Consider the following 115,343-nt stretch of genomic DNA (forward strand, 5'->3'; position numbering starts at 1 on the left):
ACTCGATAAGTAAGCGTAAGCATACTGGTTCGATGAAGCAACTAGGGCAAGTGAAGCGTCAAAAATCTCAAAGTAAAGTAGATGGGGATTCAGAAACCCCGTCCGTCTTTACGGCGGGGTAGTTCATACCTAATATGGGGAATCACTAACTCAATCAGGGTTTGACATTTATCATTTATCATGTTTTTTTGGGTAACAATATTTTTAGCTCTGTGTAATTATTTTCCTCGCTTTGTACAAGAATTTGTCCTTGATGCCCTTGGACAATAATATCATGACTAATGGATAGACCTAATCCAGTTCCTTGTCCGGTGGGTTTAGTGGTAAAAAAGGGATTAAAAACTTGATCAAGCATGGTTTTAGGGATACCATTTCCATTATCTCGAATGCTGATTTGTATTTGCTCATCTTGTTCGGTTGTGGTAATGGTTAAGGTGGGAATAAATTCTTCTCCCATTGCTTTTTTCTTTTCGTGAATAGCATAACAAGCGTTGTTAATGGTATTGAGAAAAACACGGCTTATTTCCTGGGGGGAAATCTTTATTTTTGGCAAATTTTCAGCATAATTGGTTTTAATTTTGATTTTAAAAGAGGTGTCTTTTGACCGTATTCCATGATAGGCCAGATTAAGAGATTCTGCTAATAAACTATTAATATCTGTCAGTTCTCGCTGACCTGGTTTTCCTCTAGAGTGCATTAACATTCCATGAACAATTTTATCAGCCCGTTGTCCATGTTCATGTATTTTTTGAGAATTTTGTTTGATATCTCCTAATATTTCTTCCAGATATTCGATAGTTTCTTCATCTAATTTATCTTTGTGACCTTCAATTTCTTCTTTTACTTCTTCCGTTAATTCGATACATAATTCTGCAAAATTATTGACAAAATTTAAAGGATTTTTAATCTCATGGGCGATACCAGCGGTTAAAGCACCGAGAGAAGCTAATTTTTCTTGGGCAATAATTTGATCTTGGGTTGCTTTTAATTGTTCTAAAGTATTGGCTAATTGTTGATTTTTTTCTTGCAGTTCGTGAGTTCTTAAATCAACCTTCTTTTCAAGAGTTTTACTATAGTCTTCTAGTTGTTCATAAAGGCGAGAATTTTCGATAGAAATTGCGGCTGAAGTGGATAATATTTTTAAGACTTCGACTCTTTCAGGGGTAAAGGCTCCTGTGGTTAAATTATTCTCTAAATAAATGATACCACTTAATTTACCTTGATGGAGTAAAGGAGTACAAAGAATTGACTTAGGTTGAGTCTTAACAATATAGGAAGTTTGGGTAAATTTTCCTTCGTAAGTAGCATCATTTAAAACAATATTTTCTTGGGTATGGGCCACATAATTAATAATAGCAACTGATAAGAGAGGAGCTTGACTCTTACTATCAATGGTATCGATAGGAATTGATTGTAAAACGGTTAAGTTATGACTATCGATATCTCCAGCAGCTTCAATTACCCAGTTATCTGCTTTTTTTAAGAGTAAAAAACCTCTTTGTGCGCCAGCATTTTCGATGACAGCTTGCATTAATTTTGTCAATAATTTTTCAAGAACAATTTCTCCTGATATTACTTGAGAAGCTTTAAGCACGCTAGTTAAGTCTAATTCACTTGATAAATGTTTTCCCGTTGTAGTAATAATTGATTTTAAAGCTTTTTTGGGTTCTTTTTCGAGTAATTGAGGATATTTTTCTTCCAAATCTTTCACTTTAGCTTTAGCTCCCCAGCGTTGATAAGTATAATAAGCATCCTGTAAATAATAGCGAGCTAAATGTTTCTGATCTTTACTTAAATAAAATCTAGCAGCCACTTCATAAGCTAACCCTTCTTCATGAATATAGTTATTTTTTTGAGCAATACTAATAGCGCGATCATAATAATCTCTAGCTGCTTGTTCTTTCCCCAATACACGAGACAATTCAGCTTCAATAAGATAGAATTTATGGAGATGATGACTAGGATTATGGTTAGCCCAAATTTTTATTCTTTCTTGATTAAAGATAATCTTTTCTAAGATAGTTTGTTGGTCATCTTTTAAAGATTGTGAATAAACTGCTAACCAAGCTAAAGAACTATAAAATAGAAATTTTGGTAGTCCAGCAGTGACCATTTTACTTACATATTTTTCTCCTTCTTTGGCATTTTCTACTGCTTCAGTAAAATTTTCAAACCAATAATTAAGCAGGGTTTTATTATCATAGAAGTGAAAAAGTGCTAGTCTATAATTAGCCTTTTTATAAATCTCAAGCAATTCATTTGAAGCATATTTCTGACCTAGTAAATTATCTGTTTCTTCTGAGATATTCATGAGTTTAAGAACGGCTTTGTAATTCATAGACAAAAAATATAGGCTATTCTTACTTTGCAAACTTTTAGCTGATTCAATATATTTTGTTAGTTCATATTTAACTTCATTAAGTTCTCTACCAATAGAGAAAAGATAGGCACAGTAAAGATAAGCATTCCACATCGCATATTCAATATTTCCTGTTTCTAATCCTCGTTTATATCCTAATAATAAAGATGGGAGAAGTTGCTCTAAGGGTTCTTTCCAATGTCGAATCGAAAGGGTGACAACAAATAGGGTTTGTGCTTCTAATCTTTTGGCTTGTAATTTTGTTAATAATGCTAAGGCGAGTTGGCCAAACTCATAACCATCATCAAACTCTCCGGTAATTTGACAGAGAAGCTCTCCATAAAACCCATAAGCAACACAAGATTCATAGGAGTTACCATAATGAATAGATAAGTCAACTTGTTTAGTGACAATTAAGGGAAATAATTGAGGAAATGCTAAGTATGCTGCCATACTCATACTCACTAAAATTCTGAGGGATGTAATGGCTTTTTGATCACTAATTTCTGGCAAGTTAATTAAGGTTTTAATATCATTATTTGGGATTAATGAGCTAGTTTCTTCTAAATTATTTTTGATATCTATATAATTTGGCGATTTCGGAAAATTGATGCCTAATAAAGATAAAGCATCAAAGGCAATCTCGATGGATTCTAATAACTTATTTTGGGAAGTATAAGCTCGGATTTTGATTTCATATCCTTGAACTTTATCAAGAATAGATTGTGCTTTTTCAAGGGCGACTTCTAGTAAATCTTCCATTTCCTCAAAGCGACAAGTTAAGTAAGCTGCTTCTGCTGCTTCAAGATGAATTTCAAAGATTAATTGATATTGTTTTTTCCAATTTTCCTGATCTTTTAAAAGTTCTATTGCTATTTTTAAGTAATTTAAAGCTGCCTGGTAAGCGGCGGATATTTTCGCTTTTTTACCCGCGACTAAATTTAATTTAGCTAATTCTGATAATTCTTGTTCATAACTAATAAGTTGACGACCAAAATTAAGTTGATTAACGAGGTCAAAAATTTTAGTTTCTCGATTTTCAAGAGAAGTTGTATTCAAGAGTATTTTACCAATTTCCCAGTGAATTTTTACTTGTTCTTCTAAGGGAATTAGATTGTAAGCTGCCTGTTGTACTCGATCATGAGAAAATTTATAAGTTATCTTTAAATCTGGTGGAATTTCTTGATATTCTTGATAGCTTTTGAGTAATTTATATTGATTATCTAAGGATAAAATTAAACCTGTTTCTAGGGCATTCCAAAGAGAATCAGCCGTGTCAATTTGAGATTGATCACAGATAGAAGCTAAGATGTTTAAATCAAACTTACTACCAATACAAGCAGCTATTTTTAGGAGTTCCTGGGTTTTTTCGGGCATATTTTTAATGTTGTTAGTCATTAATTCCACAACATTATCAGTAATTTGAGAGGCTTTAATTTTAGCCTTGTCCCAACACCATTTTTTGCTATTTTTATCAAATTTTAAAAGCTTTTGATGGTATAAAGAATTCAAAAATTCCCTCACAAAGAAGGGGTTTCCATTGGTTTTCTGATTAACTAATTTCGCCAAGATATCACGACTGGAATTATCTAATTTTATTGTTTCATAAATTAATTGTTTAATTTGTGACAAATTGAGGGTAGTTAAAGAAATTTTATGAATTGTTTTACCAGATAAACGAATTTCATTTAGGGTTAAGTTTAAGGGATGAGCCTCATTAACCTCATTGTCTCGGTAAGCTCCAATTATGAATAAATATTGATGCTCTAATCTTGTCATTAATCGTTGTATTAATTGCAATGAAGCACTATCAGCCCATTGCAAATCATCTAAAAAAATAACTAAGGGATGTTCAGGTTTGGTAAAGACTTTGAGGAAATTTTGAAAGACTAAATTAAATCGGTTTTGAGATTCTAGAGGAGCTAATTTAGGGACTTTTGATTGGGGGCCAATGATTTTCTCTATCTCTGGAATTACCTCAATAATTACTTGACCGTTAACCCCTAATGCTGTTAATAATTTATGTTTCCATTGATTGATTTTTTGATTACATTCTGTTAATAATTGACTAATTAATTCTTGACAAGCTTGTATAATAGCTCCATAGGGAATATCTCGTTGAAATTGTTCACATTTACCTGAGATAAAGTACCCTTTTCTTTGGGTAATTGATGGGTAAATTTCTCGAACTAAGGCTGATTTTCCAATCCCAGAATAACCAGAGACTAACATAATTTCGTTAGCTCCCTGCGTCACGGTTTCAAAGGTTTTAATTAAGGTGTCAATTTCTGTCTCTCTACCGTAAAGTTTTTGGGGAATTTGGAACTTATCAGAAATATCTTGTCTTCCCAAAGAAAATTCTTTGATATTATTCTTTTGTTGAATTTCCTTTAAACAAATTTCTAAATCAGCTTTAATTCCCCCTGCAGTTTGATATCTGTCTTCCGATGTTTTTGCCAACAATTTCATGACAATCTGCGAAAGGATAGGAGGGATGTTAGAATTTATTTGACTGGGAGAATTGGGCTGTTTTGCTAAATGAAAATGAACTAATTCTATAGGATTATCTGTCATAAAAGGGAGTTGTCCTGTTAGCATTTCATAAAAAGTAACTCCCAAAGAATAAAAATCGGTATGATAGTCAATTTTTCTGTTCATTCTCCCTGTTTGTTCAGGAGACATATAAGCTAAAGTTCCCTCAATTAAATTAGGATCACATAAATTTGTATGTTCTGTAGAAAGCTGGGTGGAAATCCCAAAATCAATCAGTTTGACTTGATGGGTTTTTGGGTGTAGTATAATATTAGATGGGTTAATGTCTTTATGAATAATATTAGCCTGATGAATTCCTTCTAGACCCTCAAGAATCTTAATAGCAATACCTAAAAATTCTTCAAGATTTAAAGAATTTTCTCTCAAAAGTAAATTGAGAGATTGACCCCCAAAATCCTCTAGAATAATCGCTGCACTATTTTGATACTTTTCGAGTCCATAGGTTTGAATTACCCCAGGTAAATTTAATTGATTGAGGATTTCATATTCTTGTTTAAATTGTGATAGAGTTGTTGGGTCTGGGTAACTGTTTTTGAGATTTTTTAAAATAACGGGTAATTGGTCATTTTTTCGATAACCTCGGTAGATAAGAGATTGGGAACTCTCATAAATTTTCTCCCGAATTTTATAACCATGAATAAGCATATTTATCTTCCTGATTCTACGAGAGCTAAAAGTTGAGTTTCACTTAATTGAGTAATGCCTAATTCTTGTGCTTTAATTAACTTAGATCCGGCATCTTCTCCCACGACCAAGTAATCAGTTTTGGCACTGACTGACCCCGTTACTTTCCCCCCCGCACTTTCTATTAAAGCTTTCGCCTCATTGCGTTTTAAGGTGGGTAAGGTTCCGGTAATAACAAAGGTTTTTCCCGTTAAGGAGGTTAAGGAAACAGTGGAAGATTTTTTCGGTGCTGGGGTTGCTTCTAATTGTAACCCAACATTTTTCAATTGTTGAATAAGATCGCAATTTTCAGAGATTTTAAACCAATCAACCACCGATTGAGCAATTTCTTCTCCAATGCCATAAACTAAACTTAAGGATGAAAGAGAGGCTTGAGATAATTGGTCAACATTGGGGAAGTTTTCCGCTAAAATTTGCGCCGTAACACTACCCACATAACGAATTCCTAACCCATACAAAACCCGTGACCAAGGTTGTTGTTTACTGCTTTCAATTGCCTTAATCAAATTTTCCGCAGATTTTGTTCCCATTCGTTCTAAATTGGCAACTTTTTCGGGGGTTAAATCATATAAATCAGCTAAGGAATTAATTAACCCATTCTTAATCAATAAAATGACAATTTTTTCCCCTAACCCCCGAATATCTAAAGCATCTCTGGAGGCCCAATGAACTAAACTACCCCGTAAAATTGCGGGACAAGAACCATTAATACAACGGGTGACGGCTTCTCCTAGGGGACGGACTAAGGTAGAATGACACTCAGGGCAACTCTCAGGCATTTGATAGGGTTGAGTATTGGGGGGTCGTAGTTCCGTTAAGACGCGAACCACTTCAGGAATAATTTCCCCGGCCTTGCGAATGATCACCGTATCCCCCACACGGATGTCTAATTGGGCAATGCGATCGCTATTATGTAAGGTAGCCCGTTGGACGATGGTTCCCGCTAAATGGACAGGTTTCATCACGGCCATGGGGGTGACGGCCCCTGTTCGTCCCACATTGACGATGATATCTTCAACTAAGGTAGGGGCCTCTTCTGCTGGATATTTGAGTGCGATCGCCCAACGAGGGAATTTTTGAGTAAACCCTAATTGTTGTTGTAACTGATAAGAATTTAGTTTAACTACCACCCCATCTGTCATATAAGGTAAATCTTTTCTCGCGGTTTCCCAATAACTAAAATAGGCAGCAACTTCTGCAAGGGAGGGGCATAATTTACGGTGAGGATTAACTAAAAAGCCACTCTTTTGTAAGTATTCTAAAGAGTCCCATTGGCTGGTAATTTCTGAGTTAAGAAGATGTAAAGTATAAGCAAAAAATTGTAAGCGTCTTTGATCAACAATTTTGGGATCTAATTGTCTTAAAGTTCCGGCCGCAGCGTTACGGGGGTTAGCAAATAAAGCCTCACCTATTTGTTGTCTTTCTTGGTTAATGCGAGCAAATTCATCTAGGGGCAAAAAAGCCTCTCCTCGAACTTCTAATAGGGGCGGAGGGTTATCTAAATTTAACTTTAAAGGAATAGAACGAATCGTGCGAATATTTTGAGTAATGTCTTCTCCTGTGTTGCCATCTCCTCTTGTGACTCCTCGAATTAATAGACCATTTTCATAAGTCAAAGCTAAGGCTGATCCATCAATTTTTAACTCACAAACATATTCAAATTTATCAATATTTTTATTTTCAGAATGACGTTGCCATCGTTGTTCCCATTGTTTTAGTTCATCGAGATTAAAGGCATTTTCTAGACTATAGAGGGGGATATTATGGGTGACAGAAATAAATTGAGAAGCTAGTTTATCTCCTACTCTTTGAGTTGGACTATCAGGGGTGATGAGGTCAGGATTTTGGTTTTCGAGGGTTTCTAATTCCCGATATAATTGATCGTAAACTGAGTCCTCCATAATAGGATTATCGAGGACATAATAAGCATAACTCGCTTTTTGCAGTTGTTGCCGGAGTTGTTGAATACGCTGTGGGATAGGTGAGTCATTAATCATTATTTTTAATGTGTTTATTGACAAATATTTTGAGTATGGATAAGTTATCCTGATCAGCTTTATCTTCTTTATTGAAACACAGTCAGCTAGAAAATAACCATAAAATTATTGTTTATTTACCCTATTTATCTGAGACTAGAGGAGGCTATTTGGCAGTTTAAAGCTAGGGAAAATAAGATGGGGGCTGATTCAATATGTTATAATATAAGTAATTTTGAATTTTGCTAAAAATTTTTTTTTAGTCAACTCACAGATTTAGCTCACATGACGGATCAAATTGCCTTAAGTATCGATATCGATACTCTTATTATTTTTGCCCTCGTTACTTTAATACTAATGTTCTTAAGTATTGGTATTGTTCTTTTACCGAGAGTGATGGGAAAAATAATTACCCATTTTTTATCAGGAGAAATTCCCACAATTTACAAGAAAATAATCGTCCCCTATCACAACTGGTTAGGGTTAATTCTGTTGCTGACGGTGACAGATATCTTGATGATTTTCCTACACATTCCCCCCTGGTTAAAACTATTAGAAATCCCCCTAGGGTTAAGTATCGATGTGCTGATTATATGGGTGGGATTTCAAATTTTCCAGGACTTCTTTGATCGTTATCTATTAGAAGCGGCGATCGCTAATAGTAGTAAACTCAATAGTGAGTTTATTATTATTGCAAAATACTTCGCCAATGTGGCGATTATTATTATCGTTTTATTTGTCTTTGCTGAAACCCATAATATTAATGTATTGGGTTTATTTGCCAGTTTAGGAATTGGGGGTTTAGCGGTTGCTTTTGCAGCACAAAAAAGTTTAGAACAACTCCTAGGGGGCATTGTTTTATATTTAGATAAACCCTTCGTTGCTGATGACTATATTGGGCTACCTGATGGCACTTTTGGCCGTGTAGAATCAGTCGGTTTACGGTCAACTAAAATTAGAACATCGGGAAAAGGAACCTTAATGATTGTTCCTAATAGTTCTTTAACTCAGATAAATATTGAGAACTTTACGGGAGGTAAAAAAGTGGTTTCTTTAATTTATTTAACCTTTTATAGTCTCATTCCTGAAGATGAAAAGGCCCTAATTCGCCAAGTTATTTTAGACAGTACCAGTGATATTTTTGGCATTGACTCTCGTAGTACAGAAGTCATTTTTAAAGAGATGTCTAGTAAAAATGGAAAATTGCCCGTTACCCAAGCACAAATCAACTTTTTTATATTAGGATCAGGGGAAGTTTCCATGGAATTACGCCGTCAATTTTTAGATATTGCCAATCAACAAATCACCCATGAACTCAAAGAATACGGTATTGCTTTTGAGATTGAAGATAAAACCATTAATGTTGATTCCCCCATTACTATCTAAGTTAAAATACCCTGTGAATTAATTGTACAGTAACTTAGCAAACATTAATCATGACAACCTTCCTAGACTATCTACAAAACATATTTCAATTTAACGAAGCCACACAAACATTAATTATAAAATTTGGTTTGCAAGTTTTCATTTTTTTACTATTCCTTATTTTATCTTTATTTATTGGACGTTACACACCTTTTTTAGTTAAAATCATCATTCAAAAATTCTCCCCAAAAAAGGTTTCAGAGATTTATGACAATCTAATCACTCCCATAGAAAATCTTTTTAAAATAACAGGTACTTTCCTTTTAGTTTCCCTTTCTCTCAATTTTCTAAAAGCTTATCCAGGTATTCATGGATTTATCAAATTCTTTGTTGATTTTAGTTTAATAGGAAGCTTAGCGTGGCTTATTTCTCGATTATTTCGCCAATTTGTTCGCATTTATGGCATTGAATTAATCCGAAAATTAGGAAGAGAAGCAGATGAATTATTGCTGGTTTTTGAAACTATTTTCAATGTAATGGTTGGCTTTATTGCTGTTATTGCCTTTGCCCAAAATCAGCAAATTAATTTAGTCGGATTATTAGCCAGTTTAGGAATTGGTGGTTTAGCCATTGCTTTTGCTGCCCAAAAAACCTTAGAACAACTTTTAGGAACCTGTGTTCTATATCTAGATCGTCCCTTTATTCCGGGGGAATATATCAGATTACCCAGTGGTTTATTTGGTCGTGTCGAATCAATTGGGTTACGTTCAACTAAGATCAGAACAGCCGCGAAAAGTACCTTAATGATTGTCCCAAATTCAATTATGGCAAACCTTGAAATTGAGAACGTTACCCGTGGTAAAAAAGTCATGGTACTCCTTTATTTAGACTTTACTAAAGAGTTAGAAGATTCAGAACAAGCCTTAGTAGAACAAGTCGTCAAAGAAAGTACAGATGCCCTATTTGGGATCGATCCTGGGAGTACCAAAATCACCCTATTTCCCCAAGAAAGTAAACCAGGAATTCGTGCTAGAGTAACTTTCTTTATTCTGGGTTCGAGCGAAAATTCCCTAGAATTACGAAAGCGTTTATTAGAATTAGCCAATGATAAAATTACCAGTCAACTCATGAGTTATGGTATTGAATTTACGGTGCAGGAACCGACAATTTATGTCGAATCTCCTGTTACAATTTAGTAGGACTAAAGCCCCTGTATTTGCCCTGTCCTCTCAAAACATAAATACATCACAATTGAGGCATAAACTTTGGTAACAATTTGCTGTGGTAAGGTTCAATTTAACAATATCCAAGCCATCATTTTTGATAAAGATGGTACCCTGGAAGATTCTCAAAACTTTTTACGAGAATTAACTATTCGTCGCGCTCGTTTAATAGATGCTCAAATTCCTGGCATTGGGGAACCTTTATTAATGGCCTTTGGTCTACAAGATAACCGTTTAGATCCCACAGGTTTAATGGCTGTTGGCAGTCGTCAAGAAAACCTAATTGCAGCAGCCGCTTACATTGCAGAAACGGGACGCAGTTGGTTTGAATCCTTAGAACTTGCCCAAAATGCTTTTACAGAAACCGATAAATATTTGCCCAAAAATGCTTCAACTTCCCCTCTATTTACAGGTAGTTTAGATGTCTTAAAAATTCTAGCTGATGGTGGATTAAGATTAGGCATTCTTTCTGCGGCACCGACGAAAGATGTGGAAAATTTTGTGCGGGAACATCAATTATCAAATTATATTCAATTAATGATGGGTGGCGATCAAACCTTTACCAAACCAGATCCCCAGTTATTTATTCAGGCGTGTAAAAATCTTGAAACTCCCCCAAATCTAACCTTAATGGTAGGAGATTCCCAAGGAGATATTATCATGGCACAACAAGCAGGAGTCGGAGGAACAATTGGTATTTGTTGGGGAAACTCTCACGCCCCTCATCTGGAAAAAGCAGATATCATCATTACTCAACTTGAGGAAATCCAGATCTGCTAATTCCGATTTTAGGGTGTATGATGATACGTTAATAAAAACTTCATCTGTATCGTTAATTTAGAGAGGGTAAAGAAAATTGACTCGCCGTTATCTATTTACTTCTGAATCTGTAACTGAAGGTCATCCCGATAAAATCTGTGACCAAATCTCTGACACCATTATTGACACCCTACTCTACCATGATGATCAAAGTCGGGTAGCGGCCGAAGTTGTTGTTAATACTGGTTTAGTCTTAATCACTGGGGAAGTAACTTCTAAAGCAAATGTTAATTTTGTTGATCTAGCCCGCAAGAAAATTGCCGAAATTGGCTATATTGATGCTGATAATGGTTTCTCTGCCAATAGTTGCGCGGTATTAGTTGCCTTAGATGAACAATCTGCTGATATTGCCCAAGGTGTCACCCAAGCCCATGAACAACGGACAGCCCTCAGCGATGACGAATTAGATCGCATCGGTGCAGGAGATCAAGGGATCATGTTTGGCTATGCTTGCAATGAAACCCCTGAATTAATGCCCTTACCCATTAGTTTAGCCCACCGTTTCGCCCGTCGTTTAGCTGTGGTGCGGAAAATGGGAGAATTATCCTATTTACGGCCCGATGGCAAAACTCAAGTTTCTATCGTTTATGAAGATGGTATTCCTGTGGGTATCGATACCATTCTCATCTCGACACAACATAATGAAACCATTGGTGCCATTACCGAAAACGACGCGGTTCAAGCTAAAATTAAATCCGATCTCTGGGATGCGGTGGTTTTACCCGTTTTAGGGGATATGGAGATGAAACCCACCTCAGAAACCCGTTTTCTGGTTAATCCTACCGGAAAATTTGTCATTGGTGGCCCCCAAGGTGATGCCGGGTTAACAGGACGTAAAATTATTGTGGATACTTATGGCGGTTATTCTCGTCATGGTGGCGGCGCATTTTCTGGTAAAGATCCCACTAAAGTTGACCGTTCCGCGGCCTATGCTTGTCGCTATGTAGCTAAAAATATTGTGGCTGCTGGTTTAGCTGATAAGTGTGAAGTCCAACTAAGTTATGCGATCGGGGTTGCTCGTCCTGTTAGTATTTTAGTAGAAACTTTTGGCACTGGCAAGGTGGATGAAAATAACTTATTAGACGCAGTTCAGGAACTATTTGAATTACGTCCTGCGGGCATTATTCAGTCTCTCAACCTGCGTCAACTGCCTTCACAACGGGGGGGACGTTTTTATCAAGATGTAGCTGCTTATGGGCATTTTGGACGTAATGATCTGGATTTACCTTGGGAAGCAACGGACAAAGCGACTTTACTCAAAGATATGTTGGCGAGTCCCTTAGCTGTTGGTGTTTAATCCTGACTATTTTTGAACTTTAGAGGGAAAAGGGATTTAACTCTTTTCCCTTAATTTGTTATCGTTAATTTAGCAGGGCTTCATATAAACAAATTTTAGATGAAAATTCGTTAAACTATTCTTCCGAAAATCCATCAATTTCACTACAAATTTCATAAAAATCAGTCTTAGGTGGCTTCACAAATAACGGGGTCATTTCTGCTAATAATTTCTGATAAATCTCATTTTGATTCGCTTCCATATCCTCAAGTTTTTCCCACATAATCACAGCAATTCCTTCATCTGTACCAGGCTTTTGTAACAAAAAAGCTCCCTTAAACCCTTGCTTATAGGTCGAAACCGCTTTTTCGTAAAGTCGCTGTGCTTCGGCAAACTGCCCTGGTTTAAATTCCCCCACGGCAACATAAGCGTATTTATGGGTGAGAAAATCGAGAAATTCTGCTGACATTATTAAACTCCAAAATAATGATTCACTTTCTGGGTAAAAACTAGATTTTGAGCAAAAATTTGCGACAATAAAGCAAAAATTACTTAGTTTTCCCTTAAGCTATCCCATTTACTATATAACGCAACTTGTTCAGCCCTAGTCCTGATTTAAGCGTTTCTTAATTAATCGCCCTCAAGGGAGAAAATCACCAGAACTTGATAATTTTCCTCTACACTAGAAAAGCTAATAATTTTAAGCGAGCTTAGAGACAAGACTGTGCCTAAACGTAATTGGTTACTTTCGCTGTTAGTGGGTGTGGGATTATGGCAGTTGAGTTTGCCAGCAACGGCTCAAATGCTCTTACCTTATACCCCTCAACTGAATGCAGAACAACTTGAACAACAAGGGTTAGAAGTCGCGGAAGAAGCGGCTCAATTAATCCGCTTTCAACAATACGACTTGGCTTTATCCCGGGCCAAACTCGCTACCCAGTTAGCCCCAAATAAGTATCAACCTTGGTTTATTCTAGGAACTTTGTATGTGATACAACAGCAAGTAGAACCAGGAATCGCGGCTTTAAATAAAGCTTTAGAGCTTGAGCCAAAAGAAGTGGGAATTAAATTTACCCTGGGAAATGCTTATTTTCAAGTGGGAAATTATGCAGAAGCTGTTACCCAGTTAGAAGAAGGGTTAAAACTTAAACCAGACGTGCCGGCCGCTCTGTTTGATTTGGGTAATTCTTATCTAAAGTTGGGTAAAATGACCGAGGCGATCGCCGTTTATCAAAAGGCCGTGACTCAACAAAAGGATTTTTGGCCCGCTATTAATAATATTGGTTTAATTAAGTATGAGCAAGGGGATGTTAATGGGGCGATTAAACTGTGGCAAAACGCTCTAGAAATCGATCAAGAACAGGTTGAACCTCAACTAGCCCTTGCTGTGGCCTTCTATACTCAGGGCAAAAAAGAGCAAGCCATCAAATTAGGGGAAGCCGCTTTAAAATTAGACAGTAGCTACGGTGATCTTCAACATCTCAAGGATAATCTTTGGGGAGAAAAGTTACTTAAAGATACACAAAAGTTCTTAACAACGCCTCAAATTCGGGCTATTCTTAATGATCTTGAAGGGAAGTCTTCCTAGGGAAAAACCGGGGACAATTAGGGCGATTATCAGGATAAGAATAATTTCTTATCCTTGATCTATTTGATGATGATTCGTCACCATCTCTAAAATTTGATTGACAAATTGTTGATGATCGACCACAGGTTTAGAAATATAGCCATCTGCCCCACTTTGCTTGAGAAAATGTTCTCGATCGCCTTCCATGGCATGAGCAGTTACCAAAATAACGGGTAATTGGGACGTTTTTGGATCAGCTTTGAGGTATTGGGTAATTTTAATCCCATCCACTGCTTGCCCTTGATAAACGCTATGAGATAGAGAAACATCCATTAATATAATATCAACTTCTCCCGCTTGGGCGATTCTCATCACCTCGTCTACATCTTCAGTCCCTTTGACGATTAATCCCCCTCGTTTCGTTAAAATTTTGGAGAATACACGAAAATTAATGGGATCATCTTCTACAATCAAAACCGTTGTCATAGAACTTTATGGAATGATGGTTGATAGTTTTTGAGATTTAGGGTTGACATGACAATTAGAGTCACTTTAAGCCCGACAACAGTAGCCTACTTTTTTATGAATCTCTTTAAACCATCATATCAGATTAGTCAAGCTTCTGAAAGCATAGAAAAAGTTATAATAAGCATACCTGGCGTTGATTAATTATTAGGAAACATTTCAGATAAAGTAACAGATTGCTGAGTCTGGGAATTAAAATTAAATTATTAATGATAAATAAGTCAACTTAAGCAAAACCTAATCTACCATCAGAGAATTTTAAGAATTTTCTCATGAAAGTCTATTACAGTAAAAGATATCTAAATTTTTCAAGGAGAGTTGACCATGAAATCCGTTGTTAAGAAGTCTGTATTTTTGTTATCAATAGTAACAGCAACAACTATGACATTATTGCCCTTTAATACTAGCGCAGTTGTGGCACAATCCGATTCTCAAGCTAACTGTGTGATGACCCCTCAACCCTATATTTCACCGAATACCTTAGCCATGATGGCCTATCGAGGTGCTTTTTCACAAGAAGGAATTCCTGGTTATCTTGTCTTTAAAACAGAGTTTAAATCGGGAAAAATTACCGCAGATGCCATTGTTAAAGCAGCCATCACTGGTTGTGTTTTGAGCAATAAATATGGCATGGGAGATAATAGTGCTTATGTGGAAGACGTGGCCCAAGAGATTCAAGGGTTTATTCAAGCTCAGAACTAAGGTTTCTCTCGCCAAATAACTAAGACAATTTCTCATACAGACAGGGGTCAACGGCCGTTGACCCCTACCATAATTTATTGTTCTACTAATTCCCCATTGAATTCATTAAAAGTCCGTCGTTTTAATTCTACAGACTGAGAACGAGGTAAGAGATTAAAGACTTCTCTTAAAACATCATCCACAGCTTCATATCTTACCTGGCCTTTCCCATCGAAAATGAGCTTTCCTTGTTGATCTAATACCACAGTTTGGGGAACGGCTCCTTTATAATAATAACCAGCTTCTTGGGGAGTGTAGTTATCTTTAACGGGAATACCATCCACACTAACAGGAATAATATTAGCAGCCCGACCATAAAACTCTTGGATGCGAGAGACAATAAGGGCAAACTGTTTACAATCTCGACTATCATCTAGATAGAAAACCAGAACTGTGGGCATTTCACGCTTTAAAGAGTCCATTAAGGTTAACTTAGCCGGAACTAAAGAACCATTGCCCGCATAGACAACAAAAATATTGCCGTCGAGACGATCATCATCAACACTCGCTGAAGCGGGACATATTCCCCACAATCCTAACATAAGCCATAGGGTCAGTAAACAAGTAAGACACCCCTTAACGACCCATTGGGATCTGGGTTTGTGATCAACGTGAATTAACGCCATAAATATAGAAACCTTCTCTTGAGTTTGGTTACAATAAGCTCACAAGAAATAATAATCACTACTCTTGTGACTGAGCAGCAGACCACTAAACAATCAACCTCAGGGAAAATTCCCGTGCCGATACCGTTTGCTAATAGCCATTATGCTATTTTAGGGCTTCATCCGTCCGCTTCCGTCAGGGAAATTCGACAGGCCTATCGAGAGCTAAGTAAACGCTATCATCCCGATACGACAGAATTACCATCTTCCTTGGCCACCGCTAAATTTCAACGCTTAAATGAAGCTTATTGCATCTTGAGTAATTCAGAACGGCGATCGCTGTACGATCTGACTATTGGTTATTCTCGTTGGAATGTGATTCAATCGCCAATTGAGAACAAGAATACTAAGGAATGGGCTTACGAGTCCCGTTCTGCTTATCTCGATCCCACGGATCGCCCCTTGTCAGGGGGAGAAATTTTTGCTTTGTTTATTTTAGGTTTAACCTTAGTGGGATGTCTGGTTTTGGCGATTGTTGTGGGAATTCTGCGGGGGGATGAGGGGATTCCTCCCACTGCCCTACCTCAAGATTATGCCTCTATTGCCGTTATTTTCGTCTCTGAGGTGTCTAACCAGGATGTGGCTAACTAAGTTAAGATTCAAGTAGATCTCTGGTGTCTCAACAGTCGTTCAATGCTTAAGTGTTTATGATTTTTCCCTCTTCTGATACGCCCTTATATAACCATCCCCTACCGGCCATTGAGCAATGGCTCTCCAACTTAGGTTGTCAGCAAGACTTACAAAACTTAAACTGTTGGACGATTAGAAAACCTAGCTGGAATGCACAGATTAGTTTAGAAATTGAAGAATTAGCCGTTTGTTATCTCAAAGCAGGTGCAGACGGCTCAGATATTAAGCGCGCCTTCAAATATTCTTTGAGTCGTCAAGATATTGAAGCGGCTGTTTTTGGCGGCCCTTAACTTGGTTAACCTTCCCTTAATGCTAGGAATAGAGAAGGATTCAGGGATAATCAAGAAGATTGTAAGGTACAATGAGATTGTCCCACTCAGGGGATCTGCCTATACCCTAGACGAAAGTCGAGGGAGATTCCTTCCCTTGCCCAAAAGACAAAAATGCGACAAGGGCTACTCTCTCCTAGGAAAAAGCAACCCTTGTGGGAATTACAGATTTAATTGAGGTTGATAGCGTTGCTAAGTTAGAGCCGAAGCAATGCTATTTTTTTGGCTTTCCAAGGTTTTCATCGCCGTTGACAAATAAAGATTTATTCTTCATCTTCGTCAGGGGCCCCAACTTGTTTGAGATGAATATGTTTACGTCCTAGGGTGATCTCAAATTCATCTCCAGGTTCTAATCCCATTTTCTTGGTATAGGCTGAACCAATTAAGAGATTACCATTAGATTGCACACTAATCTTATAGCTGGCTGAACGGCCACCTCTTCCTTGTCCTTCCGAAGTGCTATCGAGTTCGATTCCCTCAGCATCAATTAAAGCGTTGAGAAACTTCATCATATTAACCCGTTCTATCCCATTTTTCGTTTGGGTATAGTAGCCGCAAGATCTCGCTTTTTCTTCTTTGCTGAGGTTTCCTAGCTCTCTTACTTTTTCGAGTAAGGATGTACCGGTTAGGGGTTTGTCTTGTGTCATTAACTTAAACAGTAACTAAGTGAATAATAAGGCTGACAGAATGGGAATTAAGTGGGAAGACAGCAACAACCTAAAAAAATGAGGGTTACTAACTATCTCTCTCCTTATCTTACACACAATTTGTAAAATTTATCCACCATTCGACAAGATCAATAATAATTCATTTTCCCCAATCTTTCGATCAGAATGCTGATTGAATTTACAAATGTTTGACTTTCATCGGTTTAGGGGAGAGAGAGATGTTATAAACTCAACAACAGAGACAAGAGAGTCTAGCCTATTCAAGCAAAAATCTCCAAAAAAACGAAGGAAATGAAACTAACAACTCGCAGTCATTATAGCGTTAAAGCCTTACTAGATCTAAGTTTACAGCCTAACTATGGACCGACTTCAGTAAAAGCGATCGCAATGCGTCAAGATTTACCGGCCCCATACTTAGAAAAATTACTGATTGAAATGCGTCGTTCTGGGTTAGTTAATTCAATGCGTGGTTCCCAAGGAGGCTATCAATTAGCTCGTCAACCCAGTCAAATTTCTTTGGGGCAAATTTTGGAAGCAGTAGGGGAGACAATTGAGCCATTCCCTCACTATAACCCTGATGCTGAACAAGCAGAAGATTGGGTAACATTTAGTCTCTGGAAACGACTTCATGGGAAACTGAAAGAGGCACTTTACAAGATTACCTTAGCGGATCTTTACTATGATGCTCGTAGCTGGCGAGCCTCTCAAGGAGAAGCCATCACTTTTGTTGTCTAAGGAGCTAATTATTATGCAAAATTCTCAGTTATCTGTTACCTATCAAGGGGGCTGTCATTGCGGTGTAGTGCGCTTTCAGGTTACGGTTGACTGCTTTGAAGCTATCATCTGTAATTGTTCTATGTGTCGTAAGAAAGGGTTTATTCACTTACTTGTCCCCCCTGAAAAATTTACCTTAATCAAGGGGGCCGAGAGGCTGACAACTTATACCTTTAATACTCATACAGCCCAACATACTTTTTGTGCAATCTGTGGTATCCATTCTTTTTATCATCCTCGCTCCCATCCTGGTTGGTTTGATGTCAATCTTCACTGTCTTGATGAGGATGTGTTATCCAACTTTAAACTTCAACCCTTTGATGGAGCAAATTGGGAAGAAAATGTGGATAAAATTAGGCATTCTGACTCAGAGAGTTAAGGATACTGAAATTAGGACAAAAACCGAATGTGGATACAAATGTTACCGTTATCGTTTTAGGCCTTGCTGCTATAATTGACTACCTTATTGCTGATCCTTGGGGATGGTTACACCCCGTACAAGTGATGGGCTGGGTCATCTCAAGATACTGTAATTTTCTCCTTTCGATTTGTCAAGGAAAAGGGCAACGTCGTTGGGCCGGGGTAGGGTTGGGGTTAGGGTTAATTCTTAGCAGTGGAATTTTCGGCTGGGCAGTCAGTTTAATTAAGATCTATCTCCATCCTTTTTTCGGTATTGCCATTGAGGCTATTCTTTTAGGGAGTTGTTTTGCGGGCCGAGGTTTAAGATTAGCCGCTGAGGATGTACTAACCCCCCTCACCAGGGGAAATATTGAACTTGCCAGGACGAAACTTAGTCAATATGTAGGACGGGATACAGAAAATCTCTCAGAAACAGAAATTCTGCGATCGGTACTAGAAACCGTTTCTGAAAATGCTACCGATGGGGTCATGGCTCCCTTATTTTATGCGATCGCTGGCGCATTTTTTCCAGGGGTAGGCAGTGTTTCCTTGGCTTTAGCTTATAAGGCAGCAAGTACCCTTGATTCCATGGTTGGCTATCAAAAAGAACCTTTTACTGACATTGGTTGGTTTAGTGCCAAATGTGAGGACATTTTAACTTGGTTTCCCTGTCGTCTCACGGTTCTAACCTTGGCTATTCTATCAGGAAAACCCCGTTCTGTTTTGGCTTTATGTCGTCGGGACGCACCACAAGATCCGAGTCCGAATTCGGGGTGGAGTGAGTGTGTTTATGCGGCAATTTTGGGGGTTCAAGTAGGGGGCATTAATACTTATCAAGGCATCATCAAACCTAAACCCTTGTTAGGAAATCCCCTTCATTCTATTACCCCCCAAACCATTGATGATGCCTTAAACTTAACGAGACGATGCTGTTTATTGTGGTTAGGCTTAGGCATTGTGGGTTTAATGGGGGTTTCATCTTCGGGGTTGCTGCGTTTGGTTTCTTAAAAAACATTAATAGCATTCATCAATATTTAAGCATTGATTAATTATCAATTCCCTATAATAGATGTATGGCTTACTTTAGTATACTTAAATTTTTCTAGAAAACAAGGCTCAGTCAAACCAGTTAATTAGGCAGCATTCTCCTCAAAAATCAGGATAATTCAAGTTAAAGTAAGCAATTGTATTAAATGATAATTCACGGTAACAGTCATGAATAAATTTATCTTGGGGATGACGTTAAGCCTAGGGCTGTTTATATCCCTGATCCCCTATCCCTCTTTAGGAATTGAACAAAAAAGTGAACGAACCTTCTTTCGTAAATCTCCTCGTCTATTAGATGTAATCACGACATTTAAGGGGGCAAGAATCACGATTCCCACTTACTACTATACAATAAATTTGCCGGACCAAAGTGGTGAATCGTTACAAAAAATTACGATTCAAAAGCGTCAAGGATTTGAAATCATTGAATACTATCCTAATAGAACAATTGCTTTTCAAGGAACTCCTGATGATCGAGGACAACCCTTAACTGTCAAAGAAAGTATTTGGGATGAAACCACAGAAACTATGACCGTTATTTTATCCCCTCCTGTTCCCCCAGGAACCACCTTTACCGTAGGATTAAAAGCCATCAGAAATCCCGAACATGGGGGAATTTATCTGTTTGGGGTCAATGTATTTCCATCAGGAGAGAACCCGATGAACCTGTATTTAGGTAGTGGACGTTTGGACTTTTATGGCAGCGATAGTGGAAGTTTTGACTAGATTATTATCGGAGCAATAAGCTATAATTGTCTATAAATCATCTAATATCAAATAAATTTAACTTTGCCACAGATGATCTGTAGAGACGTTACCTCAAACATCTCTACCCCCATAACATTGACCTTCAAGGAGTTCTGATCTAAGTGTTGGAGAAACAATTCAATAATTTTAGTTTAATTTTACTACTTTTCTTATCATTAAGCTCAACTTTTTTCCTATCTGCTTGTAACCCAAAACAAGAAACAGTAACCAATTCTCAGACACAAAATGACACTTTAAAATTATTATATTGGCAAGCTCCTACTATTTTAAATCCCCATCTTTCCACAGGGTTTAAAGATTCTGAGGCAAGTCGTATTACCTTAGAACCTTTAGCAACTTATGATAAAAATGGGGTATTAATTCCCTTTTTAGCCCTAGAAATTCCCTCTCTTGAAAATGGCGGTGTAGCTAAGGATGGTAAGTCAGTAACCTGGAAGCTAAAACAGGATATAAAATGGTCAGATGGAACCCCATTTACTGCGGCTGATGTTGTCTTTACCTATCAATTTTTAGCTAACCCCAAAGTGGGGGCTAACAGTGCAGGAAATTATGAAATTGTCGAGCAGGTTGAAGCCTTAGATGATTATACTGTAAAAGTTACATTTAAGACAGTTAATCCCGCTTGGTATCTTCCCTTTGTGGGAACTGCTGGCATGATTTTACCCCGCCATATTTATGAAAAATATAATGGAGAAAAGGCGAGAGAAGCTCCAGCAAATTTAATTCCTATTGGCACTGGCCCCTATAAAGTAGTAGAATTTAAGCCTGGGGATGTAGTCGTTTATGAACCCAATTCTTACTTTAGAGATGCGGATAAAATTGCCTTTAAACGTATCGAATTAAAAGGAGGAGGAGACGCAACCTCAGCAGCGCGAGCAGTCTTACAAACAGGAGATGCAGACTATGGTTATAATTTACAGGTAGAGTCCCCAATTTTAAAACAATTAGAAACAGGAGGAAAAGGGAAAATTTCCTCAGTTTTAGGAAGCTTAAGTGAGCAAATTCAATTCAATTTTTCTGACCCCAATAAAGCAACAGCAGATGGTGAAAAATCAAGTATTATAAATTCCCATCCCTTCTTTAGTGATAAAACCGTCAGAGAAGCTTTTAGTTTAGCGATTGATAGAGATACCATTAGTAATCAATTATATGGGGTAACAGGCAAACCAACAGCTAACTTTTTAATCTTACCCCAAGAGTATAATTCCCCAAATACTTCCTATCAGTTTAACCTAGAAAAAGCCAATGAATTACTAGATAAAGCGGGATGGAAAGATACTAATAATGATGGCACAAGAGATAAAAATGGTGTAGAGATGAAGGTGGTTTTTCAAACCTCAGTAAACCCCTTACGTCAAAAGACCCAAGAAATTGTTAAAGAGGGATTACAATCGATTGGTATTGGAGTAGAATTAAAGAGTATTGATCCGAGTATTTTCTTCTCTAGTGATCCGGCAAATAATGACACAGTTGAGCATTTTTATGCAGATTTACAGATGTTTACAACGGGAAATGATAGTCCAGATCCTAGTAACTATATGAAAAATTATACTTGTGATGAAATCCCTCAAAAAGCCAATAATTGGTCAGGGGATAACTATTCTCGTTATTGTAACCCTGAATACGATAAATTATGGGTAGCAGCAACTAAAGAATTAGATCCCAAGAAACGACAAGAAATGTTGATTAAAATGAATGATATACTAATCAATGATTTTGTGGTAATTCCTTTAGTGCATCGTGCGGATGTTGCTGCGATTAGTAACCGGTTACAAGGGTTTGAATTAACCCCTTGGGATCGCAATACTTGGAATATTAAAGATTGGCAGATTAAATAATATTAATGTAGGGTGGGTTAGACGGTTAAAAGTTAGGCTATTGTAAAAATCTGAGAATCCGTCGTAACCCACCATTTCAGAGAGACAAATCTAGTATAAAGGATAAAAACTCATGAAAAATCAGCAATTAATAGAAACAATTAATCAAAATTTGCAACAGTTACCAGAAGACAAATTGAATCAGGTGGCTACTTTTGTTGAAGAATTATTGATAAAATCTGATTACTCTAGTGAGAAAAAACAATTGATTCGTTCTCTTAAAGGAAAATATGTAAACTCTTTAACTTTAAGTGATATCTTTATTGAAGAAAAACAAAAAGAAATTGATTGGGAAGATCGAAATCTATGAGAGTTATCTTAACTAATATTAATTAACAATGACTCAATATTTAATTAAACGCCTATTAATTGCCATCCCCACCTTAATTGCCATTAGTCTAGTCCTCTTTACTATATTAGCATTAGCTCCAGGAGATCCCCTCGGAGAATTTGCCTCTAACCCTTCCATTACCGAAGAAGTCAGAGAAAACATCCGCAAAACATTAGGATTAGATCAACCCATTTATATTCGTTATTTTAAATGGTTTTTTGCCTTTATCAAAGGAGATTTAGGCTATTCTTTTACCAGTCGTAGTCCTGTTTTAGACCTCATATCACAACGTCTTCCTACCACCTTATGGGTTGTGGGAACCGCCTATATTTTCAGTGTATTAATCGCCTTTCCTTTGGGAGTAATTTCTGCTATTAAACGTTATTCTTGGTTAGATCAAATTATTACCACCTTTGCTTTTTTAGGCTATTCCTTGCCAACCTTTTTAACTGGATTATTATTTATTGTTCTTTTTAGCGTCCAATTAAACTGGTTTCCCTTCATTTATAACAGCACCTTACAAATTACTGATTTTTCTAGCTTTCTTGAACAAATAAAACAGTCAATCATGCCGATTTCTGTGTTAGCATTATATCAATCTGCTGTTTTAATGCGCTTTATTCGTTCCGCTATTTTAGATGAATTAACCAATGATTATGTGCGGACTGCCCAAGCCAAAGGATTAACCAATTTTGCCATCTTAAAAGACCATATTATCCGTAATGCTTTAATTCCTGTTGTAACATTAATTGCCCTAGATATTCCCACAATTTTTACAGGAGCATTAGTCACAGAACAAGTCTTTAGAGTCCCTGGAATTGGGGCATTATTAATTGATTCAATTTACCGCAGTGACACTCCTGTTGTTATGGGAATTACCTTCATTTATGGGATTTTAATTGTTATTTTTAACTTAATTGCTGATCTAACTTATGGATTTCTTGATCCAAGAGTAAGATATTAACAGTAGCATAACCCTCTAGGTTGTAACAGACAGGATGCCTGGGTTACATTATTCACAATTTATTTAGAAAGCCTATATATTTTGGGCTTAAGTAAAGATATTTATCAAAATCTGTAGGTTGCCCTTTATTTCCCTAATAATAGAAGTAGGAAAATAAAGGAGAAAATTCCGATGAATGCGATATCTGAACGTCGTTGGAAGTTTCTTAGCTGGACAAGCATAGTCATGTTTGCGCTAGGGTTCTGGCTAAGTGGCAGTTTAATTCTTGATTTTGTGGTTGTTCCTGGTTTATCTTTATCAGGTATGATGACTCAGGGCGGTTTTGCCAGTGCGGGCTATATTATTTTTGGATTATTTAACCGCATTGAGTTAGTTTGTGCAGCCCTTGTTTTAACGGGATTTTTAGTATTCCGTCGCCATCATACCTTCATAAATATTCAAGAACGTTGGTCAATCATTTTAGCCAGTGTTTTGCTAGGAATTGCCCTCATTTATACTTATTTTTTAACCCCAGAAATAAGTGCCTTTGGCTTACAAGTCAATCCCTTTGAAGCTACTAATACCATGCCATCTGCGATGATTTCTCTCCATTGGAGTTATTGGATGCTAGAAATCCTTAAGCTGGCCATTGGTGGAACTTTGCTAAGCTGGTGTTATCGAGATTCTTGTGAATTGAGATAAAGTTAATCCTTGAATCAGTTAAAAATTTCCTCTCAGTTTGGGGGGATTTTTTGTAAGATGGAAGTAAAATAAAAGACCTGTTCTTTTAATAACGCCCTGTAGGGATAATTCATGAATTATCCCTACCAAAAGCTAAATTTACTGAATATTTTCTATGACTCAAAAACTAGCATTTATTGGATTAGGTTTAATGGGGGGGTCAATGACTGCTAATTTGGCCCAAAAAGGCTTTTCTGTTAACGCTTGGAATCGTACCCCAAACCGCCCTGGTGTCACCCTTGTGAAAGAAGCGGGAGCAACCCTAGTTAATTCAATTCAAGAAGCAGTAGAAACGGCTGATATTATCTTTACTTGTGTGGGAGATGTCCCTGATGTTGAGCAAGTAATTTTAGGGGAAAATGGCGTGATAAAATTCGCAAAATCTGGAGCCTTAGTGGTTGATTTTAGCACCATTGGCACTCAGGCAGCGCGTCAAATTGGGACTCAATTAAAACAGCAAAATTTTCGCTTTTTAGATGCCCCAATTTCTGGGGGAGATGTGGGGGCAAAACAAGGCACATTAACCATTATGGTTGGCGGAGAAAAAGCTGATTTTGAGGAATGTTTACCCTATTTTGAAGCCATGGGAAAAACCATTCGTTACTGTGGTCCAACGGGTAATGGACAAGCGGTTAAAATGTGTAATCAAGCCCTCTGTGCTGTTCACATGATGGCTTTATGTGAAGCCATAAAAATGGCAGAAAAACAAGGAATTGATCCCAATTTGATGATAGAAGTTTGTCAGACAGGGGCGGCAAGTTCTTGGGCGTTAGCCAATTTAGGCCCGAAAATTGTAACATCAGATTTAGCTCCGGGATTTGCCATTAAACACCTGCTCAAAGATTTACGTTTGGTACAAGAAATCATGGCAGAATCTCACACTAATTTACCAGGAGTTGTTCTAGCTGACGGCTTTTTAAAAAAAGTTGCTGAGATGGATAATGGAGAAGGAAAAGAACAAGGAACACAAGCCATGATTCGTTATTATAACAAGTAAATGAATATGAATAATTATGAGCAATTATTTAACACCATAGAAACATTAGTCTTTCATCATTCCCCTAGTGGTGTTGAAACGGAAATTGATATCTTTTTATTAGAACAGTTTAAGAATTTAGGGGTAGAAACTTGGCAGGATAAAGCGGGTAATATTATCGCTAAAATTCCTGGTCAAGACTCAACAAAAAGCATTGCTATTACTGGTCATAAAGATGAAATTGGCGCAATTGTGAAATCCTTAGAGCCGAATGGATGTTTAAAAATTCGTAATTTAGGGGGATCTTTTCCTTGGATTTATGGGGAAGGAGTTGTGGATATTATTGGGGATAATGAGACAATTCAAGGCATTCTTTCCTTTGGTTCTCGTCATGTTTCCCATGAGTCCCCGCAAAAATTTCAACAAGAAAATGTACCGTTAAGATGGGAAAATGTTTGGGTAGAAACGAAATGCAGTATTGAAGAATTAGCCCTAGCAGGTATTCGTCCAGGTAGTCGGGTTGTGGTGGGGAAACATCGTAAAAAACCCATTAGAATTAAAGATTATATTGGTAGTTATACCTTAGATAATAAAGCCTCTATTACGATTTTATTGGCTTTAGCTCAACAAGTTAAAAACCCGCCCATTGATGTTTATTTAGTGGCTTCTGCTAAAGAAGAAGTTGGGGCTATTGGTGCGCTTTATTTCAGCCAAAATCATCGGTTAGATGCTTTAATAGCCTTAGAAATTTGTCCCCTTGCCTCGGAATATCCGATTCAATCAGGAGAAAATCCGGTTTTATTATCTCAAGATGGCTATGGAATTTATGATGAAGGGTTAAATCAAGAATTATTAGAAGCAGCGACAATAGCTAATATTTCTATTCAGTTTGCTGTAATTAGTGGGTTTGGTAGTGATGCGTCTATTGCCATGAAATTTGGTCATGTTTCTCGTGCTGCTTGTTTAGGGTTTCCCACTCAAAATACTCACGGATTTGAAATTACTCATCTAGGAGCGATCTCTAATTGTATTACGTTACTAAAAACCTATTGTTATCATGTCTAGCTTGCTAATTTTCAAAGGAAAAGTTCTTTATTTGACTAACCATTGGTATGCTAACTTAATCTTTCCTTTAGTTCAGGTTAAAAAACTTTTACAAACCATTTATTATTTTATTTTACATTTGATCTGGTCTGAATTAATTCATGGCAACAAGCTAGATAATGAAATTGCTCATTTAATTGCTTTTTTGCTTTTTTGTTCCCTCTCTTTAGGGATTTATTATCTAAAAAATTACAATCAGTTAATTATCTTAATTTTTTTAGGGATTTATTATCTAGATCGCTGGATTTCTCAACATCAATATTTGCGCCAAAATCATCAAGTTAATGTCACCCTTGTTCAATCTAATTCAGAGAGAATTATTTGGACTTTATCTTTACCCAAAAATCAATTAAAATCTAAATTTTTAAATAATCAAGTTAATTATATTTCTCTAGGTAAATTTTCAGTATTTGGAGGAGCTTTTCAAGAAGTTTTAGGAGAAATTTGGCGAATAGAAATTTGTCTTTATGATGGCAATAGCTTGATTATTGATGAACAAAAATCCCTAGATTTAGCTATGGAGTTAGCTAAAAAGATGGCTGATTATTTTAAAGTTAAAATTCAGATTCAAAAAACCCAAGGAAATAATCAATATGCAGAACAATCCTTTGATATGCAATCCTTATATTCTTGGATGAGACAGAATAAATTATCCATAAAATGTCAAAAGAATGCCCAGAAATGGCATATTTATTCACAGTGGCAATGGGCAAATTCTTGGATATTGATCAAACAAGTTTTTCAAAAAGCAGGATTTTTTCTTTTTTTACTAATCATGAGTAAATTTATGATTCAATTTGGAGAGTTATTAAATAATATTATTGCTGCTTTTCAAGGCCAAGACGTGATTATTTACTTCCCTTCTCCCCTGGAATGGTTTAAACCTAATTGGAATTGGCGTAATGGGTTAGCATTAACCATAGCTTTAGGAATTATGGTTTATCAAGGATGGCAACTCAGTCGAGTAAAACATATCTATCTCGATAAATATTATTTAAAATTTTTTATTGATAATCAACTTATGAACAAAATCAAAATTTCAGACATTGAAACAACTTTATTAATTAATAATGATGAACCAGAAATTTTAATATTCAGCCCGAAAAAAACTATCCATATTTCTCAATTTCAGGAAGAAAGTAACGCACAAGCATTTTGGGGATATCTCGATCAAGGAATTAACTTTTTTCAGGGTAATTCTTCTCTTAATTAATAATTCTATCACTAATTCATGAATTACCCCTGCAGCTAGATTCTTTGCCTAACTTCAGTGTAATAGCCCACACACTTGCTTTTTTGTAGTATATGTAGTATAATGCAATTTATGTCCCTATAATCTAATTAAAACTATCTGATACTTTAGGGAGGTTATCAATGGTATCTGTTCGAGACTTATTAAGATCCTATCATAAGTATAAAAGTCTTGTAATCCTCAGTATTCTGGCTTCTGGTTGTTTAGAAATTATAGATTTACTCGTTCCCTATGCCACCGGACAAATTCTCAATATTCTTTCTCATCAACCCCTCGATACTCAATTACAGCACCTAATATCTCAGATAGCTAATCTCACCAACTTCTCCAATAATCAAACTCTTTCATTAGGGGTGTTATTAGGACTTATCTGTTTAGTTACGGTAATTCGTTCCCCAATACAACCCTGGTTAACCGTATGGTTTCACTGGGAAATATCCTTGCGAGTTCGTCAAGATTTGTTAAAAAAAATAATGTCAAAAATTCTGACATTACCTTTAGCTTTTTATGATGAACATAACCCTGGACGTATTGCTAATCGTATTGCCAGAGGTATTGAAAACCAGACTTGGACTTATCCAGAAATAGCTGGACAATTAATTCCTAAACTGATGAGAGTTTTGGGGATTTTTGTGATTATTTTTTTGATTGAATGGAAAATTTCTCTTGTTTTTTTGATCTCTTTTATTCTCATCCTTTGGTTTGGTCTAAAAGATCTCAAAAGTCTGATTCTTCAAGAAGAAGTTTTAGACAAATATATGGAGAATACCCAAAGTCGCACCTCAGAAATTGTCACAAATATTAAAACCGTTAAAGCATTTGCCACAGAAGCAAACGAATTTTACCGTCAAAAACAACGGTTAGAGCGAGAGTTAAAATATGTGCTTTATCGCATTCACAAAGGATATGTGAAGCTAATCACTTGGCAAAAAACCGTAATCCAATTATCCATATTTTTTATACTCGTTTATACCCTAATAATTACGGTACAAGGTAAAATTTCTTTGGGTCACTTTATCACAACGTTAACAGTTTCTAATATGGCTTATGCTGAATTAGAACCAATTACACAACTGGCAGAAATTTTTTCCCGTCGCTATACCTCTATGGTCCGTTTTCATAAATTACTCCAACTTCCATCAGGAAAAGATGCAGCTAATTTAACCTTGGGAACGAAACAACTTCAACCCTATAAATTCACCGGTAAAATAGATTTTTCTCATCTCTTTTTTGGCTATCATGAAGAACGTTTAGTTCTAGAGGATATTAACTTTTTAGTTGAACCTTATCAAACTGTTGCCTTAGTGGGAAAATCAGGTTCAGGAAAATCTACCTTAATTAAACTTTTGTTCCGTTATTTTGAACCAACTCAAGGGAAAATTTTGATAGACGGACAAGATATTCAAACCCTAGATATCACTCAATATCGCAAACGGCTAGCCATTGTTCACCAGGAAGTTGATATTTTCAATGGAACCCTCTTAGATAATTTAACCTATGGCAATCCAAAGGTGAGTTTTGAACAGGTAGAAATCGCTTGTTCAATTGCCAGAGTTGATGAATTTATCGACCAATTTCCTCAAGGCTATTATACAATTGTAGGAGAAAGAGGCGTGCGTTTATCTGGTGGTCAACGCCAAAGATTGGGGATCGCTAGGGCTTTAATTGTCGATCCCGATGTTCTCATTTTTGATGAAGCGACTTCTAGCTTAGATTATGAATCAGAACGCGCTATTCAGTTAGCGATGCAATCAATTTTAGGGACTCGAACCACCATTATTATTGCTCACCGTTTAAGCACGGTTCGAGAGGCGGATAAAATCATTGTCTTAGATCAGGGGAGGATTGTTGAAGTTGGCAATCATCACGAATTGTTAAGGCAACAAGGAATTTATCACCGCTTGCATTCCCTGCAAGAGACTGGCCAATTTTAAAGGCAACAATTTCCCCATCTCATCAAAAATGTTCACTGTTGCCTATTCCCTCCATTGAAGGTCGGTGAGGAGATAACGTTCCCATTACCCCAGATAGCCGCAGTGCAGGGCGAATGTAAAGAAGTCTTGCATAGTTTAAAAAGTTTTGTTACAATCAGTATTAAGCACTTGACTTAATTGCCTTTATCTCATAGAGAGGAATCTATCATGGACAAACAAGAAACTAAATTCGGTTTTACCTCTTTTGCTGAAAATTGGAACGGTCGTCTAGCAATGCTGGGTTTCGTCATTGGTCTGGCTACCGAGTTCCTGACTGGACAGGGTATTCTCTCTCAGTTAGGCCTCATGTAAGAAAAAAGGGTGAGTTGTGTTACTCACCCTGTCTGTAGATACAGTACGGTCAATCGAATCGCATTATAGCCGTTCTTAGTCAGATTATAGATATTTTTCCCCGAATAGGGTGGGCAAAAGCTCACCCTATTTTATGTTTAGGCATTTTGTCCCCGACTCAAATTGTGATCAATATAAGCTTTGCTTATACATAGCATTAATAAATATTTGTCAATACTACTTTACATTTCGTCATAATAACGTTACATTTATTTACATAAGGACAAATAAGGAACGCACCATGTTTACCACCAGCGACGAAAACGGAATTCTCAACAACTTTGCTAACGAACCCAATATGTACTATGCGACTTATCCGACACAACAGCAACAACGTCGCTATTTAGTACAAGGTATCGTTGCCGTTTTCTTGATTATTGGTGTAGTAACTGTCACCTTAGCGGTTAGCTAAGTTAATTATTAAAAGTTTCCATTGCATTGGATTTCTCCTACTTTAAACCTCGGATTAGAAACCGGGGATTTTTATTATTTAAGCATCACCTGTTTTAATATTTCTTGGTGCATAAAAGCGCGATCTTTTAGAGATTGAATGCGATCTTTATGTAAAGCTTCTCCATTAACAAAATATTCTAACCAAGCTGTACTAATCACATTAGGATCATCAGGTAATGTACTTAATTCCCATCCAGGGATGTCAATTTCTTCCATCAAATATTTTACTTTAGGATCATAACTTAGGGCAAAACAGCGACATTCTTCAGAAGCTGCCATAATTAAACTATGTAAACGCATTCCAATAGTCATCTCTACCCCTTTAAATAATCCTTTTAATTCTCTGGGGTCTTCTAACTGAATAATTTGCTTAAATCCAGGTAATTTTGCCGCAATAGAATGAGCAATTTCTAAATCCTGAGATGCTTGAAAAGGAACTAATAAAAGACAGGTATTGGTTGCTTTTTGGAAATCGATCAAAGCTTGGGTTAAAATAGCTAAACGTTGGGGAGTTAATTGGGGATGACTGCGTAAATTAACCGCAACCCTAGGGGCGGGTAAATCCCATAATCCTGGCACTGATTTTGAATTTAAGGCCCAAACCGGATCGGGGGCCATTAAAGGATTCATCTGCCATTGTGACAATAATTTCGCTGAATTATAATCTCGTACACTCACCGCCGTACAACCTAATAATACTTGACGGGTTAACCAACGGGTAAAAGGATGATTTAAGGGGCCAATGCCTTGGGCCCAAGCGATAGTTTTTAAGCCTTTTTTTTGCGCTAAAGCCATCAATCCGGCATAATAAATCGGACTAGCTAAACTGGTGACATCCTGCATTAAACTACCCCCACCCCAAATAAAGATATCTGAGGTTCGTAGAGTTTGTAAAATGGGGAAAGCGGAACGATTAGGACAAGTTTTCACGCCGTAGCGTTGTTGGGTTTGATTTGGGTTTGCAGAGAGAACAATGGGTTCTATTTGAGGGGGTAGCATCTGCAACAGTGACATTAATAAGGCTTCATCACCGCCGTTTCCTTTCCCGTAGTAGCCGCTAATTACTGCCCGCATTCTGGTTTTGTCTGCTCCCGATTAAGGTTCCCTGTAGTGGCAATTTTAGCAAAGTTAAGCTACCTAAATGAAAAATACCCACGAATCTCAAATTCATGGGCTTCAATCTTAAAAAACTGACAAGTTTACAAATTACTTAACGATGATCTTACCAACCATGCCAGCACCGCGATGGGGTTCGCAGTAGTAGGAGTATTCTCCGGGTTCATTGAAGGTGCTTTCAAAAGATTCGCCAGGAGAGAAAACCAGTGCCTTGTGGGAAAGCTTGACATTTCCATCGATAACAGCGTTATGAGGGGCTAATTTGTTGTTAACCCACTTAACGGTGTCTCCAGCACTGATGGTTAATTCTTTCGGTTCAAAACCTAATGCTCCCTTATCGGTTCCCATTTTAACTTCATAGGTTTCTGCTGCTGCGGGGTTAACAGCAACGAAGAAGCTAGAGACAACTAGCACGACAGCAGCAATAAATAATCCTAATTTTCTTGACATTTGGTTCGTCCTGTGAATGCTTTAATACAAACGTTTCAATAGTTTGTGTTTTGACTGATCTCACTATAAAACGAAGTGAGAAGTTTGACAATGTGTCTTTGGACAAAAAGGGTAAACTTTGCTACCTATCATTTCAAACCTGGACTGCATGAGAAGTTTGACGATTTGTCTTTTGACGAGAAACGGGCTTATAGGGAAGATAGATAAGAGATCAAGAATCGAAGGAGAACACAATGAAAAGACTATTATCACTTATTTTGCTCTTAATCGCTTTCCTCTGGGTTAGCTTGATGCCTCCCGCTTTCGCTGACGCTGATGTCGCCGCAGGTGCGAAAGTTTTTACTGCTAACTGCGCTTCCTGTCACGCGGGGGGCAAAAATTTAGTCAATGGTGCTAAAAGCCTCTCAAAAGCTGATTTAGAGAAGTATGGTATGTATTCTCAAGAAGCTATCGTTGCTCAGATAACAAATGGGAAAATGGCGATGCCAAAATTTCTTGGGCGTTTGTCTGCTCAGCAAATCGAAGATGCGGCTTCTTATGTTTTAGCCCAAGCTGATAAAGGTTGGAAATAATAACCACAGGGTTTAAAACTGTGGCTTTTATTGTTAATTTTTTTTCACAAAGTCTACTGAGGTAGGCTTTGTTTTTTAGTATCAAGATGAGTATTTTCGTAGGGTCATCATGAATTGACCCTACGGATATTGCTGGTGAGTACGTCATGAAGATATCAGTTAAAGAGAGCTTTCATTTTGCAGTTTTTCTAAGGTACTTAAAGCGTGTTCGGCATGATCTGTATTACCTTGAGCTTTAAATAATTCGGCAGCTTTTTCTAAGTCGGCGATCGCTTGTTTGGTATTATCCAGTTTGAATTGAGTTACCCCTCGGTTATGATAAGCATCAGCAAATTCAGGATTTAATTGAATGGCTTTGCTATAATCTTCAACAGCTTTGAGGGATTGTCCTAAACGATTATAGGATAGCCCTCTATTGTAATATATTTTCGGATTATTGCCGTTGAGTGCCAAGGCTTGATTATAATCTTCTATGGCTGCTTCGTGCATTTTCAAATCATCTTTGGCATTGGCTCGATAGATATAAAAATCGGCATATTTTGGGTCTAATTTAATAGCTTCTGAACAATCTAAAACAGCGTTTTGATAGTTTTGTAATTGATAAAAGGCATAGCAACGGTTGCCATAAGCATAAGCAAAATTAGGCTTTATTTTTATGGCTTCATTGTAATCAGTAATGGCGGGTTCATACTCCCCTAAAACCAAATAAGAATAGGCTCTGTTGTAGTAAGCATCGGCATCTTTAGGATCTAGCTTAATGGATTCTGTGAACGCAGAGATCGCCCCTTGATAGTCCCTAGCTTCGATTTTATCTACCCCTTGATTATACCATTCCACCGCACTTAATTTCGGGAGTTTAGTGGGTTCAGTTTGTGAGGATGGTTTTGGGGTTTCTTGGGCTAAGACTAAGGGGTTAATTGCTAGGACACAATTTACAGATAAAAGGCTGGTTAATATTCCCAGGATGTAGATATTTTTGGGTTTGTTCATAGGTTTTTATAAAATAATTCTTGTTCACATTTTAGCATGATTTAAAATTTGTTGTAAGGTTTCTAACGGAATTTTAGCAAAATATTGTCGTTGAAAGTATTCTTCTTTGAGGGTTTCTAGCAATTTTTGTTTGGGGAATTGATACTTAGAAGTTTGTGATAACTGCTGAGTAAATTGTAATTCTTGATAATTTTTATTAAGTTTAAAGCCAAGGGTGTCTAAAAAATCTAAGGCTAAATTAAGAGAGTGATCGCTTAATTTTAATTGTTCTTTTAATTTTTGTTTGGTTATGATTTTTTGAGTGCGACTGAGATATTTAGCAATACCAATTAATTGTTGGAGAATTTCTTGTCCATTAAAGTGAGGAGAAACTGAATAAGCAAGGGTTAACTTTTGTTCCTGTTTTAAGCTATTTCGATAAACTTTTTGTAACTCATCCCAACTGGTGGGACATTGTGTCAAAATTTCTCCCTCTAAATAATTTTTGATTAAGTTATCTTGATTGCGAAGATCAATTAAATTAGGTTTAGTTTCAGGAATCTGTTGGTTGTTTTTGGTAAAGAAACTTTCTCTGAGATCAATTAATCTCACTTCATAATTATGACTATGAGTATTATAGTCTAATTCAACAATAGCATCATATAATTTTTCTTTTCCTTGAGGTAATTCATCTTGATAATGTTCCCACCAAATACCAGGAAATCCTTGTTCAATAGAGCGATCATACATAATAAATTTAGTCTTAATATATCTAACTGTATTGTTTTTTAAATCCCTAATATTTTCATTTTTTAATGCTTTAAACCAACAATTTTGAATCAATAATTTAGGAACAGGATTTCCCATACCACAAGGCTCTAACAATTTTAATTCTCGAAACAAAGATTTACCTAATTGAGATACTGTTACTACTAAATCAGCTTTAATAGTATTGTTTAAGTAATTAATATCAATAATTTCTTGTCGTAACTGTTGATTAATACCCTCTTGAAATAAAGGAAGATATTCAACAGGTAAACTTAAACCTGCCGCAAAGGGATGTCCCCCAAAGCGGTGTAATAAATCTTGTTGAGATGCGACTAATTTATAGAGATCAATATTACCAATAGAACGAGCAGAACCCCTGGCTAACTTTATATTTTTTGTATTAATATTTTCTGTTTCTGCTGTTGTCAATAAAATAGTAGGACGGCCATATTCTTGAGCAATTTGTCCCGCCACTAATCCTAACACACCACTAGACCATTGAGGATCTTCTAAAACAATTACTTGAGTCGTCGATAAATCCAAATTAGCCAACTTTTTTTTAACATCTTTAACAACATTCTTCTGTAAAGATTTACGGCGAGTATTCGCTAATTCTGTATCTTCAGCTAATTTTTGACATTGTTCTTTATCCCGACTGGTCAATAATTCAACGCCAAAACTAGCATCTCCATGAATGCGACTAATAGCATTAATTCGGGGGCCAATTCCAAAGGAAATATCCGTCGGGCGATCGCCATTTCTTTTACAGTATTTTAAGAGAGCAACAATCCCTGGACGAGTGGAATTTTGTAACTGTTTTTGTAGCTTTTCAATGCCTTTTTGTGCTAAATAGCGACAGTCTCCTTTTAATTCTACTAAATCAGCAATTAACCCAATAGCCACTAAATCTAATAAATTTTCTAAGGGTTGTTGAGGAATATCTGGTAAAGTTTGATATAAAGCTTCAACTAATTTATAAGCAACGGCAACCCCCGATAAACAAAAGAGAGGATGATCACTAGAAAAATAACGAGGATTAATAATAGAAACCACATCAGGCCGCTCATCAGGTAAAGTATGATGATCCGTGACAATAAGATCAATACCTAATTCTTTAGCATAGTTAATTTCCGTTAAATTTGTGCTTCCCGTATCACAAGTAATAATTAATTGAGTGCCTTCTGTGGCTAATTTTTGAATTCCTGAAATATTTAATCCATGGGATTCTGTTGCACGGTTAGGAATATAATAATTCAATTGTAAATGAGGGATAAAAAAATCTCCTAATCCTTCCCAAAGAACACTGGTTGCTGTAATTCCATCTGCATCAAAATCCCCCCAAATTGTAACTTTTTCCTGTTTCTCAAAGGCAATTTTTAGGCGTTTCATAGCCAGTTTCATTTCTTGTCCAAATTCAAACGGACTCAAAGGATGATAAATATTAGTATCGAGAAACCCATATAATTTTTCTGGGGTTTGTATACCCCGTTGCCATAATAATTGAGCCACATATTTTCCCTCAGATTCCGGTGTATAAGATTTAACAATATCCAGAAACCAAGCAGGTAGAGAAACAACCGGTAAAACTTGCCAATGAGGTTGAAACATATTAGTTAATGGTTGATGAGTGAGAATTTATTATGTTGTTGAACCTTTTTAAACAGCCCTTAGTCTAAAGACTTGAATTCAGTGATAGGTTAAAACGTAACCGTGTTAGCAGACAACCCCGCGGGTACAACAGAAAAAGACTTGGTGCTTCGGTGTCAACAAGGGGATACCCCCTCATTTAAACAATTGTACCGACGCTATCAGCAACGGGTGCGAGCTACTCTCTATCAACTGTGTGGGAGTGAAATGCTCGATGATTTGGAGCAGGAAGTTTTCCTAAGAGTTTGGAAAGGTTTACCCAAACTGCGACAACCTGCTTATTTTTCCACTTGGTTATATCGTATTGCCTGGAATGTGGCAACGGATAAGCGACGACAATTGGCTCAAAATATGTCCTCAGCAGAGGATAATTCCATCTTAAATATAATGCCATCTCGTCCCGAAGATACCCCAGATTTAATGCGGTTACACTATCAAGATTTGGTACAGCAGGGATTACAGACCTTAAGTTTAGAACATCGTGCTGTTTTAGTGTTACATGACTTAGAAGATGTCCCACAAAAAGAGGTGGCAAATATCTTAAAATTACCAGTCGGAACCGTCAAATCTCGCTTATTTTATGCTAGAAATCAAATGCGTAAATTTTTGCAACAACAAGGAGCAATGTGATGTCTCAATTCCCCCATGATGATCGAGAATTGATCTCCTTTCTTCAACGATATCGTCCTTTACCACCTCCTCCGAAAGCAACCCTCGAAAAACAATTATTCTCAAGAATTGTGAGGGAGTCTCAGTCTTGTCAAAAAACACAGTTGAGATGGTTAATTCCCAGTGCCATGTTGGCAACTTTATTAGGAATTTGGGGAGGCTATAATCTGCTGCAACCCTCTCCCTATCAGCAATTTATGAAGGGTTCGACGGAACTAGAAGCCGCTGAAATTGAGGATTTCATGGTCAATAGTTGGCAACAAACCATCAGTATAACAGAAGAAAGCTCCCCTCAAGTTATTTATTCTCAATGGCTTTCTTTAGGGAATTTAGAAACTCAATACTTAGTTTCTCAACCCTAATTTTTAAATCATTAACATCAATTTACCTCGCTCTAATTATCAGGAGTTATGATCATGATTACCAAAGAAACTGCTTTAATTCTACTTGTTATCACCCTTGGTGTCGGTGGTACCGTCGCTTTAGCTGACTCGGTGAAAGAGACTCCCTCATCTATGTTGATTGCTGAAACCCAAGTCATCGCTCAACGGGGAGAAGGAGGTGAAAGAGGTGAAAGAGGTGAAAGAGGTGAAAGAGGAGGAAGAGGCCCAGAAAAATTAATGGAACAACTTAATTTAAGTAATGAACAGATGCAACAACTCAACGCAATTCGCCAAAAATATAATCCTCAAATAGAGCAACTGCGGGAACGAATTAGGACAACAGGAGAAGAATTAAGCCAAATGATGCAGGGAAATTCTTCAGATACTGAGCTTCAAATGAAGCATAAAGATATGACAAATTTGTTCCAACAAATGGGTGATTTACGCTTTGAAAGTATGTTAGAAATGCGAAAAGTATTGACCCCTGAACAACGCCAAGAATTTGCTCAATTAATGCAAAAAAACCGTCCAAGAGGCGACTGGAATCGAGGTACTGGGCAGGAAAAACCAGAATAAAAATCGTAAATTACATTGGTTGGTAGGACTTGACCCTTCTAAACTTAGCCCTAATTGAATTTTGTATATTTCTCAAGAGAAAGATACAGTTGACGATTAAGAAATTTATTGCCATCATAATAAATGATTTTGTCAATAAATAAGTCTATGTCTTTAGATGCCATTTCCCTTCTTCCTGAAAACGGTAATAGCCCTCAGCATCTTTTAATCATGTTACATGGTTGGGGAGCCAATGCAAAAGATTTAGCTCCATTAGCTTCAATGTTACCCCTTCCTACCTATCAATTTCTCTTTCCTAATGCACCTTTTCCCCATCCTCAAGTACCTGGAGGACTCGCTTGGTATGCTTTAGAAACAGGTGATTATGAAGGAATATCAGAAAGTAGGCAATTATTAACTAATTGGTTATTATCCTTAGAAGAGAAAACGGGAATTCCCTTATCTCGTACAATCCTAAGTGGTTTTTCCCAAGGAGGAGCCATGTCTCTCGATGTTGGCATTAATTTACCCCTAGGAGGAATTTGTAGTTTAAGTGGTTATTTACAATTTCAGCCTCAACATTTAAACACACCAACACCGCCTATTTTAATCATTCATGGTAAACAAGATATGGTCGTTCCCTTAACCATGGCTCATCAAGCAAAAGAAGCTTTAACTACTATCAATGCTAAGGTAGAATACCATGAATTTAATATGGGTCATGAAATTATTCCTGATGTTCTAACAATTTTTCAAAACTTTATTCAAACTCAGCATTGAGTTTTTTTATTCTTAAAATCATCCAATGATCAACCCGAAAAAGGAAAAAGCCCTTGAGAGTCTGGCCATGTTTCGACCTCAAGGGCGTTTGTCTTTCGTTCTTACTCCTCACACACACCCCTATCTTGACGCAAGCCTCTCAGATAAGTTTCCGCAAAGTGACGCTTTTTTAATTGTCATCCCCTCAGCTTAAAAAATTGGTATCACACTGGTGTAATCTGTGAATGGGAAAAAATATCAATAAATCTGATAAATAAGCTAGAAGCACTATGATTATCTCAATTACTGCCTTAAAAGGGGGAGTGGGAAAAACCACCACATCAATTCATCTTGCGGCCTATTTACAACAAAAAGCCCCCACCTTACTCATTGATGCTGATCGCAACCGTTCTGCGTTAATTTGGTCAAGAGAAGATAAACTGCCTTTTTATGTCGCCTCTCAGGCCGGTTCAACCAATTTAATTCGTCAATATCCTCATATTATTGTAGATACCAGGGCCAGACCTGAACCCGAAGAATTTAAGGACCTCGCGGATGGTAGTGACTTATTAATTATTCCCACAACTCCTAATCATTTAGATTTAGATGCAACTTTTAAAGCGGTTGAACAATTACAAAACCTCAATGCTAATTATAAAATTCTCTTGACTAAAGTAGATGCTCGTACCAAAAATGGTAAAGAGGCAAAACAAAGATTAAAAGAAGCAAAATTGCCCATGTTTAAAACAGAAATTCCTTTATTAGTTGCCTTTGAAAGAGCATCCCAACGGGGGGTAATTATTAGAGATTATCCTGATCCTCGTTCTAAATTTGCTTGGTCAGCTTATGAAGCGGTTGGGCGAGAAATTTTACCCTAAATATTTAAAAGAATTTAGGAGCATGAGAAATTAAGAATTCTGTGGCTTCTTTCACTGGAAGGGGATGACTAAAACGATAGCCTTGCATGGCTTCACAATGCAAATTATGTAAAGCATCGAGTTGTTGTCGGGTTTCTACCCCTTCAGCAACTACCCTCATTTTAAAACTTTTTCCTAAAGCGATTAAAGCAGAAACCAGGGCTGTATTTTCTGAGTTTTCGCTAATATTTTTGATGACAGAAACATCAAGCTTGATCTTATTAAAAGGCATTTGATGTAAATGACTAACTGCAGTATACCCGATCCCGAAATCATCCAGACAGAGAGAGACTCCTAGTTTTTTTAAGTCGGTTAAAGTCTGATAAGCTAATTTTGTATCTTTTAAGATACTGGATTCCGTGATGTCTAATTCTAAGCAGTGTGGGGTTAGTTCCGTGGTTGTTAAAATTGTATCGATCAGATCAACCAGTTGGGGATGATAAAATTGGTATAGGGAAAGATTAACGGAAATTAAAACTGAGGGTAATTTTTGGGTTTGCCAGTCTTTATTTTGTTGACAAGCTGTTTCTAAAATCCAACGGGTTAAAGGAAGAATGAGTTCTGTTTTATCTGCCCAAGGTAAAAATTGCTGAGGAGAAATTAAGCCATATTTGGGATGATTCCAGCGAATCAAAGCTTCCATCCCTTCGACTTTTTCTGTGATAATATTTAATTGGGGTTGATAGTATAAAATAAGCTCTTTTTGCATTAAAGCTTGGTAAAGTCTGTCTTCAATTTGGGATAATTCAGGAGAAGATAGGGAAGAATTCTTACTAGAAAGATTTTCTGCTCCCAATTGTTTATTATAATTGAGTTGGGTTTCGGCATAAGTTAAAATTTCTTTGGGATCTTTTCCATCTTTAGGATAAAGAGCAACTCCTAAATTAGTTGTCAAAGATTGAGATTGTTTCTGTACATCAAAAGGATATTTTAATTCTTTGATAATTCGTTGCGTAATTTTATATAAATTCTCTACCTCTTTAATATGGGGTACAAGAATGGCAAATTCGTCTCCTCCCCAACGAGCGACAATATCTCCTGTCCGCAAACAATTTTTTAACCGTTGAGTGATCGCTACCAGCACATGATCTCCCATCGTATAACCTAAGGCATCATTTACTTGACTAAAATGTTCGATATCAATTAATAAAATAGCCACACAGTTTTGATGGCGTTGGGCATTAGTTATGGCAATGGATACATATTCATTAAATAGAATACGATTAGGTAATTCTGTGACGGGATCGAGGTAAGATTGTTCCTGAAATGTATCATCATTTCCACTATTTTTAAGTTGAGAACCCTCCAAAATAAATGTAGATTGTTGCTGAGGATCGCTTAAGGATAACTGGGGTAAGTTAGGATTTTGTTTAGCCGCAGTCTTGTCATTGGATAAGCTAGACTCTTGATTAATAAAACTTTCAGAAATAGTAGCCGATGAAACAAGGTGATAACTGGCATTTACTTCACAGCCAAAATTAATTAAATCTCCATCTTTTAGTTCATGAACCAAACATTTTTGTCCATTAATAAAAATTCCATTTTGACTTTTATTGCCATCTAAATCTCCATCCAGAATCCAAAAAGATTCCTGATTAGTTTTCCGATTAAACTTTCGGATTAAGGTGGCGTGTCTTCGAGAAACCTGACGAGAATGAATAACAAGAGAATTACTAGAATGACGACCCAAATAGTATTTAGATTCTTCCAAAGATATAGTTCGTCGAGAATGACTATCTTCTAGCACAAGTACATAACGACTATTCGGGCTTTGTTTTTGGTAATTCATGACTAAAGCATCCCTTAATTGATTGAATTATAACCTTTTTAGTTATCTCTTTCAATTAAGTTAATCTTTCTTCAAATCTGCTCCAAAAAAGCCGTTGCATCTTCTGGTTTGAGGGGACGACTAAACCAAAATCCTTGAATTTCTTCACAATTGAGTCTTTGTAAGAATTCTAGTTCTTGTAAGGTTTCTACCCCTTCAGCAACTACCCTTAAATCAAAGCTTTTTCCTAAAGCAATAATTGCCGAAACAATCGCTGTATTTTGAGGTTTATTTTGTAAGGTTTGAATAAAAGATTGGTCAATTTTTAAGGTAGTAACGGGAAATTTTTGTAAATAGCCTAAAGAAGAATAACCAGTTCCAAAATCGTCTAAAGAAATTTGCACCCCCAAGGCCCGTAACTTCTGCAAAGTTTCCTGAGAAAAGTCAAGATTTTGCATAATTGCTGTCTCGGTAATTTCTAAGTCTAAGAAATGGGGATCTAACCCAGTTTCTTCTAATACCTGACTCACCATTTCTACTAAATTTGGTTGTTGAAATTGTCTGGCGGAAAGATTAACCGCAATAGGAACCGCAGGTAAACCTGATTTTTGCCAATTTTTATTTTGTTGGCAAGCGGTTTTTAAGACCCATAAACTAATGGGAATAATCAGATCAGTTTTTTCTGCAAGAGGAATTAATTTCACGGGAGAAACATGACCTAATTCGGGATGATACCACCGCAAAAGAGCTTCCATTCCGCTAATTTTATTGTTTTTCAACTTTAATTGAGGTTGATAATTTAAACAAAATTCTTCTGCTTCTAATGCTTGATATAAAAGGTTTTCTAGTTTTAATAAAAGAGAAGCTTTTGAAGTCATGGTTGAACTGTAGAAACGATAATGATTTCGTCCCCGTTCCTTGGCTCGATAAAGGGCCGCATCTGCATTTTTTAATAAGGTTTCTGCGTCGGTTCCATCTTGAGGATAAATAGCGATACCAATACTGGTTTTAACATAGAGTTGATGGCCGGAAATTTCAAAAGGTTGTTTCAGTTCATCAAGAATGCGCTGTGATAGATTTACCGTATCTTCTGGACTATTAATTTGAGGAAGTAATAAGGTGAATTCATCCCCTCCCCAACGGGCAACTAAATCATGATTTCGTACACAAGAATTAAGTCTTTTAGCAAAGTGTTTTAGCAATTGATCGCCAATTCCATGACCCAAAGTATCATTAATATTTTTAAAACAATCTAAATCCAAAAAAAGCACAGCCATTAAATGATCTTCTTGCCGAGCTTTGACCAGAGCAATATCTAATTTATCATCAAAATAAGTTCGATTTGGCAAATCAGTTAATGTATCATAAAATGCTCGATATTTTAACTGTTTTTCTGCTTGTTTACGAGCCGTTACATCAAATAAGTAACTTCTAATTAATTGATGATCTGAAAGATAATGAACATATTGTTCAAAAATCTCTGAGCCAACCAGAACTTCCCGCAATAATAAATTCCCTTGAATATTCTGAACTTCTGACAATAATCCGGCTAAAACTGGATGCTTTAATTTTTCTTCTCCAATGGTTTGAAACTTAATACTAGCTGCTGGATTTAGATAAGTTAAATTACCCGCAAAATCAATTTCTACAATGGGATTAGGGCTTAATTCAGGAAAAGACGCTAATCTCACCAAATCATCCCGATCGCGCTCTTGAAGATCTTCTTCACGAATCAAGGTTGACTTACTATTATCTTCATTGATCATGGTTTCAACAATTTTCTCAGCCGTCAATTGTTGGGGATCAAGAGGATTAAATAAATCAATCTCTAAGGCCGTCGAAATAATATAATAACTTGCCTTAGCTTTTGGTCCAAAGATGACCACATCACCATGTTTAAGATTATGGGACTCATTGATTTTCCCATTAATTAGTAATCCATTAGTGCTACGATTTCCTTCTAAATCTCCATCAAGAATACGATAGGAATAGTGATCGAGTCGAGGAGTCGGTTTAATGCGTACCAGGGTGGCATGATGACGGGAAACAACCCGTTCATAAATCACAATGTCATTATTAGACTCTCGGCCAATGGTATAAGTAGGCTCTTCAAGGGCAATAATACGTCGCGCTTTTTGATCCTCAATGACCAAAATATGGCGAAAGGATGATAAGGTGTTCATCACAGATACACAAACAAGGGCTATTATTATTGTTCCCAGAAATTCAGCAAAACTAACAATCAATAATCGATGAAGGCATCAATTTTTTTAGATGGCCGTTACTTTCCCTGGCAATTTTACCTAATAGTTCCGTTGCGTCTTTTGTCGGTAAGGGACGACTAAACCAATAGCCTTGAATCTCTTCACAATTGAGATTTTGCAAGATTTCCAACTGTTCTTTGGTTTCCACACCTTCAGCAACAACACGCAGATTAAACCCCTTGCCAATGGCTAAAATAGCAGAAATGAGTCCCAATTCTTCCGAGGTTCCCCGTAGATCTCGAATAAAGGCTTGATGAAGCTTTAAAGTGCGGAAAGAAAATTGTTTGAGATAACCCAAAGAAGAGAAACCCTTACCAAAATCATCAAGAGCAATACGAACCCCTAAATTTTGTAAATCTTGTAGGGTTTTGCGGGCTAAGTTCAAATTTTGCCGTAAGGTTAATTCCGTTAATTCTAACTCTAGCCATTGGGGATCTAGTCCCGTTTCATTTAACACACTGGCCACCACCGTCGCTAAATGGGGTTGTTGAAATTCCCGCGCTGAGAGGTTAACTGTCACAGGAATAGGGGGTAAACCATCTTTTTGCCAAGAAAGATTTTGTTGACAAGCAGTTTTGAGAACCCACTTACTCAGATGTAAAATAAGGTCTGTTTTTTCCGTGAGGGGTAAGAATTTTTGGGGCATAATTAGACCAAAAGCCGGGCTTTCCCAACGCAATAAAGCCTCCATTGCCACAATTTGCCCTGTATTTAAGCGCAATTGAGGCTGATAATGGAGATGAAACTGTTTTTTCTCTAATGCTTGATGTAGCAACCCTTCAAGACGCAATAAAACCTCAGCTTCTGCGGTTAAATTGGGACTATAAAATTGATAATGGCTTCGTCCTTGTTCTTTGGTGCGATAGAGAGCCGCATCAGCATTTTTCAGCAATGTTTCCCCATTGTCCCCATCTTGAGGATAAATAGCAATACCCACACTACATTTAATTTGCAGTCGATGATCATCAATAATAAAAGGACGTTGTAGATTTTCAAAAATCCGTTGGACTAATTTTACGGTATCCTCTGTATTTTTAATTTGTGGTAGTAATAAAACAAATTCATCACTTCCCCAACGAGTGACAGTATCTCCACCTCGAACACAGGAACTTAGTCTTTCTCCAAAGCTTTGGAGGACGCGATCGCCGATAGAATGACCCAGGGTATTATTAATATGAGTAAAGGAGTCAATATCAATAAAAATAACCGCTAACAGATGCTGATGACGTTCGGCATGAGCTAAGGCCACCGCCAATTGTTGGTTAAATAATTCCCGGTTGGGTAAATTAGTTAGAGGATCATGTAATAATTGATATTGGAGTTGTTCTTCTTCCTGCTTCCGTTCCCGAATATCACGGACAACAAAACAGAAAATTTCCTGTCCTTGATAGGTAGTCAAACTAATTTTTCCAGCAACAGGAATTAAGGAACCATCTTGATGACGATGGAGAGATTCTTTAATGATATAGGGAGTTTCTGGAGTGACAGTCTGCAATTGTTCAGTGAGAATTTCTCGTTCTGTTTCAATGAGTTGATAAAGACTAATCCCAATAATTTCTGCACTGGTGTAGCCTAAGAGATGACAATAAGCTTGATTCGCTTCAATAATATGTTTGGTTTCGAGATCGATGGCTAAAATGCCTTCTGTTGCTTGTTCCACAAAAAGACGATAGCGATCTTTACCTGCATTTAATTTGGCTTCCCGTTTTCGATATTTAGTAATTTCAAAAAGATAGGTTCTAATCGATTGATTTTCTGTTAAATAATGAATATGCTGTTCAAAAAATGCTTGCTCGACTTGGACTTCTCGGACAAAAGAAGTTCCCTCTTGGGAAGATTTACCCCCCCCAAGTCCCTGAAGAATGGGATGGGTTAATTGCAATTGGGACAGATCGGAAAACTTCATTTTAGCCGCAGCATTAAGATAAGTAATCTTGCTTTGTAAATCTATTTCAATGATAGGATTAGGATTAGAATCCGCTAGAGAAGAGACATTTTTGAGGTAATTTATTCCCTTGGGATCGACCGTTTTTTTAAAGGCCATAGTTTGGGGTTCATCGGGATCATCCTCTAGAAAAAGCTCATCGAGGGCGAGCATTCCTGCATCGGAAGGAAAATCGTCTAATCCTAGAGACTCCTCAAGTAATTGACTATCTTGATCGGAATCTTTTAATGAATCAAGTTCAGCCGAATTAGCAATAATATGGTAATTGGCTTGGGATTTATTGCCAAAACGAATGAGATCCCCTGGTTTTAACTCATGGGAAAGACAATATTTTCCATTAACGGCGATACCATTGGTACTTCTTTTCCCTTGTAAATTACCATCAATAATGCGATAACAAGGTTGTTCACTTTGGTGATCAGTAACTCGCAATAAGGTGGCATGATGGCGAGACACTTGGCGATCATATAACAAAATATTACTATTAGGATCTCGACCGATGGAATAGGTATTGTCCGTTAAGGAAACAATACGTCTTGATTTCTGATCGGCGACAACTAGCAGGTGACGGACTTCTGAGGCATTACTCATCACGATTCATCGAGAGTAAGGAGCTATAGTTATAAGGTTCCCCAAAATCTCAGTCAAACTAACATGACTCCCCGAAAAGAAATTTTACTGATGTGTCAATTCCGAAAAGTTGTTACACTAGGTATGGTCAGAGGAATTGCCATAAAAACGAACTTCTGAGTTAATATTGCCATGCAGATGAACTATGATCCAAATTTCATCTTTCGGTTAGTTGGCATCTCTAATTTGTTAGAAGAACCTAATAATTTTGAAGATAGTTTGCAAGAAGTAGCAAATCTTACGGCACAAATCCTCAAAACTCGGCGATGTTCTATTATGTTACTAGCGGATGATGAAGATATTTCTCGCCTTGATTCTTCTTTAAGAGTGTTTATTCATTACGGTAATTTACCCCCATCTGCTTACCAGGAAATCACCCCACTGAATGAGGGAATAGCGGGTTATGTGGCGGCTACGGGAAAGGCTTTATTAATTGAAGATATTCAGCAATCTCAATTTGCCTCTGTAGCCCGTTTTTTGTATGATGATGATAATAAAAGTTTAATTTCTGCCCCAATTATTTTATCAAAGCGGGTGGTTGGGGTGATTAATGTGAGTAGTCCCCTGACTCGAAAGAGTTTTAATCAAGAAGATTTAAAATTAATGGAAACCTTTGCTTTGTTTGTGGGAAAATCTCTCCAAATTTCCCAATTACAAACGATCCTTCGCTCTAAATTTGTGGAATTAGCAGTGGTGAGGGACTTGGTAGAACAAGAGATCCCAGAAACTATGACCATTCATCCTAATCCTTCTAAGTTAGCAAAAATTGTGGCGAAATCTTTCTTTAAAGAGCTAACACAAGCTGGATTTACTGTCAATCAAATTATTTCTATTGCCACAGAAGTTCTTAATTTGTTACAAGAACATCTTGCCCGTCTGACTCGTCATAAAAAGCGATTGGAAAGGGATGAAATGGTAGGTGAAGATACAGATTGATTACCGTTCCTGTTCAACAATCCTGTTAATGTTGAGGTAGCCTTAGTGATTAAATGCTTAGCAATTTAGAGATGTTTCAAATCATCTATTCAGACGAGTTTCTTCAACATGATACGGGAAGCTTTCACCCTGAATGTCCAGAAAGACTTACCGCCATTGTCAATGCCTTAAAAAATGTATCTTGGGGCGATCGCCTACAATGGCAACTCCCTACTGCGATCGCTCAACGAGATCCGATCCCTTTTATTGAAAAAATCCATACCAGAGCTTATCTTGAACGGGTTAAATATTTAGCCGAGAAAGGGGGTGGTAGTTTAGATCCCGATACCCCTGTTTCTCCCCAAAGTTATGAGGTGGCCTTACTCGCAGTTAATGCTTGGTTAGATGGGATAGATACTGTCTTAAATACTAATCATCCGGCCTTTGTCTTGGCCCGTCCCCCTGGCCATCATGCCATCAAAGAGACAGGAATGGGATTTTGTCTGTTTTCTAATGGGGCGATCGCTGCTCATTATGCCCTAGAACAACCTTCAGTGAATCGGGTTGCCATTGTTGATTGGGACGTACATCATGGCAATGGAACAGAAGCCCTAGTCGAGAATAATCCTAACATTATCTATTGTTCCTTACATCAATTTCCCTGTTATCCAGGCACCGGAAAGGAAAGCGATCGCGGAAAATATCATAATGTGTTGAATATTCCCATGCAAGCAGGAAGTACCATCAAGGAATATAAAACGGCCTTTGAAACTCAAGTGATGCCGATGTTAGAAGCCTTTCAAGCGGATTTATTAATTGTTAGTGCGGGTTATGATGCAAATCAAGCTGATCCCTTAGCAGGTATTGACTTACAATCCTCTGATTATGGCATCTTTACCCAATATTTATTAACCCTTACCCCTCGGATTTTGTTTGGCTTAGAAGGGGGTTATAATTTGGATGCTTTGGCCCAATCCGTAATTGCTACCATTGAACCTTGTTTGACTTAAGATTATAGGGGCATAAAGTTTTATGCCCCTACATAAAGTAGCTTAAAAATGCCGTATTTTCAGTTTAATCTAAGCTTTGGTATTTTTTTTCTGAGCAAGTTTACGCTTAAACAAGCCACCAAAACCAACGGCAGCACCAGCACCCAAAATAGTCAGAGGTTCAGGCACAGGCTCTACAAAATAACCACCAGTCAGGGCATAGCTATCACCACCACCTGAACCAGTAAAGGAGAGTTCAATTTCTACTTTTCCGCAACCAGCGGTTCCGCAGTTTGCTAAACTGGGGGCGCTGTTGAAAGGCCCATAGCCATAAGATGCTGCCGCACCTAAACCTGAACCACTAGCGGTATCACCCCGCCCCAGAGTGGATATTAGGTTGTTGTTAATATCATAGAGCTTAATGAGAACTGTTGATGCTTGATTGTACGGTGTGATACTTACACCATTACCAGCTAGATCTGTCATACCTCCTGATAGAGAACCAGAGAAATTAACCAATCCTGTGATAGTCGGCTCAAAGGAAGAAAAAGTAAATGTTTGGGTGAAGTTACTTGGGCCCCCAAAATCTCTAAAACTAGCATCAAAAGAACCACTGGGATCTAAAACTGCATACAGAGAATTGTATTGTACATAGTCAAACATAGCACTGGTTGGAGCGGGTCCTTGAACAACTTGCTGACCTACTGGAGCTTCAAAGTTGACATAGAATGGCCCCAGAATGTCGTAGTAAACATCTGAACCATCTACTTCGAGAGCGTATAGGTTGTAGTCGAAACCTACTGTCACTCCGTCTCTTGTGACACTACCCGACTGCATGATGCTGGTGGGCTTACCTGCGGGGAGTTCTCCTTGGGTTAATTGTGCCTGTGCTGCGTTTCCAGCCAGTAATGTAGCTGCAATCGAGCTATATATGATCGCTTTGGTGTTTATCATCGAGTTAACCCTATCTTTGATCAGTAATATGTTTTGCGATGTGGTTTCATCAAGCCGAATTTGCAAAATTGCCACACACCAAAGATTATATTGATAGGGTGTATAACTTCATGTACAACTTAGCGTTAATTTTGTATAACTTTGTCATATTAAGTCCAAAAAATGCAGGAATGGGATTTTATCTGTTTTGATGAGCAGCGATCGCTGCTCATCAAAAGACGGTAGGGGCATAAAATATTATGCCCCTACCTCACACCTAGTCCAAATCTGCTATATTTTCAGTTAAAACTAAGCTTTAGTATTTTTTTTCTGGGCAAGTTTGCGCTTAAACAAGCCACCAAAACCAACGGCAGCACTAGCACCCAAAATGGTTAGAGGTTCTGGAACTGGTTGCATACTTGTAGAAACTAATTTACCTTGAAGAATAGCACTATTAGCAACACCTTCTAGGGTAAGAAAGTCACTAACAACTGTACCATTGCTTAGGAAACCAGTAATGACAAGGTTATAATCGTCTCCACCAATATTGATGGTTTGCTCGGATGCACCATTATTGAGGAAGGAAACCAAATCAGGACAAGGTTGAACGCCACCAGCAGCACAGGGAACACCATTATTAGGTGTTTCAAAATGAGAAAAGTCAAAGGAAAAAGTCTCTGTTTGAACATTCGCGGGGATGTATAAGTTCATGTATAATTTAGCGTCAATTTTGTATAATTTAGCGTTACTTTTTTTAAGATTTCATGATAATAATTAGGTGTTGGGTGGGTTAGACGGTTAAAAGCTAGGTTGTAACAGAAATCTCAAAATCCGTCCTAACCCACCATTTTAGGCAACTAAATAATTTTGGCGGTGCGTAGACCAAAATACAAACCTAGGGCGATCCCTGTAAAAGCGATTAAATATCCTGCAAAGGCAGCGACAACAAATCCAGACATTTTGGTTAATACTCCTAATCAGGTTGATTCTTTGCTATTGTACTTCTGATCAGACCCCATAATCTAAACCTATGTCTGCTGTTATTCCGGTTATTTTACCCCACACCCGTTACGAGATTGCGATCGCGGCTGGATCTCTCCCCCATTTAGGAGATCGTCTCGCGTCTTTGAATTTGGGGCAAAAAATTCTCATTGTTTCTAATCCCGATATTTTTGCTCATTATGGGGAAGTCGTGGCAAATTCTCTGAAAACAGCAGGGTTTGAGGTGTTTACCCATTTCATTGCCGCGGGAGAAACTTACAAAACCCTAGACAGTATTGCCCAGGTTTATGATACTGCCCTCAAACATCGTTTAGAAAGGTCTTCAACTCTCTTAGCCCTTGGTGGGGGAGTCATTGGCGATATGACAGGATTTGCCGCAGCTACCTGGTTACGAGGGGTAAATTTTGTCCAGGTTCCCACCTCTTTATTAGCAATGGTAGATGCTTCCATTGGGGGCAAAACGGGGGTTAATCATCCCCAAGGAAAAAACTTAATTGGGGCTTTTTATCAACCCCGTTTAGTGTTTATTGATCCCCTTGTTTTAAAGACATTACCTGTGCGAGAATTTCGGGCAGGAATGGCAGAAGTCATCAAGTATGGGGTAATCTGGGATCGAGATTTATTTCGGCAATTAGAACAAGCTGAAACCTTAGATAATTTAGAGAATTTTAGTCAAGAATTACTGCAAATTATTATTACCCGTTCTTGTCAGGCTAAGGTTGATGTGGTCAGTCAAGACGAAAAAGAAGGGGGATTAAGAGCCATTTTAAATTATGGCCATACCATTGGTCATGCCATTGAAAGTTTAACCGGATATGGCACGATTAATCATGGGGAAGGGGTGGCTATGGGCATGATGGCTGCGGGAAAAATTGCGGTAAACTTGGGAATGTGGACAGAAAAAGAAGCAGAATTTCAAGGACAATTAATCCAAAAAACAGCTTTACCTGTTACCATTCCAGGGACGTTAAATACGGCAGAAGTCTTAGAAAGTTTACAGTTAGATAAGAAGGTAAAATCAGGCAAAGTTCGTTTTATTTTACCCACAGAAATTGGCAAGGTTGTGATTAGCGATCGCGTTTCTTCCGAGATAATTGAGAGGGTACTTGAAGAACTCAAAAATTAATCACACTCAGTAGCTGCAGGGCCATAATTTGTCGGATCAGCTTCATAGCTAGGGGCAAAAACCCTTATACCAGCTTCTTGACAACAATCACGGATATTTTCGTGTAATTTTGACCTGGCTTCTTCAAATTCCTTGAGGGTTTTTCCTTTGAAATATTCCCAATTAATATAGACACTTAATTGATAAGTAACATAGACTTCATTGAGAGATTCTTGAACCACAAAAGGCGTGGGAGACTCAGATACACCATCTGTTTGCACAGCAGCTTTCATGAGAGCATGATAAGCTTGTTGCCAAGGAATTTCATAGCCTAAATAAACGGGAGTTCGGACAATTAAAGGCAGATTTAATTCTTTTGAAGAGAAACTCCAATTAGAAATAGAAGTCGTAATAATTTCCGAATTGGGAATACTAATCACCACATTAGTTGCCGTAAGAAGTCGAGTAACTAACAGGGTAGTTTCTAGCACTTTTCCAGAAATTTCACCAATTGTAATGTAATCTCCTACCCGAAAAGCACGAGTATAAATCAGAATCGTCCCTGATACCACATTAGCAATGACTGAAGTCGATCCCAAGGAAAAAAGCAAGCCTAAAAATACAGAAATTCCTTGAAAAGCCGGAGAATTAAACCCAGGCAATAAAGGAATTACAATAACAGCAGCTAGGACAAAAATTCCTGAAGTTACTAAGCGATAAGTCGGTAAAGCCCATTCAGGATAAAAACCAGGTAAAGAGAAAGTTTCTTGTCTTAATTCATTAAAAAATGACTGAGATAAACGCAGAAAAAACCAAGCAATTAAAACGACTATAATAATAGTTAATAAGTTGGGTAAATAGTTGGTAAAAGCTTGCCAAACACTTTGAAAAGTAATTGAAAGATAATCCCAAAAAGTATTAGCTAAACTTTTTGTCCAAATAAATTGGCTTAAAACTAAAGGAAAGTAAATAATTAGTAGCCCTAAAATAATTCCTATTTGAAGGATACGAGCAATTAAATGAATGACATTATCTAATTGATTAGCCTTGATTAATTCAAAATTTCCGAGACGAACAGCTTGAATATAAGTCGTTCCCCAAAATTTTAATTTTTGATAGATTTTAGTAAAGACATTCTGATTAATAAACAAAAGAATTAAGAGAATAATCGTCGCAACGACACTAAAGATCAGTCCACTAATTACATTTTGAAAACTGCGTTTTTCACGATAACGAGTAACTGCATCCTTGATGATTTTTACATATTCGGTGACTAATACTGAACGAGGTTTATTCACTGCTTTAGCATCTACCTCCGTAATCGTTATTAGGGGGATACTTCCAGCCGAAACAGCAGTGACAGGAATACCAATGCCCTCTGTATCCCCAATATAAATGTCAATATCATCAAGGGATAAGGTTTCATCCTCAGCAAACTCTTTCAATCTGCTGCTAGTACCTTTAGCACGATTTTCCAAGGAGATTCCCCCTAGGGGTTTTCTCAACATAAATAGGGTTTCGCCGTCCAGTATAACAGCTACATCACCTAACCCAGAGACTGACGAGGTAGATTGCCCCATGACAAAGGGAGTCACTGTAACAGCCAACAAACCGATGAGTAGCCAGATGATAAACGTTTGAAGGACTTTTTTCATTCCCAGAGATGTAATGTTTTTTAGATTTATAGTAAAAGGAATTTAGGGATGGGTAATCATTCTCAAGGAAATTTTAAGGGTCAAGATTTCCAAACTGAAAGCTTGTATTCATGATAATTACCGAGGGAAATTGATATAATCCTTTACTCAAAGTCTTTTTTTGAGGAAATATAAAGTTTTTTAGTTAAGAGATATTGACAGTTATAAACTTTTAAAGTTTTGTTTAACAATGGTTACTATGACGGGCATAATCAAAATAGAAAACCTGACTTAATACATTATTTTTAGTCAGGTGTGAGGAGTCGATCTCGTAAATTTATCAGATAGTTTATGGAAATGTATTCGTAAAATTTTCCTTAATTTTCTGTTGTTTTACCTTGACATTTTTTAAGTCAAATATCTAACGTTATCACAATAAATAGAAAAGATCATGAAAACGATTGTCGGACTTCTTGTATTAACTTCTTTATCCTTAAGCACTGTTGTGAGAGCAGAAAGCCTCACTCCCCGACAACAATTAATGGAAACAAGAGCTTGTATCGGTTGCGACTTAGAAGATGCCGATCTTCAAGGTCTTAATTTAGAAGGAGTCAATTTAGAACAAGCCAATTTGCACAATGCTAATCTTCAAGGTGCTAATCTGAAAAATGCCAACCTGCAAGGAGCTATTTTACAAGATGCTCAGTTAATGAATGCTCAACTCGATGGGGTTAATTTGACTGGCGTTAATTTGGTAAATGCTCAACTCGATGGGGTTAATTTGACTGGCGTTAATCTAGAAGGGGTTAACCTTGTTCATGCACACATGGATGGGATTATTTTAACCGATGCCAATCTTCAAGGCGCACAAATGCGGGGCGTGAGTCTAGAAAAAGCCAATTTAAGTGGGGCTAACCTCCAAGGGGCTGACTTGACTGCCCATGATGGGGAAAGGGCAAATCTTAAAGGAATTAACCTGGAAGGGGCTAATTTAAACGGTGCTTATCTACGAGGGGTTCACATGGGTGAAGCCAACCTTAAAGGTGCTGATCTCTCAAGTACAGATTTTAGTCAAGATTATCCTGGCAATCCTACCGCATCGGCTGCTTTAACTGCAGTATCTGCTGCTATGCCCTTTGGCATTCCTATGGGGCTTCCTGATGGGATCACAGGGGTTATGAATGGCAATCCTATCTTAAACACCTCTCTTGGTGTGGGGGTTATCGGTGGCAACCCGATCGCTAGCGGGGTAGTAAGTGCGATCGCGGCTCCTTTTCCTTTTGGTATTGCGGCCGGCGTTATCGGGATTGTTGGGGAGACAATTATTTCTGAAGTTTCTGCCATTAATTCTGACCTTAGTTATGCCAATCTTGAGGGTGCTAACTTAGAAAATGCCCGTCTACAAGATGTGAATTTGCAAAAGTCTAATCTACAAAATGCCAATTTGAAAAATGCCAATTTACATTTTGCTTATTTGTTAGAAGCTAATCTCAGTCATGCGGATTTATCTTCGGCTCAAATGACAGAAATTAATATGGAAGGTGCGAATTTAAGTTATGCCAATTTGACCGGGGCTGATCTCAATTTATCCTATTTAGTCAAAGCAAATTTGAATCATGGGAATTTAGCGTCTGCTCAGTTGACAGAAATTAATATGACTGGGGCTGACTTAAGTGATGCTAATTTAAGTGATGCCAATCTAGAGTTATCTTATTTAGTTGGAGCTAATCTGAGTCGTGCAAATTTTGCTGCTGCTCAATTAACTGAGATTAACATGAGTGAGGTTGATTTAACTAATGTGGATTTAAGTCAAGCTCAAGTTAGATAAGTTGCTGATTATTGTCTGGTGGGCAATGCCCACCAGACACCTAGGGTTTATAAGGTTCAAATTCCTCAACAGGAGGCATATCTTCTGGGGGTTGATAGGGTTCAAATCCATCAACGGGGGGCATATTTTCTGAAGGATTATAAGGGGGAGAATTATCAATTAGGGTGGTATTCTCTACGGGTTGATTAGGGGTTGCTGTTTCAACGGGGATGATAATTTCGGCTGGTTTATCGGGGATATTATTTTCAATTATGATTGGGTTTTCAGTGGGTTGATCAGGGATATTATTTTCCACCGGGACGATAGTTTCAACCGGTTCATAGGGGGTAAAATCATCAATTCTGGTGGTATTTTCTGTTGGTTGATCCGGGGTAATAATGGCTGGGGGTTGAGGAGTTTCTAATTTCCGTTCAGCAGGATAAGGAAAAAGAGCTAAAAACTTTTCTTGTCTTTCTGAAACAGGTTCAGGTGCATAATTCCAAAGACTATCATAAAAAAAGAAAGAAACCCCTAATCCATATTGTTTGGCAGCTAATACTTTTTCTTGAATAAATTCTATTTCAATCGGCCGATTTCTTAACCCTGTTAAAATTCCGACTCCTGTTGGTATTTTTTTCCTGGTTTCTTGAATTTCTGGCTTTTCTAATTGTTTGACAAAACTCGCTAAATCTGGCCGATAAACTTGCACAAGGACTTCATCAATGATGTCCTGTCTTACCCAGGTTAACCAATCTTGTAAATAACCACTGTAAGCGGTGTCATAAGGATTAGGTGAAACAGAAAAAATAGCATTACTTTTTTTGGCTTTAATGGCTTGATTAAGTTGGGCAACATAAGCCGTCATTTTATCAGCCCGCCACTTTAACCAGGCTTCATCTTTGGGGTTAGCAGGGGGATCTTTTTCCGTTTCTTGTTTATATAAATTAACGGTATATTTATCGTAGCCTAATTCACTGGGTAAACTTAAATGATCGTCAAATTGAATGCCATCTGCATCATATAAATTCATCACTTCAATCACTAAAGATGTGATGAATTTTTGGACTTCTGGATGGAAGGGGTTTAACCAAACGACTTCTCCGGCTGCACTAATGGTGGTTTGTGTGCCATCTCTTTTTTGGGTTAACCATTGAGGGTGTTTGGTGGCTAATTCTGAGGTGGGAGGTGCCATAAACCCAAACTCAAACCAAGGTAACACTAATAAGCCTTGATTATGGGCTTTTGTGATTAAATCTGTCAAGGGATCTTGTCCTTGAAACCCTTTATGGACAAAGGGTTGAATACCCGCTTTTTGGGCGATCGCACTGGGATAAAGAGCATAACCTGAATTCCACACGACGGGATATATGGTATTAAAGTTAAGACGGGCTAATTGAGCGATCGCTTCTTCTAATTTGGGTTGATCGAGTAGGGTATTGGTGTCATTGGTGGTTAACCAAACCCCCCGAATTTCCTGTTTTGGAGGAGAAAAGGCAAAAATTGGATGACTAAGCAATACAATACTAAAAAATGTCGCTAAAAAGAGTTGTAAAAACCGAGATTTAAAAATAGACCATCTCATAAGCAGAAAGTTGAGCGTGAGCAAGATCATCTTACAGTTTAGCGATGGTTTGAAGATGATGCTAGGGGTAATGATGATTTTCAGTGACGAATTGTTACCATAGAGAGTATTCAGCAATTAGTCTCTCAAAGTCGAGATCGGAAAAAGTCTTAATATTATGTACTTAATAATACAGGAGGAGATATGATTGCACAAATAACTAACGTAATTTCTCCTGAAGTATTTAAAATTTTGCTAGTTTTTTTTCTTTCATTTCTCATTGGTTTAGAACGAGAAGAATGGAAGTTAATTTCTGGTAAATACTCTTTTGGTGGGGTTCGTACTTATCCTTTAATTGGATTAATTGGCTATAGTATGGCCTCCCTTTCTAGTGGACAAATGTTACCTCTTGCCGCAGGTTTTACTGTTATTGGTGGTTTAATGATGTTGTCTTACTGGCACAAAATGCAGTCTTCTCAAGACTCAGGGTTAACGAATGAAATGGCCGGTTTAGCCACCTACGTTGTCGGTGCATTAGTCTATCATGAGCAATTTTGGATAGCTTCAACTTTAGTAATTATCAGCTTGCTGCTACTAGAATTAAAATCAATGCTGGAAGGATTAGCTCATAGATTTTCTTCTGAAGATATCTTAACTTTTACTAAATTTCTTTTTCTGACAGCAGTTATTCTTCCCATTCTTCCTAACCGAGCGTTCGGTACATTTGAAATAAATCCCTTTAAAACCTGGTTAATTGTAGTAGCAGTTAGTAGCATTTCCTATGGCAGTTTTCTGTTACAAAAGGTTTTCAAAAATCGGGGCGGTATTGCATTAATTGCCCTTTTAGGGGGGGCTTATTCTTCTACAGTAACTACCGTAGCATTAGCTAAACAATCAACCCGCACTCATTCCCCTCATCGCTACGCAGGAGGAATTCTTATGGCTTCTGGAATCATGTATATACGATTAGCTATTCTTATTAATTTATTTAATCAGAATTTGGGGAAAGAATTAACTTTACCCTTTGGCTTTTTGGCTGTAGTTGCGGTAGTAGTTGGATGGTTTTGGTCATCAAAAAAAGATACAAATGTAACACCTTCTGAAGAAAAAAAAAGTTATTCTGCTCGAAATCCTTTAGAATTAAAAGCAGCTTTTTTGTTTGCTTTTTTATTTGTGGTTATGGTCATTGTTACCCATTATACCGCGTTGTATTTAGGGAGTAGTGGATTATATGTTTTGGGGGGAATTATGGGAGTAACAGATGTCGATCCCTTCATTTTAGGAATTACTCAATCAGCCGGTCAATCTACGTCTTTATCTGTCGCAAGTGGGGCGATTTTAATTGCTGCGGCTAGTAATAATTTAATTAAAGGGATCTATGCCATGAGTTTCGGCGATCAACCGACGGGAAGACAAAGCTTTTTTTTGTTACTTTCTTTGGCTATTCTTGGCTTAATTCCCATCATTTTTATTCATAATTAGTAGGGACGAACGGCCGTTCGCCCCTACAAACTTTTGGAAAATTTTTGCAATAAAGTTTCAATTTCTAATAATAACTTTTCCTGAGTCCAATGATAAGATAAATGAGCCGCGATCGCCGCTCCTCCAGCCCCTACCCCTTCTTTAACATAACCCTGTTCATATACTTGTAATTGAGGATAAGAAGACTGAGTAAAACTGAGTTGAGTTGCTAATAGGGGAACATCGCCAATCGACTCTGCTAACCCGACTGTATCCCCTGTGGGATCTTCTGCTACCCAACGGGTTGTTCCGACCACAATATTCTCTAAATCAGCTTTATTTTGGTCACTTTTAAGAATCGCTTTAATGAGGGCATAAACCGCTAACATTTGGGTTCCTCCTGCTAATAAAACGCCCGTTGTTTGACTTGCTGCGATAGCCATTCCTGCTACAACAATTTGCATTGGATCACCGATAGCAGCTACTAATTTAAAGGGATTAATGGTGTTTAAATTAGCTTTTTCTAGTCCTTTTTTAACAATTAATTCTTTTTGTTGATGGTTACAATTAGGATGACTACTGTTAACTTTTCCTGTTGCTTGAATGCCTAATCCTGTGAGAATTGCTAAAGCAGTTGTGGTTCCGCCAACCACACATTCACTAAGAATTAAATATTGTTTTTGTGTATTATTTCCTAGATTTTTTCCCCAGTCTAAACCTTTTTGAAAGAGATGATAAACTATGTCTAAAGGCAAGGCATTTCCAGTCGTTAAACAGTTAGCAGGAATGCCCCCTAAATCGATATAAGGAACAGAAGGAAGATAAAGTAATCCTGCATTGAATAAGTATATTGGAATGTTTAAAGATTCCACCACAGCGCGAGTAATAAAAACAGGAGAAACCCCTTCATTTAAAGAGGGTAGAGGATATTGATAATGAGATTGTATGCCATTGATTAAAAATTCAGCATCAGCGATCGCTGTATATTTCCTCGCTTCAGGGGTTGCTCCTGCGGCAGAAATTCCTGGTATTAAACCAGTCTCAGTAAAGCCTAAAATACAAGCAAAAATAGGTGAAAAAGTTTGATAGTTATTTAACCATTTTTGACCTATTTCTTTCTGTGTATAAATACGAATCATATAGTTATTTGATAGTAATTAAACCGTAGGAGCGAATACCATTCGCCCTTATATAATTTGATAAATATTAATATAAATTTACACCTTTAAACTTGGCCATTTTAGCATTAGCAGCTTCTCCACAAGTACGAGGAGTAGGAAACAATTTACCAGGGTTAGCTAAATTATCAGGGTTAAAGACATTTCTCACCCATTGCATTGTCTCTAAATCTACCTCATTAAACATATAGGGCATATAACAATTTTTATCAGCCCCAATACCGTGTTCACCGGATAAACTGCCTCCTAATTCCACACACAATTTAAGAATTTCTCCCCCTAATTCTTCCACTTCTTCCCATTGTCCTGGAATAGAATTATCATATAAAATCAAAGGATGTAAGTTGCCATCTCCTGCATGAAAAACGTTAGCAATACGATAACCATGTTCCTTACCCAATTGGTTAATTCTTTCTAAAACATTGGCTAATTGTGTGCGAGGAACAACCCCATCTTGTACAAAATAATTAGGGCTAATATTTCCCGCCGCAGCAAAGGCCGCCTTTCTCCCTTTCCACAATTTTAAACGGGTTTCTAAATCATTGGCTGAGGTAATTTCTCGTGATCCATTTTGACGACAAATTTGAGCAACTTTTTCTTTATTTGCGGAGACTTCTATCTGTAACCCATCCAATTCTACTAATAAAATAGCCGCCGCATCTCTCGGATAACAGTTCGTTTTAACCGTATCTTCCACCGCATTAATACAGAAATTATCCATAATTTCCATCCCCGCAGGAATGATCCCTGAACTAATAATATCAGCTACTGCTTGTCCGGCTGCTTCTACACTGGTAAAATCCGCTAATAAGACACAAATTGCTTCAGGGGTTTTCAGAATCTTTAAAGTGATTTCTGTGGCAATACCTAATGTGCCTTCAGAACCCACAAATAGCCCCGTTAAATCATACCCAGGCATCTCAGGAATGCTACCCCCCACATCAATAATTGACCCATCAGGAACCACTAATTTTAAGCCTAAAACATGATTAGTTGTTACCCCATATTTTAAACAATGAACACCCCCAGAATTTTCCGCAATATTGCCGCCAATTGAACAAATAATTTGACTTGAAGGATCAGGAGCATAATAAAAACCCGCCCCACTAACCGCTTGTGTTACCCAATTATTAATCACACCAGGTTGCACAATTACCCGTTGATTTTCTAAATCAATATCAAGAATTTGGTTCATACGGGCTGTTACAATTAAGACGCAATCTTTTACAGGTAAAGCACCACCGGATAACCCTGTTCCTGCGCCTCTCGCAACCCAAGGAATTTGATAATCATGACAGATTTTAACGGCCGCGGCCACTTCTTCAGTGGTGCGAGGAAGAACAACAATTGCAGGCCGTTGACGATAGCTAGTCAACCCATCACATTCATAGGTTAAAAGTTCTTCTTTGCGACGAATTACCCCATCTTTGCCGATGGCTGTTTCTAATGCTTTGATGATGGGTTTCCATTTTTTATCAGTATCGTTGAGAATTTGATTAAATAGCATAATTGTGGTTATTAGTTTCTCTATTTGAATGATGATAGTTACGCTGTTGCTATTAAGGTTTGAGAGTTCCCCCTCGAATTACCCAAGTTACTGAACCACTAATGAGGGCAGTTAAAACAATAATAACAATTTGTCGCCAGTTTTTCAGTTCTCCTACCTTTTCTGCTAAATCTGGGATTTTTTGAACAAATTGCTGTTGATTCTGTAAACTGCCTTCAACTTTGCCCAAGCTTACCCTTAAATCGCTGACTTCTTTGCCCAAACTTACTCTTAAATCACTTACTTCTTTGCCCAAGCTTACCCTGACATCACTCACTTCTTTTTCTAACCGATCAAAACGACTATTGATCAAATCCTTTAATTCTTTGATGTCAGATTCAGTAACAGTAGACATAATGTTATTCTCCAATTAGATAGTGTTTTTAGATCTTCCCCAATTGCCTTTAGAGGACTTACTTTAATTATCGGTTATCCATAGCGGTTCTGTTGTTTATTTTATAATTTTTATGGACTGGGAATCGCCCTAATTAAAAGAGTCATCAAACTGGTTAATACAGCAACAACAATCGGAATTATTAAAGATTTAGCTCCTTTTAAATCAGCAATATCTGTGGTTAACGTTTTTTGTTCTAACTCAATTTTGTCAATTGTTTTATCAATCATTGTTAATTGTTTATCAATACTTTCTACTTTTTCTTCTAAACGAGCTTGCCCCACTTCCAAATTATTAAGACGCGCATCTATCTTGTCAAGCTTCTGATTTATTTGTCCTAAGACTTGACCCAGATCCGTTGTTACTTGTATTGGTGTGTTGGACATTATCTATATGGTTGAATTGCGATCATCTTCTATAGTCATTGTATCTTGATTCCTAAAGATTTCTTGCTGTTAACCCTAGTTAAAATCCCTAAAATGATACAATGCACATGATTCTAAACAGCATCAGGTAAGACTATCGTGGTTCAAATATCCGTCTCACCCCCTCTAACTCAGTCCCCACCGCAAGAAACAGCCCAATTAAAGGACTGGTTACAATCAATTGTACAAAGAATTATCAATGGCGATCGCCTCAACAAAACTGAAGCCTTAACCCTCACCCAAATAGAAGGCAAAGACAACATTTTATTATTGTGTGAAGCAGCAGATCAAATTCGTCAAGCCTGTTGCGGTAATGTGGTGGATTTATGTAGCATTATTAACGTTAAATCGGGTAATTGTTCGGAAAATTGCCGTTTTTGTTCCCAGTCAGTCCATCATCAAGGGGAAGACTCCCCCATCTATGGGTTAAAATCTTCAGAGGAAATTCTCGCCCAAGCAAAGGCAGCAGAAGAAGCAGGAGCAAAACGCTTTTGTTTAGTCAGTCAGGGACGGGGGCCAAAGTATAGTAGCCCGAAATCAGGGGAATTTGAGCAAATATTAGAAACAGTAAGACAAATAACCCGCGAAACCAATATTAAGCCCTGTTGCGCCTTGGGAGAAGTTACTTTAGAACAAGCACAGGAACTGAAAGAAGCAGGAGTTACCCGTTATAACCATAACCTAGAAGCCTCAGAAAACTTCTACAGCGACATCGTAACCACCCATAGCTGGGGCGATCGCGTGGAAACCGTCAAAAACCTCAAAGCTGCCGGAATACAAGCCTGTACAGGCGGTATTATGGGCATGGGAGAAACCTGGGAAGATCGGGTAGATCTCGCTTTATCCTTACGGGAATTAGAAGTAGACTCCGTTCCCATTAACCTCCTCAACCCCAGAGAAGGAACCCCTTTGGGCCATTTACCAAAATTAGATGTCTTTGAGGCATTGAAGGCGATCGCCATTTTCCGCTTTATCCTACCTGAGCAAATTCTCCGGTATGCCGGGGGCAGAGAGGCTGTTATGGGAGAATTACAGAGTCTAGGGTTAAAATCAGGAATTAATGCTATGCTGATTGGACATTACCTTACAACCCTGGGACAACCCCCAGAAAAAGATCACGCAATGCTAGAATCTTTAGGACTGCACGGGGGTGAAGCTCCAATTCCTGGTGAATATCAAACGCAAACGAACAAAACCGCTCACTAATCAAAAATCCTCATCAACGGTGTCTTTTGCCAATGAATTTCTTTGGGCGATAATCGGCTTATTATTAACAGTTTTCAGCACCTTTGTTGAAGCTTTCGTTACTAATATGCCCTGGACTTGGTCAGAACAAGGGGTTCATCCTTTACCCCTTGGGGTCACGTTTCAAGTTGGGGCTGTACTCCTAACGGGGTGTATGGGAGGGAAAAATGCGGGGTTACTCGCTCAAGTTGCCTATGTATTTTTAGGGCTATTTTGGCATCCTGTTTTTGCTCAAGGCGGGGGTTTAGATTATTGGCAGCAACCAAGTTTTGGTTATATTTTAGGCTTTATGCCTGGGGCTTGGCTTTGTGGTTGGATGGCATTTCAAACTAGGACAAAATTAGAATCTTTGGCCATCGGTGGACTGAGTGGGTTGTTAGTGATTCATCTTTGTGGCTTAATTTATTTAGTTGGTTTGTCTTTTTTAAGCCCTATAACTGTTCCTCATAACAGTCTATTCGAGATGATTATTAATTATTCTGTACAGCCTATTCCTGGTCAATTTGTGATTGTTTGTGCCATGGCAATTATTGCTTTTATTTTACGTCAAATTTTATTTTATTAACTAAATCTAAATAAACTAAGGCTCAAGAAAAATCCCATTGATGGTGAAGATTTATGAAAAAAAATCGGTGGTTTTGGCTAGTAGGTTTGGTGGGTTTAATTATCGATCAAATCACTAAATATTGGGTAGTACAATCATTTCCTGACATGGGAGATACCTTACCTTTATGGTCAGGGGTTTTTCATATTACCTATGTCGTTAATACAGGGGCAGCTTTTAGTTTTTTTACCGGAGGAGCTAAATGGTTGCGTTGGCTTTCTTTAGGGGTGAGTTTAGCATTAATGTCTTTTGCTTGGTGGGGAGAAAAAATGAGGGTAACGGAACAATTAGGCTATGGTTTTATTTTATCCGGTGCATTAGGCAATGGGTTGGATCGTTTTTTGTTTGGCTATGTGGTAGATTTTTTAGACTTTCGTTTAATTAATTTTCCGGTGTTTAATTTTGCTGATGTTTTTATTAATATTGGTATTGTTTTTCTCTTAATTGCGAGTTTTCCCCCTCAGTCTTCTCCGAAATCATCTCATTAGTTATCTTCTGCCTCCTGCCTCCTGCTAAAATATAGTAACCAGCTAAAGAGGTGAATTATGGTTCAATTTAATTGATGGGGAATACCAAGTAAACCAGTTTAATGATGATAATTCCCTCGTCTCCCCCACCTTTCCCCACTTAAATCTGAGGGTAACACAGATTGTTCAAGTCATATTTCAGCCCTAACCCTAAAGGGTTGGGCTATAGGAACAAAGCCCGCCTGCGCGGGCTATTCCGACAAATTATTAATATTTGAGCCTGCCTAGGCAGGCTTCGTTCCTATCGCTCCAGGCTTCAGCCTACGAGCATTTCAAAAGAATGAAATAGCCCTGCTAAAAACCTTAAAAGCTCCCCAAATAGGTAGCCAATTTTTCTAAATCCTAAAGTATGTTTTTTGTGAGAATTTTATGAAAATCTAAGCATGAATGACTTGATTTTTAGGATTAACTAAACGCAAGAGTTTTTGTTTAATTTGGGCATCTACTAATTCCCATTTCAACTTAGTATAATCGCTGTCATCATTGCCGCCGCCAAAAAAGCCCATGGAAATCTCAAAGCCACCAGCCATCTCTCTACCGCCACCATAATAACGCCCTTGAGCATCTTTTCCTAAAGCTTCTTTGAGAAATTCATCGGGATCTAGGGTGAGTTTATTGGTGCGTAAAGAACCGATCACTACTTCAATTTCATGCTCTTGGTCATGGATAATACCATAAACCAAGGCGGTGTGAATATTCTCTTCAGTTACTAGAAAATCGGCTGCTTGGGGAATGGCATCTCGATCTTCATATCTTAAGTAACCCACCCCCGCAATGGAGAAATTGTTTTGAATGAAACGGTTTTTCAGCGATCGCTCGATCACATCCATTACCCGACCCGATCGCGCTGATTGTAGCACTGAATTGAGTAATTGGGGATCATAAACACGGGATAAATAGGCCGCAGCGAGTAAGTCTTCTTCCTGTGCTTGTAATAACCCATTGGTATCAGAGCGAATACCGTGCATCAACGCTGTAGCACACTTGACATGAGTGGGGTTATTACTATTAAAGTCTAATAGCCCTGCTTGTAGGTATTGGGCGATAATGGTGGCGGTGGCGCGAATTTTGGGACGCAAATCCATAAATTCGGCGTTGATGTTACCCTGTTGTGTATGATGATCTACCACGATCACAATGGGGATTTTTGCCTGTTTAACATAGGGCATTAATTGGCTGGTATTGCCCTGAGAGTCTACTAAGACACAACCTTGATAAATGGAGAGATCCCGCTCTTTTAGGGTGCTGACACTCCACCGTTTGGCGGGTAAACCTGTCAGTCTGACAAGGGCAATATTTTCTTGGTGAGAAAGGGTACCTGCGTAAACGATATCACATTCAATCTCATAAGGCTGAGCCATCAATTGATAAGCCCAGGCACTAGAAAGGGCATCAGGATCAGGAAAATCTTGGATAACGACGATATGACGCTCACCACGGTGAGATTCTAAGGTTTGTTGTAGCTTTTGTGCTAGTTTCCCCAAGGATAGACATTGACTCCCCTTTCCACTTTCTGGGACAGTATTTGTCCCATTCTCGTCTTCTACTTTATTTAAGGCGGATGGTAATTTGGTGGGTGAGTTATTATTCCCCGTAGGAGTAAGTAAGGTTGCTTTCATCTGCTAGGCTTTGATTAAACGATGATTGGGTTGATTGACTTTTGTGATTTAGATAACTTGGGGTTAAAGTTTACCATCTCCTCAATAAAATGTGGAAAGGACTATCTTGATGAAGTGTAAAAGTTATCTAAGGAGATTAACCGTATATTTGACTACTTTATGAATGACTCTACTTATTATTATTATATCTCCTCTAGATTGTTTTTAACTATGAAGTGGTTTATTAAAAAAGTCTTGACTATTCTTTCGGTTTATTATGCCAATATGTTAGAGTATCGGGCAGAAATTTTTTTATGGGTTTTATCGGGTTCCCTGCCTATTATTTTAATGGGGGTTTGGGTAGAGGCTGCCCAAGGGGGAAAGTTTGTCTTAAGTGCGACGGAATTTGCTCGTTATTTTTTTGCTGTTTTCCAAATTCGTCAATTTACTAATGTTTGGGTGATTTGGGATTTTGAAAAAGAAGTTATTGAAGGAAAATTATCTTTTAAATTATTACAACCTTTTGATCCGGCATGGCATCATATAGCTAGACATATTGCTGAAAAATTTACTCGTCTTCCTTTAGCTATTTTTCTCACAGTTTTATTTTTTGCTCTTTATCCCCAAGCTTTTTGGATACCCAATATCCTCAATATTCTTCTATGTTTAATGACGATGGTAATGGCTTTTACTTTACGATTTTTAATTCAATATACCTTTGCCATGGGTGCTTTTTGGACAGAAAGAGCAACTGCTATTCAACAATTTTGGTTCTTATTTGATATATTTTTATCAGGGATCGCGGCACCTTTAGATGTTTTTCCCTCTACTGTCCGTGATATTGTTATGTGGACACCTTTTCCTTATACTGTTTATTTTCCTGTGGCTTTATTGCTTGATTTTCCGGTTAATATAATGAGTGGTTTTTTGATTATGTTCGGTTGGATAGTAATTTTTGCTATTCTTAATCGTTGGTTATGGAAATTAGGATTAAAACAATATTCAGGCATGGGAGCATAGTTAATTAGGGTTTGCTGAATAATAGACTTTAACTCTAAAGACAAAACCCCGTAGAGACGTTGCAGGCAACGTCTCTACGTTAACCTACTTTAATAACCGGATTTGGTATTAATTATTAGTTTAGCAGATTAAGTTCGGTAGAACAAAATATTCTCGATACGCCATCAAAGCATCTTGTTTAACTTCCTCAGCAACAATGGGAAAGGTGTTTAATATATGACTAAATTCTGTTTCATTTAACCCGTATAAGTGGGCTATCATTCCATCTAATTCTGCCCGTAATTTGGCTCTTTCTGTTTCGCTGGTGACACCATTTTTATGACTACCTAACCCGACTTCTTGGGCTAATTCGTCATATTCTGGGGTCGTACAAATTAGTTTAGCTGCACGTTCTACAATTTCCTTAAAATAAGCATCTTTTTCTGTTAGTCTGGGAACGGGTAATTGATAAATATAGAACATATTAATATTAGCTGATACTTTTTGTCTTAACAACCAATCAACTAGAAAAGAATTAAGAAAAGAAACACACAATAATTGATATTTATGCTCTAAACTTTCTGAAATATTTAGAGAATTACCAGTAAAACAGGGTGGAATTACTGAAAAAATTAAAGTTCTTTGATCTGTATTCCTTGCAATAGCACGATAAGCTAATCTATAACACTGATAATCTAATATTTGACCCTTATCAACGCCTTTTTTACCTAATACAGTTTGTCTTCCTTCTGCTTCATCTATCCAATAACGAGGTTGTGCATAATTATGAGTAAATTGATGTATCATTTTTCCTTCATATAAAGGTAATCTTCTTTTTGCTGGTTCAGTTTTAAATAAATGACTATCATTAGTCATGTGAAATTCTGAGGTTAATTTTAAATTCCATGTGTCTTCTATTTGTTCCCCCAATAAAGGAAACTGACTCATCTTTTTAGCGATAGTAATATCTAAATCTGTTTTAAACTCCATCACTGAAATAGAATCAGGGGATAATTGACGAACGAGATTAATATCAATATCAACTAATTTCGATTCATCATTAAGAAATTGACCTAATTCTTCCTTTCTTATTGCTTCTCTAGGATCTATGCGAAAGATAGCTTTAAAAGAAGAAGTTTGACTTCCTTTTTCAAAATCTAATAAACAGAATTTAAAGCGATGATCAACCCCTTCAAAGATAAATCTTTCATTTGATAAACTAAATAATTTTCCTAATTCAGTTTGAGAAAATAACATTTCTCTAAGTTGTTTTGTCCCTAAATCTGTATAAATTCCTGTAGGAATAATAATTCCACAACGTCCATGAGATTGTAATAAATTAAACGTTTGTTCTAAAAATAACTTATATAAATTAATATCTGTTCCCTGTTTTTTGCCATTTACCACTGATATTTGATTAAGATATTGTTCCGCACTGCGATAATATAAACTCACATGAGGATATTGACTTTGATAGTCTAACCATGCACTAGCAACCTCAGCATTTTCTAAGAGTTGTTTCTGTTGTTTCTCAAACGTTTTAATATCCATCTTATTTTTAGTCACCAAGTCGCTATAACTTGCAAAAAACTCTTTTGCTTGGGGTTTAAAAATCTCCCAAGGAGGGTTAGTAATGATGATATCAAATCCTCCTCTATCAATAATCTCATCAAAATGATAACCCCAATGAAAGGGTTTTAACGCTTCCATGTCTGCAATATTTAAAAGACGCTTTTTAGCTTTTCCTTTAAGTTGTACTTCCTCATATTTAATCCCCAACTTAATGCTAAACTCATCTAATAATAATTGATTTAACTTAGCGATAGATTCACGGTTAACTTTTTCAATATGATCTCTCAACATTTGTAATCTATCAGTTTGAGACGTTCCCTTTACTTCTCCTTGCAAAAAAGCGTGTTCTTTATACTTACGAATACTCTCATTTTTCTCTTTCAAAATACGTTCATATTCTGATGCTGCAAGCTGAGATAATAAACTTCCTTGAATAAAAGTAGGTTCTAATAAATTAATTTGAGTGCTTTCATCGTTAACATTTGAAGACTTATTTTTTTTATTACTAATACTATCAAAAGCATTACCATCAACACGAATTAAACCAATTAAAGAATTACCTGCCATAATATTAAAATCAATATTAGGTAAGGGTTCTAAATCATCCACTGTTTTCGCAGAAGCAACTAAACTTAAAAAGAGACGTAATTTAGCAATTTCCGTCGCTTCTTCCATGATATCAATACCATATAAATTATTGGTAATGATACGCTTTTTAATATAATATTCTAAAGAAGGATGACGAGTCATAATTTCTTGTAAACGGGTTTTATTTTTTTCATCTCCAGACTGTTTAATATAATCAAAAATGCTGGTATAAATACTAATTAAATGCTTTAAAGCAGCGACTAAAAAAGCCGCACTTCCACAAGCAGGATCTAAAATTGAAAGATTAGGTAAAATATCATCTAACAATAGATTACAGATGTTGTTATCTAAATTATCAGTAACACAACCATCTTGGTTGTTAGAAGAAGATAACAGGCTAGAAGCCTGTGTTACAATGAATTTATCAATAGTACGCTGACATAAATATTCAGTAATTTCGGGACGAGTATAATAAGCACCAAATTCTTTTTGGTTAATATACTTCTCAAAAATATAGCCTAACACATCAGGATTAATCTCGTCATCTTTACCCGTTGGTCTATCATCTAAATGCCAAGTATAACTAGAAAATAAACTAAAGATTTCCGTGAAACCCAGATCCGCTATCTTAATTTTATCCTGATATTTCACTTCAATAGAATGAGGTAAAAATAAGCCCCCATTCAAATATTTAATCTTACCAATTAATTGATTAACTGCATCACTTCTTAATTCTTCTCGTTGACCAAACCCTTGAAAAAATAAACTTTTTAAGAACTCTTGATAATATAAATCTTTCCCTTTTTGTTCACTTTCATCTAACTTATCTTGCAGATAATCCGTATTACCATCATCTAAAAACCCTTTCTTTTGCAGGAAATAAATAAACATCAAACGATTTAAAATAACAGAAGCATACCAAGACGCATCCTTATTATTATCAATTCCTTCAATAAAACCAACTAATTGTAAATGCTTTTGTTGAAACTTACCAAAAAATTCCTTAGTTACTTTTTCAATATCAAACCCTTTCTTAACCCGTTGAGTCATTTCAGGTAAATTAATGATTTCTTCCTCCTCTAAAGAAACCGCTATCTTTTCTAAGTTCTGAATTAATAACTCTCCCGACTGTTTGATATTAAAGTTGGTTTCTTTGAGAATAGGACGTTTTTCACCCTCTCGTTTTACCCATTGCCAAACTTGTTGACCCGACTTTAAACAACCATAAATAATCAGATGTTCATGGGTATATTTAGTGACCTCTGTATCAATTCGTTGACGACTGTTTTGAGGGGGTATAGGTTCATTTTCTGTCAGACAAGCGTAAATAACTAACCCACGTTTTTGAGCGATCGCCTGTAAAGAATATGAGTCTTTATCTATAATAATAGGAGGAATAGAAATATCAACATTATCCCAAAATAATTCCTCAATAAATAAGGATTCAAAATCAAAAGCTTTGAGGTATTTCTGCACTCGTTGACGGTTTAATTTCATTGTAGTTTTTAATTGTTAATTGTTAATTTTCAAGAAACCATTGTTTTAAATCTGCCTCAGTTTTAAAGTCTAATAAAGCTTCTCCTAAATTTTCTAATTGTTCAACAGATAACCCTCGAATTTGAGTCACAAAATCCGCAGAAACTTCACCAATACGACGATTAAGTTGGCGTAAAACTAGGTTAGCTTCTCCTTTTTGCTTTCCTTGTGCTTCAATCTCTTGATAAATAACAGATTCTTTCATGATGTCCTCTAATAATTTAAGCAACATTGTTTAATCGTTGTTCTAATTCTTGATGCAAGGCAAGATAATGACGATAATCATTAGCCCATTCTATAAAAGTGACATCATCTGATAATATTCCTTGATTGTACTGGCGATAAAAATCTTCAGAGTTCATTTGATGTTGATTTTCATACAAACTAAGTCGTTTCGTAACAGCAATTAAAGCATCTAAGGATGATGTATATTGAATAGTCTGTTTACGCATTTTTTTATTCCCTATCTGCAATTAACTATATTATCCTCCAAATAAACCTAAAGAACAAATAATTTGAGCTTCCCGATGTTCATCTTCGGGATGAATAACACAAAAAGCATCGGTTTCTCTTAAAGAAATAACCATATTAGCTAATTGTTCATCAGTGATGCCACTTCTTAACTGTCGATTAAGCTTGGTAATAGCACTTTGTTTGAGGGGATATTGATAAATTTCTTCAAAAGATCTCACTAAAGTTTCCCATTCTTGTCCTTGTGCTAAAATTGGCATTTCAGTGCGTATTTTATCCAGATAATGCTTTAACCGTTCATAGGTTTTTGCCCTTGCACTGCGGGGACTTCCTAATTGTCCCCCACTGCTTTTTGACTGTTCAATTAAGTTATTAGCCCCTTTTTTCACTAAATCATGGTGAGAGGGATGACGTTCTTTAGCTGGCGTATCAAGGCTACATCTAGCCATGCGTAAGATTCTCATCTGAGACTGAGTAACACTGTTGCCATTTTTATCTACCCAAGCTAAGGCATCCGTTCCTTCAGCAGTTCTCAGATACACCATTACCCCTTCTGGTTCGGTGGCGGTGGGAACATGGTGACGAGTAGAATAAATGACATTGGGAAGGTTTTCAATCTTTTTAGCTAAGTCTGGATTAGCATCAGTGGCATTTTTCCAGACTTGTAAAGCTTCAGAGGTTAAATCCACTTCTCCCTCTTCTTCATCGTCAATAACCCCTGATTTTTCCGTATATAAATCCACAATGACCCGATTGGCATTATCTTCAAAAAATTCCTCATCGGTTCCGACAACCTCTGCATTCTCTTGTAAACGGTTGATTAATCTTCCCCGTAAGTTGATCAGTTGTTCCACCCCATCTGCCGGAAAGAAGGAATAACAGAGAATCGTTTCTGCTTTTTGTCCAATACGGTCAACCCGTCCCGCCCTTTGAATTAAGCGTATAATTGCCCAAGGTAAATCATAATTGACGATAATAGCGCAATCTTGAAGGTTTTGTCCCTCACTTAGCACATCAGTGGCAATGAGGATTCTTAGTTCATTATTAACCTGTTTTTTGTTACTTTTGGGGCTAAAGCGATGAGCAATGGCTGTGGGGTCATGACTGCTGCCTGTTACCACTGCAACATCTTGAATTTGGGCATTTTTTAAAGCTTGACCTAAATAACTGGCAGTATCAGCAAACTGGGTAAAAATCAGTATTTTTTCGTTAGGATGGTCTTTAGTGAGAAGTTCAATGAGACGAGCTAATTTTTGGTCTTCTTCTGCTTGCCATTGACCACAGGAATTTAAAACCGCCATTAATGATAAAGAATCTGACAACAAATTAGCTTTTAATTGCTCATGAAATAAACTAGAATGCAACCATCGAAACCTCCTACGGTACTTAGTGCGATACAATTGATAAATTTCTGCTGCTTTGAGTTTATATTGATCTTCTTGTTGGGCTAAAGCATTAATTAAATTAAATTCATCATCTTCTTGTTGGGTTAAAGCATTAATTAAATTAAATTCATCATCATCAGTTGAATCATCTTCTTGAGTTTCTATATTGGTATCTAAACTACTCAAAGAATCAGTATCTTGATCATTATTACGAGTATCTAAAAATTCCGCATCTTGGGTTCCAATAGGAATGGGTTGACCTTCATTAATAGCATGAAGATAAACATAGTTGCGAAGAATATGCCGTTCTATGGACTGAATAAACGCTTCTCCACTACTTTCTAACCGTTTAAATAAATTAGTGCGACAAAAGCCTAATAATCGTTGTCCTGCACGGGATAAACCGTTAAGGATAAGTTCTTCTTCAGGAGTGGGCGCAATATTAGACGATTCTAGGACATAGTTTCCTAACCCATAACGGGGCAAAAATAAAGCATTAATAACATTAACAATTCGGTCTGAATATAAACGAGCATAGGGATCATTTTCTTGGTTTCCCACATCTCGACTATGCTCGATGTTGGCACTGAGCGAAGCCGAAGTGCCAATCACAAAACGAGCAGTTTTAGGAATACGAGTCGGAAAATAAGACCTTGTTCCGTCTGAAAATTCTAAATATTTACGGTTATTATTCGGGTCAGTTTGAGCATAATTATCCTTAATAAAGCTGCGAGTCCGTCTCACCATGTAACGACTCATTAACTGTTGCCAATCTTCAGAATATTCGCTTTTTTCAAAGCCTAAGAGAGTTCTTAGGGGAGTTTGGGGATAATTACGGTTAAACTCCATCTCACCCCCTAATTCTCGGATGAGGGCTTCGGGTTTGATGCCAATATCTCTATCTTCTGGGACAAATAGGCGTAATTGAGCCGATAAATCTAAATAGGTTTTATTATAGGGAGTTGCTGTTAATAAGATACATCGGCTGTCACTTTGCTCAATATATTCCTTAATCGCTGCGTAACGTTGTCCTTCTCGATTGCGAAGATTATGACTTTCATCAATTAAAATAAGGCGAAATCGGGCAGGAACATGGGGTAAATCTTTAATAACTCGACTAATGGACATTACCTTACCCCTAAGTCCGTAAGTCTCTCGATAGTCTTCCCACATGGGAACAAGATTTTTCGGACAAATAATTAAGGTACTAAACCCGAAATCTTCTTCACAGATTTTGGCGATCGCCGTCCCCACTAAAGTTTTACCCAAACCAACCACATCCCCCACCATGACTCCCCCTCGACGGTTAACATGATGAGCAGCAATTCTCACGGCAGCTTCTTGAAATTCAAATAAGTTAAACTCTGGGGGAACTTGATATAGACTTAACCCATCTCTGGCTTCTTGGGAGAGATGATAAGCCATCTTGAGATAAACATAATAAGGGGGGATTAATTGGTCAGTTGCCCAACTTTGATCGATGATTTCTGCTAATTGGTCTGAAATATCCACACAAAAGTTATCATCCCATCGCTCATTAAACCATGTTTGCAGTTTTCGGGTTGCGTCATGGTCAAGAATATCGACATTAAGTTCCCCTTGTCCTGAGAGTCCTGAGAAGGTTAAATTACTGCTACCCAGGAAAGCGATCGCCGGTAAGTTAGGATGATTTTGGGGGATTAAATAAAGTTTGGCATGAAGGGGATGACGTAAATAGAGTTTAACTACTAATTTCTTTGATTGAAGTTGTTTTTTGAGTTTTTGCAGTCCAATTTCATCATCGTTTGTCGGTGTACCAATTAATAACTGTTGTCGAAAGTCTTCAGCGACTCGTTTTCTCAATCTTGTGACTTCGGCCGAATCAATTCTAGTGTTTTTACTACCTAAAGCGATCGCATGATGGAGTTCATCTTTAGGTAATCGTTGCATTCCCACTAAAAGACGACAACAAGACGATTTATCTCCCGAAAACTGCTCAATTTCATCATGAATGAGTTTCCATCCTCTTAAATTAAAATATCCCACACAAAAATCAGCCCTGGTTGCATCATTTAAACTACTCTTGAGAGAATCTAAGATTTTTTCATCGATGTTGTCAAAAATACGGGGCATAGGTTTTCCCTATTTTGCTACAAATCATTCTTGAGAAAGTGCTACATTTTCATTGTGCCCCTATCTTCTCGATTTCTAACGCTACGAGCAAATTTTGCTTATTTTTCCCCATCACCCAAACCTTCTAATTCTTGAATTCTTGCCTTCAATGGCTCGATCATTTCCTTAACTTCTGCTTCTGAATAACCTAGGGGTATATGTTGCGGACAATTCCAATCAAAGGCTGCTACTTTAATCAAAATAACGGCTCTCCCGTACTTGTGGTGATAAGTAAAGCTTATAATTCGTAGGGTGGGTTAGACGCGGCTATGATTTTGATGAAAAACTAATAAGTTTTAATCCGCGTCGTAACCCACCATCTTAAGTATTGTAGCTGATTATACATTTTATACCAAGATGTCGGGAGAGCCGGGAAATTTTGCCATCTTTTGCTAAAGCAATATAAGGAAACGCTGCCAGATCCGCAATGGTGGGATGGTCTAATTCTAACCATTCTCTGTCTGTTAAATGTTGCTCAATTTTGCTCAAAATAAATTCAGATTTCTGTTGGGCAACTTCAATGTTTACGCTTTGGGCATTAAAAAGATAATATAATCTGGCTGCTTCTGGCCCTTGACCAATTTCTCCTGCTGTTGTCGATAACCAACCTATTACACGACCGAAAGATTCTGCATCACTGGGCAACCATTGTTCATTTCCATAACGACGCGCTAAGTAACCTAAAATACCCTGTGCATCTCTTAGCACTGTTTCCCCATCTACAAAGTTTAATCATGGTTTCTTTCCTTTCGGTCTGTACCGAACGTTCGTTCACTTGCTCTGACTATACCGAACGTTCGGTACAATCGTCAACCCTTAACAGAACATTCGGTACAATAGGGAAAAAGATAGACAAAGCAAGTCATGGATCGAGAAAAAGCGATTATTCAGCTAATTGAAGTCTTTCGGCAGCATGGGTATGAAGGAGCGACCCTATCCCGTTTATCCCAAGCAACGGGGTTAGGGAGATCGAGCTTATATCATCACTTTCCCAAAGGCAAAGAAGAGATAGGGGCTTCAGTCTTAAGCTATGTTGCAGAAAGGTTTGAGAGGATGATTTTAGTTCCCTTGTGGAATAAAAAGGAGCCTAGGGAACGTCTCCAGCAAATGTGTCAAAATTTAAGGGAATTTTACTGCCAAGGACAAGAAAGCTGTTTATTAAATGCGATCGCCCTTGGGGAAGGAAATGAGTTATTCAAAGAACAGATTCAGCAAGCCTTTACAACCTGGATTGAAGAATTAGCGCAGGTTTTAATTGAGGGAGGAATTGCAACAGAAATTGCTTATCAAAGAGCAGAAGAAGGGGTTATATTAATCCAAGGTGCATTAGTTTTAGCCAGAGGACTGAATAACACCAAACCTTTCGAGCGAATCATTGAAAATCTGCCGGACAAACTTTTAAGCTAAGACACAAACAGTCAAAAATATATTAATCTTATAATGAAGCAATTTCTCGCAATTTTCTTAAGTACACTGTTAGTAATTTTATTCATCTTTAATGTTCCAGTCATGAGTGCCAATTCAACCGAAATTTTGTGGGATATTTGGGGAGTTCCTCATATTTATGGAAAAGACAATAACAGTTTATTTAAAGCTTTTGGTTGGGCCCAAACCAGAAGTCATGGCAATTTAATTTTAAAATTATATGGGCAAGCGAGAGGAAAAGGAGCAGAATATTGGGGGCTTAATTCCCTTGAGTCCGATCAATATGTGAGGACAATGGGAATTCCCAAAAGAGCCAAACAATGGTATCAAAAACAAAGCCCGGAAATGCAGCAATATTTAGATAGTTTTGCCCAAGGAATTAACGAATATGTGGCGCAACATCCCCAAGAAATTGATGAAGAATTAAAAGTTGTTTTACCCATCACAGGAACCGATATTTTAGCTCATTTTCAACGGGTGATACACTTTCATTTTCTTACCAACCCTCAAAGCGTAAAATCCTTAAAAACTATTGCTTCAGAAGCGGGATCAAATGGTTGGGTAATTGCCCCTGAAAAATCCAACAATAATCATACCCTATTATTAGCGAATCCCCATTTACCTTGGTCAGATTTTTTCCTTTGGTATGAGGCACAATTAACCGCCCCTGGCGTAAATCTTTATGGCGCAACCTTAGTGGGAATGCCAGTCTTAGCCATTGCTTTTAATGATGATTTAGGTTGGACAGTTACGGTTAATCCTATTGATGGTGCCGATATTTATAAATTAAAATTACAAGAAGAAAAATATTTTTGGGATGGTCAACTAAAACCCTTAGAAGAAGAAACTGAAAAGTTAAAAATTAGGCAAAAAAATGGCAGTTACACCGAATTAGAATTTGGTGTAAAACAGTCTATTCATGGGGTAATTATTAATCAACAAAAAGATTATGGTTACGCTTTGCGAGTGACGGGGTTAGATCGACCCCACAGTTTAGAACAATTATGGCGAATAGGAAACGCCAAGAATTTAGAAGAATTTGAAGCGGGATTAAAACAATTACAATTGCCTTTATTTAACTTTTTATATGGGGATAAACAAGGAAACATCCTGTATGTTTTTAATGGATTAGTCCCCATTCGTTCTCAAGGAAATTGGCAAGATTGGCAGGGAATTATTCCAGGAGATACGTCAAAAGCTTTATGGACAGATTATCATTCCTATCAAGACTTACCCCGTCTTGCTAACCCCACGACAGGATGGTTACAAAATACCAATGATCCCCCCTGGACAAGTACCTATCCATCTACTTTAAACCCCAAAGATTATCCTGAATATTTAACCCCTGCTTCTTTAGGAGATGCCCCTAATATTTTGCGATCGCAGCGTTCAATTCAACTGTTAAGTGAGTCAGAAAAACTCAGTTTAGATGAGGTAATTGAGAAAAAATTCTCCTCAGAATTAGTGATTGCAGATCGTATTTTAGATATCTTAATTTCTACTACCAAAGCATTAGCAAACCCCATTGGTATTGAAGCAGCAGAAGTGTTAAAAAAATGGGATCGTCAAACCAATGCTGACAGTCGTGGGGCCGTATTATTTACCTTATGGGCCTCAACTTTAGAAGCAAAAGGCATTTTTTCTAAACCTTGGAACCCTGAAAACCCATTAGAAACACCGTCAGGGTTAGCGGATGTTAATACTGCTGTTGCGGTGATTGAAGGTATTGCCGCCCAAGTTAAACTGTTATATGGGTCATTAGATGTGTCATGGGGAGAGGTGGTGAGAATGCGGGTAGGTGAGAAAGATTTACCCGCAAGTGGTGGCCCGGGTATGTTTGGCAGTTTTAGGGTGTTGAATTTACAAGCAACAAAGGATGAGAAGTTTCAGGTGGTTTTTGGAGATAGTTTTATTATGGCCGTTGAATTTTCTGATCCAATTCAGGCTAAAGTTTTAATGGTTTATGGCAATGCAACTCAACCTAATTCTGCTCATATTGGCGATCAATTATCGTTATATTCAGAAGGAAAAATGCGTCCAGTTTGGCGCGATCGCAACGAAATTGAACAGCATTTAGAATTGAAAGAATTGGTTAATTAACCAGAATTCGGGCTGAAAATTCATCTAAAGAGTTGACGGTTGCTGCTAATTTTAAGATTTCTTCTAATACAGATAAATCAAGAATTTGAAGAATTTGAGCCTGTATTTCTGGAGTAATTTGACTAAATCTCGCGTTTAAAACTGTTATTATGGCATCATGACTCTTTTGTAATGCACCAATTTCTTTGCCAATTTCTTTACCAATTTCTTTGCCAATTTCTTTGCCTCTTTCTATTGCCATTTCTTCCATATTACTAAGCAAAGGCATAGTTCTTTCCTCCTCAAAATGCTGAATTTTTTCGTTTAAACTTTGCTGTAATTGTTTGGGTAAGGTCATCATTTTATCAATGATTTGAAAGAGTTTGATGATTTCTTCTTTCGTCTTTCCTCTATCATATAATCCTCGAATTAATGACCATTTCCATTGTTCCCGTTGTTGGGGGTTAGTGGTAGTTGTTTTAGTTTTCAAATGTGCCATTACGATGACAGCAAAGGGATTATTATTTAATTCTAGTGCGTTCCATTCTTCTTCGTAGTCAAGTAATTTAGCAACAGGAAATTCAAAACTAATTCGACAATCCCCAATACTATAATTATACACATTAGGTCGCCAATTGGTTCGTTCATCTCCTAAAATGGCGAGACTAACCACAGGTTTACGATACAAATCAAAAGCTCGATAATTGTAAATATACATCCTCTGGGCAAATTTTGATTCATATTGACTTTGTACTTCAACATGAATTAAAATCCAGATTTCTTGTTGATCTAATAACCAAACTTGATACAATTTATCAGCAATACGGGTTGGTGTTTCCGATGATGCAATAATGTGTTGTAGTTCTTTATCAAGAGATTGAGGAGTTTGAGTCCAATCAATTAATTGATAAACATGGGGAAAAAAGAAGTTTAAAAATGCGTTAAAATACTCATTTAAAGCTTCTTTCCAAGGTTCATCATAGTTAGCTGTTTGCTCGTTCATTTATTACTCATTCTTATTTAAAATAAGCTAATGTAACTCCTGATCCCCCTTCATTTTGGGTAGCTAATTCAAACTTGTCAATCTGGGGATGACGTTTCAAAAATTCATGAACTCCTGCCCTTAATTTTCCTGTTCCTTTGCCATGAATAATCCATAAAACCCCCGATGTAGTTGCTTTTGCAATGGCATTTTCTAAGTCTGATTCAGCTTCATCCACCCGACTCCCACGAATATCAATGGTATTTTGAGAGGTGCGAATAGTGGGCAGAGATTGGGGTTTTGACGGTTGAGGTGAAGGGGTAACAGATGGGGTTTTTTCCTTAACTTTGGTTTCTACTTTTTTGCCATCTAATGACTCAATTTCCGTAAAAGGGACGTTCATTTTCATCAGTCCAAAGCGCACAATTACCGCTTCATTTTCCTCTGAAACTTCTAATACTTCTGCGGTTTGTCCTAAATTGGGAAGTCTGATCTTTTCCCCGACTTTAGGTTGATAATTCAGAGAACGTTTAGGAGTTTTAGCTAACTGTTTTTGCGTAATTTTAGCAAGTCCTTCCGTTGCTTGTTGGGCTTTTTGTCCCGTCTTTTCTCCTTGTTGTAATTGACGAATTACCTGGGCAATTTCTTCTTTTGCTTGTGCAATTGCTTTTTGTACTTCTTGGTCTTGATAACGTTTTAATTCCCTTTCTCTTTCCTGCAAAGAAGCAGCTTTTTCTGACACTTCTGTATAGAATTTCTCCGTTTGTTGTAGTAATTTTTTTGCTTCTAAAGCTTTTTGTTCCTGTTGTCTACGTTGTTCTTCTAAACCAGCAATAACCTCATTAATTTCTTGAGAAAGTCCCCCAATACGGGTCTTAGCTTCCTCAATAATGTCCGTACTTAACCCTAATCGTTGGGCAATACTTAGGGCATTAGACCGCCCTGGAATGCCCCACAACAGGCGATAAGTAGGGGAAAGGGTGCGATCGTCAAATTCCACCGAAGCGTTCTCAAACCGCGCATCTTGATATTTCAGGGCTTTGAGTTCCCCATAATGGGTCGTGGCCATGGTTAATAAGGCATGATCCGCTAAATAATGGAGTAAGGCGATCGCCAAGGCACTGCCTTCTGCGGGATCTGTTCCGGCCCCGACTTCGTCTAGAAGCACTAAAGAAGAGTGAGGGGGTGAGGGGGTGAGGGGGTGTGGGACATTTTCTCCTCCTGCCTCCTCTAAAGCTTCAAGAATACGAACAATGCGGCGAATATGACCAGAAAAAGTCGATAAACTCTGTTCTATTGACTGTTCATCCCCAATATCTGCTAAAATTTGCTCAAACCAAGGCAGTTCTACTGGTTCCTTGGCTGGCACAAATAAGCCAACTTTAGCCATTAACGCTGCTAAACCCAACGTTTTCAAAGTGACGGTTTTTCCCCCTGTATTCGGCCCTGTAATGGCAATAACACGAATATTTGGGTTAATCTGGACATTAATAGGGACTACCGGAAAACCCTGTTCATGTTTTTCTTGCCAGACTAATAAGGGATGTTGTAACTGTCTGAGGGTGACGGTTTCCCCTTCCTCAATAAAGCGAGGGGCATTTCCTCCCAACCAAAAACTATAACGGGCCCTCGCAGTGGCTAAGTCGAGGAGGGTGGCGATCGCCAGTAAATATTCTAAGTCTTCTTCTACTGCGGCCACTTGTTCCGTCAACTGTCGCAAAATTGCTTCTTCTTCTGCTTGTTCTTGCCGTAAATATTGACGGCGTTTATTGCCCATTTCTACAATAGAATTGGGTTCGATATATAAGGTTACTCCCGTGCTAGAAGTATCATGAATAATGCCAGGAATTTGCTCTTTTTGGGGGGCTTTAACGGGAATGACAAAGCGATCGCCCCGTTGAGTAATTAGTGTTTCTTGGATCGCAGCGCTTTTCTGCTGCATAATATTTTGCAGTTTTTGATAAATTCTATCTCTTATTTCCCGCAAACGATGACGAATTTCCCCTAATTTGGGACTAGCACGCTCGGCAACTTTGCCCCCTTCATCAATACAATGGTGTATGGCTTGTTCTAATTCGGGATAAGTGCGAATATCCGCAATTAATTCGGTTAAAACTGGTAGATCTTCATAATTATCAATAACCCGTCGTAACCGTCTCATTCCTGCTAAGGTGGTGGCAATATTTAATAATTCTTGCCCTGAAAGCATACCGCCTATTTTAGCTCTATCTAAGGAGTCCCCGACATCAGTAATGCCTTCAAAAGTCCACCCTGCGTCTAAAGTTTGTTCAAGGCGATAAATTTCTTGGGTTTGGGCTAAAAGTTGCTTACTTTCTGGTAAGGTTGTGGGTATAGGTAGGTTTCTCGCTGCCACTACTCCCATTTTGGTCGCAGCAAAAGTTGCCAAATGTTGACAAAGACGGGGCCATTCTAAAAGGTTTAAGGTTTCTTGGTGAATCAAGGCGGTATTCTAGGATAAAAGTATTTATTAACTGCTTACTATTTTAGGGCAACAACTCAATTTCATGACAACAATTTTCAGACTACTGAGTATATTAATAGAAAAAATAATAATTAACCGCTATAGTCGATAGGCTTTTGTTATGGTGAACCAACCTTTGAACAGTTATATTGAACAGTCTGCCGTTATTCCCTATCGTTGGTATCAGGGAGAGATCGAAATTTTGCTGATTACTTCTAGTAATAAAAAGCGGTGGATTATCCCTAAAGGAATTATAGAGCCAAAGATGACCCCACAGGCATCGGCGGCTAAAGAAGCTCTCGAAGAAGCAGGAGTTAAAGGGAAAGTAGATCATACTTTACGGGGGATTTATACTTATGAAAAATGTGGAGGAGTTTGCCGAGTTCAAATTTTTTTATTGTCGGTTGAAAGCTTGTATATTGATTGGTTAGAAGCATCTTTTAGACAAAGACAATGGGTAAGTTTAGAAGAAGCAATTAACCGAATCAAAGAAATAGAGATTAAGATTATTTTAGAAAAATTACCTTTAATTTTAAATCAAGATATATCATGAGTCAACCATATCAAAACATCATTATTTGTCTTTTATCATTAAGCTTAGTCGGCTTATTAGACAAGTCTTCTTCTGGTGAATATACCTTTAGACAATCTTTTCAAGGATGGTTTCTTCAACTTTTACAAGGAGAAAAAAAAGACTTCCAAAAACCTTTGATTACCACCGCTTTTATTAGTGATTTGTTTCAAGAATCTTGGCAAAAATCTCCCGAACCCTGTGAACCAAAATCAACAGAACCTAATTTTTTAGTGATTGGGGGGGGTGGTAGTCCTGAATCTAATGAAATTGCCCTGGAAAAAAATCTTCTTTATTTCCAAAGAACCCTTAAAAACATGGGATTTAATACCCCTTCTACTAGCATATTTTTTGCAAATGGAAATGAGGAAAAACCTAGCATTCGTTACATAAATTCTCAAGGACAAGAACAGTTTAAAATCCCTAATATTCCTAATTTAAACGGTTCAGCAACGGTTGATAATTTTAAAAATTGGATTGAGCAAAATAAAAGTAATCAGTCTGCTAATAAGCCGCTCTTTTTCTATTTTACTGGTCATGGTATTTTAAATCATGAAAACGCGAATAATAACGCATTTATGCTTTGGAATAATACCCCTGTAACTGTTAGAAATTTTTCTAATACTTTAGATAAATTACCCCAAGATACTCATATTGTTACGATGATGGCTCAATGTTTTTCCGGTTCTTTTGCGAACTTTATCTATCAAAATGGTGATCCTAATAAACCCTTAGCCAAACAAACTCGATGTGGCTTTTTTGCTACAATTAAAACCCTGCCATCTGTGGGATGTACCCCTGAAGTTAATGAAGCAGATTATGAAGATTATAGTTCAAGTTTCTTTGCTGGATTAAGTGGGGTTAATCGTATTGGTCAAAAGGTGACTTCTGCCGATTATAATAAAGATGGGCGGGTCAGTTATTCAGAAGCTCATGCTTTTGCTAAAGTTGATGAAGAAACATCAGATTTGCCTGTTTCTACCTCGGAAACTTGGTTACAAGAAAAAGCCTCTAAAAAAGATATTGATGAGTTGGTTAATATTCCTATTCTTGAATTAGCAAAAAATGCTCGTCCTGAACAAAAATACGTTATCTCTTCTTTGGTTAAATTATTGCAATTTAATCCCCAAAAATCATCTCTAGAAAATTTAGAAAGTTTAACCCCTGATCAAGTAGTAACTCAGGAACAAAAAGCTTATAAAATTCGCCTTTTAATGGAACTTCTCAATGTTAAGATGGAAGCTAAAGTTCGTCAAAATAATAACCAACAAGACATTAATATTTTGGATGGGTTAATTAAATGTGAATCAAGTTCTTGGAAATAATTTTTTCAGGACTTAACCACAGACGCTAACTGCAGGGAAAATTCATGAATTGCCCCTACAAAAAACACAAATCAGTTAGGCGTTGTGTAAGTCCTATTTTAAACAGATTACAACCTTTTTTCTGGAAAAGTCTTAAGGCAATTTTTGCAAAGCTTCTAAAAAATTCTCCGGTTCTTTAATACTCATTAAAAGAGAATAATCTTCATCAGTTGGCAGATAAAGCACTTGTTTTTTGTCAGTAACAAACAAAAGTCCTTTATCTCCATTCTTTAGCTTAAACCATCCAGAAAGATACCCAGGTAGTCCAATTCCATTGGTTCTCCAACTGGGATAATAAGGCGATTGCTTATCTAATTCAATTATAGAAGCATCATTAACTACTAAAGAACTTACAGGAATATTGCGTCCATATAAATCTCCACGAATGCGAAGTTCTTCAGCATTTAATTCAACTTGAAGATGAGAAGAACTATAAGCAATATAGAAGAAAAGACAGAGTATTCCAAGCATTAATAAAATAAAAATACCTAAAGACCAAAAAGTTTTGTCCGGTGGTGGTATGATCGGAAAAATTTGGCTCATAATTATTCGTTAAAAACAAGAAATCATAAAATTATCATAGCAGCCGAAGCAAAAGTGAGCTTAGATTAATCAGTAGTTCTGAATTCATCGTTAATTCTCATCTATGAATCGAGAAAACTCATAAGATCAGGGTAAAATCCCTTTAACCAAGACTGGACAACGGTTTTAGTCCTAACAACCTGGAAAAATTAGAGGCAAAAACCTTCTCAAACATCAATTCTTTTGATTGCTTTTTGTCTATGGTTAATCAAACCTGGGAGCAAATGTAAAAAAATGTTACAGCACTTAATATTTCTTAATGCTAAGATCAAAAAGCGTACAACCCAGTAATGGAAAATGACAGCAGTCGTGTTTGGTACAATCCCCTTCCCCAATCAAAGTGGCGATCAAATCGTCAGCAAAGCCGTTAGTGCTGCGATCGCCGCCCTGTTCAAGCGAACGGGCAAAGTAGAAGCAACGGTGCGGGCCGAACCTGTTGCCAAGTTATTACAAGGCAGCGTGGACGGTTTTGACTTCATTGGCAACGGAATGCTGATGTACAATGGCCTGCGGATTGAAGACATGGAATTATACGTCCAAGCGGTTTCCATTGACTTCAGTGCCATTTTTAAAGGGCAGGTGAAGTTAAGACAGCCTACTCAAGCGAGTATGCGGGTTGTCCTCACCGAAGACGACTTAACCACATCTTTTAATACTCCCTTTGTGGTGGAAAAATTGCAAAGGTTAGAGCATGAGGGACAATCTTTATATTTCCAAAATACCCAGATGCTGGTTAATGATGATAAGTCTTTAACGATTAAGAGTCAAATTCAGCTAGGAAAAGGCGGGGAAACCATCGCCTTAGATATGACGGCGCAAATTGATGTACAGGAGCGACGTAGAATACAATTTGTGGATGTTACCTATCAAGGAGATGACAAAGCGAAAACTTTAGGAAAAGCTTTGATTGATCATGTGAATGACTTGCTAGACTTAGATAAATTCGCCTTAGATGGAACACAACTAAGGGTTGATCGTATTCGTATCCGTAATAAACAGTTAATTTTTTACGGAATTGCGAAAATTGATCGTTTTCCGCAACGCAAGTAAGAGAACTATTGGGAGTAACCATGACAAAAATCAGCCTCTGCATGATCGTTAAAAATGAACAAGAAAACCTACCCAAATGTTTAGAAAGTGTTAAAGGTATCGTGGATGAAATGGTGGTCATGGACACCGGATCAACAGATAAAACCATAGAAATTGCTCAAGAATTTGGGGCAATTATTCCAACATTTGAATGGGGTAACGATTTTGCAGAGGCTCGTAATGAAGCCTTAAAATATGTCACTGGAGATTGGGTATTAATTCTGGATGCTGATGAGGTTTTAAACCGGAAAGTCGTCCCACAAATTAAAGAAGCAATTGCCATAGATGAGAATTTAGTCGTTAATTTAGTACGGCATGAAATTGGGGCATCTCAGTCGCCTTATTCTTTAGTTTCTCGGTTATTTCGTAAACACCCAGAAATTAGTTTTGCCCGTCCCTATCATGCGATAATTGACGATAGTGTAGTGGAATTGTTAAAGACAGAAATCTATTGGAAGATTGTAGATTTACCTGCCATTACAGTTTTTCATTATGGGTACACACCAGGGGCAATCGCATCTTTAGATAAATATAATCGCGCCCAAAAAGCAATGGAAAGCTTTTTAGAAACCCATCCCAATGATCCCTATACTTGTAGTAAATTGGGGGCTTTATATTTTCAAATTGGCAAAGAGAAAGAAGGCATAAAATTACTTAAACAAGGCTTAAAATCCAATAAAGCAGACAGCCACGTTTTATATGAACTGCATTACCATTTAGGCAATATTCACGCCAAACAAGAAGATAATGAAAAAGCAATTAAACATTATCAAAAAGCCATTGAACAAGAAATAATGCCGCCGTTAAAATTAGGGGCTTATAATAACATCGGGGTGGTGTTACAACAGGTAGGAGACTTAGGAAATGCGGCCCAAGCTTACAAAACAACCCTACAAATTGATCCCAATTTTATCAACGGATACTATAACTTTGCTATGGTTTTGAGTGCCATGGGTAAATTAGAAGATTCAGCCGCAGTGTATGAAAAATTACTTTTGTTGAGTCCTAATTATGCGGCAGCTTATCAGAATCTTGGGGTAGTATTATTTAAGTTAAATAAATTACCTGAAAGTTCTAAAGCGTTCATAAAAGCTGTTAATCTTTATGAAGAACAAAACAGTCCAGAAGAAGCAGAAAACCTGCGGAATGGCTTAATAGAATTAGGGTTATGGGAAGGGGAAGTGAAAATTTGATTATTGCCCTATAATTAGGATTTAGGGTCAATTCATGAATTGACCCTACAAAGTTAAGAAAATAACTTTGATCTCAGTAAGAACATTAATTAATACTTTTTCCTAACGCTATAGGTTACAGAGGGAACAGCAATGGACAAAGATTTACGCGAATCATTTCAAGAAGCATCTAGAAATTTGACCCTATTACCTCTGTTGAAAAAACAAGACCTTGAGAAGTTTCAAGTAGACTATGGAAACGAAGTTATTGATGAATTAATATCTTTAGTTGAAGAAGCTAAAAATGATAATGGTAAAATCATTTTTACCGGACATCGTGGGTGCGGAAAATCAACCCTTTTAGCGAAATTTCGTCAACTGATTATTGATGAATATTTTACCGTATTTTTCTCAATTTCTGACATCATTGAAATGTCAGACGTGAATCATATTAATATTTTATTTGCCATTGGTGTACAATTAATGGCTGAAGCAGAAGCACAAAATATAGAAATTAGTGAATCTATCAAACAACAATTTTATAAGTGGTTTGCTAGTCATACACGCATTATACAAGAAGATTTGAAAACATCGGGTTCTCTTGGTATTAACCTGTTTGAAATAATTACAGGAAAATTACAAGCAGATAAAACAGTTCGAGATGAAATTAAACAGACTTTTTTAAGAGATATTTCTAAGCTTATTTCCCGTATTAATGAAATTGCCGCTACTATTTCATCGGTTAGCAATAAAAAAATTATAGTTATCATTGATGACTTGGATAAATTAGATTTAGCAGTTGTTAGAGAAATCTATAAGGACAATATTAAAGCCTTATTTCAACCAAGTTTTATGATTATTTTTAGTATTCCCATTGCTGCTTATCGAGAAGTTGATTTAAAAGATGCAATGGAGACAGAAACAAATGATAGAATTATTCCTATGCCAGTCTATAAGATATTTAATAAAGGAGAAAGTCGTAAGGAGAATGCTGTTACTATTCCTCAAACAAACGAAACCTTATTAAATGTCTTAAATAAAAGAATATCAACTGATTTAATAGAGGATGAAACCGCAAAAGAGATCATTCTTTATAGTGGTGGTGTGTTACGGGAAGTGATTCGTATTGCTAATGGTTGTTGTCGTATTTGTTTACAATTACTTCGCAAAAATACTGATAATAAAGATATAAAAATTAATTATGAAGTCCTAAAAGAAGCTATTAAGAAATTACGTCTTGACTTTTCAATTCGTTTAGGTAAAGCAGATTACGAAATATTAGAAAAAACCTATCAAGTCTTTAACCCTGATGATCCTAAAGACCAAAAATTCTTAGATTTATTACACGGTTTATATGTTTTAGAATATCGCAATGATGAACTTTGGTATGATGTTCATCCCATTGTTATTGAACTCTTGAAGCGGAGACAAGAAAGCTAATGGAAACCCTTGATTTAGCGGAAATAAATAATCAGAATGAGACAGAATATGATGGTTTAATTGTTAGCATTGAAGCAAATGAAAGACTTTTAAATTTACTGATTGCCGTTTGTGATGATTTGACTTATCGAGATAAAATTATTGATCAATATGAGAAAGAATTAAGACAACAAAATATTCCTTGTTATCAAATAACTTTACCAAAAGAAGAACCTAGTTTACGCAGATCAATTGCTAATTTAGTAGAACAAAAAAAGTGTTTACAGGAAGAAACAAATGCAGTTATTACTGTAACAGGTGCAGAAAAATTACGCTATTTATCTTTAAATGATGAACGATCAGAACAAGAAGTTTTCTTAGGATATTTACAGTGGACAAGAGAAGCATTAAGACGGTTTCCTTTTACTATTATTCTTTGGGTAACTAAACAATTAGAAATTGAGATTAGTAAAAAAGCCCCTGATTTTTGGAGTTGGAGAAAAGGAGTATTTCGGTTTATTTCTAAAAAGACTGTTACGGTTCCCATTGAAGAATTAAATGCTTTTACTTTGGAACTAAATAATATCGAAGAAGAAGAATATTTATTACCATTAGAGGATTTACAAGCATTAGTTGAACAGGTAGAAGAAACAAAAGGCAATCAAGATGCTAGTTTAATTACCCTGTATAATAGTTTAGGTAAAGTTTATAAAAATAGAACAGAAAGGGGAGAGTCACAGAATTATAAAGAAGAACAAGATAAAGCAATTGAGTATTATTTAAAGGCGTTAGATTTATATCACACTCTTAATAAAGAACATGATTTAGAGTATGGATTAATTATTAGTGAGCTTGCAGAAATTTATCAATATCAAGGAAAATATACAGAAGCAGAATCCTTGTTTTTGAAAGCATTAGACTTAAGAAAACGTCTCTTGGGAGATAATCATCCTGATGTTGCAGAAAGTTTCGATAATCTGGCAATAGTCTACGAATCTCAGGAAAGATATACAGAAGCAGAATCCTTATTTTTAGAAGCATTAGACTTAAGAAAAACTCTCTTAGGAGATAATCATCCTGATGTTGCACAAAGTATCAATAATATTGCAGGACTCTACGAATCTCAGAAAAGATATACAGAAGCAGAATCCTTATTTTTAGAAGCATTAGACTTAAGAAAACGTCTTTCAGAAGATAATCATCATAATGTTGCACAAACTCTTAACAATCTTGCAGGACTTTATCAATATCAAGGAAGATATACAGAAGCGGAACCCTTATATTTAGAAGCGTTAGACTTAATAAAAAGTCTCTTAGGAAACAACCATCCTCATGTTGCTACCACTCTCAATAATCTTGCATCACTCTACAAATCTCAGAAAAGATATAAAGAAGCAGAACCCTTATATTTAGAAGCGTTAAACTTAATAAAAAGTCTTTTAGGAAACAGTCATCCTGATTTTGCTACCACTCTCAATAATCTCGCATCACTCTACGAATCTCAAGAAAGATATACAGAAGCAGAACCCTTATATTTAGAAGCATTAGAGATGGCAGAAAAAACATTAGGTAAAAATCATCTTGACACTTTCACTATCCGTAATAATTTAGCTTCAATGCGTAAAAAGTTAAACATTCAAGAAAACTTAGGATGCAATGTTTAAACATAAGACTTCTGTAGGGGCATAATATATTATGCCCCTAGGACTTCTGCTATTGCTCACAAAATCCGCTATTCTAGCAGAGGGAATCTTTAAAACAGGGTGATATTGTTCGTGTTAGACCTTAAACAGATACGAGAAAATCCAGAAACCATACAAGCATTACTCAACCGTCGCAGTCCTTCCCAGGAATACGATCTCACGCCCATTTTAGAACGCGATCGCACCACCAGACAACTAGAAGCAACTCGTAGCGAATTACAAGCGCGTAGTAACGAAATTAGCAAATTAATACCCCAAAAAATTAAAAGCGGAACTAACCCCAAGGGAGACGAGATCACAACCCTAAAAGAAGAAGGAAGTAACATCAAAACTCAACTCAGTGAATTAGAACCTCAAGAAAAAGAATTAAAAGCAGAAATTGAAGCTTTATTATTACAATTACCGAACCTTCCTAGTGAGTCTACACCTATTGGGAAAAATGAAACTGAAAACGTAGAAATTCGTAAATGGGGGGATGAATATTTACCTAAAATTGAAATCTTACCCCATTGGGAGATTGCCGAAAGATTAGGCATCTTAGAAGTAGAAAGAGCCGTTAAAATCGCTCAAAGTCGCTTTATTGCCTTAATTGGGGCAGGAGCAGCTTTAGAAAGGGCGTTGATTAATTTTATGTTAGAGCAACAGATTGCGGCGGGATATATAGAAGTAATGCCCCCGGTTTTAATTAATAGTGCTGCCCTACAAGGAACGGGACAACTGCCTAAATTTGCCGAGGAAAGTTTTAAATGTCCTGATGATGATTTATGGTTAGCACCAACGGCAGAAGTTCCCGTGACAAACCTCTATAGTGGCGAAGTTTTAGAAGCGGAAAAATTGCCGATAAAACATTGTGCATTTACCCCATGTTTTCGTCGGGAAGCGGGAAGTTATGGCAAGGATACTAGGGGACTTATTCGACTTCATCAATTTAATAAAGTAGAATTGGTCAAAATCGTTCATCCTGACACTTCAGAAGCAGAACATCAACAATTAGTTGCCAATGCAGAAGCCATTTTACAGGCTTTAAAATTGCCTTATCGAGTCTTAGAATTGTGTACAGGTGATTTAGGATTTGGGGCGAATAAATGTTATGATTTAGAGGTTTGGTTGCCTTCTTCGGGAACCTATAGAGAGATTTCTAGTTGTTCTAATTGTTGGGATTTTCAAGCAAGACGGGCGAATATTCGCTTTAAAGAAAAGGGCAAAAAAGGAACCCAATATGTTCATACTTTGAACGGTTCAGGTTTAGCAGTTGGTAGAACAATGGCAGCTATTTTAGAGAACTATCAACAACCAGATGGAAGTGTTAAAGTTCCTGATGTTTTACAACCCTATTTAAAGCGAGAAACTTTATAATTTGTAAGGTGGGCATTGCCCACCCTACTCTTTAACTTTGTAATTCTCGTAATTTCTTTAACACTGTTTCTGCATGATTTTTAACCCTAACATTTGACCAAATATAGGCAATATTTTGCTCTGGATTAATGATAAATGTAGAACGAATAATCCCCATATATTCCTTCCCCATGAATTTTTTTAACCCCCAAACTCCATAACTTTCTGCCACTTGATGATCAGAATCACACAGTAATTCTAAAGATAATTGATGTTTAGCAATAAACTTACAATGAGACTTTTCTGAGTCAGGACTAATTCCGATAATTTTTGCCCCTAATGCCTCAAATTCTGGGGTTAATTTGCTGAAATCTTGCGCTTCTGTGGTACAACCAGGAGTATTATCTTTAGGATAGAAATATAATACTAACCATTGTCCTAAAAAACCGTTTAAATTAACCGCTTTACCGTCTTGATTATTAATCGTAAAGTTGGAGGCCGGTTGCCCAATTTCTAATAATTTACTCATTTTACATTAGGAAAGTGATAATAGTTTGATTGTGGATAAAGTGATAGAGATCACGAGAATAAAAAGGTTAAAGTTTCCGTGATTTTCCCAGTGACACTAACTCATTATCATCGTTATTATAGATAGAAATAGGGATATTTGCGATATGCTCAATCTAATTATTTCTAGCATTGTTGGTTTCGGATTTGGTGGATTTTGTGGTCATTCTTTATCCCAAAAAGGAATTACTGCTGAAAATGCCTTAGAAAAGCATCAAAAAACAGCTAGGACAATTTTTCTGGGGTTAGTAACTATTTTAACCTTATTAATTGTTCTTGATCGCTCTAATGTATATTATCAGTTTCCTAGGCTAGTTCCTCATCTTTTTTTATTGTATCTTCAATCGAGTTTTGATAAAGTATTGTTGGGCTTTGGTTTCTTTATTTGTGGTCTGTTATTATTGTTAGAATTATCAGGCTGGTCATCCAGTAAACGCCGCAATCAGTTATTAGTTGGACTGTCAGGAATTACCTTCTGTTTATGTTTACTATTGTATTGGTTTTCTCCCATTGTTAATGATTTAGGAGAGTTTAGAACAAGTGACGGAGTTGTATTACAATCAACGACTGTAACCTGTGCGCCAGCAACTATTGCAACCCTCGCCAGAATTAGCGGAAAACATCCTAATATTCAAGAGAAAGATGTAGTTAAACTAACACAAACCAATCGATTAGGAACTAATACTATTGCAGAAATTAGGGCTATGAAACAATTAGGATTAAACCCTGAATATCATTATGATTTCCCATTAAACAAATTACTAGAACGTCATCAATTTGCCCTACTTCATGTTAAGCAAAGATGGTTAAGTCAGCAATTTCCCCATGCGGTTGCATTACTAGGTATAGATCAAGAAAATCAGGCGTTAATTCTCGGAAATCCCTTATTCGGGGTCGAACTTAAAAAAATCAGTGAATTAGAAGGATACTGGTTCGGTGAAGTTATTTTTATTAATTAACCTGAATTTTGTAGAGACGTTAGATCTAACGTCTCCATGTTTTATGGCAATTATTAACTACTAAAAGAAGCCCCTAAAAAGACAAATCCTACTGAACTAATTACCAAGCCAACAATTCGTAAAATATAAACGGCTTTACCACTCAATTTTTGTATGATAACTGTACCGATTCCAAAAGCAGCAAAAGCCACCAATAACTGAATTGTAGCAAACCCGTTTAAATAAGCAACTAAGGGGGTCATTTCTGAGCCAACAATGGCCTCTCCGTAGGCATAACCATGAAAAATTCCGGCAATCATCGCCACAGTTGCCACAATTATCATAGAAATAGAAGAAGAGAAAAATGGATTATTTTTGAGGGCTAATAATCCCCCAAAAATAATCACAGAAGTGGCAATTATGCCTTCTGGTAACGGTAAATTAATCTCCTGTAAATGAATTCCTGTTCCTTCCATCGTAGCGACAACAAAAGCAATAGGAATTAAGAATCCTTGTTTAAATCTCGTTCCTAATAATCCACTGGCAATGATAAAAGCAAAATGATCTAATCCAATGATAGGATGGGCTAATCCTGATAAAAATCCCTCGAAAAAATTTGACGGCGTTTTTCCCCCGAAAGGATGATGAGCCGAGGCAGATTGTGTTAGGATTAATAGGGAAAAAAGAGTTAGAATAATGCTAAGATTGAAGCGTTGCTGATGTTTCGTGAAAGCAAATCTCATCCGTACCTCGCAGATAGAGTAAAAACAATATCGTTCAATTGATAACGATAGCGGAATAATCGGCAGGTATTCTGACTTAGAAACTTATTATTTAAGTTTCATCACAGTTGCGGGACAGGGTTGGACTTACACCGAACTTTCCCCCTTGCGCCTAGTGACTGTTCCCCACTAGAACCGATCGCTTGGGTATCATAGCAGTTTTTTGTAGGCTAAACCAGCGAAGGACAAATAAGAATTTTTAGCTACCCAAATCAGGCGATCGCGTTATCATGATACAGAATAATTTTCTGAACCCATAAAAGAATGAAAGCTGATTCTTTAATGACAGAAGTAATTTTAACGTACCCTCATCAATTTTTAGGAAAAATTCAATTAGACTGGAGGCCACAACCAGGTAACTATTTTGAATTAGAAGGACAAACTTATGCAGTGTTAGAAACTCATCATCATTATCGCTATCAAGTCGGTGGTTATTGTCTCAATAAAATCTCTCTTTATGTACAAATTGCCCAACCTCCCACGGAAAAAAGTTTACTTGATGGCCGTTGGATAGTGGGAGATATTAACTGTCGTTTTAATGCTCATTCGGAAATTTTACGCTGTGCAGTAAACCCGGAAGGCCCTTGTCAAAATTGTCATTTTTTTGACATCAAAAATTAAGCATCACTCCCTAAAATTTCCCCTAAAGCTAAATGTGTCCCATTCACTAAATCCCACCCTGATTGAACTTTTTTACCAGATCTCTGAATTTCCTTTAATAATAGTAATCCTTCTCCGGTTTGAATAACAGGTCCAAAATTTTTAATGATATTAACTACTTCCCCAGGTTTTCCCTTTAAAGAAGTAAGAGAATCTTGCTGTTTTTCTGGCATTTCTAACCCTTCACCTAATTCAGCCAAATAAGTCGATTGCCAGGGAATTGTTACTATAATTTTGAGAGAATCACCCCGAAAATTAGTCAAACAATTAGGGTAAAATCCTCTAATTTGATTATGGATTTCAATGGCAGATTTTGACCAATTGATGATATAATCTTCTTTGTTAATTAAAGGAGCATAAGTTGCTTTTTCTGAATCTTGGGCAATGGCTTGAATCTCTCTGTTGTGTAATTTTTGTAACGTTTCTATCAATAATTCTGCTCCTTGATTAGCCAATTTCTCAGCAATTTGATGAGCATTGTCTAACAAATTAATTTTGATGTAAGCTGTTAATAACATCGCCCCTGTGTCCATACCCTCATCCATTAACATTGTAGTAATTCCCGTTTGGCGATCGCCGTTATAAATACTCCATTGAATGGGTGCGGCTCCTCGATATTGAGGTAAAATAGAACCATGAACATTAATACATCCTAATTTGGGCATTTCTAAAATTTCCTTAGATAAAATTTGTCCATAAGCAACGACAACAAAAGCATCTGCTTGGGCATTTTTTAGCTGTGAAAGGGTGTCTGAATGTTTTTTGATACGTTTGGGTTGCCAGATAGGAATAGGATGGTTTAATGCCACTTTTTTAACAGGTGAGGGAATTAATTGTTTACCCCTTCCCCTTCGTTTATCTGGTTGTGTTACCACCCCAATAACCTCAAAATTAGGATCATCTAATAATTTTTGTAGGGTTGGGACAGCAAATTGAGGGGTTCCAAAAAATACAACTTTCATCGATTCTCCTTGCCTATAAGTTTAAGACTATTTATATTATCTACGTTGACTCTATTCTTGATCTATTTTACAGTATTTAAGTAATTATAGTAATCTCAAAAAATCTATGTCTCAAATTTCTGTCAATCAACCTAAAAATTTTTTGCGAAACCCTTTATCTTGGCTGTCAAGTTTCTGGAATTTTTCCCGTCCCCATACAATTATTGGCACCAGTTTAAGTGTTTTTGCCTTGTATTTAATTGCCCTAGCAACCTTTAAAACAGAGATTACTTTCAACCATATTACGGAGTTATTAGGGGCTTTAATAGCCTGTTTGTGTGGCAATATTTATATTGTGGGATTAAATCAATTAGAAGACATCAAAATTGATCAAATTAATAAGCCCTATTTGCCCTTAGCTTCCGGGGATTTTTCTTTATTACAAGGGCGTTTGATTGTAGGGATTTCTGGTGTTTTTGCCTTGATTATTGCTTTTATTTTCGGTTTTTGGTTAGGGGTAACTGTGGCCATTAGTTTAATAATTGGAACAGCTTATTCTTTACCGCCAATTCGCTTAAAACAGTTTCCTTTTTTAGCTGCTTTGTGTATTTTTACAGTCAGGGGTGTTATTGTTAATTTAGGACTGTTTTTGTATTTTAGTAATTGTTTTATTAACACCTCTGTTTTAGTTCCTACTGTTTGGATTTTAACCGCTTTTGTGGTGGTGTTTACTGTGGCGATCGCTATTTTTAAAGATGTTCCTGATCTGGAAGGAGACAAAGAATATAATATTACAACCTTCACCATAATACTTGGAAAATCAACAATTTTCAAGATAACTTATGGTATCATTCTGTTTTGTTATTTAGGTATAATCGCCATCGGATTTTTGCAAATTTCTAATATTAATGGATGGGTTTTAATTTTGTCCCATCTGAGTCTATTGGGGTTACTTTCATGGCGTAGTCAACGGGTAGACTTAGAAGATAAAGATTCAATTGCTCGTTTTTATCAATTTATTTGGAAATTATTCTTTTTAGAATATTTACTCTTTCCTATCGCTTGTTTTTTCCATTAATGATAACCACAGAAAAGGGCCACTACGGAGGCCCTACTAGAAATATCAAATACAAAATTTAACTCATATTAACAATCTATTAATTATCAAGAATTATATCTCCTTCAAACACCAGCTTTTGAAGTTCTCTATATAATTTCATTTCTTCTTCTGTCACTTTTTTATCGGAAAAAATAGCAGCTTTGATATCATCATCTTCTTGACGAGACAACCGGCCATCTGCCAAAGCTCGTTCAATCATTGCTTTAATTTGTTGAATTTCCATTTCATTTTCCTCCCAATGATTGGTTTTAGTTTACAACAAAACCGAATAAGATTGCTAAAAACAAAAATTTTGGGCAACTTTGGCAACATATTTAAATTTTATTCGTCTCTATAGGCTAATCACCCTGTTGATAACCTCACCATCTCTTAATCATTGGAGTCTTTGAAGATTTTGAAATCATTTGTAGCCCCTTTGGTAATGTCTACCATCTGGATGACAACTTTGCCAAGTCTAGCTGTAATACGCTCTAATTTTTATCTTCCTAGCGAGAATTTTTGTGCCGTTTATCAAGGTATGATTAATAGTGAACACGAATTTGTTCTCTTAGTTAAACAAGAAAATCAATTAATGGTTGAAGCGAATAATAACTTAACGGTTGCCGTATCCCGTAAAGGAAAAATGATTGACCCCTATCAAACTAACTCATCAAAATTTCTCAAGGTTTCCGAACGGTTTTATCGCACTAAACGGCAGGAAAAATACACAATTTTAGTGAAAGGAAACACCACTAAAGCTAATATTAGGATGTGTCTTAATTAATCAACAGTTAGGATTTCATTGCCACGGATTTAGTTTTTTTAAAGCATTTTCAGCCGCCGCTTTATTCACTTTTTTTTGCGGCGGACTGTTTTTTGTCCATAAAGTTTTCCCTGAATTTTAACCCCAAAGATAAATTCTTGAGCATAATTTTTATCAAAAGAACTTAATGAGGAATGTTTCATAGTTGACGATCCTAATCTACTCTTACACTCCTCTAGTTCTCCGTTCCCTTAAATGATCAATTAAGTATATTTCTTAAACGCTAAGGTAACATTATGACCGCCAAATCCAAAGGAATTAGATAAGGCAACATCTACGATCAAAGGACGACTTTGATGGGGGACATAATCAAGATCGCACTCAGGATCAGGATTCTCTAAATTAATGGTTGGGGGAACTTTGTCATTAGCGATCGCCATCACGGTGGCCACAGCTTCAATGCCGCCCGATCCTCCTAACAAATGACCCGTCATGGATTTTGTGGAACTAATGGCAATATTATAAGCATGGCTTCCCAGGGCTTTTTTGATCGCCTTAGTTTCCGTCACATCATTAGCTGCGGTGCTGGTACCATGAGCATTGATGTAACTCACTTGTTCAGGAGAAATGCCTCCGTCTTTGAGAGCAAGTTCCATGGCACGGGTTGCCCCACGACCACCGGGAACAGGGGCCGTCATGTGATAAGCATCACAAGTCATGGCATAACCCACTATTTCTCCATAAATTTTGGCTCCTCGGTCTAAGGCCTGTTCGAGTTCTTCTAACACTAAGATCCCTGATCCTTCTCCCATCACAAATCCATCTCGATCTTTGTCAAAGGGGCGACTGGCCGTTGCTGGATCATCATTACGGGTGGATAAAGCCCTAGCTGCGGCAAATCCCCCTAAACCGAGGGGGGTAACGGCTGCTTCTGTGCCACCACAAATCATGGCTTTGGCATAACCTTGTTGAATGAGTCGGAAAGCATCACCAATGGCATTAGAACCCGCAGCACAAGCGGTCACGGTACAGGTATTAGGCCCTTTTGCTCCGGTATGAATGGCGGTTAACCCGGCCGCCATGTTACCGATCATCATGGGAATCATAAAGGGACTACAGCGACTTGGGCCACGGGTTAAATAAATTTCTTGTTGATCTTCGAGGACTTTGATCCCACCCACCCCTGTGCCAATAATCACTCCTACCTGGTCTGCATTCAGGTCATTAATGACTAGCTGTGAGTCCTTTAAAGCCTGTAGACTTGTTATTACTCCAAATTGAGCAAAACGATCCATCCGCTTCGCTTCTTTGCGATCTAAGTAGTTGTGAGGGTCAAATCCTTTTACTTCCCCGGCAATTCGGCAAGCGTGTTGGGCGGCATCAAAATGGGTAATTTCGCCGATCCCATTGCGTCCGCTCAGCAAACCCTCCCAATATTCCGTTAGGGTATTGCCAATGGGGGTAATTGCGCCTAACCCTGTTACCACTACTCGCTTTAATTGTGAATTCGTCATAATTTTTGCTTGATAAGAGCCTAGTCCGCCCAGCATCACAGTTAGGAAGGTGAGTCAGGGAGGAAGATAAGGATATTAACGTTGAGTCATCAACAGGTTTAAGCTGACTGTTCTTCAATATAACTGACTGCTTTGCCAACAGTATCAATCTGCTCAGCTACCTCGTCGGGAATTTCAACTTCAAATTCTTCTTCTAGGGCCATGACCAATTCTACTGTGTCTAGGGAATCAGCCCCTAAATCATTGGCAAAACTGGATTCTGGTTTAATGTCTTCGGCCTTAACTTCGAGTTGATCGGCCACAATTGCTTTGACTTTTTCAAAAAGATCTTGGTTCATTAAGGTTTTAATTTGCCGCTAGATACCCCATCGGATTAACCGTAACGGGGGGAAATGGGGCGGAATATACCATTTCCTAGGTTGGTGTTACTGTTGAGTTTTATTCAGCACCCTTTATCTTATCGGTAAATGGTCAGTCAGGGAATAGGGATTTTAAGATGAATTTTTCAGAGTAGGGCAATTCGGCGAGCAGCTAAATTAGATGGATGATTTGTCCTAAAATCACCATAATTCCCGTCCACAGCAAAGCCCCAATATCCCGTTTTTTATAAATCAGTTTCTCTGGGGATGATGGGACTCCTTGATATCCCCTTGATAACATGGCCTGATAAATTAACTCTCCTCGCTCATAACTCCGAATAAATAAAGAACCGATGGCATTGCCCATAACCTGACGAATCATTTGAGGATTGCTCATTAGATTACGAGAAATGGCGGCCCGTCTCATGCTGGTAAATTCTCGATTTAAGACATCAATATAACGGTACATTGAGGCCATTATGGCCACTAATAAGGGCGGTGTTCTTAAGGCTAACAAAGCTTGAAAGAGATCGGGGATCGAAGTTGTCAAAATTAAGGTATTCACAACGAACAACGATAACATCACCTTCAGGGTTACACTGCCTAACACCATTACCCCTGTGGTGGTAATTTTTAAGATTCCCCATGACCAAATCACTTGGCCTTCTGGACGAAATAGGGTTCCCAATAAAACAACCCCCACAAAGGCAAATTCAATCACAACTCTGGCTAATAAACGCCTCAAAGAAACACGACTGACGAAGATTGTTATTAACACCCCCAAACCATAAACCCCCCAAGTCTTCCATTGTCCATTGGGGGTTAAAGCGATGGCGAAAACACTGATTAAGGTACACAGTAAGCGTGTTTGCGGGGCAAGAGAATGCCAAAATGTCCGGGGCTGTTTTTTGGCTGAGTTGAGAAGGGAATGGATGTGCAACAGCATACCTTAACAATCATTAACCGTCTTATGTTAACTATTATTAAGCAATCTTTACTCTGTATCTGTTCCTTCTTGATGTGATGGAGGATGATTAGTCGTGGGTCGGCTCAACAATTTTCCTGCCCCCCAAGCAATGCCAAACGTTACCAGAGTTCCTACTAAACCCGCGAGGGGCCTAGCTAAACCTTCGGGAACACCCCGTAGGTCATAGGATTCAAAAACGTGATAAAAAGGCAATTTTTGGGCGGGTGCGTCTTCAACTGCCTTATGATCAAATTCTAAATCTTGAGACACCCGATCTAAACCATCAGGATTTTGACTGGCAAAGGGAGAGACAAAGATGGCAATGATTAAAGCAATGCCCAATCCGGTGACAATTAACAGGCGATTGCGTTTATGAGGAAGATTATCAGTCATTTTGAAGTACCAGAAATTTAGTAGGGGCAAACCCTCAGTGGCTGCCCAAAGTCGGGATTAAGATCTTGCGTCGGGGTTAAACTTAAGAGAATGGGGCGGATCATAAAGAAGATCGGGGCGCGATCGCCAGACAAAACTGATAGCAATTAAAGTAATAATGGCTTCTCCGACACCGATGACAAGATGCCAAGATACCATTGCGATCATAGCTATGGTAAAAGGTACAGTTTCTGATAAGGCGAGTTGGACTGCCGTCATTACCGCAGCGATCACCACACTAAACCAGGAAGCAACAACGGTGGCGATCGCCATACTATTCCAGGACTGACGACCTAAAGTAACCCGAATAGATTTATAAAGGTAATAGCCGCAAAATGTGCCTAAGAGTCCCATATTGACAATATTGGCCCCCAAGACAGTTAAACCCCCATCTTGGAATAAAACGGCCTGCACAATAAACACCACTGTCATCACCAGGGTTCCGGCCCAAGGCCCCAACAAAATACCGGCCAGGGTTCCCCCTAAAAGGTGTCCTGATGTTCCCCCAGGAATAGGAAAATTAATCATCTGGGCCGCGAAAATAAAGGCAGCACAAACCCCCATTAAGGGAACGGTTCGTTCTTGATAATCTTTTTGTACCCGTTTTAAGGATACCGCAATTAAAACAAGAGCAATTATCCAGCAAAACAGACTAACTGGTAAGCTTAAAAACCCATCAGGAATATGCAGGGCCAAATAAGTTGGCAATCTAGAAAATTGAATCAAGCTGAGCATAAAATTAAAGGCTAGAAGTCTCCCTATTTTTAATCTTGTTTACCTTTGTAAGATCTTTCAATGCTCTTAGGGGGGATTTTTACAACATCTTTAGATTTAGGGGGAGTTAACCTAGTCTTAAAAATCTGTGGGTAAAGGGGGATTTTGCTAAAAATTGCTATGATTGAAGGACAAAATTATCTTTAAAGTTTGAGCAATCTTTAAATGTTTTTCAGATTATTCCTTACCCTAATTTTAGTCAATTTTTCCTTAGTAAGTTTTCCCAAAATTGTGCGCTCGGAAACCCCTGATGAGTGGGTACAATTAGGAAGGCGTATTCATGGGGGTTTTGGTTCCTATGTGGCCATGGGTATTCGTATCGGACTTGATGCGATGGAAAAATTAGAGGCAAAACCAGGTGAATTGACTGTTATCTATCAAGATGGCCAGTTTACGCCTTGTCCCTGTGTCGCTGATGGTTTAATGATTGCTACAGGAGCAACCCCTGGTCAAAATTCTTTAAAAGTTGTACCATCTACGGTTAATATTAAGACTTTTGGGGTCGCTATTCTTAAAAACAAAAAGACTGGGCGATCGCTACAATATATCTTACCCTTATCCACTCGCTCACAGTTAGATACTTGGAATGAGAATTTAACGGAAAGAGAACGCTATGATGCGGTAATGAATGCCCCTGCTGATGACCTTTTTTCTGTGAAAATTGACTAAATCATCCAAATCTTATCTAAATAACTTAAATTTCTAACCAACTTAACACCGATCTTCTAAAAATAATCTAAAAAAATGACCCAAATCTTGAAACCTTAGTCACAATTGATTTAGGCTATTTTTTATTTTCTTAGTTAAGGGGAAATGGGCTAAAATTATATGAAAACAATAAATATTAAACAAAAAATGAAGAAAAAAAACCAGCTTATAAAAGTAATTTGTATTTTTTTAACAACCCTAATTATTGTTTTCTCAACTAACATTTTTTCCCCAATATACAGTCTAGATACTCCCGAAAAAACAGAAAATTTTCCGGTTGTTTTAGATGATGATACCCTCTTTATGATTCAGAATCCAACTGGTTCTATTTCTGCGGAAGAACGAGCAGATATTATCAACAGAAGACTTAATAAACTGGCTAATGATGATTCCTTAGAAATTAATGATGATGATTTTGATTTAGACGATAAAGGCAATATTATTGTTCTTTTATATAAAGGAAAGACTTTAACTACGATTACCGAAGACGATGCAAAATCTGCCTATGAATCTCGTCAAAAATTAGCAGAAGAACGTTTAAAAATCATTCAAAAGGCTATTAAACGATATCGCCGAGAGAGACAGCCTTTTTATTGGGTTTTAGGAATTATTTTTACGATTGTAACTTTTCTGATATTATTATTAACCTTAAAGATTTTTGATGTTATTTTTCCTTATTTTTATAGTCTTTTAGATAGTTGGCAAGGTACATTAATTCCCTCAATTAGAATACAAAATTTAGAACTTTTATCAGCAGAAAGATTAACCAAAATCTTCAAGAAAATTGTTAAAGTTATTCGCATTTCTCTGACTTTCTTTATTCTTTATGCGTTTCTTCCTGTTGTTTTAGGGTTTTTCCCCCAAACCAGGCAAGTTGGTCGTATTCTATTTGATTATTTACTTAGGGCAATTAATCTAGTTTCGACTGCACTTGTCGGTTATTTACCGAATATTTTTATTGTTTCAATTATTATCTATTTAACGTATTATAGTCTTCGTTTTCTCAAGTGGATTTTCGGGGAAATAGAAACAGGAAATATCTCTTTTATTGGTTTTTATTCTGAATGGGCCCAACCGACTTATCGAATATTAACCTGGTTAACCATTGCTTTAGCTGCGGTATTTGCCTTCCCTTATTTACCAGGCTTTAATTCCCCCGCATTTCAAGGAGTTTCTGCCTTTCTGGCCCTTTTATTTACTTTGGGGTCTACAGGAGTTGTCTCGAATACGGTATCAGGATTTGTGTTAATTTATACCCGTGCTTTTCAAGTTTCAGATCGGGTAAAAATTGGGGATGCTGTTGGGGATGTTTTAGACAAAACTTTGTTAGTCACGCGAATTCGCACGATTAAAAATGTGGTGATTACTATTCCCAATTCTGTGATAATGAATAGTAATGTTATTAATTTTAGTGCCTTAGCTAGAGATCTGCAACGTCCTTTAATTTTACATACAACTATTACTCTGGGGTATGATATTCCTTGGCGGCACGTTCATCAAACCTTAATTGCTGCGGCCCAAGCAAGTAACTATATTTTAAAAGAGCCACCTCCGTTTGTCTTACAAACTGCGTTGAATGATTTTTATATCAGTTATGAAATTAATGCCTATACCAATGAATCAACAAAAATGGCAGAAATTTATTCAGAACTGCATCAAAATATTCAAGATAAATGTGCAGAGGGAGATATTGAAATCCTGTCTCCTCATTATGCTGCTTTGCGAGACGGTAATCATAATACGATTCCTGCTGATTACTTACCGGAAAATTATACCGCGCCAGGCTTTAAGATCGATCCTATTACTAACATTTTGAACCAGAATTACGATCAAAATCATTCCAACCATTAGCTAGGGGCGAACAACCGTTCGCCCCCACCATGAAAAGTTAATTGAATTAGATGAAAACATCATTGTTTGTTGCTGTCAAACCGCTAATCTCAGCAGCGATCGCATTAAAATCAAGAGAGGTTCCACTGAGGCTATCATTTTGTCGGCCATTACCGCTACCGCCACCACCATCGACCACACTAATATCGATATAGGTTAGGTTCAAACCTCCCAAGACAAACCCATTGCCACCACCGATATCGCTACCTTCCTCAGAGGCGATCGCTGTAACCTCTTCCTCGGCAGCCAGTCGGATACCTGCACCGTCAAGTGTCGCGTTAGCATTAGGAGCTATGTAAAATGTAATCCGATAGTCTCCAACTTCTGTTGGACTCCACCCACCTTCGGAAAGACCATAGATCACCTTGCCACCCACGTTAAGTTCTCCAGCGAAGGTAATACCTGTGAGTGGATCGTAGATATCAGTGGGGTCACTAGGGTTAGCATCTACCCACTGGCTACCGTTCCAGAGAAGATCTCCCTCTGCCACATCACTACGACTACCATCCAGTTTCTGAATGATCAACATGGCTCCAGCAGAATAAACGGTTGCTTCGGTTATCATTTCTGTATGTACGCTGGAATCGGGTAATGCCGTCCCATTAATCGGGTATGTTGCAGCACCTGCTCCCTGAACCTTCACAGGGTTGAAGATGAGATTGAATCCGAGATTGGCACTCATTGAAGAGGTTGGTTAACTCAGTGCGTAGGGTTTGCATCTGAGCAATTTTTGCATCGAGTTGGATAATTTTATCTTGCAACTCTTGAGCTACTTGCTGACAAGTTAAGCCATGATTATCTTTAAGCTTGAGAATCCATCTAATTTCCTCTAAGGTAAGATCTAAACTTTTCAAGCCTATAATTAAAGACAATCTAGTCACATCTTCCTTACTAAATAACCGATATCCTCCTCCACTGCGACGGGGGGCTGGAATTAGCCCAATTCTCTCGTAAAAGTAAATGGTTTGAGGGTTGAGACTCAATTGGTGAGCCACTTCACTAATGGTTAACATTTCTTTCATGGAGTATTACCTTTGAGCTACCTATAGACTAACGCTTATACCCAAGTATAAGGTCAAGATGTGATCGAAGAATTGCAATATATTGTAATATTTAGTCCAGCCATAAATAGACAATAGGGGACAAGTAAATCATATTTAGTTAGCAAAATTTAGCTTAATATTGGATGAAAAAAAATAAAAAAGTAAAGATTAAAAAATATTAAGATATTAATTTTTTGATCGGTTTTTCCTTAATCATTAAAGTATTGTGGTCAACTTTTAGTAAACGTATACACTCCCAAAAAAATATGTCCAAATTTTTCAATTTTTTCCCAGTAAGTATCCTCGCTTTAACGGGTTTTGTCGCATTAGGAAATCCAGCCGAGGCAGGGAGTTTTAACTTTAATACTGTAGTGAATAATGGTGATTTAGTTCCTGATACTAATCGCCTTTTTAACAGTTATAATCCTCCTTCTGTTAATAGTAATGGGTTCGTTGTGTTTCGGGGCCGCAGTCAAGGGGGAGGTGGTCAACCGGCCACAGGAATTTTTACCCGTAATATGAATAGTCCTGGTGCGAATATTCTCCCCGTTGCAACCCGTGGGATGGAAGTCCCCGAACCCAATAACACCATGGCCAACTTTACAGAATTTCCGGCCTTTCCTCGTATTGACCAAAATAGCGATCGCGTTGCCTCACGAGGTCAATCTAATCCCGTTTGGCAGTTACCTGATGACACCAGGTTAGGGACTTCTGGCATTTATACCCAGGATACAGGGCCCTTAATTACGGGGGTCAGTCAATTGGGTGCAATCCCCGAATTTGACTTCTTTAGTGTGCCTGGAACCACACCAGGAAGGAAATTTGACCAGTTTCCGGGGGCCCCTGGGGTAACAGATGGGGACACCCTGGTTTTTAAAGGAAATTGGACAGATGAAAGCTTGAATCCCCAAACAGGGGTATATTTCCGTAATGTGGTTGAAAATGGTGGACTTTCTCCTGTGCAACTTATTGCCGATAGTAACACCCTAATTCCTGGTACTGGGACAGAATTTGGCTCAACGGCCCCACCCAGTGCGGCCAATGGTCAAGCGGTGTTTGTCGGGGTGGATAATGAAGCAAGTCCCACATTAGGGGGGATTTATTTATCTTCCCTGGATAATCCCACTAATTTGCAATCTTTAGTCAGTATTGGAGGATTATCAGATTTAATTAACGATCCTGGGGGTTTAAAGTCCATTGGGGAAGGATTATCCTTTGATGGTAAATCCGTCGCTTTTTGGGGGGCCTGGGGAACAGACTTCTTTACCCAGATTGTGACTTGTCCTGATGAGGGAAATCAAGAACGACTACAATTTTGTTTAGAAGAATCAGAGACTAACCCCAATGGTATTGGTGGGGGTCAATTTGCCTTTGATGTATTGGCCAATCAAGGCATTTTTGTAACTGATTTGGCAACAATGGGGACTCGTTTAGTGGCCCAAACAGGGGTTGACTTTTCTACCTTCCTCTTTTGGAACTTTTCGGGGATGGTTCCAGGTTCAGAAAATGAGGAAGATGGGGAAGCGGCCCGGTGGCGTTCTTCTGCTTTTGCCGCTTTAAGTGGTTCTCAGGTGGCGTTTAAAGGGACAACGGGGCCTGATGTGGAGACGGGAAAAGATGGCATTTATATTCAATTAGGCCGTGATTTACCTTTGATGACGGTGGTAGAAACAGGGATGGATGGTAGTGTCCTTGATCCTGAAGCGTCCGGTTTACCCATTACCTCCTTGGCCATCGAAAGAGATGGGTTACGGAATGGGTGGTTAGCGATCGCTGCTAGTATGGGCAATGAGGAGGAAAGTTGGGCCGGTATTTATGTCACAAGAACGACTCCTGAACCATCTTCAATCGTTGCATTATTGGGTCTAGGAATGGTTGGGTTAGGGTCAACTATCTTGAAAAAAAACACCAAAATCTAGGCTAGGAAGGTAGCCTTCGTTTTTCTAGAATTAGGCTTTAGCCTGTTTTTTTATGGTATACCAAAAGTAGGGGTCAACGGCCGTTGACCCCTACAACAAGATTGCAACTTTCCCTAATGTCCTATGTTTGCGTAAAACTATAAATGGTTTGCAGTTCCCAGGGAAGGGTACAAATAGAGGGTTTTTTTGTTAAGGGAAAGCTATGACGATCTAATTTAACTTGTAACCCTAACATGGGATCATCTCCCGCAGAAATTAAAAATTCTAAGCGTTTAATATTAGGCCAAGTAACAAGATCATCTAAAATATTCAGAATTGCCTGAACATAAGGATGTTTCCCTTGATGATACCAATTATGAGCCACCATTTGGGCCTGTTCAAACCCTAGATGAAAAATTAAAGAAGGGTGTTCAAATAAGGCGATCGCAACGGGTCTTGTTTCTTCTTGTAATAATAATTGTGCGGAACGACTTAATTGACGAACCTGTTCTAAATTAGCATAACGTTCTGTGACTGAACCTGTTTTTATGTCCCAATCGATGGCAATAGTAATTAAATAGGTTTGTAGGAGTAAATGCCCTAATTTTTCTGCTTTGGTTGCTAAGTAACTTGAATTATAATTATTGGATTCTATTAACAAAGGAAGACGATCTACTACTTCTAAACCATACCCTTTTAACCCGGCAATTTTTCGAGGATTATTAGTAATGAGACGAATTTTTTTAACGCCCAAATCATTCAACATTTGGGCCCCCATTCCATAGTCTCGTAAATCTGCGGGAAACCCTAATCGTTCATTTGCTTCTACGGTATCTAGTCCCATATCTTGCAAAGAATAAGCTTTTAATTTATTAACTAACCCTATTCCTCGGCCTTCCTGTCGTAAATAAACCACCACACCTAACCCGGCTTCTTCTATCATTTTAAGTGCTGTTTGTAGCTGCATTCGACAGTCACAACGTAAAGATCCTAAAGCATCTCCGGTTAAACATTCGGAGTGCATTCTTACCATAACAGAATGATCTTTAAACTCAGCAGGATCACCTTTTACTATAGCAACGTGTTCCGTTTCATCTAAAACATTGCGATAAGCATATATTTTAAAGGTTCCAAACTGACTAGGAAACTGACACACTGTTTCTAAATAAACAAAACGATCATGTTTCAAACGATAACTAATTAAATCGGCAATACTAATTAGTTTTAGATCGTGTTTTTTGGCATAATCAAATAGTTCAGGCAGTCGGGCCATCGAACCATCAGGGTTTTGGATCTCACAGATCACCCCGGCCGGATAAAGTCCTGCTAACCTAGATAAGTCTACTGCGGCCTCTGTATGGCCGGCCCGTTTGAGAACCCCTCCTTCTTTTGCACGGATGGGAAAAATATGACCAGGACGGGTTAAATCGTCGGATTGGGTGTTAGGATTAATGGCAACTTGAATGGTGCGGGCCCGGTCTTCTGCGGAAATGCCTGTGGTGACACCAAGATGAGGTGACGCATCGATACTGACGGTAAATGCGGTTTGGTTGCTATCGGTGTTTTTTGTGACCATTAAGGGCAGATCTAGCGCGTCTAACCGTTCCCCTTGCATGGCTAAACAGATCAATCCCCTGGCCTCTACTGCCATAAAATTTATCATATTAGGGGTGGCAAATTGGGCAGCACAGATGAGATCGCCTTCATTTTCGCGGTTCTCATCATCTACGACAATAATAGCGCGGCCAGATTTAATATCAGCTAAGGCAGCATCAATGGGGTCAAATTCAGGCATTAAGGTTTGTGAGGCGTTCACAAGTTATTGGTTAAATTAGTAGAACTTATCCTATTCTAAATTGTAGCGGATTCTTCTAACTGTGTTGGGCATGAACTTTTTTGGTGATAGAATATTGAGTGGGTTTATCAAATACAGTAATTAAGTGATTATTGTTACTAAGGGTTTAATTATAGCTCCCAAAGCAATCAACACCCAAGTGGGTATTTGGTAACACAATAAAGCGACTAACGCAGCTAGGACAATGATGACAGCGATCATTGACTCAACAAAAGTAAACTGAGACAAAGTATTTATTAATAAGGAAACAGAGATAGCTGTGATCGCTCCAACTACGGCGGGAGTTACCCCCTTAATAAAAGCACGAACTCTGATGCTATTACGCAGTTTTAACCACAGGGGAGCCGCTATCATAATAAACATGAATGATGGCATAAAAACAGCCACAGTAGCAATAATTGCTCCCCAAAATCCTGCTATTTTGTATCCGATAAAAGCCGAACTTAAGGTGACTGGCCCCGGAGAAATTTGACCGAGGGCAATGCCATTGATAAATTCAGTTAAGTTTAACCAATGAAACTTATCGACCACATTAAGTTTTAGCACAGGAATAATCACTAAAGCTCCGCCAAAAGTTAAGGTTCCTGTTTTTAAGAAAAACCAACTCAGGGGAATAAAAAATCTCTTAATATGTTCCCATCCCCAAAAACTAGACACTGTTATAATTTCTGTTGAGAGAGTTTCCTGAAAAATTGGATAGGGAATAATTGCGAGTAATTTGGTCAAAATAAAGTTACTTGTTGTCGAGAAAAAGCAACTCCAGGAAACCAAGCATTGTCTCATCTGTTCCCCTGTGTAAAAACCAGATATCACGATAGCTTCTGCTGGGATAAATATTGCAAAAATCATCCTAAAATTTTTGAAAATAAAAGACTTATTCTTGAAATAATAAAACCACAGTCCTGCTAGTCCCGAAATCATAAATTGTAGCAGGAGACTAACCTGGGAAAATAAACTGAGGAAAAAAACAAAAACCGCGATCGCCCTAGCAAAATTATTAGTTAATGCTTTTTGACCTAATTGCCAACAAAAGGAAAAGATGATCCCTATAACCACTGAAGAAACCCCAAAAAGAATCCCTTCAAGTTGGGGTAATTTTTCCCAAGTAAAATATATCCAACTGAGTAAGACAAGAATTAAAAACGCAGGAATGATAAAACATAACCCCGCAATTAATGCACCAATTTGTCCCGCCAAAAGATAACCGATATAAATTCCCATCTGAGTAGAAGCTGGCCCAGGTAAGATCTCACAAAGAGCTAGACCTTCAGTAAATTGTTCCGTGGTTAACCATTTGCGTCTCACTACCGCTTCATCGTTCATCATGGCTATAGTGGCGTGTGCGCCTCCAAAACCCAAGATACTGAGCTTTAGAAATAACTTAGCTAATGTCCATAAACGATCAGATACAAGAGTAAATTCTAAGCTCTCCCGATCCAAAATTTCCACCCTTTCTATGTCTTGCCAGTGATCGAACTTTTTACATGACATCCTTGGAAAATCATTTTGTTAGAAGATTAACCTAGATCGTCCCCAAGGATAAGTTATTGGTTGGCTGATTAGAGATCCAAGAATTTTGACAAAACTAACCAAAAGCCGATGATCCGAAGTCTGGGGGTACATCTTGCCATCTTCCCTGTCCTACTGCGCGGACTGCTTCCGTTAAGCTAACATCCCCAGTATACAAAGCTTTGCCGATAATTACCCCCGTCACGCCAATGGGTTCTAATGCTAATAATCCTAAAACGTCGGTGAGGGAACTGACTCCCCCTGATGCAATGATAGGGATGTTAACATGATTCGCTAATTCTCGTAAGGCTTCACGGTTAGGCCCTTGTAATGTCCCGTCTCGGTGTATATCCGTGTAAATAATGGCTGTTACCCCTAATGCTGCCATTTTTTGGGCCAAGTCTGTCGCTAACACTTCTGAGGTTTCTAACCATCCTCTGGTGGCAACTTTCCCATTTCTTGCATCAATTCCTACAGCTATTTTGCCAGGAAATTCTTGACAGAGTTGTTGCACTAAGTCGGGGTTTTCCACTGCAACCGTCCCCAGAATGGCACGATCAACCCCTAACTTAATGAGTTGAGCAACACTGTTGCGATCGCGTAATCCTCCCCCTACCTGTACGGGAATGGAAATGGCCCTGGCGATCGCCTCTATAGTATTTAGGTTAACAGGTTTGCCCTGTTTTGCTCCATCAAGGTCTACCAAATGCAAACGGGTGGCCCCTTCATCGGCCCATTGTCGCGCCACTTCTACGGGGTTGTCGTTATAAACTTGGGATTGTTGATAGTCACCTTGATAAAGACGAACACAACGTCCTTCAAGCAGATCGATCGCAGGGATAACGTCCATTTAATCTATTTTCATAACTCTATGAATAATAATAACGGTAATAACGACTGAGAACAATTAAGCATTAGCCCATAAAGTCGATCAATGTCTGAAGGTATCTGTTAGAATTTCCACGGCTTACTATTGCTACATCAAGGGCTACATTTTGATAGAGTTTTAGGGAACGATAAATTGCCTTGATTATCCATTCTATTTCGTTACCGAAGGCACCACCACCAAGAAGTGTCAAGTATATTGTCTTGTTTCCGTTGCGGAGATAATTCAAAATACCTGCACAAAAGATTGACTCATAAGATGCTTCCAAAATAAGTTGTGCAAATTCTGACCATAGTTGAGAGGAGTGAGGTGAATAGGCAACTGGTAGGGCAGAGCAATAAGCTTGTGATACAGTGTGTCTTGAGTTAGCAATGGTTACTTCGGTATTCCATTGAATACCAATGCGTAATAACTGTCTCAATTGATCAATCTCAGATTTATTGGCTAATTTAAGTCGATCTGTAATTTCAATTAAGCCTTGCTCAGAAGCTAAAGCATAACCATTTTTCATTACCCAAAGACGATCATCTAAGTTTCCTAAAGCTTCTCCCATATCAATCAGACAATTTATTTGATTATCGGTTGATTGTCCTATTTTGCCATTAACATTGGCAAAATAGTTTCGATAAATAGTTCCTGCTCCTGCTGCAATAGCACAAGCTGGTCCTTGTGTCCTATCATACTCATATCTGTCAATGCCATCTTCTGGGGTGACAGTGGGAGATACCATCTCAAGAAGGTTAAACTGTGAAGCAACCTGAAAGAGACAATCAGCATTTGATTGACTAGCGTGCAGAGATTGAACATCTGCTATGACTTCACGAACAGATATTTTTCCAGTGGGTATTTTGCTACAGTAAACTTGATTTCGCAATTCCCCTAAAGATGGGGTTTCTAATATACCGCTAACAAATTCCTTGCCATTTACATGAGATTTCAGCACTTTCCCTTCAACTGACATATTTTTACGAACTTGTTCAGGAGACTGTTCATAAAAACCTGTAAGTTCTTCAAACCACATTACAATTCTCCTTTAAGAGCTAGAAAACGTCTATACTTGAACTATTTGATTAACAGTTAAATCTAAAATAGTTGGTTGTTTGGGACTACCAATATAACGAGAACCACCAATACCTAAATAATCGACAATTCTAATTTTTGAATTAAAATGTGTTTAAACAATGTCATCAATTGCTTTAGGAACAGCAGCAGTTAAAACCTCATGACCCGTTTCTGTTACTAAAATATCATCCTCAATTCTAATACCAATACCGCGCCATCTTTCAGGAATTTCTGGTTGTCCTTCTGCGGGTTTAATATCGGGGCCTATATAAATACCAGGTTCAACGGTTAAAACATGACCTGCTTCTAAGGGAAGCCAAGTTTCTTCCCCTTGTTTATAAACCCCCACATCATGCACATCTAAACCCAACCAATGGCCAGTTTTGTGCATATAAAAAGGCTTATATTTTTCCTCTTTAATTATCTCCTCTAAGTCTCCTTTTAATAATCCTAAATCGATTAATCCCTGTACCAAAACACAAACCGCCATATCATGAAACTCATTATATGGGTTTCCAGGTTTCACCGATTCAATGGCTTTTAATTGAGCTTCTAGTACCAACTCATAAATGGCTTTTTGTTCCCCCGTAAACTTACCATTGACGGGAAAAGTTCGGGTAATATCCCCATTATAATAACCATAGGAACAACCCGCATCAATTAACAATAAATCATTTTCTTGAATCTGACGGTTATTCTCAATATAATGAAGAATACAAGCATTAGAACCCGATGCCACAATAGAAGGATAAGCCGGCCCCATTCCCCCATGAAGTCGAAAAGTATGTTCAATTTCTGCTTGAATTTGATACTCATAATGACCCGCTTTTACAAATTCTCTGGCCCGGTTATGAGCAGAAGCAGAAATGTCCATCGCTTGACGTAACATCCCTAATTCAGAGGCACTTTTTACCTGTCGCATGGGGTGAAGAATATGGTTAGTATCTTCAATAGCAACTGGGCCAGTTCCCCGCTTAGGATAGGTTGCCATTAAGCTTTGCCAATGGGATAAAATGACATCGTTAAAATGCTTATCTCTACCTAAATGATAATAAATTCGATCTGCTTTCTTGAGATATTGAGGTAATTTTTCATCTAATTCTGCGATGGGATAAGCTTCATCTGCACTATACTTTTCTTTGGCCCCTTCTACCCCACACCGATACCCTGTCCATGTCTCTTTTTCAGGATCTTTGGGTTGTATAAATAAGATAAAACGGTGTTCTTCATGATGAGGGGCCAAAACAGCAACCGCTTCTGGTTCATTAAATCCCGTTAAATAGAAAAAATCACTATCCTGACGAAAAACATATTCAACATCATTGTGCATAACTGAAGTTGGCGCACTGCGAAAAATTGCCGTTCCTTTGCCCATTTTTTCCATCAATTTTTCTCGTCTTTGACGGTATTCGCTCCACTCAATGCCCATAATCTGCCATCACAATGTTTACTAACTTATTAAGTTAACTCAAAACTTCCCAGAAAGGTAGGAAAAATATCAAAATTTCTTGGTAATTTAAGATCCTGCCCCTAAGGACATAATACATTTGTATGCAAAACTGTTGGAAACAGGACTTACACAATTGAACTATGTTTTTTGTAGGGGTAATTCATGAATTACCCCTACTAGAAAAATTAGGGGACAAGTTTCAAGCTTGACCTCAATAGAAGAACAAAAAAACTATTCTACCGACAGAATAGTTATAGCAGCGAAACTTATTATTGATATAACTCAATGATAAGTTTGTAGGTATTGACTAAATACTATGATTGGTGCATAATAAAATCTAACAAAAAAAGGATCTAGGTCATCTTTAAACAGGTAAAGTCAAGCTATCTTTCGTTAATTACTACTTATTGATTTCTAAGCGCATTTTTTGAGGAAATTTCATGTTAGATTCCTTAAGCCAGACTGTCTGGTTAGTTCCTTTGTATGCCTTAATGGGGGCATTATTAATCCTTCCCTGGTCCCCTGGTATTATTCGTCAAACAGGCCCCAGGCCATCTGGTTATATCAGCATTATCATGACTCTGGTGGCTTTATTCCATAGTTTGTTTACTTTGGGGAATATCTGGCAAAAACCGCCTCAATATCTCTCTGCAACTTGGTTACATACCACCACGTTAGATCTTACCCTTGATCTCGAAATTTCGACAGTAACCGTTGGGGCCTTGGTGGTTATTACTGGGTTAAATTTAATGGCCCAAATTTACGCCATTGGTTACTTAGAAATGGACTGGGGATGGGCGCGTTTTTATGCGTTAATGGCTTTATTTGAGGGGGGAATGTGTTCCCTTGTCCTTTGTAACTCCCTCTTTTTCAGTTATGTGGTGCTGGAAGTTCTCACCTTGGGAACCTATCTATTAATTGGGTTTTGGTTTAACCAGTCTTTGGTGGTGACGGGGGCCCGAGATGCGTTTTTAACGAAACGGGTTGGGGACTTAATTTTATTAATGGCCGTGGTGGCCTTATTACCCTTAGCAGGAACCTGGAATTATGATCAATTAGCCATTTGGGCAGAAACGGCTGATCTTAACCCTACGGTTGCAACCTTACTCTGTTTAGCTTTAATTGCTGGGCCTTTGGGCAAATGCGCTCAATTTCCCTTACATTTATGGTTAGATGAGGCCATGGAAGGCCCCATGCCCGCTACTATTCTACGGAATGGCTTAGTTGTCTCTACGGGGGCCTGGGTATTGGTTAAATTACAACCCGTTTTGACCCTATCTCCCCTAGCATTGACGGTAATGGTGTCTGTTGGGGCTGTAACGGCAGTCGGGGCGGCTTTGATTGCGATCGCTCAAATTGATGTCAAACGTTCCCTCTCCTACACTGTGAGTGCCTATATGGGCTTAGAGTTCATTGCGGTAGGAACGGGACAAACCGAAACAGCTTTACTATTATTGTTAACCTATGCGATCGCCATGGGACTATTGGTGATGAGTATTGGGGGAATTGTTCTTAATAATATTACCCAAGATTTAACCCAATATGGCGGTTTATGGTCCCGTCGTCCCATTTCTGCTATTTGTTACTTAGTGGGTGGGGCCGCTTTAGTCGCTTTTCCTCCTTTGGGGGGGTTTTGGCCCTTGCAACAACTAGCGGAAGGGTTAGGGTCATTTTCTCCCCTATTATTTGGGGTGTTATTGGTGGTAAATGGTTTAACGGCCTTTAGTGTGGCCCGTGAGTTTAGCCTCATTTTTGGGGGTCAGCCGAAACCCATGACGGTACGTTCTCCTGAAGGGTTATGGGCTTTGGTTGTACCGATGATGGTTGTGATGGGATTTGCCCTACATTTGCCTATTTTACTGTTTAAATGGCAATTATTACCTACTTTAGAAAGTGTTAACCTATCAACGGCAGGAAGTCTGGTATTATCGACGTTAATTGGTAGTGGTGCAGCCGCCTTTATCTATTTAAGCGATCGCATTCCGAAACCTGTCCAAATTAACCCTAAATGGTTACAAGATCTCTTTGCCTATGATTTATACACCCCTCAACTTTATCGAGTAACAATTGTCGCCTTAGTTGCTATTGTTTCCAATGCGGTTAATTGGTTTGATAAATTTATTGTTGATGGGGTTGTTAATATAGTGGGAATTGCGACGCTGTTTGGGGGACAAGGCTTAAAATATAATGTCACAGGACAAGGACAATTTTATATTTTTACCATGCTTCTTGGCTTGGCGATCTTGGTATCAATTCTTTGCTTTCCCTTATTATCCTAAAGGCTTGCTCACTAACCATTATTTGCCTTTTCATTTAACCCATTGTTAGGAGTTTATTATGAAGTCTGATTCTTCCAAATTCGATATTTCTCGTCGTAATATCCTCAAATATGGTGGGGGTTTCATCGGAACAGGATTATTAGCAGCCGCTATGGGAGTAGAAACCTTAACCCCTTCTCCTGTGGTTGCTCAAAATGATATGACCCCTGACCAAGCTTTGGCAAAATTAATGGATGGTAATAAACGTTTTGCCACCATGAAAAGCAAAAATCCAAATCAAAATTTAGTGCGTCTTCAAGAATTAGCAAAAGGACAAAAACCCTTTGCTGCTGTTTTAAGTTGTGCTGATTCAAGAGTCCCAGTAGAAATCATTTTTGATCAAGGTTTGGGAGATATTTTTGTTTGCCGAGATGCGGGAAATATTGCCATAAAAGAAGAAGTTGGTAGCTTAGAATTTGGAACGCTAGTGTTGGGAGCAAAGATTTTATTAGTGATTGGTCATGAAAGTTGTGGAGCCGTTATTGCTACAATGAAAGGGGGTGAAGTCCCTGGTTCAATTGGTACTATTTTAGCTCAAATTGAACCCGCAATTACTGAATTTATGGGTAAACAAGATGATGAAATGGCTGTCAGAAAAGCGGTAGAAGCCAATGTTTTACATCAAATAGAAGTCTTAAAAAGATCTCCCATTATCTCTGACTTAGTAGCTCAAAATAAACTCAAAGTTGTTGGGGCTTATTATGATTTAGATACAGGAGAAATCAGTTTAGTTGGTTAGGGTTGTACTTTCAGTTTAAAAGGGTTTTATAGGAATAATAAAATGCTGAGTGCTTTACTAATTTTACCAATTGTTGGGGCGGCAATAGTTGGATTTTTGCCCCTTTCATTAGATGGCTCAAAATCACGCCAAATCACCCTATTTTTTACGGCTTTGTCCTTTGGTTGGAGTCTTTATCTCCTACAACAATTTAATCTGAATAACCCTGGTTTTCAGTTTGAAGAATACCTACCTTGGGCAAATGCTATCGGTTTAAGTTACAGTGTAGGGGTTGATGGTTTATCTTTACCCTTACTCATTCTCAATAGCTTTCTCACGGGATTTGCTATTTTTAGCATTGGCGAAAAAGTAGAGCGACCCCGCCTTTATTATTCCTTAATTTTGTTATGTAATGGGGGAATTGCTGGGGCATTAATGGCACAAAATTTACTTTTATTTGTGCTATTTTATGAAGTAGAATTAATTCCCTTTTACCTCATGATTGCTATTTGGGGAGGCGAAAAAAGGGGTTATGCTTCTACTAAATTTCTGATTTATACTGCCCTTTCAGGATTATTAGTTTTAGCCGCATTTCTCGGC

103 protein-coding genes, 1 pseudogene and 1 riboswitch (1 of these 105 running past the window's edge) are annotated in these 115,343 nt (G+C 37.7%); of the genes and pseudogenes, 56 read left to right on the top strand and 48 right to left on the bottom strand.

Annotated elements, in window-relative coordinates:
• Window positions 1–178 precede the first annotated feature (178 nt).
• The gene (locus VB715_RS05445; protein ID WP_323300189.1) at window positions 179–5,557 is read right to left on the bottom strand and encodes an AAA family ATPase; all 5,379 of its coding nucleotides are present in this window, start codon (window positions 5,555–5,557) and stop codon (window positions 179–181) included.
• A gap of 2 nt (window positions 5,558–5,559) precedes the next feature.
• The gene (gene ligA, locus VB715_RS05450) at window positions 5,560–7,593 is read right to left on the bottom strand and encodes an NAD-dependent DNA ligase LigA (protein ID WP_323300190.1); all 2,034 of its coding nucleotides are present in this window, start codon (window positions 7,591–7,593) and stop codon (window positions 5,560–5,562) included.
• Window positions 7,594–7,857: 264 nt separating this feature from the next.
• Between ligA and VB715_RS05455 the strand changes: the two genes are divergently transcribed.
• From VB715_RS05455 to metK, 4 genes are all read left to right on the top strand, one after another.
• A complete protein-coding gene (locus VB715_RS05455; RefSeq protein WP_323300191.1) occupies window positions 7,858–8,958 on the top strand; it encodes a mechanosensitive ion channel family protein in 1,101 nt (366 codons plus the stop codon).
• 50 nt (window positions 8,959–9,008) lie between these two features.
• Window positions 9,009–10,133: a mechanosensitive ion channel family protein gene (locus VB715_RS05460; protein ID WP_323300192.1), complete on the top strand. Its 1,125-nt coding sequence runs from the start codon at window positions 9,009–9,011 to the stop codon at window positions 10,131–10,133.
• A gap of 69 nt (window positions 10,134–10,202) precedes the next feature.
• Window positions 10,203–10,940: an HAD family hydrolase gene (locus VB715_RS05465; protein WP_323300193.1), complete on the top strand. Its 738-nt coding sequence runs from the start codon at window positions 10,203–10,205 to the stop codon at window positions 10,938–10,940.
• A gap of 76 nt (window positions 10,941–11,016) precedes the next feature.
• Complete coding sequence (gene metK / locus VB715_RS05470) at window positions 11,017–12,276, top strand: methionine adenosyltransferase (protein ID WP_323300194.1); 1,260 nt, start codon at window positions 11,017–11,019, stop codon at window positions 12,274–12,276.
• 115 nt (window positions 12,277–12,391) lie between these two features.
• On the opposite strand, the gene VB715_RS05475 is transcribed toward metK, so the two are convergent.
• Entirely contained in the window at window positions 12,392–12,724 is a 333-nt protein-coding gene (locus tag VB715_RS05475; RefSeq protein ID WP_323300195.1) for an antibiotic biosynthesis monooxygenase, read from the bottom strand.
• Window positions 12,725–12,952: 228 nt separating this feature from the next.
• On the opposite strand from VB715_RS05475, the gene VB715_RS05480 reads away from it, so the two are divergent.
• Window positions 12,953–13,843, top strand: a complete 891-nt coding sequence (locus tag VB715_RS05480) for a tetratricopeptide repeat protein (RefSeq protein WP_323300571.1) — start codon at window positions 12,953–12,955, stop codon at window positions 13,841–13,843.
• A 48-nt stretch (window positions 13,844–13,891) separates the two neighbouring features.
• Here VB715_RS05480 and VB715_RS05485 read toward each other — a convergent pair whose 3' ends face one another.
• Window positions 13,892–14,308, bottom strand: coding sequence for a response regulator (locus tag VB715_RS05485; protein WP_323300196.1), 417 nt, complete (start codon window positions 14,306–14,308; stop codon window positions 13,892–13,894).
• A gap of 363 nt (window positions 14,309–14,671) precedes the next feature.
• Here VB715_RS05485 and VB715_RS05490 point away from each other — a divergent pair, with 363 nt between their 5' ends.
• Entirely contained in the window at window positions 14,672–15,049 is a 378-nt protein-coding gene (locus tag VB715_RS05490) for a hypothetical protein (protein ID WP_323300197.1), read from the top strand.
• A 74-nt stretch (window positions 15,050–15,123) separates the two neighbouring features.
• On the opposite strand, the gene VB715_RS05495 is transcribed toward VB715_RS05490, so the two are convergent.
• Window positions 15,124–15,714, bottom strand: coding sequence for a thylakoid membrane photosystem I accumulation factor (locus VB715_RS05495; protein WP_323300198.1), 591 nt, complete (start codon window positions 15,712–15,714; stop codon window positions 15,124–15,126).
• A gap of 66 nt (window positions 15,715–15,780) precedes the next feature.
• On the opposite strand from VB715_RS05495, the gene VB715_RS05500 reads away from it, so the two are divergent.
• Both VB715_RS05500 and VB715_RS05505 read left to right on the top strand, forming a co-directional pair.
• Window positions 15,781–16,344, top strand: a complete 564-nt coding sequence (locus VB715_RS05500) for a J domain-containing protein (protein ID WP_323300199.1) — start codon at window positions 15,781–15,783, stop codon at window positions 16,342–16,344.
• 56 nt (window positions 16,345–16,400) lie between these two features.
• Window positions 16,401–16,673 carry a DUF3143 domain-containing protein gene (locus VB715_RS05505; protein WP_323300200.1) on the top strand — a complete coding sequence of 91 codons (273 nt, stop codon included), beginning with the start codon at window positions 16,401–16,403 and terminating at the stop codon, window positions 16,671–16,673.
• Window positions 16,674–16,975: 302 nt separating this feature from the next.
• Here VB715_RS05505 and VB715_RS05510 read toward each other — a convergent pair whose 3' ends face one another.
• Window positions 16,976–17,359 (bottom strand): AbrB family transcriptional regulator, encoded by a 384-nt coding sequence (locus tag VB715_RS05510; RefSeq protein ID WP_323300201.1) that lies wholly within the window; start codon window positions 17,357–17,359, stop codon window positions 16,976–16,978.
• A gap of 312 nt (window positions 17,360–17,671) precedes the next feature.
• Here VB715_RS05510 and VB715_RS05515 point away from each other — a divergent pair, with 312 nt between their 5' ends.
• From VB715_RS05515 to psb34, 14 genes are all read left to right on the top strand, one after another.
• Window positions 17,672–18,115, top strand: coding sequence for an Rrf2 family transcriptional regulator (locus VB715_RS05515; RefSeq protein WP_323300202.1), 444 nt, complete (start codon window positions 17,672–17,674; stop codon window positions 18,113–18,115).
• 13 nt (window positions 18,116–18,128) lie between these two features.
• The gene (locus VB715_RS05520) at window positions 18,129–18,533 is read left to right on the top strand and encodes a GFA family protein (protein WP_323300203.1); all 405 of its coding nucleotides are present in this window, start codon (window positions 18,129–18,131) and stop codon (window positions 18,531–18,533) included.
• Window positions 18,534–18,562: 29 nt separating this feature from the next.
• The gene (cbiB, locus tag VB715_RS05525; protein WP_323300204.1) at window positions 18,563–19,561 is read left to right on the top strand and encodes an adenosylcobinamide-phosphate synthase CbiB; all 999 of its coding nucleotides are present in this window, start codon (window positions 18,563–18,565) and stop codon (window positions 19,559–19,561) included.
• Window positions 19,562–19,768: 207 nt separating this feature from the next.
• Window positions 19,769–20,326, top strand: a complete 558-nt coding sequence (locus tag VB715_RS05530; protein ID WP_323300205.1) for a DUF2808 domain-containing protein — start codon at window positions 19,769–19,771, stop codon at window positions 20,324–20,326.
• A gap of 143 nt (window positions 20,327–20,469) precedes the next feature.
• Complete coding sequence (locus VB715_RS05535) at window positions 20,470–22,206, top strand: peptide ABC transporter substrate-binding protein (protein WP_323300206.1); 1,737 nt, start codon at window positions 20,470–20,472, stop codon at window positions 22,204–22,206.
• Window positions 22,207–22,318: 112 nt separating this feature from the next.
• On the top strand, window positions 22,319–22,555 hold the full coding sequence (locus VB715_RS05540; RefSeq protein WP_323300207.1) for a hypothetical protein: 237 nt from the start codon (window positions 22,319–22,321) through the stop codon (window positions 22,553–22,555).
• Window positions 22,556–22,583: 28 nt separating this feature from the next.
• Complete coding sequence (locus tag VB715_RS05545; protein ID WP_323300208.1) at window positions 22,584–23,540, top strand: ABC transporter permease; 957 nt, start codon at window positions 22,584–22,586, stop codon at window positions 23,538–23,540.
• A gap of 171 nt (window positions 23,541–23,711) precedes the next feature.
• Complete coding sequence (locus tag VB715_RS05550) at window positions 23,712–24,221, top strand: hypothetical protein (protein ID WP_323300209.1); 510 nt, start codon at window positions 23,712–23,714, stop codon at window positions 24,219–24,221.
• Window positions 24,222–24,375: 154 nt separating this feature from the next.
• Window positions 24,376–25,257, top strand: coding sequence for an NAD(P)-dependent oxidoreductase (locus VB715_RS05555; RefSeq protein WP_323300210.1), 882 nt, complete (start codon window positions 24,376–24,378; stop codon window positions 25,255–25,257).
• Window positions 25,258–25,263: 6 nt separating this feature from the next.
• Window positions 25,264–26,301 carry a M42 family metallopeptidase gene (locus tag VB715_RS05560; RefSeq protein ID WP_323300211.1) on the top strand — a complete coding sequence of 346 codons (1,038 nt, stop codon included), beginning with the start codon at window positions 25,264–25,266 and terminating at the stop codon, window positions 26,299–26,301.
• A complete protein-coding gene (locus VB715_RS05565) occupies window positions 26,294–27,553 on the top strand; it encodes a hypothetical protein (protein WP_323300212.1) in 1,260 nt (419 codons plus the stop codon). The genes VB715_RS05560 and VB715_RS05565 overlap by 8 nt, the downstream gene beginning before the upstream one ends.
• A 161-nt stretch (window positions 27,554–27,714) precedes the next feature.
• Window positions 27,715–29,526, top strand: coding sequence for an ABC transporter ATP-binding protein (locus tag VB715_RS05570; protein WP_323300213.1), 1,812 nt, complete (start codon window positions 27,715–27,717; stop codon window positions 29,524–29,526).
• Between the two features lie 207 nt (window positions 29,527–29,733).
• Window positions 29,734–29,877: a high light inducible protein gene (locus tag VB715_RS05575; protein ID WP_323300214.1), complete on the top strand. Its 144-nt coding sequence runs from the start codon at window positions 29,734–29,736 to the stop codon at window positions 29,875–29,877.
• Window positions 29,878–30,157: 280 nt separating this feature from the next.
• The gene (gene psb34, locus VB715_RS05580; RefSeq protein ID WP_323300215.1) at window positions 30,158–30,328 is read left to right on the top strand and encodes a photosystem II assembly protein Psb34; all 171 of its coding nucleotides are present in this window, start codon (window positions 30,158–30,160) and stop codon (window positions 30,326–30,328) included.
• A gap of 74 nt (window positions 30,329–30,402) precedes the next feature.
• On the opposite strand, the gene csaB is transcribed toward psb34, so the two are convergent.
• Window positions 30,403–31,443 carry a polysaccharide pyruvyl transferase CsaB gene (csaB, locus tag VB715_RS05585; RefSeq protein ID WP_323300216.1) on the bottom strand — a complete coding sequence of 347 codons (1,041 nt, stop codon included), beginning with the start codon at window positions 31,441–31,443 and terminating at the stop codon, window positions 30,403–30,405.
• A gap of 132 nt (window positions 31,444–31,575) precedes the next feature.
• The gene (gene petE / locus VB715_RS05590; protein ID WP_323300217.1) at window positions 31,576–31,935 is read right to left on the bottom strand and encodes a plastocyanin; all 360 of its coding nucleotides are present in this window, start codon (window positions 31,933–31,935) and stop codon (window positions 31,576–31,578) included.
• Between the two features lie 233 nt (window positions 31,936–32,168).
• On the opposite strand from petE, the gene petJ reads away from it, so the two are divergent.
• Window positions 32,169–32,507, top strand: a complete 339-nt coding sequence (gene petJ / locus VB715_RS05595; RefSeq protein ID WP_323300218.1) for a cytochrome c6 PetJ — start codon at window positions 32,169–32,171, stop codon at window positions 32,505–32,507.
• Between the two features lie 159 nt (window positions 32,508–32,666).
• Here the strand turns inward: petJ and VB715_RS05600 are convergent, their stop codons facing one another.
• Window positions 32,667–33,497 (bottom strand): tetratricopeptide repeat protein, encoded by an 831-nt coding sequence (locus VB715_RS05600; RefSeq protein ID WP_323300219.1) that lies wholly within the window; start codon window positions 33,495–33,497, stop codon window positions 32,667–32,669.
• 24 nt (window positions 33,498–33,521) lie between these two features.
• The gene (gene recJ / locus VB715_RS05605) at window positions 33,522–35,852 is read right to left on the bottom strand and encodes a single-stranded-DNA-specific exonuclease RecJ (RefSeq protein ID WP_323300220.1); all 2,331 of its coding nucleotides are present in this window, start codon (window positions 35,850–35,852) and stop codon (window positions 33,522–33,524) included.
• 102 nt (window positions 35,853–35,954) lie between these two features.
• On the opposite strand from recJ, the gene VB715_RS05610 reads away from it, so the two are divergent.
• The 5 genes from VB715_RS05610 (at window position 35,955) to VB715_RS05630 (ending at window position 39,135) form a co-directional block, all read left to right on the top strand.
• Window positions 35,955–36,521, top strand: a complete 567-nt coding sequence (locus tag VB715_RS05610; protein WP_323300221.1) for a sigma-70 family RNA polymerase sigma factor — start codon at window positions 35,955–35,957, stop codon at window positions 36,519–36,521.
• Entirely contained in the window at window positions 36,521–36,922 is a 402-nt protein-coding gene (locus VB715_RS05615; protein WP_323300222.1) for a hypothetical protein, read from the top strand. Before VB715_RS05610 ends, VB715_RS05615 begins: the two co-directional genes overlap by 1 nt.
• Before the next feature lie 54 nt (window positions 36,923–36,976).
• The gene (locus VB715_RS05620) at window positions 36,977–37,519 is read left to right on the top strand and encodes a Spy/CpxP family protein refolding chaperone (protein WP_323300223.1); all 543 of its coding nucleotides are present in this window, start codon (window positions 36,977–36,979) and stop codon (window positions 37,517–37,519) included.
• 147 nt (window positions 37,520–37,666) lie between these two features.
• A complete protein-coding gene (locus VB715_RS05625; RefSeq protein ID WP_323300572.1) occupies window positions 37,667–38,278 on the top strand; it encodes an alpha/beta hydrolase in 612 nt (203 codons plus the stop codon).
• A 269-nt stretch (window positions 38,279–38,547) separates the two neighbouring features.
• Window positions 38,548–39,135, top strand: coding sequence for a ParA family protein (locus VB715_RS05630; RefSeq protein ID WP_323300224.1), 588 nt, complete (start codon window positions 38,548–38,550; stop codon window positions 39,133–39,135).
• A 4-nt stretch (window positions 39,136–39,139) separates the two neighbouring features.
• On the opposite strand, the gene VB715_RS05635 is transcribed toward VB715_RS05630, so the two are convergent.
• The 3 genes from VB715_RS05635 to VB715_RS05645 form a co-directional block, all read right to left on the bottom strand.
• Window positions 39,140–40,963 carry an EAL domain-containing protein gene (locus VB715_RS05635; protein WP_323300225.1) on the bottom strand — a complete coding sequence of 608 codons (1,824 nt, stop codon included), beginning with the start codon at window positions 40,961–40,963 and terminating at the stop codon, window positions 39,140–39,142.
• Between the two features lie 71 nt (window positions 40,964–41,034).
• Window positions 41,035–43,125 carry an EAL domain-containing protein gene (locus VB715_RS05640; protein ID WP_323300226.1) on the bottom strand — a complete coding sequence of 697 codons (2,091 nt, stop codon included), beginning with the start codon at window positions 43,123–43,125 and terminating at the stop codon, window positions 41,035–41,037.
• 52 nt (window positions 43,126–43,177) lie between these two features.
• Window positions 43,178–45,742: an EAL domain-containing protein gene (locus VB715_RS05645; RefSeq protein ID WP_323300227.1), complete on the bottom strand. Its 2,565-nt coding sequence runs from the start codon at window positions 45,740–45,742 to the stop codon at window positions 43,178–43,180.
• Between the two features lie 171 nt (window positions 45,743–45,913).
• Between VB715_RS05645 and VB715_RS05650 the strand changes: the two genes are divergently transcribed.
• Together VB715_RS05650 and VB715_RS05655 are read left to right on the top strand one after the other, a co-directional pair.
• On the top strand, window positions 45,914–46,717 hold the full coding sequence (locus VB715_RS05650; protein WP_323300228.1) for a GAF domain-containing protein: 804 nt from the start codon (window positions 45,914–45,916) through the stop codon (window positions 46,715–46,717).
• Window positions 46,718–46,788: 71 nt separating this feature from the next.
• The gene (locus tag VB715_RS05655; protein ID WP_323300229.1) at window positions 46,789–47,706 is read left to right on the top strand and encodes a histone deacetylase; all 918 of its coding nucleotides are present in this window, start codon (window positions 46,789–46,791) and stop codon (window positions 47,704–47,706) included.
• A 69-nt stretch (window positions 47,707–47,775) separates the two neighbouring features.
• Here the strand turns inward: VB715_RS05655 and VB715_RS21950 are convergent, their stop codons facing one another.
• The 3 genes from VB715_RS21950 to petL form a co-directional block, all read right to left on the bottom strand.
• Window positions 47,776–48,714, bottom strand: coding sequence for a PEP-CTERM sorting domain-containing protein (locus VB715_RS21950; protein ID WP_416336910.1), 939 nt, complete (start codon window positions 48,712–48,714; stop codon window positions 47,776–47,778).
• Between the two features lie 213 nt (window positions 48,715–48,927).
• Window positions 48,928–49,347: a PEP-CTERM sorting domain-containing protein gene (locus VB715_RS05665; protein WP_323300573.1), complete on the bottom strand. Its 420-nt coding sequence runs from the start codon at window positions 49,345–49,347 to the stop codon at window positions 48,928–48,930.
• Window positions 49,348–49,475: 128 nt separating this feature from the next.
• Window positions 49,476–49,577: a cytochrome b6-f complex subunit PetL gene (gene petL, locus VB715_RS05670; RefSeq protein WP_323292608.1), complete on the bottom strand. Its 102-nt coding sequence runs from the start codon at window positions 49,575–49,577 to the stop codon at window positions 49,476–49,478.
• 71 nt (window positions 49,578–49,648) lie between these two features.
• On the opposite strand from petL, the gene aroB reads away from it, so the two are divergent.
• Window positions 49,649–50,746: a 3-dehydroquinate synthase gene (gene aroB, locus VB715_RS05675; RefSeq protein WP_323300230.1), complete on the top strand. Its 1,098-nt coding sequence runs from the start codon at window positions 49,649–49,651 to the stop codon at window positions 50,744–50,746.
• Here aroB and VB715_RS05680 read toward each other — a convergent pair.
• Window positions 50,743–52,380, bottom strand: coding sequence for a mechanosensitive ion channel family protein (locus VB715_RS05680; RefSeq protein WP_323300231.1), 1,638 nt, complete (start codon window positions 52,378–52,380; stop codon window positions 50,743–50,745). The two genes, aroB and VB715_RS05680, sit on opposite strands and share 4 nt — an antisense overlap.
• 430 nt (window positions 52,381–52,810) lie before the next feature.
• On the opposite strand from VB715_RS05680, the gene VB715_RS05685 reads away from it, so the two are divergent.
• A complete protein-coding gene (locus tag VB715_RS05685; protein ID WP_323300232.1) occupies window positions 52,811–54,187 on the top strand; it encodes a pentapeptide repeat-containing protein in 1,377 nt (458 codons plus the stop codon).
• A gap of 40 nt (window positions 54,188–54,227) precedes the next feature.
• Here the strand turns inward: VB715_RS05685 and VB715_RS05690 are convergent, their stop codons facing one another.
• Entirely contained in the window at window positions 54,228–55,748 is a 1,521-nt protein-coding gene (locus tag VB715_RS05690; protein WP_323300233.1) for a family 10 glycosylhydrolase, read from the bottom strand.
• 183 nt (window positions 55,749–55,931) lie between these two features.
• On the opposite strand from VB715_RS05690, the gene VB715_RS05695 reads away from it, so the two are divergent.
• Window positions 55,932–57,209, top strand: a complete 1,278-nt coding sequence (locus VB715_RS05695; RefSeq protein WP_323300234.1) for an MgtC/SapB family protein — start codon at window positions 55,932–55,934, stop codon at window positions 57,207–57,209.
• Between the two features lie 23 nt (window positions 57,210–57,232).
• Here VB715_RS05695 and cobT read toward each other — a convergent pair whose 3' ends face one another.
• The 4 genes from cobT to VB715_RS05715 all read right to left on the bottom strand — a co-directional run bounded on the left by cobT (window position 57,233) and on the right by VB715_RS05715 (window position 60,692).
• On the bottom strand, window positions 57,233–58,327 hold the full coding sequence (gene cobT / locus VB715_RS05700; RefSeq protein ID WP_323300235.1) for a nicotinate mononucleotide-dependent phosphoribosyltransferase CobT: 1,095 nt from the start codon (window positions 58,325–58,327) through the stop codon (window positions 57,233–57,235).
• 67 nt (window positions 58,328–58,394) lie between these two features.
• Window positions 58,395–59,873: a glycolate oxidase subunit GlcD gene (gene glcD, locus VB715_RS05705; RefSeq protein ID WP_323300236.1), complete on the bottom strand. Its 1,479-nt coding sequence runs from the start codon at window positions 59,871–59,873 to the stop codon at window positions 58,395–58,397.
• 52 nt (window positions 59,874–59,925) lie between these two features.
• Entirely contained in the window at window positions 59,926–60,267 is a 342-nt protein-coding gene (locus tag VB715_RS05710; RefSeq protein ID WP_323300237.1) for a hypothetical protein, read from the bottom strand.
• A 110-nt stretch (window positions 60,268–60,377) separates the two neighbouring features.
• On the bottom strand, window positions 60,378–60,692 hold the full coding sequence (locus VB715_RS05715) for a hypothetical protein (protein ID WP_323300238.1): 315 nt from the start codon (window positions 60,690–60,692) through the stop codon (window positions 60,378–60,380).
• 138 nt (window positions 60,693–60,830) lie between these two features.
• Here VB715_RS05715 and bioB point away from each other — a divergent pair, with 138 nt between their 5' ends.
• Genes bioB through lspA form a run of 3 tightly spaced genes read left to right on the top strand, consistent with a single transcriptional unit; the run spans window position 60,831 to window position 63,068 of the window.
• Window positions 60,831–61,937: a biotin synthase BioB gene (bioB, locus tag VB715_RS05720; protein WP_323300239.1), complete on the top strand. Its 1,107-nt coding sequence runs from the start codon at window positions 60,831–60,833 to the stop codon at window positions 61,935–61,937.
• On the top strand, window positions 61,900–62,541 hold the full coding sequence (locus tag VB715_RS05725; protein WP_323300240.1) for a biotin transporter BioY: 642 nt from the start codon (window positions 61,900–61,902) through the stop codon (window positions 62,539–62,541). The genes bioB and VB715_RS05725 overlap by 38 nt, the downstream gene beginning before the upstream one ends.
• 53 nt (window positions 62,542–62,594) lie before the next feature.
• Window positions 62,595–63,068, top strand: a complete 474-nt coding sequence (lspA, locus tag VB715_RS05730) for a signal peptidase II (RefSeq protein WP_323300241.1) — start codon at window positions 62,595–62,597, stop codon at window positions 63,066–63,068.
• A 416-nt stretch (window positions 63,069–63,484) separates the two neighbouring features.
• Here the strand turns inward: lspA and VB715_RS05735 are convergent, their stop codons facing one another.
• Entirely contained in the window at window positions 63,485–64,726 is a 1,242-nt protein-coding gene (locus VB715_RS05735) for a bifunctional oligoribonuclease/PAP phosphatase NrnA (RefSeq protein WP_323300242.1), read from the bottom strand.
• 210 nt (window positions 64,727–64,936) lie between these two features.
• On the opposite strand from VB715_RS05735, the gene VB715_RS05740 reads away from it, so the two are divergent.
• On the top strand, window positions 64,937–65,725 hold the full coding sequence (locus VB715_RS05740; RefSeq protein ID WP_323300243.1) for an ABC transporter permease: 789 nt from the start codon (window positions 64,937–64,939) through the stop codon (window positions 65,723–65,725).
• Window positions 65,726–65,845: 120 nt separating this feature from the next.
• Here the strand turns inward: VB715_RS05740 and VB715_RS05745 are convergent, their stop codons facing one another.
• The 6 genes and pseudogenes from VB715_RS05745 to VB715_RS05770 all read right to left on the bottom strand — a co-directional run bounded on the left by VB715_RS05745 (window position 65,846) and on the right by VB715_RS05770 (window position 74,115).
• Complete coding sequence (locus VB715_RS05745) at window positions 65,846–69,361, bottom strand: Eco57I restriction-modification methylase domain-containing protein (protein WP_323300244.1); 3,516 nt, start codon at window positions 69,359–69,361, stop codon at window positions 65,846–65,848.
• Between the two features lie 22 nt (window positions 69,362–69,383).
• Window positions 69,384–69,620: pseudogene (locus VB715_RS05750) on the bottom strand (DUF4351 domain-containing protein); the annotation flags it as partial.
• Between the two features lies 1 nt (window position 69,621).
• A complete protein-coding gene (gene tumA / locus VB715_RS05755; RefSeq protein WP_323300246.1) occupies window positions 69,622–69,852 on the bottom strand; it encodes an antitoxin TumA in 231 nt (76 codons plus the stop codon).
• Window positions 69,853–69,882: 30 nt separating this feature from the next.
• Entirely contained in the window at window positions 69,883–73,368 is a 3,486-nt protein-coding gene (locus VB715_RS05760) for a helicase-related protein (RefSeq protein ID WP_323300247.1), read from the bottom strand.
• Between the two features lie 98 nt (window positions 73,369–73,466).
• Entirely contained in the window at window positions 73,467–73,607 is a 141-nt protein-coding gene (locus VB715_RS05765) for a hypothetical protein (RefSeq protein WP_323300248.1), read from the bottom strand.
• Between the two features lie 121 nt (window positions 73,608–73,728).
• Window positions 73,729–74,115, bottom strand: coding sequence for a hypothetical protein (locus VB715_RS05770; RefSeq protein ID WP_323300249.1), 387 nt, complete (start codon window positions 74,113–74,115; stop codon window positions 73,729–73,731).
• Between the two features lie 156 nt (window positions 74,116–74,271).
• Between VB715_RS05770 and VB715_RS05775 the strand changes: the two genes are divergently transcribed.
• Together VB715_RS05775 and VB715_RS05780 are read left to right on the top strand one after the other, a co-directional pair.
• Entirely contained in the window at window positions 74,272–74,814 is a 543-nt protein-coding gene (locus VB715_RS05775; RefSeq protein ID WP_323300250.1) for a TetR/AcrR family transcriptional regulator, read from the top strand.
• Window positions 74,815–74,847: 33 nt separating this feature from the next.
• Window positions 74,848–76,932, top strand: a complete 2,085-nt coding sequence (locus tag VB715_RS05780) for an acylase (protein WP_323300251.1) — start codon at window positions 74,848–74,850, stop codon at window positions 76,930–76,932.
• Here the strand turns inward: VB715_RS05780 and VB715_RS05785 are convergent.
• Together VB715_RS05785 and VB715_RS05790 are read right to left on the bottom strand one after the other, a co-directional pair.
• A complete protein-coding gene (locus tag VB715_RS05785) occupies window positions 76,925–77,914 on the bottom strand; it encodes a hypothetical protein (protein ID WP_323300252.1) in 990 nt (329 codons plus the stop codon). The two genes, VB715_RS05780 and VB715_RS05785, sit on opposite strands and share 8 nt — an antisense overlap.
• A gap of 13 nt (window positions 77,915–77,927) precedes the next feature.
• The gene (locus VB715_RS05790) at window positions 77,928–80,354 is read right to left on the bottom strand and encodes an endonuclease MutS2 (RefSeq protein ID WP_323300253.1); all 2,427 of its coding nucleotides are present in this window, start codon (window positions 80,352–80,354) and stop codon (window positions 77,928–77,930) included.
• 142 nt (window positions 80,355–80,496) lie between these two features.
• Here VB715_RS05790 and VB715_RS05795 point away from each other — a divergent pair, with 142 nt between their 5' ends.
• Window positions 80,497–80,928 carry an NUDIX hydrolase gene (locus tag VB715_RS05795; RefSeq protein WP_323300254.1) on the top strand — a complete coding sequence of 144 codons (432 nt, stop codon included), beginning with the start codon at window positions 80,497–80,499 and terminating at the stop codon, window positions 80,926–80,928.
• Window positions 80,925–82,271, top strand: coding sequence for a Caspase domain-containing protein (locus VB715_RS05800; RefSeq protein WP_323300255.1), 1,347 nt, complete (start codon window positions 80,925–80,927; stop codon window positions 82,269–82,271). Before VB715_RS05795 ends, VB715_RS05800 begins: the two co-directional genes overlap by 4 nt.
• Window positions 82,272–82,403: 132 nt before the next feature.
• Here VB715_RS05800 and VB715_RS05805 read toward each other — a convergent pair whose 3' ends face one another.
• On the bottom strand, window positions 82,404–82,853 hold the full coding sequence (locus tag VB715_RS05805; RefSeq protein ID WP_323300256.1) for a PH domain-containing protein: 450 nt from the start codon (window positions 82,851–82,853) through the stop codon (window positions 82,404–82,406).
• A gap of 336 nt (window positions 82,854–83,189) precedes the next feature.
• On the opposite strand from VB715_RS05805, the gene VB715_RS05810 reads away from it, so the two are divergent.
• From VB715_RS05810 to serS, 5 genes are all read left to right on the top strand, one after another.
• Window positions 83,190–83,942 carry a DUF2993 domain-containing protein gene (locus VB715_RS05810; protein WP_323300257.1) on the top strand — a complete coding sequence of 251 codons (753 nt, stop codon included), beginning with the start codon at window positions 83,190–83,192 and terminating at the stop codon, window positions 83,940–83,942.
• 20 nt (window positions 83,943–83,962) lie between these two features.
• On the top strand, window positions 83,963–85,174 hold the full coding sequence (locus VB715_RS05815; RefSeq protein WP_323300258.1) for a glycosyltransferase: 1,212 nt from the start codon (window positions 83,963–83,965) through the stop codon (window positions 85,172–85,174).
• A gap of 132 nt (window positions 85,175–85,306) precedes the next feature.
• The gene (locus VB715_RS05820) at window positions 85,307–86,593 is read left to right on the top strand and encodes an ATP-binding protein (RefSeq protein ID WP_323300259.1); all 1,287 of its coding nucleotides are present in this window, start codon (window positions 85,307–85,309) and stop codon (window positions 86,591–86,593) included.
• On the top strand, window positions 86,593–88,236 hold the full coding sequence (locus VB715_RS05825; protein WP_323300260.1) for a tetratricopeptide repeat protein: 1,644 nt from the start codon (window positions 86,593–86,595) through the stop codon (window positions 88,234–88,236). Before VB715_RS05820 ends, VB715_RS05825 begins: the two co-directional genes overlap by 1 nt.
• Window positions 88,237–88,347: 111 nt before the next feature.
• Window positions 88,348–89,631 (top strand): serine--tRNA ligase, encoded by a 1,284-nt coding sequence (gene serS / locus VB715_RS05830; RefSeq protein ID WP_323300261.1) that lies wholly within the window; start codon window positions 88,348–88,350, stop codon window positions 89,629–89,631.
• A 31-nt stretch (window positions 89,632–89,662) separates the two neighbouring features.
• On the opposite strand, the gene bcp is transcribed toward serS, so the two are convergent.
• Window positions 89,663–90,139 carry a thioredoxin-dependent thiol peroxidase gene (gene bcp, locus VB715_RS05835; RefSeq protein WP_323300262.1) on the bottom strand — a complete coding sequence of 159 codons (477 nt, stop codon included), beginning with the start codon at window positions 90,137–90,139 and terminating at the stop codon, window positions 89,663–89,665.
• 145 nt (window positions 90,140–90,284) lie between these two features.
• On the opposite strand from bcp, the gene VB715_RS05840 reads away from it, so the two are divergent.
• The gene (locus VB715_RS05840; RefSeq protein ID WP_323300263.1) at window positions 90,285–91,136 is read left to right on the top strand and encodes a peptidase C39; all 852 of its coding nucleotides are present in this window, start codon (window positions 90,285–90,287) and stop codon (window positions 91,134–91,136) included.
• Between the two features lie 53 nt (window positions 91,137–91,189).
• Here the strand turns inward: VB715_RS05840 and VB715_RS05845 are convergent, their stop codons facing one another.
• Window positions 91,190–91,858 (bottom strand): HupE/UreJ family protein, encoded by a 669-nt coding sequence (locus VB715_RS05845; RefSeq protein WP_323300264.1) that lies wholly within the window; start codon window positions 91,856–91,858, stop codon window positions 91,190–91,192.
• Between the two features lie 43 nt (window positions 91,859–91,901).
• Window positions 91,902–92,052: riboswitch (cobalamin riboswitch) on the bottom strand.
• Between the two features lie 109 nt (window positions 92,053–92,161).
• On the opposite strand from VB715_RS05845, the gene VB715_RS05850 reads away from it, so the two are divergent.
• The gene (locus tag VB715_RS05850) at window positions 92,162–92,518 is read left to right on the top strand and encodes a DUF6464 family protein (RefSeq protein ID WP_323300265.1); all 357 of its coding nucleotides are present in this window, start codon (window positions 92,162–92,164) and stop codon (window positions 92,516–92,518) included.
• Here the strand turns inward: VB715_RS05850 and fmt are convergent.
• On the bottom strand, window positions 92,515–93,519 hold the full coding sequence (gene fmt, locus VB715_RS05855) for a methionyl-tRNA formyltransferase (RefSeq protein ID WP_323300266.1): 1,005 nt from the start codon (window positions 93,517–93,519) through the stop codon (window positions 92,515–92,517). The two genes, VB715_RS05850 and fmt, sit on opposite strands and share 4 nt — an antisense overlap.
• Before the next feature lie 106 nt (window positions 93,520–93,625).
• Between fmt and VB715_RS05860 the strand changes: the two genes are divergently transcribed.
• Window positions 93,626–94,576, top strand: a complete 951-nt coding sequence (locus tag VB715_RS05860; protein ID WP_323300267.1) for a homogentisate phytyltransferase — start codon at window positions 93,626–93,628, stop codon at window positions 94,574–94,576.
• Window positions 94,577–94,655: 79 nt separating this feature from the next.
• Here VB715_RS05860 and VB715_RS05865 read toward each other — a convergent pair whose 3' ends face one another.
• The gene (locus VB715_RS05865; RefSeq protein ID WP_323300268.1) at window positions 94,656–94,841 is read right to left on the bottom strand and encodes a hypothetical protein; all 186 of its coding nucleotides are present in this window, start codon (window positions 94,839–94,841) and stop codon (window positions 94,656–94,658) included.
• Between the two features lie 171 nt (window positions 94,842–95,012).
• Here VB715_RS05865 and VB715_RS05870 point away from each other — a divergent pair, with 171 nt between their 5' ends.
• Window positions 95,013–95,381, top strand: a complete 369-nt coding sequence (locus tag VB715_RS05870; protein WP_323300269.1) for a hypothetical protein — start codon at window positions 95,013–95,015, stop codon at window positions 95,379–95,381.
• A gap of 242 nt (window positions 95,382–95,623) precedes the next feature.
• On the opposite strand, the gene fabF is transcribed toward VB715_RS05870, so the two are convergent.
• The 5 genes from fabF to cbiM form a co-directional block, all read right to left on the bottom strand.
• Window positions 95,624–96,874, bottom strand: a complete 1,251-nt coding sequence (gene fabF / locus VB715_RS05875) for a beta-ketoacyl-ACP synthase II (RefSeq protein WP_323300270.1) — start codon at window positions 96,872–96,874, stop codon at window positions 95,624–95,626.
• A 98-nt stretch (window positions 96,875–96,972) separates the two neighbouring features.
• Window positions 96,973–97,212, bottom strand: a complete 240-nt coding sequence (gene acpP, locus VB715_RS05880) for an acyl carrier protein (protein WP_323300271.1) — start codon at window positions 97,210–97,212, stop codon at window positions 96,973–96,975.
• Between the two features lie 193 nt (window positions 97,213–97,405).
• On the bottom strand, window positions 97,406–98,179 hold the full coding sequence (gene cbiQ / locus VB715_RS05885) for a cobalt ECF transporter T component CbiQ (protein ID WP_323300272.1): 774 nt from the start codon (window positions 98,177–98,179) through the stop codon (window positions 97,406–97,408).
• 48 nt (window positions 98,180–98,227) lie between these two features.
• Window positions 98,228–98,593 carry a PDGLE domain-containing protein gene (locus tag VB715_RS05890; RefSeq protein ID WP_323300273.1) on the bottom strand — a complete coding sequence of 122 codons (366 nt, stop codon included), beginning with the start codon at window positions 98,591–98,593 and terminating at the stop codon, window positions 98,228–98,230.
• A 57-nt stretch (window positions 98,594–98,650) separates the two neighbouring features.
• Entirely contained in the window at window positions 98,651–99,367 is a 717-nt protein-coding gene (cbiM, locus tag VB715_RS05895; RefSeq protein ID WP_323300274.1) for a cobalt transporter CbiM, read from the bottom strand.
• 204 nt (window positions 99,368–99,571) lie between these two features.
• On the opposite strand from cbiM, the gene VB715_RS05900 reads away from it, so the two are divergent.
• On the top strand, window positions 99,572–100,075 hold the full coding sequence (locus VB715_RS05900) for a formylmethanofuran dehydrogenase subunit E family protein (RefSeq protein ID WP_323300275.1): 504 nt from the start codon (window positions 99,572–99,574) through the stop codon (window positions 100,073–100,075).
• Between the two features lie 186 nt (window positions 100,076–100,261).
• Window positions 100,262–101,965: a mechanosensitive ion channel family protein gene (locus VB715_RS05905; protein ID WP_323300276.1), complete on the top strand. Its 1,704-nt coding sequence runs from the start codon at window positions 100,262–100,264 to the stop codon at window positions 101,963–101,965.
• A 46-nt stretch (window positions 101,966–102,011) separates the two neighbouring features.
• On the opposite strand, the gene VB715_RS05910 is transcribed toward VB715_RS05905, so the two are convergent.
• Window positions 102,012–102,569 carry a hypothetical protein gene (locus tag VB715_RS05910; RefSeq protein WP_323300277.1) on the bottom strand — a complete coding sequence of 186 codons (558 nt, stop codon included), beginning with the start codon at window positions 102,567–102,569 and terminating at the stop codon, window positions 102,012–102,014.
• 37 nt (window positions 102,570–102,606) lie between these two features.
• On the bottom strand, window positions 102,607–103,026 hold the full coding sequence (locus tag VB715_RS05915; protein ID WP_323300278.1) for a heavy metal-responsive transcriptional regulator: 420 nt from the start codon (window positions 103,024–103,026) through the stop codon (window positions 102,607–102,609).
• Between the two features lie 287 nt (window positions 103,027–103,313).
• Between VB715_RS05915 and VB715_RS05920 the strand changes: the two genes are divergently transcribed.
• Complete coding sequence (locus VB715_RS05920; protein WP_323300279.1) at window positions 103,314–104,966, top strand: hypothetical protein; 1,653 nt, start codon at window positions 103,314–103,316, stop codon at window positions 104,964–104,966.
• Between the two features lie 121 nt (window positions 104,967–105,087).
• On the opposite strand, the gene ribBA is transcribed toward VB715_RS05920, so the two are convergent.
• The 5 genes from ribBA to VB715_RS05945 all read right to left on the bottom strand — a co-directional run bounded on the left by ribBA (window position 105,088) and on the right by VB715_RS05945 (window position 111,686).
• Window positions 105,088–106,761, bottom strand: a complete 1,674-nt coding sequence (ribBA, locus tag VB715_RS05925) for a bifunctional 3,4-dihydroxy-2-butanone-4-phosphate synthase/GTP cyclohydrolase II (RefSeq protein WP_323300280.1) — start codon at window positions 106,759–106,761, stop codon at window positions 105,088–105,090.
• Between the two features lie 120 nt (window positions 106,762–106,881).
• Entirely contained in the window at window positions 106,882–108,291 is a 1,410-nt protein-coding gene (locus VB715_RS05930; protein WP_323300281.1) for a chromate transporter, read from the bottom strand.
• Window positions 108,292–108,385: 94 nt separating this feature from the next.
• A complete protein-coding gene (hisA, locus tag VB715_RS05935; protein WP_323300282.1) occupies window positions 108,386–109,159 on the bottom strand; it encodes a 1-(5-phosphoribosyl)-5-[(5-phosphoribosylamino)methylideneamino]imidazole-4-carboxamide isomerase in 774 nt (257 codons plus the stop codon).
• 64 nt (window positions 109,160–109,223) lie between these two features.
• A complete protein-coding gene (locus VB715_RS05940) occupies window positions 109,224–110,216 on the bottom strand; it encodes a hypothetical protein (RefSeq protein WP_323300283.1) in 993 nt (330 codons plus the stop codon).
• 153 nt (window positions 110,217–110,369) lie between these two features.
• Entirely contained in the window at window positions 110,370–111,686 is a 1,317-nt protein-coding gene (locus VB715_RS05945) for an aminopeptidase P N-terminal domain-containing protein (RefSeq protein ID WP_323300284.1), read from the bottom strand.
• Window positions 111,687–112,147: 461 nt separating this feature from the next.
• On the opposite strand from VB715_RS05945, the gene VB715_RS05950 reads away from it, so the two are divergent.
• The 3 genes in view from VB715_RS05950 to VB715_RS05960 are tightly spaced (at most 58 nt apart) and all read left to right on the top strand, a layout consistent with a single transcriptional unit that may run on beyond the window.
• A complete protein-coding gene (locus VB715_RS05950) occupies window positions 112,148–113,986 on the top strand; it encodes an NAD(P)H-quinone oxidoreductase subunit F (RefSeq protein ID WP_323300285.1) in 1,839 nt (612 codons plus the stop codon).
• Between the two features lie 58 nt (window positions 113,987–114,044).
• On the top strand, window positions 114,045–114,764 hold the full coding sequence (locus VB715_RS05955; protein WP_323300286.1) for a carbonic anhydrase: 720 nt from the start codon (window positions 114,045–114,047) through the stop codon (window positions 114,762–114,764).
• Window positions 114,765–114,806: 42 nt separating this feature from the next.
• Window positions 114,807–115,343 carry the 5' end (the start) of an NADH-quinone oxidoreductase subunit M gene (locus VB715_RS05960; protein WP_323300287.1) on the top strand. 957 nt of this gene lie beyond the right edge of the window, so the window shows 537 of its 1,494 coding nt (coding positions 1–537); it begins with the start codon at window positions 114,807–114,809; its stop codon lies beyond the right edge, outside the window.

It is taken from the genome of Crocosphaera sp. UHCC 0190 (assembly GCF_034932065.1).
Taxonomy (GTDB): domain Bacteria; phylum Cyanobacteriota; class Cyanobacteriia; order Cyanobacteriales; family Microcystaceae; genus UHCC-0190.

Bases quoted from the DNA above. Each gene is read 5' to 3' on its own strand.
- VB715_RS05905 (WP_323300276.1), top strand. From the start codon at position 100,262: ATGAAGAAAAAAAACCAGCTTATAAAAGTAATTTGTATTTTTTTAACA.
- VB715_RS05710 (WP_323300237.1), bottom strand. From the start codon at position 60,267: ATGTCTACTGTTACTGAATCTGACATCAAAGAATTAAAGGATTTGATC.
- VB715_RS05650 (WP_323300228.1), top strand. From the start codon at position 45,914: ATGCAGATGAACTATGATCCAAATTTCATCTTTCGGTTAGTTGGCATC.
- VB715_RS05680 (WP_323300231.1), bottom strand. From the start codon at position 52,380: ATGAAAAAAGTCCTTCAAACGTTTATCATCTGGCTACTCATCGGTTTG.
- VB715_RS05475 (WP_323300195.1), bottom strand. From the start codon at position 12,724: ATGTCAGCAGAATTTCTCGATTTTCTCACCCATAAATACGCTTATGTT.
- VB715_RS05930 (WP_323300281.1), bottom strand. From the start codon at position 108,291: ATGTCATGTAAAAAGTTCGATCACTGGCAAGACATAGAAAGGGTGGAA.
- VB715_RS05505 (WP_323300200.1), top strand. From the start codon at position 16,401: ATGATTTTTCCCTCTTCTGATACGCCCTTATATAACCATCCCCTACCG.
- fmt (WP_323300266.1), bottom strand. From the start codon at position 93,519: ATGAAAGTTGTATTTTTTGGAACCCCTCAATTTGCTGTCCCAACCCTA.
- VB715_RS05575 (WP_323300214.1), top strand. From the start codon at position 29,734: ATGGACAAACAAGAAACTAAATTCGGTTTTACCTCTTTTGCTGAAAAT.
- VB715_RS05445 (WP_323300189.1), bottom strand. From the start codon at position 5,557: ATGCTTATTCATGGTTATAAAATTCGGGAGAAAATTTATGAGAGTTCC.
- lspA (WP_323300241.1), top strand. From the start codon at position 62,595: ATGAAAAAAAATCGGTGGTTTTGGCTAGTAGGTTTGGTGGGTTTAATT.
- VB715_RS05865 (WP_323300268.1), bottom strand. From the start codon at position 94,841: ATGGAAATTCAACAAATTAAAGCAATGATTGAACGAGCTTTGGCAGAT.
- aroB (WP_323300230.1), top strand. From the start codon at position 49,649: ATGTCTGCTGTTATTCCGGTTATTTTACCCCACACCCGTTACGAGATT.
- VB715_RS05800 (WP_323300255.1), top strand. From the start codon at position 80,925: ATGAGTCAACCATATCAAAACATCATTATTTGTCTTTTATCATTAAGC.
- fabF (WP_323300270.1), bottom strand. From the start codon at position 96,874: ATGACGAATTCACAATTAAAGCGAGTAGTGGTAACAGGGTTAGGCGCA.
- VB715_RS05775 (WP_323300250.1), top strand. From the start codon at position 74,272: ATGGATCGAGAAAAAGCGATTATTCAGCTAATTGAAGTCTTTCGGCAG.
- cbiM (WP_323300274.1), bottom strand. From the start codon at position 99,367: ATGCTCAGCTTGATTCAATTTTCTAGATTGCCAACTTATTTGGCCCTG.
- VB715_RS05840 (WP_323300263.1), top strand. From the start codon at position 90,285: ATGCTCAATCTAATTATTTCTAGCATTGTTGGTTTCGGATTTGGTGGA.
- VB715_RS05890 (WP_323300273.1), bottom strand. From the start codon at position 98,593: ATGACTGATAATCTTCCTCATAAACGCAATCGCCTGTTAATTGTCACC.
- psb34 (WP_323300215.1), top strand. From the start codon at position 30,158: ATGTTTACCACCAGCGACGAAAACGGAATTCTCAACAACTTTGCTAAC.
- VB715_RS05850 (WP_323300265.1), top strand. From the start codon at position 92,162: ATGAAAGCTGATTCTTTAATGACAGAAGTAATTTTAACGTACCCTCAT.
- glcD (WP_323300236.1), bottom strand. From the start codon at position 59,873: ATGCTATTTAATCAAATTCTCAACGATACTGATAAAAAATGGAAACCC.
- VB715_RS05510 (WP_323300201.1), bottom strand. From the start codon at position 17,359: ATGACACAAGACAAACCCCTAACCGGTACATCCTTACTCGAAAAAGTA.
- VB715_RS05560 (WP_323300211.1), top strand. From the start codon at position 25,264: ATGAATAATTATGAGCAATTATTTAACACCATAGAAACATTAGTCTTT.
- VB715_RS05735 (WP_323300242.1), bottom strand. From the start codon at position 64,726: ATGAAAGCAACCTTACTTACTCCTACGGGGAATAATAACTCACCCACC.
- VB715_RS05490 (WP_323300197.1), top strand. From the start codon at position 14,672: ATGAAATCCGTTGTTAAGAAGTCTGTATTTTTGTTATCAATAGTAACA.
- VB715_RS05795 (WP_323300254.1), top strand. From the start codon at position 80,497: ATGGTGAACCAACCTTTGAACAGTTATATTGAACAGTCTGCCGTTATT.
- VB715_RS05495 (WP_323300198.1), bottom strand. From the start codon at position 15,714: ATGGCGTTAATTCACGTTGATCACAAACCCAGATCCCAATGGGTCGTT.
- csaB (WP_323300216.1), bottom strand. From the start codon at position 31,443: ATGCGGGCAGTAATTAGCGGCTACTACGGGAAAGGAAACGGCGGTGAT.
- VB715_RS05600 (WP_323300219.1), bottom strand. From the start codon at position 33,497: ATGAACAAACCCAAAAATATCTACATCCTGGGAATATTAACCAGCCTT.
- VB715_RS05820 (WP_323300259.1), top strand. From the start codon at position 85,307: ATGGACAAAGATTTACGCGAATCATTTCAAGAAGCATCTAGAAATTTG.
- hisA (WP_323300282.1), bottom strand. From the start codon at position 109,159: ATGGACGTTATCCCTGCGATCGATCTGCTTGAAGGACGTTGTGTTCGT.
- VB715_RS05955 (WP_323300286.1), top strand. From the start codon at position 114,045: ATGAAGTCTGATTCTTCCAAATTCGATATTTCTCGTCGTAATATCCTC.
- VB715_RS05570 (WP_323300213.1), top strand. From the start codon at position 27,715: ATGGTATCTGTTCGAGACTTATTAAGATCCTATCATAAGTATAAAAGT.
- VB715_RS05825 (WP_323300260.1), top strand. From the start codon at position 86,593: ATGGAAACCCTTGATTTAGCGGAAATAAATAATCAGAATGAGACAGAA.
- VB715_RS05945 (WP_323300284.1), bottom strand. From the start codon at position 111,686: ATGGGCATTGAGTGGAGCGAATACCGTCAAAGACGAGAAAAATTGATG.
- VB715_RS05565 (WP_323300212.1), top strand. From the start codon at position 26,294: ATGTCTAGCTTGCTAATTTTCAAAGGAAAAGTTCTTTATTTGACTAAC.
- VB715_RS05515 (WP_323300202.1), top strand. From the start codon at position 17,672: ATGAAACTAACAACTCGCAGTCATTATAGCGTTAAAGCCTTACTAGAT.
- bcp (WP_323300262.1), bottom strand. From the start codon at position 90,139: ATGAGTAAATTATTAGAAATTGGGCAACCGGCCTCCAACTTTACGATT.
- VB715_RS05655 (WP_323300229.1), top strand. From the start codon at position 46,789: ATGTTTCAAATCATCTATTCAGACGAGTTTCTTCAACATGATACGGGA.
- VB715_RS05915 (WP_323300278.1), bottom strand. From the start codon at position 103,026: ATGAAAGAAATGTTAACCATTAGTGAAGTGGCTCACCAATTGAGTCTC.
- VB715_RS05780 (WP_323300251.1), top strand. From the start codon at position 74,848: ATGAAGCAATTTCTCGCAATTTTCTTAAGTACACTGTTAGTAATTTTA.
- VB715_RS05845 (WP_323300264.1), bottom strand. From the start codon at position 91,858: ATGAGATTTGCTTTCACGAAACATCAGCAACGCTTCAATCTTAGCATT.
- VB715_RS05630 (WP_323300224.1), top strand. From the start codon at position 38,548: ATGATTATCTCAATTACTGCCTTAAAAGGGGGAGTGGGAAAAACCACC.
- VB715_RS05920 (WP_323300279.1), top strand. From the start codon at position 103,314: ATGTCCAAATTTTTCAATTTTTTCCCAGTAAGTATCCTCGCTTTAACG.
- VB715_RS05715 (WP_323300238.1), bottom strand. From the start codon at position 60,692: ATGTCCAACACACCAATACAAGTAACAACGGATCTGGGTCAAGTCTTA.
- VB715_RS05550 (WP_323300209.1), top strand. From the start codon at position 23,712: ATGAATGCGATATCTGAACGTCGTTGGAAGTTTCTTAGCTGGACAAGC.
- VB715_RS05815 (WP_323300258.1), top strand. From the start codon at position 83,963: ATGACAAAAATCAGCCTCTGCATGATCGTTAAAAATGAACAAGAAAAC.
- VB715_RS05645 (WP_323300227.1), bottom strand. From the start codon at position 45,742: ATGAGTAATGCCTCAGAAGTCCGTCACCTGCTAGTTGTCGCCGATCAG.
- VB715_RS05530 (WP_323300205.1), top strand. From the start codon at position 19,769: ATGAATAAATTTATCTTGGGGATGACGTTAAGCCTAGGGCTGTTTATA.
- VB715_RS05545 (WP_323300208.1), top strand. From the start codon at position 22,584: ATGACTCAATATTTAATTAAACGCCTATTAATTGCCATCCCCACCTTA.
- VB715_RS05805 (WP_323300256.1), bottom strand. From the start codon at position 82,853: ATGAGCCAAATTTTTCCGATCATACCACCACCGGACAAAACTTTTTGG.
- VB715_RS05555 (WP_323300210.1), top strand. From the start codon at position 24,376: ATGACTCAAAAACTAGCATTTATTGGATTAGGTTTAATGGGGGGGTCA.
- VB715_RS05695 (WP_323300234.1), top strand. From the start codon at position 55,932: ATGATTGCACAAATAACTAACGTAATTTCTCCTGAAGTATTTAAAATT.
- acpP (WP_323300271.1), bottom strand. From the start codon at position 97,212: ATGAACCAAGATCTTTTTGAAAAAGTCAAAGCAATTGTGGCCGATCAA.
- VB715_RS05455 (WP_323300191.1), top strand. From the start codon at position 7,858: ATGACGGATCAAATTGCCTTAAGTATCGATATCGATACTCTTATTATT.
- VB715_RS05860 (WP_323300267.1), top strand. From the start codon at position 93,626: ATGTCTCAAATTTCTGTCAATCAACCTAAAAATTTTTTGCGAAACCCT.
- VB715_RS05950 (WP_323300285.1), top strand. From the start codon at position 112,148: ATGTTAGATTCCTTAAGCCAGACTGTCTGGTTAGTTCCTTTGTATGCC.
- petJ (WP_323300218.1), top strand. From the start codon at position 32,169: ATGAAAAGACTATTATCACTTATTTTGCTCTTAATCGCTTTCCTCTGG.
- VB715_RS05625 (WP_323300572.1), top strand. From the start codon at position 37,667: ATGTCTTTAGATGCCATTTCCCTTCTTCCTGAAAACGGTAATAGCCCT.
- petL (WP_323292608.1), bottom strand. From the start codon at position 49,577: ATGTCTGGATTTGTTGTCGCTGCCTTTGCAGGATATTTAATCGCTTTT.
- VB715_RS05685 (WP_323300232.1), top strand. From the start codon at position 52,811: ATGAAAACGATTGTCGGACTTCTTGTATTAACTTCTTTATCCTTAAGC.
- VB715_RS05635 (WP_323300225.1), bottom strand. From the start codon at position 40,963: ATGAATTACCAAAAACAAAGCCCGAATAGTCGTTATGTACTTGTGCTA.
- VB715_RS05910 (WP_323300277.1), bottom strand. From the start codon at position 102,569: ATGATAACCGAAGCAACCGTTTATTCTGCTGGAGCCATGTTGATCATT.
- cobT (WP_323300235.1), bottom strand. From the start codon at position 58,327: ATGATTCGTATTTATACACAGAAAGAAATAGGTCAAAAATGGTTAAAT.
- VB715_RS05540 (WP_323300207.1), top strand. From the start codon at position 22,319: ATGAAAAATCAGCAATTAATAGAAACAATTAATCAAAATTTGCAACAG.
- VB715_RS05460 (WP_323300192.1), top strand. From the start codon at position 9,009: ATGACAACCTTCCTAGACTATCTACAAAACATATTTCAATTTAACGAA.
- VB715_RS05520 (WP_323300203.1), top strand. From the start codon at position 18,129: ATGCAAAATTCTCAGTTATCTGTTACCTATCAAGGGGGCTGTCATTGC.
- ligA (WP_323300190.1), bottom strand. From the start codon at position 7,593: ATGATTAATGACTCACCTATCCCACAGCGTATTCAACAACTCCGGCAA.
- VB715_RS05740 (WP_323300243.1), top strand. From the start codon at position 64,937: ATGAAGTGGTTTATTAAAAAAGTCTTGACTATTCTTTCGGTTTATTAT.
- VB715_RS05690 (WP_323300233.1), bottom strand. From the start codon at position 55,748: ATGAGATGGTCTATTTTTAAATCTCGGTTTTTACAACTCTTTTTAGCG.
- cbiQ (WP_323300272.1), bottom strand. From the start codon at position 98,179: ATGCTGTTGCACATCCATTCCCTTCTCAACTCAGCCAAAAAACAGCCC.
- recJ (WP_323300220.1), bottom strand. From the start codon at position 35,852: ATGTTTCAACCTCATTGGCAAGTTTTACCGGTTGTTTCTCTACCTGCT.
- VB715_RS05485 (WP_323300196.1), bottom strand. From the start codon at position 14,308: ATGACAACGGTTTTGATTGTAGAAGATGATCCCATTAATTTTCGTGTA.
- VB715_RS05760 (WP_323300247.1), bottom strand. From the start codon at position 73,368: ATGCCCCGTATTTTTGACAACATCGATGAAAAAATCTTAGATTCTCTC.
- VB715_RS05745 (WP_323300244.1), bottom strand. From the start codon at position 69,361: ATGAAATTAAACCGTCAACGAGTGCAGAAATACCTCAAAGCTTTTGAT.
- VB715_RS05810 (WP_323300257.1), top strand. From the start codon at position 83,190: ATGACAGCAGTCGTGTTTGGTACAATCCCCTTCCCCAATCAAAGTGGC.
- VB715_RS05900 (WP_323300275.1), top strand. From the start codon at position 99,572: ATGTTTTTCAGATTATTCCTTACCCTAATTTTAGTCAATTTTTCCTTA.
- petE (WP_323300217.1), bottom strand. From the start codon at position 31,935: ATGTCAAGAAAATTAGGATTATTTATTGCTGCTGTCGTGCTAGTTGTC.
- tumA (WP_323300246.1), bottom strand. From the start codon at position 69,852: ATGCGTAAACAGACTATTCAATATACATCATCCTTAGATGCTTTAATT.
- VB715_RS05640 (WP_323300226.1), bottom strand. From the start codon at position 43,125: ATGAACACCTTATCATCCTTTCGCCATATTTTGGTCATTGAGGATCAA.
- VB715_RS05620 (WP_323300223.1), top strand. From the start codon at position 36,977: ATGATTACCAAAGAAACTGCTTTAATTCTACTTGTTATCACCCTTGGT.
- VB715_RS05785 (WP_323300252.1), bottom strand. From the start codon at position 77,914: ATGAACGAGCAAACAGCTAACTATGATGAACCTTGGAAAGAAGCTTTA.
- VB715_RS05615 (WP_323300222.1), top strand. From the start codon at position 36,521: ATGTCTCAATTCCCCCATGATGATCGAGAATTGATCTCCTTTCTTCAA.
- VB715_RS05940 (WP_323300283.1), bottom strand. From the start codon at position 110,216: ATGTGGTTTGAAGAACTTACAGGTTTTTATGAACAGTCTCCTGAACAA.